At 32.5% G+C, this 115,343-nt stretch carries 101 protein-coding genes and 2 tRNA genes (2 of these 103 cut by a window edge); 67 read left to right on the top strand and 36 right to left on the bottom strand.

Features of this window, described 5'->3' with window-relative positions; genetic code table 11:
* The 10 genes from IM755_RS06465 to IM755_RS06420 form a co-directional block, all read left to right on the top strand.
* Positions 1–261: the end of an MBOAT family O-acyltransferase gene (locus tag IM755_RS06465; protein WP_194094901.1), read on the top strand. The gene continues 1,254 nt to the left of window position 1, outside the view; the window shows 261 of its 1,515 coding nt (coding positions 1,255–1,515); its start codon lies off the left edge, out of view; its stop codon occupies positions 259–261.
* 58 nt (positions 262–319) lie between these two features.
* Positions 320–523, top strand: a complete 204-nt coding sequence (locus tag IM755_RS06460) for a DUF6132 family protein (RefSeq protein ID WP_194094899.1) — start codon at positions 320–322, stop codon at positions 521–523.
* A gap of 55 nt (positions 524–578) precedes the next feature.
* Positions 579–902, top strand: a complete 324-nt coding sequence (locus IM755_RS06455) for a hypothetical protein (RefSeq protein WP_194094897.1) — start codon at positions 579–581, stop codon at positions 900–902.
* A 62-nt stretch (positions 903–964) separates the two neighbouring features.
* Positions 965–2,563, top strand: coding sequence for a hypothetical protein (locus IM755_RS06450; protein ID WP_194094895.1), 1,599 nt, complete (start codon positions 965–967; stop codon positions 2,561–2,563).
* A gap of 108 nt (positions 2,564–2,671) precedes the next feature.
* Entirely contained in the window at positions 2,672–2,878 is a 207-nt protein-coding gene (locus IM755_RS06445) for a hypothetical protein (RefSeq protein WP_194094893.1), read from the top strand.
* 271 nt (positions 2,879–3,149) lie between these two features.
* Complete coding sequence (locus IM755_RS06440; protein WP_194094891.1) at positions 3,150–4,457, top strand: TolC family protein; 1,308 nt, start codon at positions 3,150–3,152, stop codon at positions 4,455–4,457.
* A 48-nt stretch (positions 4,458–4,505) separates the two neighbouring features.
* Positions 4,506–5,588, top strand: a complete 1,083-nt coding sequence (locus IM755_RS06435) for an efflux RND transporter periplasmic adaptor subunit (protein WP_194094889.1) — start codon at positions 4,506–4,508, stop codon at positions 5,586–5,588.
* 78 nt (positions 5,589–5,666) lie between these two features.
* On the top strand, positions 5,667–8,864 hold the full coding sequence (locus IM755_RS06430) for an efflux RND transporter permease subunit (RefSeq protein WP_194094887.1): 3,198 nt from the start codon (positions 5,667–5,669) through the stop codon (positions 8,862–8,864).
* A gap of 30 nt (positions 8,865–8,894) precedes the next feature.
* On the top strand, positions 8,895–9,200 hold the full coding sequence (locus IM755_RS06425) for a hypothetical protein (protein ID WP_194094885.1): 306 nt from the start codon (positions 8,895–8,897) through the stop codon (positions 9,198–9,200).
* 11 nt (positions 9,201–9,211) lie between these two features.
* Entirely contained in the window at positions 9,212–9,400 is a 189-nt protein-coding gene (locus tag IM755_RS06420) for a YgaP family membrane protein (protein WP_026724548.1), read from the top strand.
* Positions 9,401–9,432: 32 nt separating this feature from the next.
* Here IM755_RS06420 and IM755_RS06415 read toward each other — a convergent pair whose 3' ends face one another.
* From IM755_RS06415 to IM755_RS06405, 3 genes are read right to left on the bottom strand one after another with little or no spacing between them, the layout of a single operon-like run.
* The gene (locus tag IM755_RS06415; protein WP_194094883.1) at positions 9,433–11,976 is read right to left on the bottom strand and encodes a TonB-dependent receptor; all 2,544 of its coding nucleotides are present in this window, start codon (positions 11,974–11,976) and stop codon (positions 9,433–9,435) included.
* A complete protein-coding gene (locus tag IM755_RS06410; protein ID WP_194094881.1) occupies positions 11,977–12,876 on the bottom strand; it encodes a FecR family protein in 900 nt (299 codons plus the stop codon). It lies immediately after the preceding gene.
* Between the two features lie 44 nt (positions 12,877–12,920).
* Positions 12,921–13,436, bottom strand: coding sequence for an RNA polymerase sigma factor (locus IM755_RS06405; protein WP_194094879.1), 516 nt, complete (start codon positions 13,434–13,436; stop codon positions 12,921–12,923).
* Between the two features lie 175 nt (positions 13,437–13,611).
* Here IM755_RS06405 and IM755_RS06400 point away from each other — a divergent pair, with 175 nt between their 5' ends.
* The 4 genes from IM755_RS06400 (at position 13,612) to IM755_RS06385 (ending at position 17,598) form a co-directional block, all read left to right on the top strand.
* Entirely contained in the window at positions 13,612–14,643 is a 1,032-nt protein-coding gene (locus IM755_RS06400) for a hypothetical protein (protein ID WP_194094877.1), read from the top strand.
* Between the two features lie 46 nt (positions 14,644–14,689).
* Complete coding sequence (locus tag IM755_RS06395; RefSeq protein ID WP_194094875.1) at positions 14,690–15,157, top strand: hypothetical protein; 468 nt, start codon at positions 14,690–14,692, stop codon at positions 15,155–15,157.
* 134 nt (positions 15,158–15,291) lie between these two features.
* On the top strand, positions 15,292–16,629 hold the full coding sequence (ffh, locus tag IM755_RS06390; protein WP_026724554.1) for a signal recognition particle protein: 1,338 nt from the start codon (positions 15,292–15,294) through the stop codon (positions 16,627–16,629).
* Between the two features lie 87 nt (positions 16,630–16,716).
* The gene (locus IM755_RS06385; protein WP_194094873.1) at positions 16,717–17,598 is read left to right on the top strand and encodes a bifunctional 5,10-methylenetetrahydrofolate dehydrogenase/5,10-methenyltetrahydrofolate cyclohydrolase; all 882 of its coding nucleotides are present in this window, start codon (positions 16,717–16,719) and stop codon (positions 17,596–17,598) included.
* A gap of 40 nt (positions 17,599–17,638) precedes the next feature.
* Here IM755_RS06385 and IM755_RS06380 read toward each other — a convergent pair whose 3' ends face one another.
* On the bottom strand, positions 17,639–19,234 hold the full coding sequence (locus IM755_RS06380; RefSeq protein WP_194094871.1) for a peptide chain release factor 3: 1,596 nt from the start codon (positions 19,232–19,234) through the stop codon (positions 17,639–17,641).
* 127 nt (positions 19,235–19,361) lie between these two features.
* Here IM755_RS06380 and IM755_RS06375 point away from each other — a divergent pair, with 127 nt between their 5' ends.
* The 7 genes from IM755_RS06375 to IM755_RS06345 all read left to right on the top strand — a co-directional run bounded on the left by IM755_RS06375 (position 19,362) and on the right by IM755_RS06345 (position 31,156).
* Complete coding sequence (locus IM755_RS06375) at positions 19,362–21,329, top strand: peptidylprolyl isomerase (RefSeq protein ID WP_194094868.1); 1,968 nt, start codon at positions 19,362–19,364, stop codon at positions 21,327–21,329.
* Positions 21,330–21,333: 4 nt separating this feature from the next.
* Complete coding sequence (locus IM755_RS06370; protein ID WP_194094867.1) at positions 21,334–22,185, top strand: hypothetical protein; 852 nt, start codon at positions 21,334–21,336, stop codon at positions 22,183–22,185.
* On the top strand, positions 22,169–23,527 hold the full coding sequence (locus IM755_RS06365; protein ID WP_194094865.1) for a peptidylprolyl isomerase: 1,359 nt from the start codon (positions 22,169–22,171) through the stop codon (positions 23,525–23,527). Before IM755_RS06370 ends, IM755_RS06365 begins: the two co-directional genes overlap by 17 nt.
* Before the next feature lie 95 nt (positions 23,528–23,622).
* Positions 23,623–24,576: an AAA family ATPase gene (locus IM755_RS06360; protein ID WP_194094863.1), complete on the top strand. Its 954-nt coding sequence runs from the start codon at positions 23,623–23,625 to the stop codon at positions 24,574–24,576.
* A gap of 40 nt (positions 24,577–24,616) precedes the next feature.
* Complete coding sequence (locus IM755_RS06355) at positions 24,617–25,726, top strand: acyltransferase family protein (protein WP_194094861.1); 1,110 nt, start codon at positions 24,617–24,619, stop codon at positions 25,724–25,726.
* A 280-nt stretch (positions 25,727–26,006) separates the two neighbouring features.
* Positions 26,007–28,778 (top strand): bifunctional aconitate hydratase 2/2-methylisocitrate dehydratase, encoded by a 2,772-nt coding sequence (locus tag IM755_RS06350; RefSeq protein WP_194095376.1) that lies wholly within the window; start codon positions 26,007–26,009, stop codon positions 28,776–28,778.
* Positions 28,779–28,891: 113 nt separating this feature from the next.
* On the top strand, positions 28,892–31,156 hold the full coding sequence (locus IM755_RS06345) for an aconitate hydratase (protein ID WP_194094859.1): 2,265 nt from the start codon (positions 28,892–28,894) through the stop codon (positions 31,154–31,156).
* Between the two features lie 61 nt (positions 31,157–31,217).
* Here the strand turns inward: IM755_RS06345 and IM755_RS06340 are convergent, their stop codons facing one another.
* From IM755_RS06340 to IM755_RS06325, 4 genes are all read right to left on the bottom strand, one after another.
* A complete protein-coding gene (locus IM755_RS06340; RefSeq protein ID WP_194094857.1) occupies positions 31,218–32,054 on the bottom strand; it encodes a GIN domain-containing protein in 837 nt (278 codons plus the stop codon).
* 284 nt (positions 32,055–32,338) lie between these two features.
* Positions 32,339–33,064 (bottom strand): head GIN domain-containing protein, encoded by a 726-nt coding sequence (locus tag IM755_RS06335; protein WP_194094855.1) that lies wholly within the window; start codon positions 33,062–33,064, stop codon positions 32,339–32,341.
* Position 33,065: 1 nt separating this feature from the next.
* Positions 33,066–34,859, bottom strand: a complete 1,794-nt coding sequence (locus IM755_RS06330; protein WP_194094853.1) for a PspC domain-containing protein — start codon at positions 34,857–34,859, stop codon at positions 33,066–33,068.
* Between the two features lie 5 nt (positions 34,860–34,864).
* Entirely contained in the window at positions 34,865–35,194 is a 330-nt protein-coding gene (locus IM755_RS06325; RefSeq protein WP_026724567.1) for a PadR family transcriptional regulator, read from the bottom strand.
* 233 nt (positions 35,195–35,427) lie between these two features.
* On the opposite strand from IM755_RS06325, the gene IM755_RS06320 reads away from it, so the two are divergent.
* On the top strand, positions 35,428–35,883 hold the full coding sequence (locus tag IM755_RS06320) for a DUF4442 domain-containing protein (RefSeq protein WP_194094851.1): 456 nt from the start codon (positions 35,428–35,430) through the stop codon (positions 35,881–35,883).
* A 146-nt stretch (positions 35,884–36,029) separates the two neighbouring features.
* Positions 36,030–36,956 carry a TIGR01777 family oxidoreductase gene (locus IM755_RS06315; RefSeq protein ID WP_317172436.1) on the top strand — a complete coding sequence of 309 codons (927 nt, stop codon included), beginning with the start codon at positions 36,030–36,032 and terminating at the stop codon, positions 36,954–36,956.
* Positions 36,957–36,986: 30 nt separating this feature from the next.
* Here IM755_RS06315 and IM755_RS06310 read toward each other — a convergent pair whose 3' ends face one another.
* Entirely contained in the window at positions 36,987–37,652 is a 666-nt protein-coding gene (locus IM755_RS06310) for a YceI family protein (RefSeq protein ID WP_194094849.1), read from the bottom strand.
* A gap of 153 nt (positions 37,653–37,805) precedes the next feature.
* Here IM755_RS06310 and IM755_RS06305 point away from each other — a divergent pair, with 153 nt between their 5' ends.
* The 6 genes from IM755_RS06305 (at position 37,806) to IM755_RS06280 (ending at position 43,878) form a co-directional block, all read left to right on the top strand.
* A complete protein-coding gene (locus IM755_RS06305; protein WP_026724570.1) occupies positions 37,806–38,369 on the top strand; it encodes a nucleotide exchange factor GrpE in 564 nt (187 codons plus the stop codon).
* A 59-nt stretch (positions 38,370–38,428) separates the two neighbouring features.
* A complete protein-coding gene (gene dnaJ / locus IM755_RS06300; RefSeq protein WP_194094847.1) occupies positions 38,429–39,547 on the top strand; it encodes a molecular chaperone DnaJ in 1,119 nt (372 codons plus the stop codon).
* A 163-nt stretch (positions 39,548–39,710) separates the two neighbouring features.
* A complete protein-coding gene (locus IM755_RS06295; RefSeq protein WP_194094845.1) occupies positions 39,711–40,631 on the top strand; it encodes an ABC transporter ATP-binding protein in 921 nt (306 codons plus the stop codon).
* 2 nt (positions 40,632–40,633) lie between these two features.
* Positions 40,634–41,932, top strand: a complete 1,299-nt coding sequence (locus IM755_RS06290) for an ABC transporter permease (protein WP_194094836.1) — start codon at positions 40,634–40,636, stop codon at positions 41,930–41,932.
* A gap of 85 nt (positions 41,933–42,017) precedes the next feature.
* On the top strand, positions 42,018–43,181 hold the full coding sequence (locus IM755_RS06285; RefSeq protein ID WP_194094834.1) for a sigma-54-dependent transcriptional regulator: 1,164 nt from the start codon (positions 42,018–42,020) through the stop codon (positions 43,179–43,181).
* Positions 43,182–43,257: 76 nt separating this feature from the next.
* Positions 43,258–43,878, top strand: a complete 621-nt coding sequence (locus tag IM755_RS06280) for a DEAD/DEAH box helicase (protein ID WP_111565689.1) — start codon at positions 43,258–43,260, stop codon at positions 43,876–43,878.
* 34 nt (positions 43,879–43,912) lie between these two features.
* Here the strand turns inward: IM755_RS06280 and IM755_RS06275 are convergent, their stop codons facing one another.
* Complete coding sequence (locus IM755_RS06275; RefSeq protein ID WP_194094832.1) at positions 43,913–46,033, bottom strand: M3 family metallopeptidase; 2,121 nt, start codon at positions 46,031–46,033, stop codon at positions 43,913–43,915.
* Positions 46,034–46,212: 179 nt separating this feature from the next.
* Here IM755_RS06275 and IM755_RS06270 point away from each other — a divergent pair, with 179 nt between their 5' ends.
* On the top strand, positions 46,213–47,847 hold the full coding sequence (locus IM755_RS06270; protein WP_194094830.1) for an ABC-F family ATP-binding cassette domain-containing protein: 1,635 nt from the start codon (positions 46,213–46,215) through the stop codon (positions 47,845–47,847).
* A gap of 192 nt (positions 47,848–48,039) precedes the next feature.
* A complete protein-coding gene (locus IM755_RS06265; protein WP_194094828.1) occupies positions 48,040–50,229 on the top strand; it encodes an ATP-binding response regulator in 2,190 nt (729 codons plus the stop codon).
* Position 50,230: 1 nt separating this feature from the next.
* Here IM755_RS06265 and IM755_RS06260 read toward each other — a convergent pair whose 3' ends face one another.
* The 6 genes from IM755_RS06260 to IM755_RS06235 all read right to left on the bottom strand — a co-directional run bounded on the left by IM755_RS06260 (position 50,231) and on the right by IM755_RS06235 (position 56,605).
* Positions 50,231–50,575 carry an FEKKY domain-containing protein gene (locus tag IM755_RS06260; RefSeq protein WP_194094826.1) on the bottom strand — a complete coding sequence of 115 codons (345 nt, stop codon included), beginning with the start codon at positions 50,573–50,575 and terminating at the stop codon, positions 50,231–50,233.
* Complete coding sequence (locus IM755_RS06255; protein WP_194094824.1) at positions 50,572–51,987, bottom strand: SusC/RagA family TonB-linked outer membrane protein; 1,416 nt, start codon at positions 51,985–51,987, stop codon at positions 50,572–50,574. Before IM755_RS06255 ends, IM755_RS06260 begins: the two co-directional genes overlap by 4 nt.
* 39 nt (positions 51,988–52,026) lie before the next feature.
* The gene (locus IM755_RS06250) at positions 52,027–54,234 is read right to left on the bottom strand and encodes a VWA domain-containing protein (RefSeq protein ID WP_194094822.1); all 2,208 of its coding nucleotides are present in this window, start codon (positions 54,232–54,234) and stop codon (positions 52,027–52,029) included.
* 35 nt (positions 54,235–54,269) lie between these two features.
* Positions 54,270–55,181 carry a hypothetical protein gene (locus IM755_RS06245; protein WP_194094820.1) on the bottom strand — a complete coding sequence of 304 codons (912 nt, stop codon included), beginning with the start codon at positions 55,179–55,181 and terminating at the stop codon, positions 54,270–54,272.
* Positions 55,182–55,183: 2 nt separating this feature from the next.
* A complete protein-coding gene (locus IM755_RS06240) occupies positions 55,184–55,717 on the bottom strand; it encodes an RNA polymerase sigma factor (RefSeq protein ID WP_194094818.1) in 534 nt (177 codons plus the stop codon).
* Between the two features lie 66 nt (positions 55,718–55,783).
* Entirely contained in the window at positions 55,784–56,605 is an 822-nt protein-coding gene (locus tag IM755_RS06235) for a DUF6929 family protein (protein WP_194094816.1), read from the bottom strand.
* An 82-nt stretch (positions 56,606–56,687) separates the two neighbouring features.
* On the opposite strand from IM755_RS06235, the gene IM755_RS06230 reads away from it, so the two are divergent.
* From IM755_RS06230 to IM755_RS06200, 7 genes are all read left to right on the top strand, one after another.
* On the top strand, positions 56,688–57,566 hold the full coding sequence (locus tag IM755_RS06230; protein WP_194094814.1) for a PPK2 family polyphosphate kinase: 879 nt from the start codon (positions 56,688–56,690) through the stop codon (positions 57,564–57,566).
* A gap of 47 nt (positions 57,567–57,613) precedes the next feature.
* Positions 57,614–58,183: a cob(I)yrinic acid a,c-diamide adenosyltransferase gene (locus IM755_RS06225; protein WP_194094812.1), complete on the top strand. Its 570-nt coding sequence runs from the start codon at positions 57,614–57,616 to the stop codon at positions 58,181–58,183.
* A 167-nt stretch (positions 58,184–58,350) separates the two neighbouring features.
* Positions 58,351–58,572, top strand: coding sequence for a DUF2795 domain-containing protein (locus tag IM755_RS06220; protein ID WP_002986941.1), 222 nt, complete (start codon positions 58,351–58,353; stop codon positions 58,570–58,572).
* Between the two features lie 86 nt (positions 58,573–58,658).
* Complete coding sequence (secA, locus tag IM755_RS06215) at positions 58,659–62,006, top strand: preprotein translocase subunit SecA (RefSeq protein ID WP_194094809.1); 3,348 nt, start codon at positions 58,659–58,661, stop codon at positions 62,004–62,006.
* A gap of 218 nt (positions 62,007–62,224) precedes the next feature.
* Positions 62,225–62,797, top strand: coding sequence for a hypothetical protein (locus tag IM755_RS06210; RefSeq protein WP_194094807.1), 573 nt, complete (start codon positions 62,225–62,227; stop codon positions 62,795–62,797).
* A 1-nt stretch (position 62,798) separates the two neighbouring features.
* Positions 62,799–63,200 (top strand): hypothetical protein, encoded by a 402-nt coding sequence (locus IM755_RS06205; RefSeq protein ID WP_194094805.1) that lies wholly within the window; start codon positions 62,799–62,801, stop codon positions 63,198–63,200.
* Positions 63,201–63,224: 24 nt separating this feature from the next.
* Positions 63,225–63,704, top strand: coding sequence for a hypothetical protein (locus IM755_RS06200; RefSeq protein WP_194094803.1), 480 nt, complete (start codon positions 63,225–63,227; stop codon positions 63,702–63,704).
* A gap of 30 nt (positions 63,705–63,734) precedes the next feature.
* Here the strand turns inward: IM755_RS06200 and IM755_RS06195 are convergent, their stop codons facing one another.
* Both IM755_RS06195 and IM755_RS06190 read right to left on the bottom strand, forming a co-directional pair.
* Positions 63,735–65,132, bottom strand: a complete 1,398-nt coding sequence (locus tag IM755_RS06195; RefSeq protein WP_194094801.1) for an FAD-binding oxidoreductase — start codon at positions 65,130–65,132, stop codon at positions 63,735–63,737.
* A 177-nt stretch (positions 65,133–65,309) separates the two neighbouring features.
* Positions 65,310–66,221 carry an AEC family transporter gene (locus IM755_RS06190; RefSeq protein ID WP_194094799.1) on the bottom strand — a complete coding sequence of 304 codons (912 nt, stop codon included), beginning with the start codon at positions 66,219–66,221 and terminating at the stop codon, positions 65,310–65,312.
* Between the two features lie 46 nt (positions 66,222–66,267).
* Between IM755_RS06190 and meaB the strand changes: the two genes are divergently transcribed.
* Positions 66,268–67,404 (top strand): methylmalonyl Co-A mutase-associated GTPase MeaB, encoded by a 1,137-nt coding sequence (meaB, locus tag IM755_RS06185; RefSeq protein WP_228063909.1) that lies wholly within the window; start codon positions 66,268–66,270, stop codon positions 67,402–67,404.
* Between the two features lie 17 nt (positions 67,405–67,421).
* Here meaB and IM755_RS06180 read toward each other — a convergent pair whose 3' ends face one another.
* The 6 genes from IM755_RS06180 to IM755_RS06155 form a co-directional block, all read right to left on the bottom strand.
* Positions 67,422–67,790, bottom strand: a complete 369-nt coding sequence (locus tag IM755_RS06180; protein ID WP_194094794.1) for a hypothetical protein — start codon at positions 67,788–67,790, stop codon at positions 67,422–67,424.
* 14 nt (positions 67,791–67,804) lie between these two features.
* On the bottom strand, positions 67,805–68,035 hold the full coding sequence (locus IM755_RS06175; RefSeq protein ID WP_008253940.1) for a hypothetical protein: 231 nt from the start codon (positions 68,033–68,035) through the stop codon (positions 67,805–67,807).
* Positions 68,036–68,061: 26 nt separating this feature from the next.
* Positions 68,062–69,471, bottom strand: coding sequence for an MATE family efflux transporter (locus tag IM755_RS06170; protein ID WP_194094792.1), 1,410 nt, complete (start codon positions 69,469–69,471; stop codon positions 68,062–68,064).
* A 99-nt stretch (positions 69,472–69,570) separates the two neighbouring features.
* The gene (locus IM755_RS06165) at positions 69,571–70,272 is read right to left on the bottom strand and encodes an ABC transporter ATP-binding protein (protein WP_026724595.1); all 702 of its coding nucleotides are present in this window, start codon (positions 70,270–70,272) and stop codon (positions 69,571–69,573) included.
* Positions 70,273–70,365: 93 nt separating this feature from the next.
* Entirely contained in the window at positions 70,366–71,196 is an 831-nt protein-coding gene (locus tag IM755_RS06160; RefSeq protein WP_194094790.1) for an O-methyltransferase, read from the bottom strand.
* 61 nt (positions 71,197–71,257) lie between these two features.
* The gene (locus tag IM755_RS06155; protein WP_194094789.1) at positions 71,258–73,120 is read right to left on the bottom strand and encodes an ABC-F family ATP-binding cassette domain-containing protein; all 1,863 of its coding nucleotides are present in this window, start codon (positions 73,118–73,120) and stop codon (positions 71,258–71,260) included.
* A 93-nt stretch (positions 73,121–73,213) separates the two neighbouring features.
* Between IM755_RS06155 and IM755_RS06150 the strand changes: the two genes are divergently transcribed.
* From IM755_RS06150 to ftsY, 12 genes are all read left to right on the top strand, one after another.
* Positions 73,214–73,447 carry a hypothetical protein gene (locus tag IM755_RS06150; protein WP_194094787.1) on the top strand — a complete coding sequence of 78 codons (234 nt, stop codon included), beginning with the start codon at positions 73,214–73,216 and terminating at the stop codon, positions 73,445–73,447.
* Entirely contained in the window at positions 73,437–73,718 is a 282-nt protein-coding gene (locus IM755_RS06145) for a type II toxin-antitoxin system RelE/ParE family toxin (RefSeq protein WP_194094785.1), read from the top strand. The genes IM755_RS06150 and IM755_RS06145 overlap by 11 nt, the downstream gene beginning before the upstream one ends.
* A 4-nt stretch (positions 73,719–73,722) precedes the next feature.
* Complete coding sequence (locus IM755_RS06140) at positions 73,723–74,841, top strand: glycosyltransferase family 2 protein (protein ID WP_194094783.1); 1,119 nt, start codon at positions 73,723–73,725, stop codon at positions 74,839–74,841.
* A gap of 84 nt (positions 74,842–74,925) precedes the next feature.
* Complete coding sequence (locus tag IM755_RS06135; protein WP_194094781.1) at positions 74,926–76,224, top strand: dihydrolipoamide acetyltransferase family protein; 1,299 nt, start codon at positions 74,926–74,928, stop codon at positions 76,222–76,224.
* Between the two features lie 82 nt (positions 76,225–76,306).
* On the top strand, positions 76,307–77,077 hold the full coding sequence (locus tag IM755_RS06130; RefSeq protein ID WP_194094779.1) for a 3'-5' exonuclease: 771 nt from the start codon (positions 76,307–76,309) through the stop codon (positions 77,075–77,077).
* 69 nt (positions 77,078–77,146) lie between these two features.
* Positions 77,147–77,758 carry a fumarylacetoacetate hydrolase family protein gene (locus tag IM755_RS06125; protein ID WP_194094777.1) on the top strand — a complete coding sequence of 204 codons (612 nt, stop codon included), beginning with the start codon at positions 77,147–77,149 and terminating at the stop codon, positions 77,756–77,758.
* Positions 77,759–77,760: 2 nt separating this feature from the next.
* Entirely contained in the window at positions 77,761–78,105 is a 345-nt protein-coding gene (locus tag IM755_RS06120; RefSeq protein WP_026724601.1) for a hypothetical protein, read from the top strand.
* Between the two features lie 43 nt (positions 78,106–78,148).
* Complete coding sequence (locus IM755_RS06115) at positions 78,149–79,396, top strand: competence/damage-inducible protein A (protein WP_194094775.1); 1,248 nt, start codon at positions 78,149–78,151, stop codon at positions 79,394–79,396.
* Between the two features lie 79 nt (positions 79,397–79,475).
* Positions 79,476–79,718 carry a 50S ribosomal protein L28 gene (gene rpmB, locus IM755_RS06110; protein ID WP_008253904.1) on the top strand — a complete coding sequence of 81 codons (243 nt, stop codon included), beginning with the start codon at positions 79,476–79,478 and terminating at the stop codon, positions 79,716–79,718.
* A gap of 20 nt (positions 79,719–79,738) precedes the next feature.
* Positions 79,739–79,921 carry a 50S ribosomal protein L33 gene (gene rpmG / locus IM755_RS06105; RefSeq protein WP_008253902.1) on the top strand — a complete coding sequence of 61 codons (183 nt, stop codon included), beginning with the start codon at positions 79,739–79,741 and terminating at the stop codon, positions 79,919–79,921.
* 8 nt (positions 79,922–79,929) lie between these two features.
* The gene (locus IM755_RS06100) at positions 79,930–80,082 is read left to right on the top strand and encodes a DUF4295 domain-containing protein (RefSeq protein ID WP_014389076.1); all 153 of its coding nucleotides are present in this window, start codon (positions 79,930–79,932) and stop codon (positions 80,080–80,082) included.
* A 126-nt stretch (positions 80,083–80,208) separates the two neighbouring features.
* Positions 80,209–81,189: a signal recognition particle-docking protein FtsY gene (gene ftsY / locus IM755_RS06095; protein WP_194094773.1), complete on the top strand. Its 981-nt coding sequence runs from the start codon at positions 80,209–80,211 to the stop codon at positions 81,187–81,189.
* 205 nt (positions 81,190–81,394) lie between these two features.
* Here the strand turns inward: ftsY and IM755_RS06090 are convergent, their stop codons facing one another.
* Complete coding sequence (locus IM755_RS06090) at positions 81,395–82,459, bottom strand: serine hydrolase domain-containing protein (RefSeq protein WP_194094770.1); 1,065 nt, start codon at positions 82,457–82,459, stop codon at positions 81,395–81,397.
* A gap of 108 nt (positions 82,460–82,567) precedes the next feature.
* Between IM755_RS06090 and IM755_RS06085 the strand changes: the two genes are divergently transcribed.
* Together IM755_RS06085 and IM755_RS06080 are read left to right on the top strand one after the other, a co-directional pair.
* A complete protein-coding gene (locus IM755_RS06085) occupies positions 82,568–82,984 on the top strand; it encodes a lipocalin family protein (RefSeq protein WP_194094768.1) in 417 nt (138 codons plus the stop codon).
* 1 nt (position 82,985) lies between these two features.
* On the top strand, positions 82,986–83,282 hold the full coding sequence (locus IM755_RS06080) for a DUF721 domain-containing protein (protein WP_194094766.1): 297 nt from the start codon (positions 82,986–82,988) through the stop codon (positions 83,280–83,282).
* 63 nt (positions 83,283–83,345) lie between these two features.
* Here IM755_RS06080 and aceA read toward each other — a convergent pair whose 3' ends face one another.
* Together aceA and aceB are read right to left on the bottom strand one after the other, a co-directional pair.
* Positions 83,346–84,623 (bottom strand): isocitrate lyase, encoded by a 1,278-nt coding sequence (aceA, locus tag IM755_RS06075; protein WP_194094764.1) that lies wholly within the window; start codon positions 84,621–84,623, stop codon positions 83,346–83,348.
* Between the two features lie 87 nt (positions 84,624–84,710).
* Positions 84,711–86,294: a malate synthase A gene (gene aceB / locus IM755_RS06070; protein ID WP_194094762.1), complete on the bottom strand. Its 1,584-nt coding sequence runs from the start codon at positions 86,292–86,294 to the stop codon at positions 84,711–84,713.
* Positions 86,295–86,484: 190 nt separating this feature from the next.
* Here aceB and IM755_RS06065 point away from each other — a divergent pair, with 190 nt between their 5' ends.
* Positions 86,485–87,960, top strand: coding sequence for a helix-turn-helix domain-containing protein (locus tag IM755_RS06065; protein ID WP_194095372.1), 1,476 nt, complete (start codon positions 86,485–86,487; stop codon positions 87,958–87,960).
* A gap of 52 nt (positions 87,961–88,012) precedes the next feature.
* Here IM755_RS06065 and IM755_RS06060 read toward each other — a convergent pair whose 3' ends face one another.
* The 5 genes from IM755_RS06060 to IM755_RS06040 form a co-directional block, all read right to left on the bottom strand.
* Entirely contained in the window at positions 88,013–88,432 is a 420-nt protein-coding gene (locus IM755_RS06060; protein WP_026724611.1) for a nucleoside-diphosphate kinase, read from the bottom strand.
* 58 nt (positions 88,433–88,490) lie between these two features.
* Entirely contained in the window at positions 88,491–89,318 is an 828-nt protein-coding gene (locus IM755_RS06055) for a formylglycine-generating enzyme family protein (protein ID WP_026724612.1), read from the bottom strand.
* 151 nt (positions 89,319–89,469) lie between these two features.
* Positions 89,470–91,065, bottom strand: coding sequence for a bacillithiol biosynthesis cysteine-adding enzyme BshC (gene bshC / locus IM755_RS06050; protein WP_194094760.1), 1,596 nt, complete (start codon positions 91,063–91,065; stop codon positions 89,470–89,472).
* A gap of 75 nt (positions 91,066–91,140) precedes the next feature.
* A complete protein-coding gene (locus IM755_RS06045; protein WP_194094758.1) occupies positions 91,141–92,034 on the bottom strand; it encodes a DUF6263 family protein in 894 nt (297 codons plus the stop codon).
* A gap of 11 nt (positions 92,035–92,045) precedes the next feature.
* Positions 92,046–95,684 (bottom strand): T9SS type B sorting domain-containing protein, encoded by a 3,639-nt coding sequence (locus tag IM755_RS06040; protein ID WP_194094756.1) that lies wholly within the window; start codon positions 95,682–95,684, stop codon positions 92,046–92,048.
* A gap of 107 nt (positions 95,685–95,791) precedes the next feature.
* Here IM755_RS06040 and IM755_RS06035 point away from each other — a divergent pair, with 107 nt between their 5' ends.
* The 7 genes from IM755_RS06035 to IM755_RS06005 all read left to right on the top strand — a co-directional run bounded on the left by IM755_RS06035 (position 95,792) and on the right by IM755_RS06005 (position 106,533).
* Positions 95,792–97,993 carry a B12-binding domain-containing radical SAM protein gene (locus IM755_RS06035; protein WP_194094754.1) on the top strand — a complete coding sequence of 734 codons (2,202 nt, stop codon included), beginning with the start codon at positions 95,792–95,794 and terminating at the stop codon, positions 97,991–97,993.
* Positions 97,994–98,081: 88 nt separating this feature from the next.
* Entirely contained in the window at positions 98,082–100,190 is a 2,109-nt protein-coding gene (locus IM755_RS06030) for a response regulator (protein WP_194094752.1), read from the top strand.
* Positions 100,191–100,278: 88 nt separating this feature from the next.
* Complete coding sequence (locus tag IM755_RS06025) at positions 100,279–100,764, top strand: biotin/lipoyl-containing protein (protein ID WP_194094750.1); 486 nt, start codon at positions 100,279–100,281, stop codon at positions 100,762–100,764.
* 10 nt (positions 100,765–100,774) lie between these two features.
* Positions 100,775–102,214 carry an acetyl-CoA carboxylase biotin carboxylase subunit gene (locus tag IM755_RS06020; protein WP_194095370.1) on the top strand — a complete coding sequence of 480 codons (1,440 nt, stop codon included), beginning with the start codon at positions 100,775–100,777 and terminating at the stop codon, positions 102,212–102,214.
* A gap of 42 nt (positions 102,215–102,256) precedes the next feature.
* Complete coding sequence (locus tag IM755_RS06015) at positions 102,257–103,798, top strand: acyl-CoA carboxylase subunit beta (RefSeq protein ID WP_194094748.1); 1,542 nt, start codon at positions 102,257–102,259, stop codon at positions 103,796–103,798.
* Positions 103,799–103,887: 89 nt separating this feature from the next.
* A complete protein-coding gene (locus IM755_RS06010) occupies positions 103,888–105,042 on the top strand; it encodes a peptidoglycan endopeptidase (protein ID WP_194094746.1) in 1,155 nt (384 codons plus the stop codon).
* 72 nt (positions 105,043–105,114) lie between these two features.
* Positions 105,115–106,533 (top strand): MBL fold metallo-hydrolase, encoded by a 1,419-nt coding sequence (locus IM755_RS06005; protein WP_194094743.1) that lies wholly within the window; start codon positions 105,115–105,117, stop codon positions 106,531–106,533.
* Positions 106,534–106,583: 50 nt separating this feature from the next.
* Here IM755_RS06005 and IM755_RS06000 read toward each other — a convergent pair whose 3' ends face one another.
* From IM755_RS06000 to IM755_RS05985, 4 genes are all read right to left on the bottom strand, one after another.
* Entirely contained in the window at positions 106,584–106,820 is a 237-nt protein-coding gene (locus tag IM755_RS06000; RefSeq protein ID WP_194094741.1) for a YdcH family protein, read from the bottom strand.
* A gap of 136 nt (positions 106,821–106,956) precedes the next feature.
* Positions 106,957–108,258, bottom strand: coding sequence for a 30S ribosomal protein S12 methylthiotransferase RimO (rimO, locus tag IM755_RS05995; RefSeq protein ID WP_194094739.1), 1,302 nt, complete (start codon positions 108,256–108,258; stop codon positions 106,957–106,959).
* Positions 108,259–108,459: 201 nt separating this feature from the next.
* Positions 108,460–110,007, bottom strand: coding sequence for an OmpP1/FadL family transporter (locus IM755_RS05990; RefSeq protein ID WP_194094737.1), 1,548 nt, complete (start codon positions 110,005–110,007; stop codon positions 108,460–108,462).
* A 30-nt stretch (positions 110,008–110,037) separates the two neighbouring features.
* Positions 110,038–110,988 (bottom strand): hypothetical protein, encoded by a 951-nt coding sequence (locus IM755_RS05985; RefSeq protein ID WP_194094735.1) that lies wholly within the window; start codon positions 110,986–110,988, stop codon positions 110,038–110,040.
* A gap of 101 nt (positions 110,989–111,089) precedes the next feature.
* On the opposite strand from IM755_RS05985, the gene proS reads away from it, so the two are divergent.
* The 6 genes from proS to IM755_RS05955 all read left to right on the top strand — a co-directional run.
* Positions 111,090–112,568, top strand: coding sequence for a proline--tRNA ligase (gene proS, locus IM755_RS05980; protein ID WP_194094733.1), 1,479 nt, complete (start codon positions 111,090–111,092; stop codon positions 112,566–112,568).
* Positions 112,569–112,684: 116 nt separating this feature from the next.
* Positions 112,685–112,756 (top strand) — tRNA-Glu (locus IM755_RS05975).
* A gap of 29 nt (positions 112,757–112,785) precedes the next feature.
* Positions 112,786–112,857: transfer RNA gene (locus IM755_RS05970), tRNA-Glu, on the top strand.
* 156 nt (positions 112,858–113,013) lie between these two features.
* On the top strand, positions 113,014–113,265 hold the full coding sequence (gene rpsT / locus IM755_RS05965; protein WP_026724626.1) for a 30S ribosomal protein S20: 252 nt from the start codon (positions 113,014–113,016) through the stop codon (positions 113,263–113,265).
* A 144-nt stretch (positions 113,266–113,409) separates the two neighbouring features.
* The gene (typA, locus tag IM755_RS05960; RefSeq protein ID WP_194094731.1) at positions 113,410–115,209 is read left to right on the top strand and encodes a translational GTPase TypA; all 1,800 of its coding nucleotides are present in this window, start codon (positions 113,410–113,412) and stop codon (positions 115,207–115,209) included.
* Between the two features lie 45 nt (positions 115,210–115,254).
* Positions 115,255–115,343, top strand: the start of a protein-coding gene (locus tag IM755_RS05955; RefSeq protein WP_194094729.1) for a hypothetical protein. 343 nt of this gene lie beyond the right edge of the window; only the first 89 of its 432 coding nucleotides appear in the window; the start codon lies at positions 115,255–115,257; the stop codon falls past the right edge of the window.

The following is a 115,343-nucleotide window of genomic DNA, read 5'->3' as shown; positions in this document are numbered from 1 at the left end:
CAAATTGCAGATAATGTAACCAAATTAACTTTCGATTTAAATCAATGGCAAACCATTATTTTAGGCTATAAAAATGTTTTTTTACTAATTGCAATTGGAGTGGTTTGGCATTTTATTCCAGTGAAAACGTTAGCTGGAATGCAAAAAACTTTTTCAACTTTGCCTTTAGTTGCTAAAGCTGTATTATTAGGATTGATTTATTGGGTAGTGTATGCAACCGCTTCTGCAGATACCCAACCTTTTATTTATTTTCAGTTTTAGTAACTTTTGTTACTCTTTTGCATTTATTTGTATGGTAACTTTGTTCTTTTAAATCGAGATGAATAAAAAGGAAATCATAATCACTTCAATAGGAGTTGTAGTCGGATTAATTTCGGGTTATGCTTATTATCATTATATTGGATGTATTTCTGGAACTTGTTCTATTACTTCAAAACCTTTAAACAGTACTTTATATGGTGGCGTTTTAGTTGGATTGTTTTTCAACATGATAGGCGATTTCTTTAAAAAGAAACAACCCTAATTTCTTGTGTAACAGTTGTTACCAAATATTTTTACAATTTGTATATATTTGTTATATGAAATTTTCAGTTCACATACTATGCATTTATCTGTTGCTTTTGGTGGCTTTGCCGTCTGTAAGAGCTATGAAGATGTTAGTGAGTGAAAATTGTGAAGAAACTTGTCATAAATCTAGTTCCGATTCTTCAGGTTGTGAAAAAGGAAAAATCATCATGAGTTTGAACTTTAGTCCCGTTCAATTTGTAAGTGAATTGGATTTTAAACCTGAAATTTCGTTTCCAGAATTCAAAATTGAAAAAGAAAAATCGAACTACGAGAAAATCTTTATTTCTAAATACCAACATTCCATTTGGCATCCGCCGAAGTTTTCCATTTCCTAACTAAGAAAAGTTGATTTTTACGTTTGTGTTTTTAGCACAGACTTAACTTATAATGGAATAAAATGAAAAATATACTAATCGTGTTTTTGTTGGCTTTTTTTCAGTCAACAACAGCACAAAGCACCTTTGAATATGATGTGGTGTTAACTCCGGTTTCCGTTTCAGGACTGCCAGGATTGCATTCCTATGCTTTTGCGCAACACAATGGAAAATGGTTAATCATTGGTGGAAGAAAAGATGGTGTTCACGCACGTCAGCCTTTTAATGCGTTTCCAGATGCACAAAACAATAAGGATATTTATGTGGTAGACATTGCCACTCAACAATCGTGGTCGGCTTCGGTGAATTCGCTTCCAACAGGAATTAAAGAGCAATTGCAATCAACCAACATGAATTTTTATCAAGATGGTGATGCTTTGTTTATCGTTGGTGGATATGCTTATTCCACAACAGCTGCCGATCATAAAACCTTCAATAATTTGACTTCGGTTGATGTGCCTAATTTGATAAATGCTATCATTGCAGGAACTCCAATAACATCCTATTTCAAACAAATATCAAATGATGTTTTTGCGATTACAGGAGGTCAATTGGGAAAAATTTGGAATACATTTTATTTAGTGGGCGGGCATCGTTTTGATGGAAGATACAATCCGATGAACAACCCAACGTTTACCCAAACGTATTCGAATGCTATCCGAAAATTCACTATTGATAATTCGGGAAGTAATTTGAGTTATGCCAATTATGAAGAAATCGTGGATGCGGTTCATTTGCATCGTCGCGATTATAATTTGTTGCCTCAAATATTTCCTAATGGAGAATTAGGCTACACGATTTCGTCAGGCGTATTTCAAATTGCGGTGGATTTACCGTTTTTATATCCAGTTGATATCAAAGCAGGAGGTTATTTTCCGCAAACGCAGTTCAATCAATATTTGAGCAATTATCACAGTGGAAAAGCTTGTTTGTATGATGCTACCAATAACAGAATGCACAATCTGTTTTTTGGCGGTATGAGTCAGTTTTATTATTCAAATGGTACTTTATTACAAGATGATACGGTTCCCTTTGTAAAAACTATTAGTAGAACAACACGTTTTGCTGATGGAAGTTTACTTGAATATCAATTGCCAGTTGAAATGCCTAATTTAAAAGGAGCTGGAGCTGAATTCATCCCAAATGAGAATTTACCACATTATTCTAATGAAGTCATACAATTGTCGAATATTACAGCGGATGAATTCGTAATCGGGCATTTATTTGGAGGAATTCAGAGTTCTTCACCTTCGGCTTTTACAGATAATCAAACTAATTTAACGAGTGCTGACCCAACGGTTTACCAAGTTAAATTAGTGAAAAATCCGTTGTTAAGCACACCTCAAATTGACGGTAAAAATCCGTTTTCGTTTACGGTTTCACCCAATCCAACGTCTATTGATACGGTTAGAATTCAATTTGATATGCCTTATTCGGCTAAAGTCAATTATGTACTAACGACTCTAGATGGTAAAATTGCAGAAGAAGGAGAAATTGAAGATGTGAAACCTGGAATAAATGCCATGAACTTTAGTTTGGCTTCGGCTAAATCAGAGGTAGTGATTATTACTTTTGTTTTTGACGATAAATTTTATGTATCTCAAAAAGTGATAAAAAAGTAATACTGTTAAATTAATAAAAAATTAAGAGTACTATTTTTAAAATTATATATATTTGTAATAGTACAATACAAACAGAAAGAATAAATAACAATTTAAAAAATACACAAAATGAAAAAATTAGTTTCTATCATGGCTGTTGCCGCTTTTATGTTATCAATGAATGTTAATGCTCAAGAGCCTAAACAAAAAGCAAAAAAAGAAACAGCTAAAACTGAAAAATCTTGCTCAACTGCTGACAAAAAATCATGTGGTTCAGATGCTAAAGCTGGTGGATGTTGTTCATCTAAAAAAGCTGCTGAGAAAAAAGCAGAATAATTTTATTCAAAATAAATTCAAAACGCCTCGATATTTTCGGGGCGTTTTTTTATGTAACAAATGTTGCTGTGAGTTTTTTTTGAAAACTATAATTTTGAGAAACAATTCATTGAAAAATGATGATTGTTTTAGTTTTATTGGTTAGTCAGAGCGTCTTTTAAAGACGCTCTTTCTTTTTGTAACAATTGTAACTCGGCTATGTAACTCTTGTTACCGACTACCTTTTTTTACGAACGTACATTTGTATCGTTAATTAAGAATAAAACTAACTATGAAAAAAATCAATTTATTAATAGTACTTGGATTGGTGTCTATTTCTGCTCTTGCGCAAGACACTTTGACGATTTCAAAAAATGATTTATTACAGAAAGTCACTGAAAATAACCTACAAATTAAAGTGGCCGAAAAATCATTTCAATCTGCAAAAGCGGATTATCGTCAATCGAATGCACTCTTTTTGCCCAACATTAATGTGTCGCATACTGGAATAGTCACAACTAATCCATTAATGGCGTTTGGTTCGAAATTAAATCAAGAAATTTTAACGGCTTCTGATTTTAATCCAGCATTGTTAAATGATCCTGATAAAACACAAAATTTTGCAACTAAAATCGAGGTTCAACAACCACTAATTAATTTAGATGGTTTGTATGGAAGACAAGCAGCAAGAGCTAAAATGAATGCTTTTCAATTGCAAACTGAACGTACTAAAGAATATTTAGAGCTTGAAGTTTCAAAAGCTTATATGCAATTGCAATTGGCTTATAAAGCGATAAAAGTTTTAGAAAAAGCAAATACAACAGCACAAGGAAATTTAAAATTGGTAGAGAACTATTTCAAAAATGGTATGCTACAAAAAACCGATTTGTTAAATGTGCAAGTTCGTGTGAATGAAATTACAAATCAATTGCAATATGCCAAATCCAATGTGCAAAATGCCTCTGATTATTTAGCATTTTTATTGAACGAAGATATGGCTGGAAAAACCTTTAAACCAGCAGAAAATTTAGATAAAACAATTGCTATCGAAACTATAAATACCACAATTTCTGATTCCAGAAAAGATATTCAAGCGATGCAAAAATCGGCAGAAGCGTACCAAAAAATGTTTCAATCTTCTAAATTTGGCTTCTTACCAAGATTAAATGCTTTTGGAAGTTATGAATTGTATGACCAACATCTTTTTCAAACTTCAGCTAAAGGATATGTAGTAGGAGCACAATTGTCATGGAATGTTTTTGATGGCTATAAAAACATCGGTAAAACACAAAAAGCAAAAGCTGATTTTGAAAAAGCAACAGTTGAAACCGAACAATACAAAAAACAAAGTCAGTTAGAATTGAACAAAACCAATCGTCAATTGCTTGATGCAGAGAACAAAGTAAATTTATCTAAACTAGCTTTCGAACAATCGCAAGAAGCTTATAGAATTCGTCAAAATAGATTCACTCAAGGATTAGAAAAAACAACCGATTTACTAATGGCAGAAACCCAAATGGCACAAAAAGAATTAGAACATTTGCAAGCTGTTTTCGAATATAACTTTACTAAACAATACTTACAATTTTTAACGAAATAAAAAGCAAGAACAAGTTCAAGAGCAGGTTCAAAATTAAAATTTAACAACATGAAAAAAATAATAACAATCATTACACTAACATCTTTAATCTTAACTTCTTGTGGGAGTGATAAAAAAGAAAATGTAGCCGATTTACCTGCAATTCCAGTAAAAGTGGCTGGAAATTCAGGAAATTCTAATAGTCCATATGTAACAGCAAGTGGAAAAATAGAATCCGAAAACAGTGCGAATTTAAGTACTAGAATGATGGGTTATGTAACCAAAGTAAATGTAAAAGTGGGACAAAATGTTTCGGCTGGACAACTTTTGGTAAGCATCAATAACACCGATTTGCAAGCTAAAAAAGCACAAGTTGATGCTTCTATCACGCAAGCTACAGCAGGGTACAACAATGCGAAAAAAGATTATGATCGTTTTGTGAATTTGTTCGCCCAACAATCGGCTTCGCAAAAAGAATTAGATGATATGACGGCTCGTTATGAAATGGCAAAAGCAGGATTAGAAGCAGCAAAACAAATGCGTAATGAAGTGATGGCGCAGTTTTCATATTCGAATATTACAGCTCCATTTTCAGGAACAGTAACCAATACTTTCGTAAAAGAAGGTGATATGGCCAATCCAGGAATGCCTTTAGTTAGTATTGAAGGCGCTTCAAGATTGCAAGTAACCGCAATGGTTTCAGAAAGTGATATTTCGAATGTGAAAAACGGAATGCCAGTAAAAATCAATGTAAAATCAATAAACAAAGAAGTTGTAGGAAAAGTTTCGGAAGTGAGTTTATCTGCCAAAAACACAGGAGGACAATATTTAGTGAAGGTCACTTTAGACAAAATGGATAAAGAAATTTTATCTGGAATGTTTGTAAACGTGCAATTTCCAACGGCTAAAAAAGAAACAACTACCGTTAAATCGGATGTGGTTCTAGTTCCAGAAAGCGCTTTAGTAAAACAAGGACAATTAACAGGAATTTATACAATTGGAAGTGGTAATGTTGCTATTTTAAGATGGTTACGAGTTGGAAAAACATTCGGAGATCAAGTAGAAGTATTATCTGGATTAGCAGCAGACGAACAATACATCGTTTCTGCAGAAGGAAAATTATTCAACGGAGCTAAGGTTAGTGTTCAGTAATCAGTAATTAGTGTTCAGTAAAGGTTTTTAGTAGATAACTTGAAACCTGAAACTTTAAACTTTTAAACAAAAAATAACATGCAAGAAGGTATTTCAGGTAAAATAGCCAATTTCTTTATCAACTCTAAATTAACCATTTTATTAATGGTAGCGTTGATGATTATTGGTACATATAGTTCGTTCTTAATTCCAAGGGAAGAAGAACCGCAAATTAACGTTCCTATGGCCGATGTTATGGTCATGTATCCAGGTGCTAGCCCGTCTGAGATAGAGAGTAGAGTAGTAAAACCATTAGAAAAAATCATTGGTAACATCAAAGGTGTGGAGCACATTCACAGTATGGCGATGAATGGCTATTCCATGATGGTCGTGCAATTTTATGTGGGGGAGAATAGCGAGGATTCGTATGTGAAATTATACGACGAATTGATGAAAAACCGCACGATGTTTCCAGAAGGCGTTATGCAACCTATCGTAAAAACACGTTCGATTGATGATGTTCCTATGTTGGGATTGACGCTTTGGAGTGAAAAATACGATGATTTCCAATTACGTCAAATTGCAGAAGAAGTTACTTCGGAAATTGAAAAAGTAAAAGACGTTGCCATTACGAAGGAAATTGGAGGAAGAACCCGCGAACTAAAAGTTGTTTTAGATAAAGATAAAATGGCTGAAAACGGTGTGGATGCGTTGAGTATTATGCAAATGATTCAAGCCAATAACGGAAGTTCGCAATCAGGTAGTTTTGTACAAAATGATGCGGAGTATTTAGTGACTACTGGTAAGTTTTTATCAACTTCGGAAGATGTAGAAAACTTAGTAGTGGGTGTGAATAATAACATGCCGGTTTATTTAAAACAAGTAGCAACCATTCAAGATGGACCGCAAACACCAAAGAACTATGTGTCTTTTGGTTATGGAAAAGCGAATGAAAAATTCTCAAAATTTAATTCGGAATATCCAGCGGTAACCATTTCGGTGGCGAAAGTTAAAGGTGCCGATGCAATGCAGATTTCAGAGAAAATTATTGAAAAAGTTGAAGCTTTAAAGAAAAATATTATTCCAACTGATGTACACGTTGAGGTTTCCAGAAATTATGGTGAAACTGCATCGCACAAAGTTGGTGAGTTGTTGTTGCACTTAGGTGTGGCTATTATCGCAGTAACGGTATTAGTAATGTTAGCTATGGGTTGGAGAGGCGGATTAGTAGTGTTTTTCTCGGTACCGTTGACCTTTGCTTTAACTTTATTTAGTTATTACTTATTAGGATATACGTTAAATAGAATCACGCTTTTTGCTTTGGTATTTGTAGTAGGTATTGTAGTAGACGATAGTATTATTATTGCCGAAAACATGCACCGTCATTTCAAAATGAAGCGACTTCCGTTCAAACAAGCAGCTATTTATGCAATAAATGAAGTAGGAAATCCAACAATTTTAGCAACGTTTACAGTAATTGCAGCTATCTTACCAATGGCTTTCGTATCCGGAATGATGGGGCCTTACATGAGTCCGATGCCGATTGGAGCTTCTATTGCGATGATATTATCGTTGTTTGTAGCATTGACTGTTACACCTTATTTGGGTTACCATTTATTACATGAAAAAGATGAGCAAGAACATAAAGAAGAACAAGGTTTAGAAACCTCTTGGATTTATAAAATCTATAAAAAAATCGAACAACCGCTTTTGGATAATTCAAAGAAACGTAATCTAATGTTTGTTGTTACGATAGTACTTTTATTAGGTTCGGTTTTGATGTTTTTTACGAAGTCAGTTGCGGTGAAAATGTTGCCTTTTGATAACAAAAACGAATTCCAAGTGGTAATTGATATGCCAGAGGGAACTACGTTAGAACGAACTGCAGCGGTTACGAAAGAAATTGCGCAATATCTTTCAACTGTTCCTGAAGTAGTGGATTATCAGAATTATATTGGCGCTTCGGCTCCAATAACTTTCAACGGGTTAGTGCGTCATTACGATATGCGCGGTGGAAGCAATATGGCTGATATTCAAGTGAATTTACTACACAAAGAAGATAGGGATTTACAAAGTCATGATATCGCAAAAGTAGTGCGTCCAGAAGTGCAAAAAATTGCTAAAAAATATGGTGCGAATGTGAAAATTGTAGAAGTTCCGCCAGGACCACCCGTATTATCAACCTTAGTTGCTGAGGTTTACGGACCTAATTACGAAGAGCAAATTAAAGTAGCGAATCAAGTGAAAACGATTTTGGAAACAACTTCTGATGTGGTTGATACGGATTGGATGGTAGAAGCTCCTCAAGTAGAATACAAATTAGAGGTAGATAGAGAAAAAGCCATGTTGAACGGTATCGCTCCGCAACAAGTTGTTGGTAATTTGACTTATTTGCTAAGAGAAATGCCGGTATCTAATTTGTATGATGAGCGTTCGAATAATCCTGTTGGCATCACACTTTCATTGGAAGACAGAGACAAAACTTCGATTCAAGATATTCAAAATTTGAAAATCAAAGGAAGTCGTGGTAATGTAGTTCCTGTGAGCGATTTGGTAAAAGTTACAAAAGATACGCTTCAAAATACGATTTACAGAAAAGATCAAAAACGCGTGGTGTATGTTTTAGCTGATATGGCGGGAGCATTAGAAAGTCCGGTGTATGCGATTTTAGGAATGAATGAGAAGTTGGAAAAAATGCAATTGCCAAAAGGTTATAAAGTAAACGAATTGTACATGGATTCTCCTTCAGATGAAAGTGATTTCACGGTAAAATGGGATGGAGAATGGCAAATTACCTTAGAAGTATTCCGCGATTTAGGAGCTGCATTTTTAGTGGTAATTATTATAATTTACATGTTGATTGTTGGTTGGTTCCAAAACTTCAAAACTCCAATCGTGATGATGGTAGCGATTCCACTTTCATTAGTCGGAATTGTATTAGGTCACTGGGTTTTAGGAGCATTCTTTACTGCTACTTCGTTCATTGGAATGATTGCGTTAGCAGGAGTTATGGTTCGAAATTCGGTCTTACTAATTGACTTTATTGAAATCCGATTGAATGATGGAATTTCAATGAAACAAGCTATTATTGAAGCTGGAGCTGTGAGAACCACCCCAATTTTATTAACAACAGGAGCAGTAGTAATTGGAGCATCCATCATTTTGTTTGACCCAATTTTCCAAGGATTAGCCATTTCGTTAGTAGCAGGAGCGATTGTTTCAACATTGTTGACATTAATCGTGGTGCCTTTGATTTACTACATTACAGAACGTAAAAAATGGGAGAAAAACAATTAAATAACAACCTGTCAGGTTTAAATAAAAAATATGAAATTAGTATTAATCACCGCTATAGCAGAATTTGAAAAAGAAGTCAAAAAAATGCTAAAAGAAGCAAAAGTAAAATCCTATTCGTACCGCGATGTAAAAGGTTTTAGAGATGCTTCAGAAGAAAGTGTAGAATCCAATTGGTTTGGTTCTGAAATGAATGAAACCGATTCGGTACTGTTTTACGCTTTCCTTTTACAACATAATTTAGATGCATTATTAGATACCATAAACGCATTTAATAAAAAACAAGAGTCCACATCAAAAGTTCATTTAGCCGTTTTTTCGGTAGAAAAATATAATTAAAATTAGAAATTATGATCAACAGAATAGTTAGAGCAGTAGCTGGAACCTTTATTATTTTAAGTGTTCTTTTAGGAATGTATGTAAACGAAAATTGGTATTGGTTTACTCTTTTTGTAGGAGCTAATTTGCTTCAATCATCCTTTACCAAATGGTGTTTAATGGAAGATATTTTGAGAAAAGTATTTAAGATTCAAGATTAAGATAGTAAGTCAGGTGAAAGCCTGACTTTTTATTAGAAAGTAAATCTTAAAAAGGCATTTGGTGTTCTTTCTAATGAAAAAGTATTTACCTGTTCCACAATATTTGTATTGTTGTTTATGCGATAATGTTGATTGATACTGGTTTTATTATTCAATATATTTTGAACTGAAAAACCAAAATTTAGTTTTGATTTTGTACCAATAGCAAATGCATAAGAACCTGAAAAATTAACTTGAAAATAGTCTTCTAAATTAGATGAATTTGGCGCTTGATAACCAACAGTTGGTGTTTCTGGGTCAGTGTAGATGGGGGTTGTGCTTATTGGTAAAGTTGTTGGTTTTCCTGTAAACCACTGAGCACCAATGGCTAGTTTAATGTTTTTAAAATCTGAAATAATAGCAGATTTTATGTGATGCTTAATTTCAAAATTATTAGGAAATGCTTTTGCATTCAATGTTTTAAATTCATAATTATTTTCTTGAAAAGTATAACTTACCCATGTTGTAATGGGTTTGAATTGTTTTTGAATTAAAAATTCTGTTCCATAAACCGTGAAATTTCCATTGGTTTTTACAAATTCATATTGGTTTTGAAAACCTTGACTCATACTAGTAATTCCATCTACTTTTTTATAGAAATTTTCTAAAGTTAGCAACCAATTGTTTTTATTGAAAGAGAATCCTAATGACGCTTGATTACTTTTCACAATTGGAATGTCTTCATTGTTAGATAAAGTCCATCTTCGTTTTTCGATACCTAAAAAATCTTGTTGTAAATCAACAATTTGTGATGTAGTTTGATGTTTGCTTTCACCCATAATTTCCAATTGGAAAAACGGAGTGAATTTATAATTTAACTGAATTCGCGGTTCAAAAATAAAAGTAGAGAATTCTTGAATATAGTTTTGTCTGAAACCAATTCGACCATTAAATTTAGTGTTAACTGAAAAATAGTTAAGTTCGGCAATTAGTGCATGATTTTTTAAAACTTCTTTGATTTTTCTAGAAAAAACAGGCGTATTTACAATATCCACATTTCGAACTCCAATTTCATTAAATTGATACCCATTCATAAAGGTAAAATTGTCAGATAAGATATGACTATTTTGTAATTTTATACCCGTATCTAAAATGGTGTTTTCTTGATTAAATATCTGATTATTTTCAATTGATTCATTTTCAGATTTAATATTGTAATAGGAGGCGTAAATTGATATTTCGCTTCTATTTTTTGCATTCCAATTTGTTTTTAACAATGCATTTGCTCCATAAGTTTGTTGTTCTAAGCAACTGTATTTTGAAGTTGTAATGCTATTTTCTGTTTTAGTTTGTAACACATCTAAAACATTACTAATACTTAGAATATCAATAAATAAATCGGTTTTTTGCTTTATTTTTTGATGGTATTGTGCTGTAAAATCGTAAAAATAGAAATCTTCTTTTGAGTTGTATTTAATGTTTTGATTGTCAAAGTAATTGGTTACAATAGTGTTTTGAAATATTTTATTGAAATAACTTTTATAAGTTGGCGAAGTGATTAAATCTGTATACGATCGTCTTCCGCTAATTTCAATATTTGATTTCTTAGAAGTTTTTACTTTCGTATAAAAATCAGCGTTAATTAGGTTAAAACCTACAGCTCCAGTTGTGTTTTCTATAGAATCTGTATGTGTTGAAATTAAGACCGAACTTGAAACTCCATCGCCATAAAATGCAGAAGTTCCGTTTTTAGCAATATTAATTTTGTGTGCTAAATTGGGATTTAAAGATGATATTAATCCGAAAAAATGCCCTGTTTGATATAATCTAATGCCGTTCCAAAGAAATAAATTTTGGTCGTGTGTTCCGCCTCTTACACTTGTGTTTGAAATGCTTTCATCGGTAGCATGAATTCCGGGAATTTGCTGCATAGTTTGAAATACATCGGGTTCTGTTAAACCGGGAAGAAGGCCAGTTTTTTTAGGTTTTACTTCGTAAGTGCCATCTCTTTTTTTACTGATTCCTTTGGTTAAATATAAGGTGGTTACAACAGGTTCTAAATCATTAATTATGCTTTTTAAGTAGATTGTTGGACAATTTTCTACATATAAAAATGAAGATTGTATGATTTCTGATTTATAATTCAAATGTGAAATTTCGATCGTATTCGCAGATTTTGTTTTAAGTTCAAAAAAACCAATTTCGTTTGTAATAGCATAAGAGTTTGTTCCAGAAACTAGAAGTGTTGCATTTTGTATGGGTTCTTTCGTTTCTTTATCCAAAAGATAACCACACAAAGGTTTGTCAAGTTTTTGATTGTTGATTACTGAGATGTATTTTTCAGAAATAAATTTAAATTTTAATTGTGTTTTTTCAGAAATATAGTTCAGTTTTTCTTGAAGAGTTAATGAATTCGAAGGAGGAATTAATTTAAAAAACGCAATTTCTTCTTCAATAAAATTAAAATTTACTTCGTGAGTTTTGCCAATGTTTTCTAATATTTTTTTCAATAAAATAGCCTTGCCATTGTCTTGTGCTCGAAGCGGTAAGACAATGACAAATAAGCTAATAATTATTAAAAAACGATTATAATTCATTTACTTTTTTACTAATTCAAAACTTGTTTCGTTTGATTTGTTTATTTGTAAATGATAGGTTGAGGCAATTATTTGTAAGGCTACATCTAAATTATTACTTGGAAGTTTTCCAGTGAATAATTGTTCTGTTGCTATAGTATTTGTTTTAATTGTAACGTTATAGGTGTTTTCAATATCAGTAATAATAGTTTTTAAGTTTTGATTTGTAAAACTCATTTCCATTTTATCAGATGCCCATTTTGGCATTGATAATGTTGTTTTTCCTTCTTTTTTAGAATCATTTTCAAAAGTAACTAACATGCCTTTTGTTAGGATAAGTTCGTGATTTTTGTAGTTTACTTTTACTTTTCCTTCGTAGCAAGTTACTTCAAAAGTATTGTCTTTTGAGTTTACATTGAATTGTGTCCCTAAAACGGTCACTTTTCCTAAATTCGTGTTGACTTCAAATGTTTTTCCTTTTGCCACTTTAAAATAAGCTTCACCTTTTAAGTCAATTGTTCTGTTGTTTTTCCAGAAGAAAGTTTTGTATTCTATAGACGAATTTTTATTAACTAATACTTCAGAATTATCAGGTAAATTTACAGTTTGTGTAAGGCTTGTACCATAATATTTTTCTTTAAAATTATTAACAATAAAAAAACTTAATCCCAAAGCAATAACTAACACAGCAGCAATCCGAGCGAACCAATTTTGTTGAAGTTTCACAACTTTTGTTGCTTTTTTAGTAGCAACAACGTTACTTAACATTTTATCTTGGTCAAATGCTGGAGTTTTTAAGCGTGCTGAATTTTCTTTGATTTTTTCATACAAAGTAAAGTCCGGATTTTGTTTAAATTCGGCTAATTCTTCAGCGGTTAATTCGTTATTAAGCCATTTGGCTAATTTGTAATCTTCGTCCATAATTTTCGTATTACAATAATGTAACAAGTATATTGTTTTTTACCCTACTTAAAATTTTCTATTTCTTTTTTTAGTTCCATCAAAGCTAAGTGAATACGTTTTTCAACAGCTTTTACACTAATGTTTAATTCAGAGGCAATTTCGGCATATTTTTTACCATCAATTCGATGCATTAAAAAAGCTATTCTTTGCGTTTCGTTTATATTATTAATAGCTTTTAATAGTTTAGATTCGAATTGTTCTTGTTCTAATATATGTTCTGGGTTTTCGTTGGTTCTATCGATTAAAGTATTGTTCTTTTCATAGGAAAGAATTACTTTATTATGTGCAATTGCATTTAAGGAATTGTTAGTTGCAATCGTATAAATATAAGATTTAGCTTTTTCAATTGGGACATCTTTACAATTCTGCCACAGTTTTATAAAAGCTTCTTGTGTGGCATCTTCAGCCTGTTCTGTATTGCCAAATTTGTAGTAAAGATAATTTCGTAATCCTTTTGCATGGCTTTTAAAAAAAGTTGAAAAAATATTTTCTTGGCAAATTGTATTATTTTCAGGCATCTTTGAATAAATTGCTAAAAATTAATTAAACCTTAGGAAGGGTTTTATAAAAATGAATTGTTATATAGTTGAAACAAATATAGTCATTTTTGATTTTAATTATTTTTTTTAAAAATTAGGTAGGGTAAAATTAATTTGAATTGTTTTACCAATATAAACCCAAAAAAAATTAATCATGAAACTAAAACATTTTTTAAATTTAAGCTTAGTAGGTTTGCTTTTAATGTCTTGTCAAAGTGAAGAAAATGAAGTAATTCAAGATGCAAATCAAAATTTAACGAATACTTCACCATTAACCACTTTGTTAACTAGAGTTACTCAAAATCCTACTTCTGGGGATAATGTGTTGGATAATTCAAGCTGTTTTAGCGTTGTATTGCCTGCCACAGTTATTGTAAATGGTCAAAATATTGTGGTTGCAACACAAGCCGATTATCAAACGGTTCAAGATGCTATTAATGCTTTTTCAAATGATGATGATATCGTGAATTTTGTTTACCCAATAACAATTCAATATCAAAATTTTTCAACTCAAGTGTTGCAAGATGCTAATGATTTAGACGATGTAATTGATGCTTGTGGTGAAGATGACGGTTTTGATGAAATAGATTGTATTAGTTTTAATTTTCCAATTGTAATTAATGTTTATAATGCTAATAACCAATTGGCGGATACAGTTACATTAAATAATAATACAGATTTATATAATTTTCTGGAAAATTTAGAAGACAACGAATATGTTGCTATTCAATATCCAATTTCTTTAGTAAACTCTAATGGACAAACTATCACAATTACGAATAACAATCAATTAGAAGATGTTATTGAAGATTCAATTGATGATTGTGATGATTCTCCATCGGGAGGAGGAAATGCTAATCTTTCTGCAATTTTAAGTAGTGGAACTTGGTACGTATCTTATTTCTTTGATGATACGGATGAAACTTCAGATTATGCAGGCTATAATTTTACATTTAATGTAAACGGAACTTCATTAGCAGTAAAAAACGCAATTTCATTAAACGGAACTTGGTCAAATTACATGGATAGTGGAGATGAAAAAGTAGCCTTTTCTTTTGATGGCATTACATTAGATGAATTAGAAGATGACTGGGAAGTAATTGAATTTACATCAACTCAAATTCGACTAAAAGATGTAAGTGGTGGTGACGGAACTACTGATTATTTATATCTAACAAAAAATTAATAATATTTTTAAAAACAAATACGAATAAATTTAAAATTGATACATTATGAAAAAACTAACCTTAATTCCGTTACTTTCTTTGATCTTTATGTTAAACGTAGCTTCCATGTGTAGCGACGATGATGATACTACTAACACAGCAGATCCTACTCCGGTTATCAATACCGTTAATCAAGGAACTTGGAGAATCACTTTGTATGAAGATTCAGGTGTTGATGAAACAACTAATTATTCAAATTACATATTTACATTTGGTGCTAACAATGTTTTAACGGCAGCTAATACGAATACTTATACAGGTTCTTGGTCAGTAACTAGCGATGATATTAATGATGATAGCCCAAGTGAGGATTTAGATTTTAATATTCTATTTACGTCACCTTCACCAGCAAGTTTTGTTGATGATTTATCTGACGATTGGGATATTGTTAGTTACACTGCTACAAAAATTGAATTAGTAGATGTTAGTGGAGGTAATGGTGGTACAGATTACTTAACATTTGAAAAAAATTAAGAATGTATTCTTTTTGTCCCAATAAAAAACCAGCTTTTTATAGCTGGTTTTTTATTTAAAACAAACCCATTTTCTCACTTTGCAACTTTATAACTTTATCTTATCTTTGCACTTCATTAAACAAAAACAGAATCATGTTTGATAATTTAAGCGATAAGTTAGATAAAGCGTTTCATATATTAAAAGGACACGGTAAAATTACCGATGTTAACGTTGCTGATACTCTTAAAGAAGTTCGTAGAGCTTTATTAGATGCCGACGTAAATTTTAAAATTGCTAAAGATTTTACCACAAGAGTAAAAGAAAAAGCAATAGGTGAAAACGTATTAACTACGTTACAACCTGGTCAGTTAATGATTAAAATCGTTAAAGACGAGTTAACTGAATTGATGGGTGGTGATGCTGCTGGAGTAAATCTTTCAGGTAATCCTTCTGTGATTTTAATGTCGGGTTTACAAGGTTCTGGTAAAACTACTTTTTCTGGAAAATTAGCGAACTTTCTAAAAACTAAAAAGAACAAAAAACCTTTATTGGTAGCTTGTGATATCTATCGTCCTGCGGCAATTAATCAGTTGCACGTAGTAGGTGGACAAATTGGGGTTGAAGTTTATTCAGAACCAGAAAATAAAAATCCTGTTGAAATTGCTCAAAACGCAATCAAACATGCAAAAGCAAATGGGTTTAATGTAGTCATCATCGATACCGCTGGTCGTTTGGCTGTGGATGAAGAAATGATGAACGAAATCGCTAATGTTCACAAAGCAATTCAACCACAAGAAACATTATTTGTTGTGGATGCGATGACAGGACAAGATGCAGTAAATACAGCAAAAGCATTCAACGATAGATTAAATTTCGACGGTGTTATCTTAACGAAGTTGGATGGTGATACTCGTGGTGGAGCTGCTATTTCGATTAAATCGGTAGTAAATAAACCAATTAAATTCATTGGTACAGGTGAAAAAATGGAAGCTATCGACGTGTTTTATCCAAATCGTATGGCGGATAGAATCTTGGGAATGGGAGACGTTGTTTCCTTAGTAGAAAGAGCACAAGAGCAATACGATGAAGAGGAAGCAAGAAAATTACAGAAGAAAATCGCTAAAAACGAATTTGGTTTTGATGATTTCTTAGCGCAAATCCAACAAATCAAGAAAATGGGGAACATGAAAGACCTTGTTGGAATGATTCCAGGTGCTGGAAAAGCGTTAAAAGATGTTGAAATTGAAGACGATGCGTTCAAACATATTGAAGCTATCATCCAATCGATGACACCAGCTGAAAGAAGTAAACCATCTTTAATTGATGTAAAACGTAAAACCAGAATTGCCAAAGGTTCGGGAACAAAAATTGAGCAAGTCAATCAATTGATGAAACAATTCGACCAAATGAGCAAAATGATGAAAATGATGCAAGGTGGCGCGGGTAAAAACCTGATGAAAGCCATGGGCGGAATGAAAGGCATGAGATAATAAGTAGAGACGCGATTCATCGCGTCTTTTTTATAGCATAAACACAACAAACAACACAACAAACAACACAACAAACAACACAACAAAATGCAATTATTAGACGGAAAAAAAGTATCGGAAGATATTAAAAATGAAATCGCTGCTGAGGTAGCTCAAATGAAAGCAAATGGTGAAAAAGTGCCTCACTTAGCTGCAATCATTGTGGGTAACGATGGAGCAAGTTTGACTTATGTAGGAAGTAAAGTAAAATCATGTGAGCGCGTAGGTTTTGAATCGACTTTGATTAAAATGCCAAGCACAACTTCTGAAACGGAACTTTTGAAAAAAATCAAAGAATTGAACGAAAACGATGATATTGACGGATTCATTGTTCAGTTGCCTTTGCCAAAACAAATCGATACACAAAAAATCATTGAAGCTATTGATCCAAGTAAAGATGTAGATGGTTTCCATCCTGAAAACTTTGGAAAAATGGCTTTAGATATGTCTACTTTTATTCCAGCTACACCTTTTGGAATTTTAGAATTATTAGAACGTTATAATGTACCAACCGATGGAAAACACACTGTGGTTATAGGAAGAAGCCACATCGTAGGTCGTCCTATGGGAATTTTAATGGGAAGAAAAGGATTCCCTGGGAATTCAACTGTAACGGTTACACACAGTCATTCTAAAAATATCAACCAAATTACTTCTCAAGCCGATATTATTATCTCAGCATTAGGAGTTCCAAATTTCCTAAAAGCAGAAATGGTAAAAGACGATGTAGTAGTGATCGATGTAGGAATCACAAGAGTAGAAGACGAAACTACTGAAAAAGGATACAGAATTGTAGGCGACGTAGATTTTGAAAATGTTTCTAAAAAAGCATCTTATATTACGCCAGTACCCGGTGGAGTTGGACCTATGACGATTGCAATGTTGTTGAAAAATACGTTGTTAGCAAGAGAACAGAAGAGGAATAGATAATAAACAAAAAAGCCATTTCAATCGAAATGGCTTTTCTTTTTTATCGCTTCTGATAATCCGATGTAAAAAATAATTCTACTGTTGGATATTTCTGTTGTGTCATTTGGATAGAGAAATCACTATCGGCTAAGAATACTAATTGCCCGTATTTATCATGACCTAAGAATTTTTGTTTCACACGTTTAAATTCGGCAAATTCTACATTTTTAGGATCTTGTGGTTTTACCCAACACGCTTTAAACGCTGGGAAATTTTCATATGTACATTTTGCACCATATTCATGCTCTAAGCGGTATTGAATTACTTCGTATTGAAGCGCTCCAACGGTTCCAATAACTTTTCTTCCGTTCATTTCTAAGGTAAACAACTGCGCAACACCTTCGTCCATTAACTGGTCAACTCCTTTTTCTAATTGTTTCGATTTTAATGGGTCAGCGTTATTGATATATCTAAAATGCTCTGGAGAGAAACTCGGAATTCCTTTGAAATTCATAATTTCGCCTTCGGTTAAGGTATCGCCAATTTTAAAGTTTCCTGTGTCATGTAATCCTACAATATCACCAGGATACGAAATATCAACAATCTCTTTTTTCTCCGCAAAAAACGCATTCGGACTCGAGAATTTTAAATTCTTTCCTAAACGAACATGTAAATACGGTTTGTTTTTTTCAAACGTTCCCGATACAATTTTAATGAATGCCAAACGGTCTCTGTGTTTTGGATCCATGTTCGCATGAATTTTAAATACAAATCCGCTTAATTTTTCTTCTTCAGGTCTTACTAATCTGGTATCGGATTCTTTTGGTCTAGGAGTTGGAGCAATTTCAACGAAACAATCTAATAGTTCGCGAACTCCAAAATTATTCAAAGCCGAACCAAAGAACACGGGTTGTAAATCGCCTTCTAAATATTCTTCTCTACTAAATAGAGGATAAACTTCATCAATTAATTCCAATTCTTCTCTTAGTCGATTTGCAGGTTTTTCTCCAATAATTTTCTCTAATTCTGGACTATTGATGTCGTTAAAAGCAATCGTTTCTTCAATGTTTTTGCGACTATCGCCTTCAAAAAGGTTGATGTTCTTTTCCCAAATGTTATAAATTCCTTGAAAATCGTATCCCATTCCAATTGGAAAACTCAATGGAGTAACGCGAAGTTTTAATTTTTTCTCCACTTCATCCATCAAATCGAAGGCATCTTTACCTTCACGGTCTAATTTGTTGATGAAAACAATCATTGGAATGTTTCGCATTCTACAAACTTCTACTAACTTTTCAGTTTGTTCCTCAACCCCTTTTGCTACGTCGATAACTACGATAACACTATCAACAGCAGTTAAAGTTCTAAACGTATCTTCTGCAAAGTCTTTGTGACCTGGCGTATCTAAGATGTTAATTTTTTTATCTTTATAATTGAAAGCTAAGACCGAAGTCGCTACCGAAATTCCTCTTTGTCTTTCAATCTCCATGAAATCGGAGGTAGCTCCCTTTTTAATTTTATTACTTTTTACAGCACCAGCTTCCTGAATAGCGCCTCCAAACAACAATAATTTCTCGGTTAAAGTCGTTTTACCAGCATCGGGATGCGAGATAATTCCAAAAGTTCGTCTTCTTGCTATTTCTTCTATAAAACTCATTATTCAAAATTTTGTGCAAAAGTAACTTTTTTTTGCAGAAATTTCTGTTAATAGTCGCTTATAAATGTTGTGGAATAGTCTCGAATTGTTATTTTTGTCGATTACAACTTAAAATGTATAAATTAATATGAAAATTAATCGCCTACTTATTTTTGGTTTTTTACTTGTTCAATCGTTTTTGTTTGCCCAAACGAAAGAAGTATTGTTTACGATTGATAATCATCCGTATTACACAGATGAATTTATTAGAGTTTATAATAAAAATTTAGATTTAGTTAAGGATGATTCTCAGAAAGATTTAGACAAATATTTGGATTTGTTTTTAGGATACAAATTAAAAGTTGAAAAAGCGAATAAAATAGGTTTGCAAAACGGAACTTCGTATCAAAACGAATTGAAATCATATAGAAATCAATTGTCTAAGAATTATGTAAACGATTCTAAAGTTACAAACGAATTGGTTCGCGAAGCTTATGATAGAATGCAACAAGAAGTTAGAGCGTCTCATATTTTAATTTTAGTTGACGAAGGCGCATCACCTCAAGATACTTTAAAAGCTTACAACAAAATTTTAGATATCAAAAAAAGATTAGATGCTGGAGAAGACTTCGTAACTGTTGCAAAACAAACATCTGAGGATCCATCGGTAAAAGAAAATAATGGTGATTTAGGTTATTTTTCGGCTTTTAGAATGGTGTATCCGTTTGAAAATGCTGCTTTTAAAACTAATGTTGGACAGGTTTCAAAACCATTCCGTACTCGTTTTGGATATCATATTGTAAAAGTAGTGGATAAAAGAGCAAATAGAGGAGAAGTTACTGTGGCTCACATTATGATTGTTAAGCCTAATGTTTCTGATGCTGCCCAACAGGAAAAAGCAAAAGCTACTATTGAAGATATTTATAAAAAAATTCAACAAGGTGAAAATTTTGAGAGTTTAGCTCAGCAATTTTCTGAAGATAAATCTTCTGCTCCAAAGGGTGGTGTTTTACAACGTTTTGGTTCAGGACAATTGAGTTCTGAAGAATTTGAAAATGTAGCTTTTAGTTTGGCTAAAAAAGATGATATATCAGCACCGTTTCAATCGCAATTTGGATGGCATATTATTAAATTGATTGAGAAACATCCGGTTCGTTCTTTTGACGATATGAAAGGGGAATTAGAAGATAAAATTAGAAAAGACGAGCGTTCTTTATTGATTACAAATTCATTAGCTAAAAAATTAAGAACAAAATATACTGTTGCTAAAGATGCTAAAGCATTGGCTCAAGTTAAAAAGTCAATTACGGATGAATTTTATTCTCAAACTTGGCAAGTACCAGCAAATACTAAAGAAGGAAATGTAACGGTTTTAACTATTGATAAAACAAAGAAAATAACTTCACCAACGTTCCTTAATTTTGTGTATTCGCAACAGAAAGCTAATATTAAAACAAAACCAATTGCTAAATTAACTGATGAGTTGTTCGAGAAATTTACAGACGAGCAGTTGATTAGTTATTACAATGAAAATTTAGAAAATGAATTTCCTGAGTTTAGATATGTGATGGATGAATATCGTGATGGTTTATTGTTATTCGATTTGATGGAAAAAGAAATTTGGAACAGAGCTAAATCCGATACAACAGGTTTAATGAATTTCCATAAAGCCAACATTCAAAACTATCAGTGGAAAAAAAGACATGATGTAGATATTTTATCATCAACTGATAAAGCTACAATTGAAAAAGCACAAAGTTTCCTTAAAAAAGGAAAATCTATCGATTATATCAAAGAGAAATTAAATAAAGATGGTAAGGTGAATATCATGGTTAAATCAGGTTTATATGAAGAAGATTATGATGTTTTATCGCAATATCCAAATGTTACAACTGGTGTAACTTCAGTGGTTTCAAAAGATAAATATTACTTTGCGGTTAAGGTAAAGAGTACAAAAGATGCGGGGCCGAAAGAATTTGCAGATTGTAAAGGAAAAGTAATTAGCGATTACCAACAATATTTGGAAAACAATTGGGTTGATGAATTGAAAAGGGAATTCCAAATCAAAGTAAATACTGATGTTTTTGCAAAAGTAAAACAGCAATTAGCAAAATAGTCATATGAGATTTTGGATAACAATATTTTTACTTAGCACTATGGTTGTTTCGTGCGATTATTTTAGAGCACCAAAGAAGCCTAAGGCCATTGCGCGTGTTGGTGAAAATTATTTATTTCAAGATGATATTATAGATTTAGTACCAAAAGGAACTTCAAAAAAAGATAGTATTGCTATTGTAAAATCTTTTATTGATAGATGGGCTACACAAAAATTATTATTTGAAGCAGCACAGCGTAATATTGGTAAAGATAAAGTCTCTGAGTTTAGTGCTTTAATAGATCAATATAAAGTTGATTTATATACAAAAGATTATATTGAGAGTTTAGTAATCAGACAAATAGATACAGTTGTTACTGAGGTTCAGATTGAAGCATATTATGCAAAAAATAAACAGTATTTTAAAAATTCTTCAGAGTTGGTAAAACTTCGATATATTAATTTAGTTAAAGAAAATCCAAAATTCGCAAAAATTAAATCAAAGTTTAGTTCCTTTACCAAAAAAGATAGAAAAGAGTTAGAACAGCTTGCGGTTCAATTCAAAAGTTATGCTTTTAATGATTCTATTTGGGTGGATATTAATCAGGTTTATGAGAAAATTCCGTTTATTAATTTAGAGAATAAGCAAAAATATATTTCAAGCGGAATGAATTTTCAATATCCAGATTCTACAACGGTTTGGTTGGTTAAAGTGAATAATGTTTTGCCAAAAGACAGTCCAACACCTTTAGAGTTTTTAAAGCCCACAATAAAACAAATTATCATTAATAATAGAAAATTAGATTTAATAAATACAATAGAAAAAGAGATTACGAATGACGCCATTAAAGACAACAAGTATGAAATTTATAAATAAAAAATTCCTTTTTTCCTTTTTAATTTTAGTATCAACCACAGTTTTTGCTCAGACAAAACGAGAAAAAGTGGATGGGGTAATAGGAGTTGTAGGAGATTATGTAGTATTAGATTCAGATATTGATTTAGAATTAATTCAATTAAGAGCACAAGGAATTGATACCAAAAATATTACACGTTGCGAATTATTTGGTAAACAATTAGAAGATAAATTATATGCACACCACGCTATTCAGGATAGTATTGTAGTTACAGATGCAGAAGTTAACAGCTACATGAATGAACAACTTGATGCTATGGTTGAGCAAGTTGGTTCACTTGAAAAAGTGGTTAAGTTTTATAAAAAGAAAAATTTAGATGAATTTAAATCTTATTTCTTTGAAATTATCAAAATGAACAAGCTAACTTCTCAGATGCAAAAGAAAATTGTAGATGATGTTACGATTACTCCTGAAGAAGTTAGAAATTTCTTTAAAGGAATTCCAACTGATGAAATTCCAACTTTTGGAGCGGAAATGGAAGTAGCTCAAATAGTAGTTAAACCAGTTATTACAGAAGAAGAAAAGAAAAGAATTGTTGATAAACTGAAAGAAATTCGTCAGGATGTATTAAATGGCTCTAGTTTTTTTAGTAAAGCTGTTTTGTTTTCAGAAGATCCAGGGTCAAGTTCAAATGGAGGGTTTTATAAAATTAATAGAAAAACAGGATTTGTTAAAGAATTCAAAGAAGTTGCGTTTAGCCTAGCTGAAGGAGAAATTTCTGAGCCATTTGAAACGGAATTTGGATATCATATTATCATGGTAGAAAAAATTAAAGGTCAAGAAGTAGAGTTACGACACATTTTAATGTCTCCTAAAGTTTCAACTCAAGCAATGAAGGATGCTAAAGCTAAAATTGAAGCTATTCGAACAAAAGTATTAAACAAAGAAATTACATTTGCTGATGCTGCTAAATCATCATCCGATGAAAAAGAAACCAAAAATAATGGTGGGGTATTATTAAATCCAAGAACCATGGAGCCTCGTTTTGAATTAACAAAAATGGATCCTGCATTGTATGCTCAGGTTTCTTCTTTAAAAGATGGTGATGTTTCGTTACCAATTTTAGATGAAGAAAAAGGTGGAGGTGCCAAATTTTATAAAATCATTACAGTAAACAATAGATCAGAAGAACATACTGCTGATTTTTCTAAAGATTATTTAAAAATTAAAGAATTAGCTCTTAGAGATAAGCAAATTAAAGTAATTGCTAAATGGAGTGAAGAAAAAATCAAAGAAACTTACATTAAGATTTCAGATGATTATAAAGATTGCAATTTTGCTAACAATTGGTTAAAAAAATAAATTGACTAACCCTTTGAGTTTTCAGAGGGTTTTTTATTATTTTAGAGGTTTAATAATTAAGATTAATTTTTCGAATTCTAAATTCTAAATTCAATATGTCAGACGTAGCAGCCATTCAGGAATTAGTTCAAAGACAAAAAGCATTAAAACAAGAAATTGCTAAAGTAATTGTAGGCCAAGATGAAGTAGTACATCAAATTGTAATGAGTATTTTTTCTGGAGGTCACGCTTTGCTTATTGGTGTTCCCGGATTAGCAAAAACTTTAATGGTAAATACCATTTCACAAGCTTTAGGATTGAATTTTAAAAGAATTCAGTTTACACCTGATTTAATGCCTTCCGATATTTTAGGAAGTGAAATTTTAGATGAAAATCGTCATTTTAAGTTTATTAAAGGACCAATTTTCTCTAATATTATCTTGGCAGATGAGATAAACAGAACGCCACCTAAAACACAAGCTGCTTTGTTAGAAGCTATGCAAGAACGCGCAGTAACAGTTGCGGGACATCATTATAAATTAGATTTGCCTTATTTTGTTTTGGCAACGCAAAATCCAATTGAGCAAGAAGGAACGTATCCCTTGCCAGAAGCGCAATTAGACCGTTTTATGTTTGCCGTAAAATTAGATTATCCAAGTTTTGAAGAAGAAGTGAATGTGGTTAAAGCAACAACATCCGATTTTAAACCTGTGGTAAATGCTTTATTTACAGCTCAAGAAATTATCGATTTTCAGAATGTAATTCGTAAGTTACCCGTAGCCGATAATGTAATCGAATACGCTGTTTCGTTAGTAAGCAAAACACGTCCCGATAATCCGTTATCAAATGAGTTTGTCAAGACTTATATTGATTGGGGTGCTGGTCCACGTGCTTCTCAAAACTTAATTTTAGCAGCCAAAACTAATGCTGCTTTCAATGGAAAATTTTCTCCAGATATTGAAGATGTAAAAGCAGTAGCTGTTGGGATACTTCGACACAGAATCGTTAAAAATTATAAAGCTGACGCCGAAGGAATTTCGGAAGATGATATTATTAAAAAGCTGTTTTAAACAGCTTTTTTTATTACTTTAGTGAATCAATTACAGTAATTTGGAACCCAATTTAAAACAAAGAATCTTCGGATTAGATGTCTTGAGAGCTGCTGCAATTATAATGGTAGTTTGCTCGCATATCCTTTGGATTTATCCAAAAAGTAATGCGTTTATCCCAACATTATTTGAACTTTTTGGATTTTGGGGAGTTGAACTTTTCTTTGTTTTAAGCGGATTTTTGATTGGGTCAATTCTGTATAAAACATTTATCAACGAAAATTTTACTTTAAAATCAGTTTTTCATTTCTTAAAAAGGCGTTGGTTTCGAACGTTACCAAACTATTATTTGGTGTTATTAATCAACATTGGAATCGCTTTTTTTCTTGGTTTTTCAATTGAAAATATCGGAAGTTACTTTGTGTTTTTACAAAATTTCGCATCAAAATCACCTGCTTTTTTTCCAGAATCTTGGAGTTTGTCTATTGAAGAATTTACTTATTTACTATTACCATTTTCATTGTTTTTTGTTGGATTAGTTAGGGTCAAAAACAAATCAAAAGCGTTTTTATTGGTAATTGTAGCTTTGATTCTAGTTTTCTGGATGAATAAATTTTACTATCATTCCCAACATGCAATTTCGAATTTTACAGAATGGAATTTAAATTTAAAATCGGTTTTGATTTATAGAATTGATGCAATTTTGATCGGAGTTTTATTCGCTTGGATTTCATTAAATTTTAGTGAGTTTTGGAAGAACTCAAAAACTGTTTTTGCTTTGATAGGATTTGGAATTCTTTTCTTTTTAATGTTTGGAATTCTTCCTCTGAATTTAACAATCGAACAAAATCCGTTTTTCTGGAACGTTTTGTATTTGCCAATTACTTCAATTGCTTTTGCATTTTTGTTGCCTTTTTTCTCTGAGTGGAAAACGTATGCTAGTGCAGTTTTGTATCCTATCGAATTAATTAGTAAAATTTCATATTCTATTTATTTACTTCATTACAGTGTGATTTTATCACTCTTGAAAACTTTTTTTGATACATTTAAAATATCAGATTTTGAGCGTCATTTTTTTACTGTGGTTTATCTTTTAATCACTTTTTTATCATCGTATCTCTTATATCGATTTTACGAAAAACCAATGATGAATTGGAGAGATAAAAGATAATTTAATCACTTCGTTTTGATACTCTTTTAAAATTGGATATCGTTTTTTGATAATTTAATAAAACTTTGATTTTAAATTACGAATTATTCAATATATTCTTGTTTTAATCATTTTTATTGAAAAATAAATACTAAAATAGAATCTTTATAAATAATAATTCTTCTATTTAGGCTTTTTATTAAAAATTTTTAAATCTGATTAAGATTTATTAAATTTGTGCCACCAAAAAATACAACAAACACTAATTAACTTATTTTATAGTATGGCATTAGCTAACGAAATGAATCTTTATAACGATTATATTAAAGAAATCGAAGAAAGAAAAGGTCAAGGATTACACCCAAAACCAATTGATAGTGCTGATTTATTAAACGAAATCATTACTCAAATTAAAGATACAAACAATGCAAACAGACAAGATTGTTTGAAGTTTTTTATCTACAATACTTTACCAGGAACTACTCCTGCAGCTGGTGCAAAAGCAAAATTCTTAAAAGAAATTATTTTAGGTCAAGAAACAGTAGCTGAAATTACTCCATCTTTTGCTTTTGAATTGTTATCACACATGAAAGGTGGACCTTCAATTGTAGTATTGTTGGATTTAGCTTTAGGAAACGATGAGGCAATTGCGAAACAAGCGGCTGAAGTTTTAAAAACACAGGTTTACTTATACGATGCCGATATGGATCGTTTAAAAGTAGCATATGAAAATGGAAATGCAGTAGCAAAAGACATTTTAGAAAGCTATTCAAAAGCGGAATTCTTTACAAAACTTCCAGAAGTTGCTGAAGAAATTAAAGTAGTAACTTTCATCGCTGGAGAAGGTGATATTTCAACCGACTTATTATCTCCAGGGAATCAAGCGCACTCGCGTTCTGACCGTGAATTACACGGAAAATGTATGATTACACCTCAAGCGCAAGAAGAAATTAAAGCCTTACAAGCGCAACATCCAGATAAATCGGTAATGTTAATTGCTGAAAAAGGCACGATGGGTGTAGGTTCTTCTCGTATGTCAGGTGTAAATAACGTAGCACTTTGGACAGGTAAACAAGCAAGTCCTTATGTGCCATTCGTAAATTTCGCTCCAATCGTAGGTGGAACTAACGGAATTTCTCCAATTTTCCTTACTACAGTTGACGTAACTGGTGGTATCGGAATCGATTTAAAAAACTGGGTTAAAAAAACAGATGCCAACGGAGAATTAGTTCGCGATGAAAATGGGGAACCAATTTTAGAACAAGTATACTCAGTTGCAACTGGAACGGTTTTAACGATCAATACAAAAACTAAAAAATTATACAATGGTGATAAAGAATTGATTGATATTTCAAGATCATTCACACCACAAAAAATGGAATTTATCAAAGCAGGTGGTTCTTACGCTATTGTTTTTGGTAAAAAACTACAAACTTTTGCTGCTAAAACTTTAGGAATCGAAGCTCCTCTAGTGTATGCACCTTCAAAAGAGATTCACATTGAAGGTCAGGGATTAACAGCAGTGGAGAAAATCTTCAACAAAAATGCTGTTGGTACTATTTCTAAACAAGTTTTGCACGCGGGTTCTGATGTTCGTGTTACGGTAAATATTGTTGGTTCGCAAGATACAACAGGTTTGATGACCGCTCAAGAATTAGAATCTATGGCTGCTACTGTAATTTCTCCAATTGTTGATGCAGCGTACCAATCAGGTTGTCATACTGCATCGGTTTGGGATAAAAAAGCACAAGCTAATATCCCGAAATTAATGCAATTCATGAATGATTTCGGATTGATTACAGCTCGTGATCCTAAAGGGGTTTACCATGCCATGACCGACGTAATTCACAAAGTATTAAATGATATTACAGTTGATGAATGGGCAATCATTATTGGAGGAGATTCTCATACACGGATGTCTAAAGGTGTTGCGTTCGGAGCGGATTCAGGAACAGTTGCTTTAGCTCTTGCTACAGGTGAAGCTTCTATGCCAATTCCACAATCTGTAAAAGTGACTTTCAAAGGGAATATGCCAGATTATATGGATTTCCGTGATGTGGTTCATGCTACACAAGCGCAAATGTTACACCAATTTGGTGGTGAAAACGTTTTCCAAGGAAGAATTATTGAAGTTCATATTGGAACTTTAACTGCTGACCAAGCGTTTACATTCACAGATTGGACTGCAGAAATGAAAGCAAAAGCATCTATTTGTATTTCTGAAGATGAAACGTTAATCGAATCATTAGAAATTGCAAAAGGTAGAATCCAAATCATGATTGATAAAGGCATGGACAACAAAAACCGTGTGCTTCAAGGATTAATTGATAAGGCAAACAAACGTATTGCGGAAATCCGTTCAGGTGAAAAACCAGCTTTACGTCCAGATGCTAATGCAAAATACTACGCTGAAGTAGTGGTTGATTTAGATCAAATCGCTGAGCCAATGATTGCTGACCCAGATGTAAATAATAAAGACGTTTCAAAGCGTTATACTCACGACACAATTCGTCCGCTTTCTTTCTACGGAGGAGATAAAAAAGTAGATTTAGGATTCATCGGTTCTTGTATGGTTCACAAAGGAGATATGAAAATCTTAGCTCAGATGTTGAAAAACATCGAAAAACAACAAGGTAAAGTGGAATTTAAAGCGCCTTTAGTAGTTGCTCCTCCAACATACAACATCGTTGACGAATTAAAAGCAGAAGGTGATTGGGAAGTATTACAAAAATATTCTGGTTTCGAATTTGATGATAATGCGCCAAAAGCAGTAGCTCGTACAGAATACGAAAACATGTTGTACTTAGAGCGTCCAGGTTGTAACCTTTGTATGGGGAACCAAGAAAAAGCATCTAAAGGAGATACGGTTATGGCAACATCAACTCGTTTGTTTCAAGGTCGTGTTGTAGAAGACTCTGCAGAGAAAAAAGGAGAATCATTATTATCATCTACTCCTGTTGTAGTATTGTCAACTATTTTAGGAAGAACTCCTTCAATTGAAGAATACAAAAAAGCGGTAGAAGGAATCAACTTAACTAAGTTTGCTCCATCTCATAAATTATTAGTAGGATAATAATATCTAAAATATTAATTCAGAAAGCTCAAGTTTTACTTGGGCTTTTTTGTTTTTATCTGTTCAATTTTTTGTAAATTAGTGGGATTAAATAACAAACAAAATAAATTACTATGGCATTTGATATTGAAATGATTGAAAAAGTGTACGCTACCATGGCAGAACGAGTAGATAAAGCTCGTGATATAGTTGGGCGTCCATTGACTTTGTCTGAGAAAATTTTGTATTCGCATCTTTGGGAAGGAATGCCAACGCAAGCTTTCGCAAGAGGTAAAGATTATGTTGATTTTGCTCCCGATAGGGTGGCTTGTCAAGATGCAACAGCACAAATGGCATTATTGCAATTCATGCATGCGGGAAAAAGTAAAGTAGCGGTTCCAACAACGGTTCACTGTGACCACTTAATTTTAGCAAAAAATGGTGCCAAACAAGATTTAGAGTTGGCCAATAAACAATCAAAAGAAGTATTCGATTTTCTATCATCAGTGTCAAACAAATACGGCATTGGTTTTTGGAAACCTGGTTCGGGAATTATTCACCAAATCGTATTAGAGAATTATGCTTTTCCCGGAGGTTTGATGATTGGAACAGATTCTCACACTGTAAATGCAGGAGGTTTAGGAATGTTAGCTATTGGTGTTGGTGGTGCTGATGCAGTTGATGTGATGTCAGGCATGTCTTGGGAATTAAAATTTCCAAAATTGATCGGAGTAAAACTAACTGGTAAATTAAACGGTTGGACTGCACCAAAAGATGTTATTTTAAAAGTTGCTGATATTTTAACCGTAAAAGGAGGAACTGGAGCTATTGTAGAATATTTCGGAGAAGGTGCCGAATCGATGTCATGTACCGGAAAAGGAACCATTTGTAATATGGGAGCTGAAATTGGAGCTACAACTTCTACTTTTGGTTATGACGATTCCATGAGAAGATATTTAGCCGCAACTGGTCGTCAAGATGTTGTAAATGCTGCCGATAAAGTAGCATCTTACTTAACTGCCGATGCCGAAGTTTATACGAATCCAGAAAAATATTTCGACCAATTAATTGAAATTAATTTATCCGAGTTAGAACCACATATTAACGGACCATTTACTCCAGATAGAGGGACACCAGTTTCTAAAATGAAGGAAGAAGCTGCAGCTAATGGTTGGCCAATAAAAGTAGAATGGGGATTAATCGGTTCGTGTACCAATTCATCTTACGAAGATATGTCGCGTGCAGCTTCCATTGTAAGACAAGCGGTGGCTCATGGAATTACTCCAAAGGCAGAATTTGGAATCAATCCAGGTTCGGAACAAATTCGATATACGATTGAACGAGATGGAATTATTGCTGATTTCGAAAAAATGGGAACCAAAGTATTTACTAATGCTTGCGGACCTTGTATCGGACAATGGGATAGAGAAGGAGCGGACAAACAAGAAAAAAACACCATCGTGCATTCGTTCAATCGAAACTTTTCAAAAAGAGCCGATGGAAATCCAAACACCCACGCTTTTGTAACTTCTCCTGAAATGGTAGCGGCGTTAGCAATTTCTGGTCGTTTGGATTTTAATCCAATAACCGATACTTTAATTAATGATAAAGGAGAAGCTATAAAATTGAATCCGCCTTTTGGAGATGAATTGCCAACTAAAGGTTTTGATGTAGAAGATCCGGGATTTCAAGCGCCTGCAGCTGATGGTTCAAGCGTAGAAGTTGTGGTTTCTCCAACTTCAGACCGATTACAATTGTTAGCGCCTTTTGAGGCTTGGGATGGTAAAAATTATACAGGAGCAAAATTGCTAATCAAAGCGTTTGGAAAATGTACTACTGATCATATTTCCATGGCTGGACCTTGGTTACGTTTCCGAGGACATTTGGATAATATTTCGAATAATATGTTGATTGGTGCTGAAAATGCGTTCAATGGTAAGGCAAATTCAGTTAAAAATCAATTGACTGGATCTTATGATGCAGTTCCAGCTGTTCAAAGAGCTTATAAAGCGGCGGGTGTTCCTTCTATTGTGGTGGGAGATCATAATTACGGAGAAGGTTCTTCACGTGAGCATGCGGCTATGGAACCACGCTTTTTAGGTGTGAAAGCGGTTTTAGTAAAATCATTCGCTCGTATTCACGAAACAAACCTGAAAAAACAAGGGATGTTAGCTTTAACCTTTGCAAATGAATCAGATTACGATAAAATTCAAGAAGACGACACCATCAATTTCTTGGATTTAACTGAGTTTGCACCAGGAAAACCATTATCGTTAGAATTTGTACACGCTGATGGTTCAAAAGATATAATTTTAGCAAATCATACCTATAACGAAAGTCAAATTGGATGGTTCGTGGCGGGTTCTGCTTTGAACTTAATTGCAGCAGGAAAAGCGTAATTAAATTAAATAAAAAAGGGATAGAAGTTAATCTATCCCTTTTTATGTATTAAATACATGTTTATTTCTCTTTTTTATACAAAGTGGCGTTATTCAAAAATTTAGTTATTTGAATTTTTGATTCCCCTAATAATTCTGTTTCTGTTTTTCCTGAAGCAGCTAAATTAAGAGTGTTTGTTACGTTAATAAAACTCTTTGCATAACTTTCGGTAGATAATTCTAGAGTAGCAATTACTAGTTTTTTTGCAGTTAATACAGCATAATTGTCTAACCTCATTTTAGCATTGTTTACGTTTCCTTCAATTTCTGCTTGACTTTTTTGATACATGTCAAGTTTTAATTCTGGTGAAGTAACCAACGCTTTTAATTCAGCATTTTTACTTAATTCTAAAGAAGTATTGTCTGCTTTTACATTTATTTCTGCCTCCGATTTATCATTCAACATTAGTGCAAAATAATTTGCCTTTACATTTAAAAATGCTCTTGAATTATCGTAGTTTTTTATGGTAATGTTTTCTAATTCTAAATCTGCTAAAGCATGAATGGAACTTTCGTTTTTAGCAGTGATTAATTTTAATTCCGAAGTATAGTTGATGCGTAAGGCAAATTTTTTGGCACCAATTGCTTCTCTTAAAGAAGAAACTCTTAATGTTCCACCAGCGACTTCATAGTTAATGATTTCATGAAGGTTGTCATCAGCTTCAATTTCTAAAGATGGTTTGTCTGATTTTACTAAAAAGACTTCAAAATTATCATTGATTTCAATGTTTTCAAAAGATGGAATTTCTTTTACAGATACAGTTACAATTTTAGAACCTTTGATTTTTTCTTTTTTTTGTGCTACAGCTATTGTAGTTAAAAATAAAAGGGTAAACAGAAAAGATATTTTTTTTGTCATTTTATGATGATTTGATATCACAAACTTACACAAATTTTGTTCCAAATTTCATTTTTTGAGTATTAGAAATACAATATTAATGAAATTTGATAAATAAAAAAGCACCAGTTTTACTGATGCTTTACTACTATATAATGGATTCGATAAGATTTACTATCAGAGTAAAAACAAATTCTACGACTTGAATTATTAGCTTAATCATGAGAGTTGAATTTAAGTTTGTTTATGTAAAATTATAAAATGCTTATAACAAAGCTGTTAATTATATACTAATTATTTGTTAATTAGTTAAAGCTAACACTTCCTCCAGAAGTTTCTTCTTTTACTACTTTTTTTGGTTCTTTAACGTAGTCGATAGAACTTCCGCTTGAAGCTTTTGCATTTAATAATACAATTGGATTTACAATTGTGCTACTTCCGCTAGTTGATTGTGCAAATATTTCGTTAGCTGCTAAATCTTGTGCTTCAATTTCACTTCCACTAGACGAACTTGTTTCTAATACTAAAGCTTTACCATTTACTTTTATTTCGCTACCACTTGAAGATTCACAACTTACTTTTTCGTATTCTAAATCGGTATTAATTGTGCTTCCGCTACTTGATTTTACTTTTAAATTAGTTCCTCTTAAAGTACTTTTTGAACGAATAGTTGCACCGCTAGAAGATTCTAACCCTTCGATAGTTTTTGTTCTTACTCGAACAATTGCACTTTCCATTGTATTAATGTTTCCTTCAATTTTTACAATTAAAGTTCCATTTTCAACTCTTGTTACAATATGTTCCATCAAGTTGTCATCAACTTCCACTTCTACTTGTGTAGCTGCACCTTGTTCTAGAATTACTTCAACACCTGCACTGGCATCAATTTTAGTAAAAGGAGCGTCGATAGTTCTTTTTTCAATTACTACATTGCCACTTCCATCAATACCATCTCCTAAATTTAGATTAGCATTGCAGGAGGCCAAAGTAAGTGTAATAAAGAGAGCAATTAATTTTAAATGAGTTTTCATGTTATTTCTTTTTAGAGTTGTTTATTTCGTTTAAAACTTCCTTTTTTATACTATCTAATTTCACTTTTTTCGTAGCAGTGATTCTTTCTTCAGTACTTTTTACCACACCATTTTCCTCTTTGTTGACTACTTTCTTTACTAAAACACCATTTTCATCATAGTAAATAGAAGCAGAAGTGTCATCTGTTTCTATTTCAATACTCAAATCATTGTTGCTATCAGATTCTAAACAATTCAAACATCTAATTTTATCAGAATCTACTCGATACACCGGATTTTTAGTATCATATTCATTTTCATCGAAAAAGTTATAATCGCTTCTATCGTAATTGCTATAACTTTCATCGGTTTGGAAGATGGTTCCTTTTGGTAAGTACAAATAAATTTCTACTTCTTGACCTCTGAATTTATTTTCAACAGCAGTTAATAGATAATTGTCTAAAACGATTGTGTTTCCTTCGATTTTGTAATTGTATTTAATTTTTTCAGCTCTTTTCTTAGCTTGCGAAGTTGATTTTCCATTGGCCAATTTCTCTATTAACATATAAGGTGTTGCTTCATCTGTATACTTAATTTCAATAGAAACATTATTCGAATAAATGATTTCGTTATCACCTTCATCTTGTGTTATTTTAAAATCGTGATTTCTATAATTGCTTTTCGAATAAAAATCATTGTTTTTGAATTTGATTTTTAAAGTATCTGTTGGAGCAATTGCAATCACTTCTTTTTGAACCGATTTTCCTTCAAAAGCTAATTGTGAAGCTTCATTAATTCCTAATGAAATTATGATTCCAACTGCGATTAACCATACTGCTAACAAACTATATTTTACATAATTTCCGATAGATCTTAAGTTGTTTACGATTAGTTTTAATCCTAAAATCAGCAAGAAGAACAACGGAATTCCAAAACCTAATAATAAAAGCATTCCTTGAGCCCAAAGTGGTGTTTCTAGACCAATTGGTGTTTGAATGTTGTTTAAAATGTAATTATCAGGCATTGTTGACGAAAATATCATGATGATACTCGTTATGATTATTGCTAACAATCCCATTCCAGAGAAAAACACTATAAAAGCTCCAATTATTTTGGCGAATACTTTAAAGATAGTTGTGATAACTTCTTCAATAGTAGAACCAATTCTAGTAGCTCCAGATTTTGCTGTGTTTGCGATTTTCTCATGGTCGATATTACTAAACTTAGAAGTAATATCGTCAAAACCTTCCTTTACTTTTTTTTCGATGTTTGAGATGGTTATCGGCTCACCTTTCATTTCTAATTTTTGAGTTGTGGTAACCGCTTCTGGAACTAAAATCCATAACACAATATAAACAAACAAACCTGTTCCAAATCCGAAGAATAAGATAACCATTATGATACGTAACCATAAAGTATCAATTCCAAGATAATGTCCTAAACCAGCCATCACACCACCAAGCATTCCATTTTCTTTATCACGATATAATCTTTTTGAAGGATAATAGAAATTTGTGGAAGATGATGAACTTGATTGATAAGTTGATTTCTCGTCATCAATTTTGTAATCTTCTGGTTGTCCCATGATTCCAATTACAGTATCAATTTCTACTAAACCAATGACTTGTTTTTCGTTTTGTATGCGCTCTTGGAATAATTCGGCGATGCGACTTTCTATATCTTTCATGATTTCGTCTCTTCCATCAGGCGAAAGTGAACGTTTCACCGCATCAAAATAACGCGATAATTTTTGATAGGCATCTTCATCGATGTGAAAGAAAAATCCTCCTAAATTTATACTTATTGTTTTGTTCATGACCTTTAGTTTTGACTTGTTATTATGTTTACTGCATCTGATAATTCTTTCCAGGTGCCATTTAATTCTTGTAAAAATTCTTTGCCTTCATCGGTTAAACCGTAATATTTTCTCGGTGGACCCGATGTGGATTCTTCCCAACGATAATTCAATAACCCATCGTTTTTTAATCTTGTAAGTAGTGGGTAAACGGTGCCTTCCACAACTAGTAATTTAGCATTCTTTAGCGTATCCAATATTTCAGAAGTATATGCATCTTTTTCTTTTAAGACAGATAAGATACAGAATTCTAAAACACCTTTTCGCATTTGTGCTTTAGTGTTTTCAATGTTCATAATTCCCCTTGTTTTTTTTAATTAGACTGTTCATTTTTTGATTCTTTTTGCTTGCGCATTGATTGATTTGATGATTGAAAATTAGATTACCTATTATTTTCTTATACAAAGATAAGTCTAAAAGCAGGTATTATGTTACGCATAGTACTAATATTTAACAAAAATTTAACAAATAAAAAAATAGTAGGAATGCATAGTATTTTTTGTACTTTTACAAATTAAATCAATGAATTATGGAGTTTACACCTGCAAAACTGAATCTATTTACTTTTTTTAAACTGCCTTCTGCTTTTTGGAGCGGTGTTAGAGTTAAATCAATTTCACCAGAAGTTTGTGAAGTAACGGTAAAACATCGTTGGTTTAATCAGAATCCGTTTAATTCTATGTATTTTGCTGTGCAAGCTATGGCAGCAGAGTTTACTACTGGAGCTTTGGTTATGTTTCAAATCAAACAAAGTGGAAAAAGTATTTCGATGTTGGTAGCTCAGAATAAAAGCGTATTTACAAAAAAGGCAACTGGAAGAATTACGTTTACTTGTAATCAAGGTAGTTTAATAAAAGAAACGATTCAAAAAGCGATTGATACAAATGAAGGACAAACTATTTGTTTAACTTCAATAGGAAAGAACGAAAAAGGAGAACAAGTTTCTGAAATGCAATTCGAGTGGACAATTAAAGTCAGAGGTTAGTGTTATGAGTTTGGAGTAATGAGTAATAAGTTTAGATTACTAGATTTAACTTTTCTTCTCCCAACTTCCGACTCTCAACTCCCAACTTAAAACTAATCCTAAACATAAGTTAATTTACTTTCATTCCTTATTTATTGATTGTAAATTTGAGAAAAAAGGAAAAGAAAATGACGGTTTTAATTACAGGAGCTACAGGATTAGTTGGACAAGAATTGGTAAGTTTATTACTTCAAAACGGATTTACCGTTCATTATTTGTCGACTTCAAAATCTAAGTTAGTTTCGCAAAATAATTACAAAGGTTTTTATTGGAATCCCAAAACATCTGAAATCGATTTAAACGCTTTAACAGATGTTGAGGTGATTGTGCATTTGGCTGGAGCCTCCGTTGCAAAAAAATGGACATCTTCGTACAAAGAAGAAATAATTGAGAGTAGAGTTTTATCTACAAGATTATTATATAAAACACTTCAGAAAAATTCGCATCAGGTAAAACAGATTGTTTCTGCATCTGCTATTGGAATTTATCCAAACGATTTAAGTTATATATATCATGAGACTGATAATAAGGTCGACAATTCCTTTTTAGGTAATGTAGTAAAACAATGGGAAGAGGAAGTCAATCAATTTGAAAAACTACATATTAAGGTAGCTAAAATTAGAATAGGAATTGTTTTGGCGAAAAATGGTGGCGCTCTTCAGGAAATGGCAAAACCAATAAAAATAGGAGTAGGTGCTGCTTTTGGTTCGGGAGAACAATATCAGTCTTGGATTCATATTCAAGATTTAGTTGGTATTTTTCAATTTGTAATTCAAAACCAACTTTCAGGAGTTTTTAATGGTGTAGCACCTTATCCAGTTACGAATGCTGAATTAACAAAAGCAATTGCAAAAACTTTAGGGAAACCATTGTTTTTACCAAATATTCCACAGTTTGTAATGAAAATAATGTTAGGCGAAATGCATCAAATTTTATTTTCAAGTCAACATGTAAGTTGTAGAAAATTGCTCGATTTGAAATACCAATTCAAATTCGCTTCTCTAGACAAAGCTTTGAATGATTTGCTAAAATAAAAAAACCGCCATTTTTTGGCGGTTTTTGTTTTATTGTTTTGTTGCTTTTAATTTCACAACTAATTCAATTTCATCATTTACAAACTTATCTTTTAAATCATCAAAAATCGATTTTGAAGCATAGTTTACATTCCAATGTGTTCTATTAATTTGGAAAGAATCTGAAGTTAAAGTCATGTTGTTTCCTTCGTAAGTAACAGTTGCAGCAAAACTAACTGGTTTTGAAATTCCTTTTAAAGTTAAATTTCCATTTACAGTAGCTTTTCCATTTTCAGATGTAATAGAAGTAATTTCAAACATTCCTTCTGGGAATTTACCTACGTTGAAGAAATGATCTTCTCCTTCTTTATCGCCAGTTCCTTTTAAATGCGCTTCTAAATCTTCTTTTCCGTCACCAGCTTTTAAATCGGTAACCACAATCGAATTCATGTCGATTACAAATTTTCCACTTTGAATGCTATCATTCTTAACCGCAACTTCTCCCGATTTCAAATTAATAGTTCCATTGTGTTTTCCGGCAGGTTTAGAACCAATCCATTCAATTACTGAAGCTTTTGTGTCAACTACATAAGTCGTGCTTTCTGCCGATGCTGTTGCAACTTCTCCAGCTTCACCATTTTCACTTTTTTCTCCTTTACAAGCTACATTCATTGAAATGCTAGCCAAAACGAATAAACTTAAAATGCTTTTTTTCATGTTTTAATTTTTTTAGTTGTTACAAACTTACTTTTTAACTTTTTTAAACTGTCTTAAAAAGTTGCTAAAATTTATCTTTTAATAATTTTGCTGACAATTTGACATTTTTCAACTTTTGGCAATACATTTGCAATCCCATTTACTAAAGTGAAAATGTTTAAAAAAATATTCAAAAATATGAGTCAAGAAAGTACTGAAAACATCGAAAAGGAGAACATTAATGAGGAAAATGTTTCAGAAACTCAAGGAATTCCAACGCCAGAATTATCTTTAGAAGAGCAATTACAAGAAGAATTGAGCAACGAAAAAGATAAATTTTTGCGTCTTTTTGCTGAATTCGAAAACTATAAAAGAAGAACCGCTAAAGAGCGTTTAGATTTATTTAAAACGGCTAATCAAGAAGTTTTACAAGCGATGTTGCCTGTTTTAGATGATTTTGACAGAGCTTGGGCGCAAATTTCAAATTCGGGAGATGAAGCATTGGTAACAGGTGTTCAATTGATTCATGATAAATTGAAATCGACTTTAGTTTCTAAAGGATTAGAAGAAGTAGAGGTTAAAGCGGGTGATGCTTTTGATGCTGATTTTGCAGAAGCTATTACCCAAATTCCAGCACCAAACGATAAATTAAAAGGTAAAATTGTAGATGTAATTGAAAAAGGTTACAAATTAGGTGACAAAATTATCCGTTTTCCAAAGGTGGTAATCGGACAATAATTTTACCGTAGAGACAAGTTATGACTTGTCTTTTTCTACATATTATAATACAAGATATAATGAAAAAAGATTTTTACGAAATATTAGGCATTTCAAAAAATGCTTCAGCCGAAGAAATAAAGAAAGCCTATCGCAAGAAAGCAATCGAGTTTCATCCTGACAAAAATCCAGGTAATAAAGAAGCAGAAGAAAAATTCAAAGAAGCTGCCGAAGCTTATGAAGTTTTAAGTGATGCCAACAAAAAAGCAAAATACGATCAATATGGTCACCAAGCTTTTGATGGTGGCGGATTTGGCGGTGGTCATCACATGAATATGGATGATATCTTCAGTCAATTTGGTGATATTTTTGGTGGTGCTTTTGGCGGTGGTGGATTTTCTGGATTTGGCGGTGGCGGAGGTCAACGAAGAGTAAAAGGAAGTAACCTTCGCATCAAAGTAAAATTGACGTTAGAAGAGATTGCAAACGGCGTTGAAAAGAAAGTAAAAGTAAAACGTAAAGTTCAAGCTTCTGGAGTAACGTATAGAAGTTGTCCAACTTGTAATGGTTCTGGACAAATTATGAAAGTTGCTAATACCATATTAGGTAGAATGCAAACGGCAACTACGTGTCATACTTGTAGTGGTTCGGGTCAGATTTTAGATCAAAAACCTGCTGGAGCTGATGCGCAAGGAATGTTGTTAGAAGACGATACGGTTTCAATCAAAATTCCAGCAGGAGTTGTTGATGGAATGCAGTTAAAAGTTGCCGGAAAAGGTAACGAAGCCCCAGGAACAAACAGTATTCCAGGAGATTTAATTGTAGCTATCGAAGAAATTGAACACGAATCTTTAAAACGCGAAGGCGAAAATTTACATTACGATTTATACATCAGTTTTGCTGAAGCAGCTTTAGGCGTTTCTAAAGAAATTGATACGGTTTCTGGAAAAGTTCGCATAAAATTAGAAGAAGGAATTCAATCAGGTAAAATTCTTCGCTTAAAAGGAAAAGGAATTCCAAGTTTAAATTCTTACGGAAATGGTGATTTGTTAGTGCATGTAAATGTTTGGACGCCAAAAACCTTAAACAAAGAACAAAAGCAGTTTTTTGAGAAAATGCTTACAGACGAAAACTTTATTCCAAAGCCTGAAAAGTCAGACAAATCTTTTTTTGAAAAAGTTAAAGATATGTTTTCATAATTAAATAAATATTAATACATTTGAAACTCACTTTCTTAGGAGAGTGAGTTTTTCTTTTTCATAGCAATTTTTCCCATCCTTTAGCAATAAAGGGTGGGTTTTTTTTGTAACAAAATCTGTATATTTACTACTTATAAATAAAACAAATTCATACTTTTCAAATATGAGCAATATTCTCGAAGTACAAAATGTAGTGAAACAATATGGCGATTATACCGCTTTAAATAATGTTTCGCTTCAAGTTCCAAAAGGTAGTATTTATGGACTTTTAGGTCCGAATGGCGCTGGAAAAACCTCTTTAATTCGTATCATCAATCAAATTACAATGCCTGATAGTGGTGTAGTTTTTTTAGATGGCGAAAAGTTAAATCCAGAACATGTAAAACACATTGGATATATGCCCGAAGAACGCGGTTTGTACAAAACCATGAAAGTAGGCGAGCAATGTTTGTATTTGGCACAACTAAAAGGAATGCCCGAAGCAGAAGCTAAAAAACAATTAAAATATTGGTTCGAAAAGTTCGAAATTCAGGGTTGGTGGGATAAGAAAATTCAGGAACTTTCTAAAGGTATGGCGCAAAAAATTCAGTTTATTGTAACGGTTTTGCACCAACCTAAATTACTGATTTTAGACGAACCTTTTTCAGGTTTTGACCCCGTAAATGCGAATTTAATTAAAGATGAAATCATCGAATTAAATAAAAAAGGAACTTCTGTAATTTTCTCTACACACAGAATGGAATCGGTAGAAGAAATGTGTGATTACATTGCGTTAATTCACAAATCAAACAAGCTTATCGAAGGGAAATTAGATGATGTAAAACGTCAACATCGTACCAATATTTATCAAGTTGGAATTTTAACGAATAATATTGAAGGTTTAATGGTAAGTTTAACTCAGAAATTTACCATTGGGCAAACCAATTTCAAATCGTTAAATGATGATTTAAAATTGGAAGTACATCTAGAAAATCATTCTTCTAATGAATTGATTTCCATTTTAACACAATTTGGTCAAGTGACCCATTTTATGGAAAAAATCCCAACAGTTAACGATATATTTATTCAAACCGTAAGTCAATAATCATGAGCGTATTATCTTTAATTATCAAGAGGGAATTTATTGCAAAAGTGCGTAATAAATCATTTATCGTAATGACTTTTTTAGGTCCGTTATTGATTGTGGGAATGACATTTTTAATTGCGTATTTATCAAGTGTAAATAAAGGCGATATTAAAACAATTGGAGTTCACGACAGAGCCAATATTTTTGTCAACGATTTCAAAAATTCGGAAGATATTAAATATGTAAACCTTTCTAATTTATCATTTGATAAGGCAAAAGATTCGGCAAGTAAGGCTTTTGAAGGATTAATTTATGTACCAGAAGTTCAAAATGTAGAAGAATTGGCAACCAAAACAACCTACATTTCAGATGATAGTCCGAAAATGGATTTTCTTATGAATTTGCAACGCATTATTGATGCGAAATTAAATAGAGAAAACCTTAACAAATTAGGATTTGATGCCGATACAATTGAAAAGGCAAAAATCAAATCAGAAGTTCAATTTGCTAAATTTTCAGGAGAAGACGGATTAAAATATTTAAATGAAATTAAAATTGGAATTGGTTTCGCTTTCGGATATTTAATTATGATGTTCATCATTATCTACGGAAATATGGTAATGCGAAGTGTTATTGAAGAGAAAACGAATCGTATTATTGAAATCATCATTTCTTCGGTAAAACCATTCCAATTGATGATGGGAAAAATCATCGGAACTTCATTAGCTGGAATTTTACAGTTTTTAATTTGGATTGTACTTGGAGTTGTTCTGATGTTTTCGTTATCAGCTGTTTTTGGTGGCCAACAAGAAGCCGTTGCAACCGCTCAAGTAACAGCAGAACAAGCAGAAGTTGCTATGAGTTTTATGGATAAATTACAACTTTACATTGCTGAAATTCCAGTAACATCCATATTAATTGGTTTTGTAATCTTCTTTATTGGAGGTTATTTTTTATATAGTTCGTTTTATGCTGCTATAGGTGCTGCGGTAGATTCTGAAACGGATTCCCAACAGTTTTTAATGCCAATTTTAATGCCGTTAATGTTGGCGGTTTATGTTGGTTTTTTAACCGTAATGAATGATCCACACGGAACAGTGGCAGTTGTGTTTTCTTTAATTCCGTTAACTTCGCCAATTGTAATGTTAATGCGTATTCCATTTGGAGTGCCATTATGGCAATTAGCACTTTCTATCGTTTTATTGTACGGAACGTTTATCTTTGTAGTCTGGTTTGCCGCAAAAATCTACCGAGTTGGTATTTTAATGTACGGTAAAAAACCAAGTTGGAAAGAATTATACAAGTGGTTAAAATATTAAAAGAGGTTATGAGTTTATGTGTTTATAAGTTTAAGAGTTTTTCCCCTTTTAAACTTTTAAACTCCCACCTTTTAAACTAAAAAGAATGAGTAAAATCCTTATTATAGAAGATGAAGCAGCTATTCGAAGAGTATTAGTAAAAATACTTTCCGAAGAAAATGATTCATATAAAGTTGAAGAAGCAGAAGATGGTTTGCAAGGAGTTGAAAAAGTCAAAAATGAAGATTATGACTTGATTCTTTGCGATATCAAAATGCCAAAAATGGACGGAGTTGAGGTGTTAGAAGCTGTTAAAAAAATCAAGCCAGAAATTCCAATGGTCATGATTTCAGGTCATGGTGATTTAGAAACTGCTATTAATACCATGCGTTTAGGTGCATTTGATTACATTTCAAAACCACCAGATTTGAACCGTTTATTGAATACAGTTCGAAATGCCTTGGATAAAAAACAATTAGTAGTAGAGAACAAAATCTTGAAAAAGAAAGTCTCTAAAAACTACGAAATGATAGGAAATAGCGAAGCTATTAATCACATAAAAACCATGATTGATAAAGTCGCTCCAACCGATGCTCGAGTTTTAATTACAGGTCCAAATGGAACTGGAAAAGAATTAGTAGCACATCAATTACATGAAAGAAGCGAGCGTTCATCTGCTCCCATTATCGAGGTAAACTGTGCAGCTATTCCATCGGAATTAATTGAAAGCGAATTATTTGGTCACGTAAAAGGGGCTTTTACTTCGGCTGTTAAAGACAGAGCAGGAAAATTCGAAGCAGCTGATGGCGGTACCATTTTCTTAGATGAAATTGGCGACATGAGTTTATCGGCTCAAGCTAAAGTTTTACGTGCGTTACAAGAAAATTTAATTCAACGTGTTGGTGCTGACAAAGACATTAAAGTTAATGTACGTGTTGTTGCGGCAACCAACAAAGATTTGAAAAAAGAAATCGAGGAAGGTAGATTCAGAGAAGATTTATATCACAGATTAGCGGTAATTTTAATTAAAGTTCCTGCTTTAAATGACAGAAGAGATGATATTCCAGAGTTAATTGAGCATTTCGCTGCTAAGATTGCTTCGGAACAAGGAACTTCTCCAAAATCATTTTCAAAATCAGCCATCAAATTATTACAAGAATACGATTGGACAGGAAATATCCGTGAATTAAGAAATGTAGTAGAACGCTTAATTATTTTAGGAGGAAACGAAATTTCGGAACAAGATGTAAAATTGTTCGCGAGTAAATAAATTAGGTAAAAGATCAAAGGTTATGGGTACAAGGTTACCTATTACCATTTTCCCATTACCCATTACCATAAAAAAAATGCAATTAAAAAAAATAAATCCCAACCTTCAAAAAGCACTTATTGAAAACGATTTAATCGAAGCTAATGAGTTGCAACAAGAAACATTTTCAACCATTAAAAGTGGTGTAGATGCTGTAATTCAAGCGCCAAATGGTTCCGGAAAAACCACTACTATTTTAATGAATGTGATTCAGAAAATGGATCAACCTGTTGGAGAAAGTACACGCGCTTTAATTCTAGTTCAAGACAAAGAAAAAGTATTGGAAGCGGTTGAAATGTTCAAGAAACTAAATCGTTATAACAATTTAAGAGTTTTTGGTGTACACGAAAAAGGCGATATCGATTACGATAAAAATCAAATTTCCTTAGGAATGGATGTATTGATTGGAACGCCAATTCGTATCAACGAAATGTTTTCATCAGCAGGATTCAATATGACAACGATTAAAATGTTTGTGGTAGACGATGTGGAAGAAATGTTACGTAAACGAGAAGATTCCATCATTCAAAGACTTTCTATGAGTGCTGAGAAAACCCAACGTTTATTCTTCTGTTCCCAAATTACCGAAAGAGTAGAGGTATTAGCCGATAGAATTATGATTGAACCATTATTTTTTGAAATGGACGATAACGAATAAAAAAACGCCTGAAGTAATTCAGGCGTTTTTGTTATTATTTCACTTGGTCTAAACCTCTTTTTCTTAGTAGTGGTTCTGTATTTGGTTCAGCACCTCTAAAGCTTTTGTAAAGTTCCATTGGATCTTCAGTTCCTCCTTTTTCTAATACATTTTTTCGGAATGATTTTGCGTAATCTTGGTTGAATAATCCGTTTATTTTGAATACTTCAAATGCATCCGTGTCTAAAACTCCTGACCAAATATAACTGTAATATCCAGCCGAATAACCACCAGCAAAAATATGGTTGAAATAGGTACTTCTGTATCTAGGAATGATAGTGCTTGGTAAATTCATTTTGTTCATTGCTGTTTTTTCGAACGTTTCAGCATCTACCGTAATGTTTCCTTTTTGAGTATGATATTGCATATCTAAAAGAGAAGCTGCCAAATATTCGGTAGTTGCAAATCCTTGGTCAAAAGTTCCGGCTTTTTGCATTTTTTCAATCAACGCATCCGGAATTACTTCTCCTGTTTTGTAGTGTTTCGCATACATTTTCATTACTTCTGGTTCGGCGGCCCAGTTTTCCATAATTTGGGATGGTAATTCAACAAAATCTCTTGGAACGCTTGTTCCTGCTAAACTTTCATAAGTTACATTTGATAATAATCCGTGTAAAGCGTGTCCAAATTCATGGAAAAACGTACTTACTTCATCAAAAGTTAATAAAGCTGGAGCGTTTTCTGTTGGTTTGGTGAAATTACAAACGATTGAAACTACTGGAGCAATACGTTTTCCATTCTCCATTTTTTGAGTACGGTAGGAAGTCATCCAAGCACCACCTCTTTTTGAAGCTCTTGGGTGAAAATCCATGTACAAAATTCCAACGTGATTTGCGTTAGCTTCGGTAACTTCCCAAACGGTTACATCTTCGTGGTATTTTGGAACGTTATTTAACTCTTTAAATTGTAATCCATATAATTTTTCACAAACAGTAAAAACACCTTCTCTTGTTTTTTCTAAACTGAAATAGGGTTTCATTTCTTGTTCGTCCAAATCAAAACGCTCTTTTCTTATTTTTTCAGCGTAATATCTCCAATCGTAAGGTTGAACATCATCTTTGATACCTTCTTTTTGCATCATTTCTTTGATGTCAGCCGATTCTTTTTTTGCCATATTTAAAGCTGGAGTCCATAAGTCCATCAGTAATTTGGTAGCGGTTTCAGGATTTTTAGCCATTGACTTTTCTAACACATAATCAGCATGTGTTTCATATCCTAGAAGTCTTGCTTTTTCACTTCTTAAGTTTGCAATTTTAATCGCTAATTCTTTGTTGTCTTTATCGCTATTGTTGTTCGCTCGCATTTGGTAAGCATCCCAAATTTCCTGACGTAATTTTCTGTTTGAACTGTATTGTAAAAATGGCATTACGCTTGAATTTGATAAAGTAAACACCCATTTTCCAGTTTTTCCTTTCGCTTTAGCATCAGCAGCCGCGGTTTCGATAAGTTCGTTTGGTAATCCAGCTAAATCTTTTGCATCAGAAATTATTAATTCATACGAATTGGTTTCTGCTAAAATATTTTGACCATATTTTAAAGTAGCAACAGCCATCTCAGAGTTGATTTCTCTTAATCGCTTTTTATTTTCTTCCGATAAATTAGCACCGCTTCTAACAAAGTTTTTATAAAGATTCTCCAAAATCTTGGTTTGTTCTTTGTTTAATTTGAAGTTCTTTTGGTTATCCCAAACGTTTTTTACTCTTTGGAATAAAGCGTCATTCAAATAAATATTGTCGTTATGTGCTGATAATTTGGGAGCTAATTCTTTCGCAATTGCTTGAATTTCCTCGTTGGTGTTTGCGCTATTAAGATTGGAAAAAACCGTATTTGCTTTAGAAAGTAATTTTCCTGAATTTTCCATCGCTAAAATTGTATTATCAAACGTTGGTTTTTGTTTGTTGGAAACAATAGTGTTAATTTCTAATTCATGCTTTTTAATTCCTTCTAAAATAGCAGGTTTAAAATGTTCATTTTTAATTAAATCGAATGGAGGAACTTGATAAGGTGTAGTATATGTTTCAAAAAACGGATTCATAATAGTTTTGTTTTTATCTTGTGAATTAACCGTTACAGCACTTGTTAAGGCTGAAAATAAAAGTAATGTTTTGATTTTCATTTTAGTGAAATTTAAAGCGTAAAAATAACAGAATTCTATAAGCATGTCTAAAACTTAACGATATTTTATGAAATGTGTTTACAGCATTCTAAAATCTGAATTTTAAAGTTATCTTTGCACCTTCAAAAAATATGTAAAAAGACTTTTTACTTTTTACTTCTAACTTTTTACTTTAAAAAATGATTACAGTTAACGACATTGCCGTAGAATTTGGTGGAACCACTCTTTTTAGCGAAGTAACTTTTGCCATTAATGAAACCGATAAAATTGCCCTAATGGGAAAAAATGGTGCAGGGAAATCTACGCTTTTAAAAATTGTTGCAGGAGTAAATAAACCAACTCGTGGTGTTATCTCGGCACCAGGAGATACTGTTATTGCTTATTTACCGCAACATTTGTTAACAGAAGATAACTGTACGGTAATGGAAGAAACATCAAAAGCATTTGCTTCGGTGTTGAACATGAAAAAAGAGATCGACGAAATTAATGAACAATTGACTGTTCGTACCGATTATGAAAGCGATGACTACATGAAATTGATTGAAAAAGTTTCGGAATTATCCGAGAAATATTACTCAATCGAAGAAGTGAATTACGAAGCCGAAGTTGAAAAAATATTAAAAGGATTAGGATTTGAAAGAGAAGATTTTAATCGCCCAACAAAAGAATTTTCTGGAGGTTGGAGAATGCGAATTGAATTGGCAAAAATCCTATTAACAAAACCCGATTTAATTCTTTTAGATGAGCCAACCAATCACTTGGATATGGACAGTATTGAATGGTTGGAAGAATTTTTGATTACACAAGCCAAAGCCGTTATGGTGATTTCGCACGATAGAGCATTTGTAGACAACATTACAAATCGTACTATCGAAGTTACAATGGGAAGAATTTATGATTACAAAGCTAAATATTCTCATTATTTAGAATTGCGAAAAGACAGACGTATTCACCAGCAAAAAGCATACGAAGAACAACAAAAATTCATTGCAGATAATCAAGCGTTTATTGAACGTTTTAGAGGAACTTTTTCAAAAACAGAACAAGTACAATCTCGTGTTAGAATGTTAGAAAAAATTGTTCCTATTGAGGTTGATGAAATAGATACTTCGGCTTTAAAATTGAAATTTCCACCATCTGCGCGTTCAGGACAATATCCTGTAATTGTTAAAGATTTAGAAAAATCGTATGGAGATAAACTAATTTTTAAAGATGCGAATTTAGTTATCGAACGTGGACAAAAAGTAGCTTTCGTGGGTAAAAATGGTGAAGGTAAATCAACCATGATTAAAGCCATTATGAAAGAAATTGAAATTAATGGAGGTTCTGTAGAAATTGGTCACAATGCGCAAATTGGGTATTTTGCTCAAAATCAAGCTGCTCAATTAGACGAAAATGCAACTATTTTTGAAACGATTGATAGAATTGCTGTTGGTGATGTTCGAACACAAATTAAAAATATTTTGGGTGCCTTTATGTTTCAAGGTGATGATATTCAAAAGAAAGTGAAAGTGCTTTCTGGAGGAGAAAAAACGCGTTTAGCAATGATTAAATTATTGTTAGAACCCGTGAATCTTTTAATTTTAGATGAGCCATCTAACCATTTAGATATGAAAACGAAAGACATCATCAAAGATGCTTTACGTGATTTTGATGGAACTTTAATTTTAGTTTCTCACGATCGTGATTTCTTAGATGGTTTAGCAGAAAAAGTTTTTGAATTCGGAAACAAACGAGTAAAAGAACATTTTGAAGATATCAAAGGATTCTTAGCACACAAGAAAATGGATTCTTTGAAAGAGATTGAAAAATAAGATTCGTAAATAAATAATAAAAAAGCTCCTAAACAGGAGCTTTTTTGTTTTAAAAGCATCGGTTTTAGTTTATATTTTTATTAATATTCTGATATATTTCTTGGTCAAGTCTATAAAAATTTTAAATTTGTATGCTTGCCTATTAATTTATTTGAGATTAGCTTAAAATTAACAAATTCCTCTTGTTTAGAAATGTTTAAAAAAGAAGTAGTAATTTTTTGGATATTGTTTTCTTTTCAACTTTCCTTTGGGCAAGGAATTGGGTATAAAGATAAGTATGCAAGAGGTTTATACGACAAAGCCTTAAAAGGACTAAATGATTTGAAATGTAGCGAATCCTTATCGTATTCTCAACAACTTTTAGAGTACGCTTTAAAGAAGAATAAATATGATATGGCCGCTGCTTCCTACAATATCATTGGGTTAAATTTCGAAGAATTTGGTGATTTAAAAAAATCAATTCAATACTATAATTCTGGAGTCACTTACGCTAAGTTAGCAAAGAATGATACTATTGCTAATTATCTCTATAACAACATTGGAAATCTTTATTATTTCAGACTAAAAGATTCAAAAAAAGGGCTTTATTATTATCAAAAATCCTACGAACTTTCAAAGAGATTGGATACTGATCGAGATATTGCTTTTGCAGAGATTAATTTGGCAGATGTTTATTTGGAGTTGAATGAACTTAGTAAAGGAAAATATTATCTGCAATTAGTAGAAAAAAAAATGAAGAACAACGATTACGAAATGGGAATGTCGTATTATTCGTTGATGGCTTATTACTACGAAATGCGAAATGATTTTTTAAATGCAGAAAAAAATTATTTAAAATGTGTTTCTGATTTTAAATATCAGAATATTGAATATCATAAATCGCATCAAATGGATATTTATGCAATGGTTTATAGATTTTATAAAAAGTATAATAAAACGGAGAAGGCGCTATATTATTTAGAAAAACATGACCAACTTCAAGATGAGCTTTTTAGTAAAGAAAGAAATATTGAAATAAAAATGGCTGGCGGTGATATTGAGGCTCTTGAGTATAAATATAAAGTGCAACAAATTGAGACTGAGAAGAAAATTCAGCAACAAAAAATGAAAGCTGCAAATCGTTTTAATAAAGTGGTATTGTGGTTTTTAGGTTTTGTAATCATTTTTTTAATTTTTATTTTTAAAGGTTTTGTAAATTATAGAACATTAAGTAAAAAGCTGTCGGATTATAACTTTCAGTTACAAGTGGCTAGAGAAAAATCAGAAGAAGCGACACGTTTAAAAACACAATTTTTATCTAATGTGAGTCATGAACTACGAACCCCTTTGTATGGTGTAATTGGTATGGCTGAAATTTTAGAAAGTGAACACAAGGAAATTAAAGATAGCCCATATTTTAACGCTTTAAAATTTTCCTCTCATTACCTTTTAACTCTAATTAATGATGTTTTAAATGTTTATAAAATTGAAGATAATGATATTGAGTTCAATTATGAGAATATAAATATTAGAGAAGAAATTGGACATATAAAAGAGTCTATGAATGTGATTGCAAAATCCAATAAAAATGAAATAATTGTTTCAATAGCAGATGATGTTCCTCGTTTTATAAAAACCGATTTAACTCGATTCTCCCAAATTTTAATCAACTTAGTCAGTAATGCCTTAAAGTTCACTAAAAAGGGAAAAGTTACACTTAGTTTATTCTTAGAAATTAGAGATAATAATGCGTTTTTGAAATTAGAAGTAGTAGATACAGGAATCGGAATTCCAGAGGAATATCTAGATAAAATCTTCGAAAAATTTGTACAAGTTGATGTCAATCTACAAGAACAATACAAAGGAACTGGACTTGGTTTGTCTATTGTAAAACGATTAGTTGAATTATTTGGCGGAAGAATTACAGTTGAAAGTAAAATTAGAGAAGGAAGCAAGTTTACGGTTTGGTTTCCTTATTTAAAAGCGGATGAAATTCTACTTTCAGAACCCCAAAAATCGAATTCTAATACCAAGTTAAAAAACTTAAATATTTTGGTAGTAGAAGACAATAAAATCAATCAAATGGTAACCCAAAAGCTTTTGGAGAAAAATGGTCATAACTTCCAAATGGCTGAAAATGGTTTAGAGGCACTTTTGTTGTTAGAAGATAATAATTATTATGATGTTATTTTAATGGACATCAATATGCCTGTTATGAACGGAATTGAAGCATCTATCAAAATTAGAAATCTCGGAATTAAAACACCGATTATTGCCTTAACTGCTTCCGATAAAGAAAATATTCTAAAAGAAATTCTAGAAAAGAAAAATGGTCTTACCGATGTTTTGGTAAAACCATTTGAATATGCCGATTTAGAAAATGTAATTTCGAGATATATTTAAGTTATTTTTTCTTCCACTTCTCAAAACCTAAAACACTTGGCTTGATTTCTTTTTGCCATTGCATTCCATAGGTTTTATTCAAAAAATCAAAAACCAATTCATTTTTAGCTTCATATTCCTCAAAATTTGCAGGAGCAATGCAACCAAAATCGTGAAAATGAATATTGTATTTTTTCGCAAAAGCCAAATCTTCTTTAGTACTTACAGAGGTAATTCCGCCTAATACATAAATAGTTTTAGTGTTTGAATTGATTTCGATTTTAATCGTGTCGTTTTGTTTTTTCTCTTGTGCTTGGATTGAAAACGAGAAAAGAAAGATTACTACAATCAAATTTGATATTTTCATTTTTTTGGATTTTTAGTGGTGATTTCAAAAACGCCATTCACACCTAGTTCTCCATATAAAGCAGCTCCTTTTTCACCATTATAAGTTTCAATTTTTTTAATTTGAGATGGTTGTAATTTATCAAATACTTTTTTAGATGAAATTTTATTGTCTATTATATACAATGGTTGGATGTCCTTTGGATCTTTTCTTTTGTGTGATAAAGTTATATATTCAGGAAGTTTATTGATTGTAAAGAAATCTTTTTCAGACATTTCTCCACTAAAATCTGCACCACCCCATTCAACTATTGTAAAGCCTTTTCTTTCAGTTTTTGGAAGTTTTTGTTCGTTAATTCTAGTGTAATTTTCTAAGCCATAAAATTCTATGTAAATTCTAATCATGGTTTCTGCCTTTGGATTTACTTTTAATGTGGCAATTTCGTTGCATTCTTCATTGATTAAAAAATGAATAAAATTGTATTTATTTCGTTCTAAAATAGGTAGCCAATACTGAATAAATTCATTTGTTTCCTGATTGTTTAAACCAATGTATTCAAGCTTCTCAATGAAAAATTCAGCTAACTTTTCCTTTGGAACTATAAAACCATCATCATATTTATAATGTTCTTCAGGGAAATCAATGGTTCCATCCCAAAATAACGAACTATAATAACGATTACTTTTTTTATCAAAAATTTGTCCATTTGGTTCTGCGACAACTTCCCAATTTTTATCGTATTTTGGAAAAGAAGTTAGTAATTTACCTTTGAAATTCAGTTGTAAATCAATTTCAGTTTTTTCAATTGGGTAAAGATAAATTACGGGTTTGGCAACTATTATTTTTTCTGAATTTTGATCTTCCTTTAATGAAATTTCGATTTTGTTATATGAAGAAATTAAAACTCTTTCAGTTTTAAAGCCATTTGAATAAATCTCTAAAACATCATTTTTATGTACTTCAATTTCAAATTTACCATCAAAGTCTGAAAATGTATTTGTTTTAGAATTTAAATTTGAAATTCCTGCACCGCCAATTGAAAATTTTTCACAATCGGTAACTATTCCTGTAATTGTAAAAGTTTTTCCAGAATTAGGTTTTTGTTCAAACGCATAAATTTTTATTAGTTTTTCTAAAGTTTCTCTAGAATAACCTTTTGTTTTAATTTCAACAACACCAGCTTTACCAATTTCACCATATTTTTCTATTGCTTCTTTCTTTTTTAAAACAGTAACATCAGTAATTTTTGATAAATCTAAGTGAGCAAGAATTTCATTACTGGTATGACTTCCATCAATTACTACTAAGGCATTGTTTTTATGAAATGCAATTTTTTTTGCGTTATTTTTCCAATTATTACTTTTTATCGTATCGTTTTGTGCGTTGATTTGACATCCAATAATAATTAGAAATATTATAAATACTTTTTTCATAGTGTAATGTAATAAGATTCTTTATTCTTTGTTTATATTTTAATTAACAGCTTCCACCAATCGAATAAATTCTGAACGATATCCTTCTGCGTCATTTGATTTTCCTTGTAAAGCTAATGTTTTTATCGCAACAGATGATTTGTTGTCAACCAATTGAGAATCTCTCAATTTTAATCCAAACCAAGCCACAGCCGAGCTAAATTTAAAATCTTCACTCGAGTTTTGCAAAGCAATTGGTTTGTTTTCAATTACTTGAACCATTTCGATGCTTTTTTCACCATCTGGTTTTTTGTAACGGAATTTTATGGTTGCTAATTCATTCGAAAAATCTTTAGTAGATTTTACAGTTTCTGTATATTTTAATTCCGGAATTTCATTGGTAAATTTACTTTCAACACCAACAGGAATTATTTCATACAAAGCTGTAACGGTGTGACCACTTCCTAATTCGCCTGCATCAATTGCATCATTTCTAAAATCTTCTGGACGTAATTTGCGGTTTTCATAGCCAATTAATCTGTAGCTTTGAACGTGTTTTGGATTGAATTCGATTTGAATTTTCACATCTTTTGCAATCGCAAACATACTTCCTTTAAACTCTTTTCCTAAAAAACGATTCGCTTCCTGAATGTTGTCGATGTATGCATAGTTTCCATTTCCTTTGTTGGCTAAAATTTCCATTTTACTGTCTTTGTAATTTCCCATTCCGTAACCTAAACAAGTCAAAAATACACCAGATTTTCTCTTTTCTTCAATTAAAGTTTCCATGTCTTTATTTGATGTAGCACCCACATTAAAATCACCATCTGTAGCTAAAATAACTCTGTTGTTTCCTCCTTTGATGAAATTTTCTGTTGCTATTTTGTATGCTAATTCGATTCCAGCACCACCAGCCGTACTTCCGCCAGCATTCAAATTGTCTAATGATTTTATGATGGTTTCTTTATTATTGCCTGAAGTAGGAGGTAAGACCAATCCCGCAGCTCCAGCATATACTACAATAGCTACTTTGTCATTTTCTCTCAATTGGCTTACCAATACTTTCATTGATTCTTTAAGTAATGGTAATTTGTTTTGAGCACTCATAGATCCTGAAACATCAATTAAAAAAACGAAATTGGAATTTGGTAAATTATCACTATCTATTTGTTTCCCTTGCAAACCAATTTTAACTAATTTGTGTTTCTCATTCCAAGGACTATCACTATACTCTGTGTGAATTGAAAACGGATGATTCGACTTTGGTTGCTCGTAATTGTATTTGAAAAAGTTTACCATTTCTTCTACACGAACAGCGTTTTTCGGAACTACTTGTCCGTTATTGATAAAACGTCTCACATTCGTATATGAAGCATTATCTACATCAATTGAAAATGTTGAAAGTGGTTCGTTTTTAGGATTCGTAAATGAGTTTTCTATAAATGAGTCATAATCTTCTTGTGATGCAGTTTCGTTTGGGACAACAATTGGTTGCTGACATTTAGCTATAGTATCTTGAACTTTCTTTTTCTCTTCCGCACTTAATCCTTTTTTTGTTAATACAATAATAGCTCCATTAGCACCTTGTTCACCATATAAAGCGGCACCTTGAGCACCTTTGATCGCATTTGTAGATTCAACTAATTCTGGAGGTAAAGCTTGTAAAGTTCTTGCGTCAGCTATTACATTGTCAATGACTATTAAAGCTTCATTGTTGCCTGCAATCGAACGATTTCCTCTTAACACAATTCGAGTCGTTGGATTTACTCCGTTGTTTGTAGTGTTTACAGTTAATCCAGAGACTTTTCCAGATAATGATTGTACTACATTAGGATTAGCTGCCTGTGTAATTTCTTTAGAATTTACTACTTGAATTGAAGATGTATAGACTTCTTGTTTCTTTTTAATACCAACAGCTCCTACAATCTCTACATCTCTGCCGTTTACCAATTCATCTTCCATTAATACATTTACTATCAGGTTCTTTTTAATGGTAATTTTTTGTGTTTTTTTACCTGTGTATGAAAAAACTAAGATTTCATTTTCATTGGCTTCAATTTTGTATCTGCCATCAAAATCGGTACTAGTTTTGGTTTTGCTACCTTGAATATGAATGTTTACTCCAGCAATCGGACCTAGTTCGTCTGAAACTACTCCAGTAATCGTAACTTTTGTGTTAGTAATTGAATTAAAGCTACTTAGCGCGATGAAGTTAAGGAAAGTTAATAGCATAGCTATCCCTAACGAAAAGTTTTTTACGTTTTTCATGATATAGAATTTAAGTTAATAGAAAGATTCTTTTCTTAAGGTCGGTTTTTAGGTTTTCCACCTACGGTAGTTATAATGACCACTCCTTTTTTACCTTTTTCTCCATAAATCGGAATCGCTTTTTCAGGTTGTAAAATAACGATGGTATCAATTTTTTGTTTACTCAAAGGCGCATACGGACTCGTAGGATTTTCTCCAAATAGTGATTCTTCTGAATATTCCACTCCATTAATAAAATAGACAGGTTCTTTTAGTTCGATAATCGATTCAACTTCTTCTGGGTTGATATTGTTTAATGATTTTTTACTCAATTTTCCATCAATCACAACCAAATCATCATTCACTACTTTTTTATCTTTGTCCTGAGTGGTTTCGGCAGAATTCATTGTAACATCATAACGCTTTCCTTTAGCTAAATAACCTGAATTATTCGTTGAAGCTGAATTAGACATACTATTGTAACTCGGAACCAAACTCGTTTTTGCCATTTCTTGAACTTCTTCCATAGCAATAGGAGCAGAAAGAACAACTTCTTTTTTCGATTTGTAATTGATAGTATCGTTAATTACAATGTTGTTTTGAATTACGATTTGTTGTTGTAAAATTTGTTCCGCATCTTTTTTAATTTCCGGAGTCGTATTTACTAAACCATTTACTGTTTCTGGCGTTGGAATCGTGTTTTTTGATGAATCAACAGTAGTAACTGTATTTTCTGGAATAACTACATTTTCTTTTTCTTTCAGTAAGAAAAAAGTTATCGTTCCTACTAAAACTATTGAAGCTGCTACTGCTATTTTTTTCCACAAATGTTTCTCCTTTTGAAGCGTTTGTGTTTCCATTTTGTCTTCCACGCGTGCCCAAATCTTCTCCATACCTGGAAAGTCTTTTTGCTCGGCGTTTTCGGCAGCTTTTTGTATTTTTTCATATAATTTTTCTTCTGTTCCCATGACTATTTTGCTTTTTGATAATAAAAAGTTCTTACCAATTCTTTTAATTTACTTTTCGCCGCATTCAATTGCGATTTCGATGTTCCTTCACTAATGCCAAGTTGTTCTGCAATTTCTTTGTGTGAATAACCTTCAATCACAAATAAATTAAAAATCGTTTGACATCCATCAGGAATATACTGGAGTAAATTGAGCAAATCTTCTTCTTCTAAATCAGTGACTTCATCAGCTAAAGGTTGTGAATTGTAACTTACATCTTCCAAATACAAATTGAAGTTGATGTTCTTTTTAATTTGCAAAAGGCAGTTGTTAACTGTTATTTTTCGCGCCCAAGCTTCAAAAGCTAAATCCTCTTTTAGTTGATCTATTTTTGTAAATATGGTAAAAAAAGCATCGGCCAATACTTCTTCTATTTCTTCCTCCTTTTTTAGATATCGTTTGCACAAACGATAGAGTTTAGGTGCCATAATTTCATACACCATGCGTTGCGCTTCGCGGTGTTGTTTTCGGCAGCCTTGTATGTGTTTTACATCCATTGGTAAACTTGCTTTTTTATATAGAGCAGAAAAGTTGGTAAAAGGTTGGGAAGGAAGTAAAAAAAATTATTTCTTCAACGTTAATTGGTAAATTGTAGTTTCTAATGTCTCCGTATCATTGTCTTCGCATAATAAAAACTCAATTTCAGTTTCTGATTCTTTATAAAGTGTGATGCCTTCAAATTTTTTATCTTCTGATAATAAATGAATATCGATAATCTCGAATGTCGGTGCATGCATGATTCCTAAAACGGTTCCTAAGACTTCGCCATCTTCATAAGTAGATTCGGTGTTTTCGGCGCAAGCCAAGAAATAAATTTTGTCGTTAACTAAAATTGCATCGGTAAAAGTGGTTTCAATATCATCTAACGTCGGAAGTGAAATTGGCACAAATCGAATGCCGTCTTCTTGGTTGTTTGGAATAATAAAAATTCCATTTCGACTATTTTTTGAATTACCTCTTTGAAACAGCAACATGGTTTGATGTGCATAAATGGCACCTTCAATATTCAATTGGTCACCCGAAAACGAACCAACGGTTTTTAAATTTTGGTATAATGCGGTTAAATCTTGAGTTTGTAAAGCATCCGAACCCAAATCTAAAGTAAACATCGTATTACGTTTTTGGGTTGAACCCGAACCCAACATAATCAGTTGATTTCCATATTGGGTGATGCTTTCTAAATCGGATTTTTCAGCTTTTTCTATGTTTTCTTTGGCGTCTTTTACTAATGGAAATTTGAGCAAAAGTTTTTTATCGATGTCGTATTGGTACAAAAAGTTACTCGAATCTGAAATAACAAATAATACATTTTGTGAATACACCAATCCCGATGCAGCCGAAATACCTTTTATCGTGAAGAAATTAGTAAGTTTGAAATTTTCCATATTTTTACAAAAGAGTTAACAATTTTTAGTGCAAATTAGCCTCTAAAAGTACTATTTTTACAGAGATTTAAAACCAACAACGATGGAAAATATCAATATTGAAGATTTTAAAGTAAAAGGTAAAATTAAGTTAGATGATTTTCTAACCAAACTTCCTATTGATACTGAGAAAGAACAAGAAGAATTAGCGTTAGATAAAATTCAAAAGAAGCTTTCGAAAAAGCAAGATGCCATGTACGCGCACAATCGTCATGCGTTTTTGATTTGCTTACAAGGTATGGATACGAGTGGAAAGGATAGTTTAATTCGTGAGGTTTTTAAAGAATTTAATCCGCGTGGAGTAGTGGTGCACAGTTTTAAAACGCCTAATTCAACCGAATTAGAACACGATTATTTATGGCGTCATTATTTGGCTTTGCCTGAAAAAGGAAAATTCGCAGTTTTCAATCGTACGCATTATGAAAATGTACTGGTAACGCGAGTACATCCCGAATATATTTTGTTTGAAAACTTACCAGGAATTGAAAAAGTAGAAGATATTACGCCTCAATTTTGGGAAAATCGAATGGAACAAATCGTGAATTTCGAAAGGCATATTTCTCAAAACGGAACCAAAATTTTGAAGTTTTACTTTCACATGAGTAAAGAGGAGCAACGTGAACGATTACTAAAACGTTTAGAAAATCCAGAAGATAATTGGAAATTTAGTACTGGCGATTTAAAAGAACGTGAGCGTTGGGACGATTATATGAAATATTATGAAGAGGCGATTAATAAAACATCAACTGATTTTGCGCCTTGGTATATTATTCCTGCTGATGACAAAGGTGTTGCTAGATATATTGTAGCCAAAACCATTTGGGAAGAAATGGAAAAATTAACCGACATCACCGAACCCGAATTAGATCCAAAAGTAAAAGCAAATATTGAAGAGTATAGAACACAATTAAAAAAAGTGTAGAGGCAAGTCGAGACTTGTCTTATCTAATTTTAAAATTACAAAGTATAATGAAAGTATATACCAAAACAGGCGACACTGGAACCACAGCATTATTTGGTGGAACGCGTGTGCCAAAACATCATATCCGAATCGAAAGTTATGGAACTGTTGATGAATTAAATTCGCATATCGGATTAATTCGCGATCAAGACATGAGCGATTTATACAAAAAAGTGCTAATCGAAGTTCAAGATAGATTATTTACTGTTGGAGCTATTTTAGCAACTCCACCAGAAAAAGAAACCTTGAAAAACGGTCAACCACGCTTACAAAACCTTGGAATTGTGGAATCGGATATTGAATTTTTGGAAAATGAAATCGATACCATGGAAGAAGCGTTACCGCCAATGACACATTTTGTTTTGCCAGGCGGACACACAACGGTGTCATATTGTCATATAGCGCGCTGTGTATGCCGTAGGGCCGAGCGTTTAGCTGTGCATTTGAATGACATAGAACCGACAGATGAATTAGTAATTAAGTATCTAAACCGACTTTCTGACTACCTTTTTGTCTTGGCACGAAAGTTGTCCCATGACTTGAACGCTGATGAAGTAAAATGGATTCCTAGAAAATAGTATCCTGTAATCAGTTTTTAGTGTTCGGTATTCTTGAAAATAGTGATGAAAAGTCATGTTTTGAACACTCAAAAAAAACGTTCTTAAATTTTAATAAAAAAAGTAAAAAAAAACTTGACTTTTTAAGTAATAAATTTATTTTTGCATAAACTTAAATCGATAAAAAGATGTATTGGACTTTAGAATTAGCATCCTATTTGAGCGATGCACCATGGCCAGCTACCAAAGACGAACTTATCGACTACGCTATTAGAACTGGAGCTCCATTAGAAGTAGTGGAAAATTTGCAGTCTATCGAAGACGAAGGGGAAATCTACGAATCAATGGAAGAGATTTGGCCTGATTATCCTACGGACGAAGATTATCTTTGGAATGAGGACGAATATTAAAAATAAATAAACACAACAGAAATAAGTCTCTTTACTGAGGCTTTTTTTTTGGTTATATTTGCAAACTATATTGAAATAATAAAATTATGAGTATCATAAATTCCATATTGAAGGCTTTTGTGGGGGATAAATCGGAGAAAGATGTAAAAGCGATTCAACCTATCATTACCAAAATTAAATCATTTGAAGGCGCATTACAAGCCTTGTCACATGATGAATTACGTGCTAAAACAGCCGAATTCAAAGCTAAAATTCAAAATGCTCGCGCTGAAAAAGACGCTAAAATTGCTTCTTTAAAACAAGACGCTGAGCAAACTCAAGATATTGATGCGCGTGAAGATATCTACGCTGAAATCGATAAAATTGAGAAAGAAGCTTATGAAATTTCTGAGAAAGTATTAAACGAAATTTTACCAGAAGCGTTTGCAGTGGTGAAAGAAACCGCTCGTCGTTTCAAAGACAATACAACAATTACAGTAACTGCTACTCCAAAAGATAGAGAGTTATCAGCTACAAAACCATATATCAATATTGAAGGTGACAATGCTACTTGGGCAAACTCTTGGGATGCTGCTGGTAAAGCTATCACTTGGGATATGATTCACTACGATGTTCAGTTGATTGGTGGAGTGGTGTTGCATCAAGGTAAAATCGCCGAAATGCAAACAGGAGAAGGTAAAACTTTAGTAGCAACATTACCATTATACTTAAATGCATTAACAGGAAACGGAGTGCACTTAGTAACTGTGAATGACTACTTAGCGCGTCGTGATAGTACATGGAAAGCGCCATTATTCGAATTCCACGGAATGACTGTTGATTGTATCGATAATCACCAACCTAATTCTCCAGAAAGAAGAAAAGCATATAACGCTGATATTACGTATGGAACGAATAACGAATTTGGTTTCGACTACCTTCGTGATAACATGGCGCATGCTCCTGAAGATTTGGTACAACGCAAACACAATTATGCTATTGTCGATGAGGTTGACTCGGTTTTAATTGATGACGCTAGAACGCCATTGATTATTTCTGGTCCGGTGCCGCAAGGAGATCGTCACGAGTTCTTAGAATTAAAACCAAAAGTTGAAAACCTGGTTACGCTACAACGTAAATTAGCTACAGATTGTTTAACAGAAGCAAAACGTTTATTCAAAGAAGGAAATTCAAAAGACGCTGGTTTCTATTTATTACGCTCACATAGAGCATTACCAAAAAGTAAAGCGTTAATCAAATTCTTATCGGAAGAAGGAGTAAAACAATTACTTCAAAAAACAGAGAATTATTACATGCAAGATAACAACAGAGAAATGCCAAAAATCGATGAGGCGTTGTACTTTGTTATCGAAGAAAAAAATAATCAAGTTGAATTAACAGACAACGGAATTCAGTTTTTATCAACGGATACGGATTCTCAATTTTTTGTTTTACCAGATATTGGAACAGGAATTGCCCAAATCGAAAGAGAAAATTTATCTCCAGAAGAAGCAGCTGAGAAAAAAGAAGAATTATTCCGTGATTTCTCTGTAAAATCAGAGCGTATTCACACGTTAACACAGTTATTAAAAGCGTATACGTTATTCGAAAAAGATACAGAATACGTTATCATGGACAATAAAGTTATGATTGTTGATGAGCAAACGGGACGTATCATGGATGGTCGTCGTTACTCGGATGGTTTACACCAAGCAATCGAAGCTAAAGAAAATGTAAAAATCGAAGCAGCAACACAAACTTTCGCAACTATTACCTTACAGAATTATTTCCGTATGTATAATAAGTTGGGAGGTATGACGGGAACAGCTTCAACAGAAGCAGGTGAGTTCTGGGAAATCTATAAATTAGATGTTGTGGAAATTCCGACTAACCGTCCAATTGCTCGTAAAGATAAAGACGATTTAATATATAGAACGGTTCGTGAGAAATTCAACGCCGTTATTGAAGATGTAGTTCAATTGTCAAATGCAGGAAGACCGGTATTGATTGGAACAACATCAGTAGAGATTTCGGAATTATTAAGCCGAATGTTGAAATTAAGAGGTATTCAACACAACGTATTGAATGCTAAAATGCACAAAAGCGAGGCTGAAATTGTTGCTGAAGCAGGAAAACCTGGAGTAGTTACGATTGCAACGAATATGGCAGGTCGTGGTACCGATATTAAATTGTCTGACGAAGTTAAAAAAGCAGGTGGTTTAGCTATTATCGGAACAGAACGTCATGATTCACGTCGTGTTGACCGTCAGTTACGTGGTCGTGCGGGTCGTCAAGGAGATGTGGGTAGTTCACAATTCTATGTGTCTTTGGAAGATAACCTAATGCGTTTATTCGGTTCGGAAAGAGTTGCGAAAGTTATGGATAGAATTGGTCTGAAAGAAGGAGAAGTAATTCAACATTCGATGATGACAAAATCTATCGAAAGAGCACAGAAAAAAGTAGAAGAAAATAACTTTGGAGTTCGTAAACGTTTGTTAGAATATGACGATGTAATGAATGCACAAAGAGAAGTAGTATACAAAAGAAGACGTCACGCTTTACACGGAGAACGTTTGAAAGTGGATATTGCCAACATGATGTACGATACTTGCGAATTAGTAGTTGAGCAAAACAAATTAGCAGAAGATTTCAAAAACTTCGAATTTGAGTTGATTCGTTACTTCTCAATCAGTGCACCAGTTTCTCAATCAGAATTTGCAAAATTATCAGTTAGAGAAATCACTGGTAAAGTGTACAAAGCTGTTTTAGCTCATTACGAAGAAAAAATTGCTAGAGATGCTCGTGAAGCGTATCCAATCATCAAAAATGTATACGAAAATAATAATGGTCAGTACCAAAGAATTATTGTTCCTTTCACAGACGGAATCAAATCATTAAACGTAGTTACTGATTTAGAGAAAGCATATGCAACTGAAGGACGTTCGTTAGTGGCAGATTTCGAGAAAAACATCACATTAGCAATTGTGGATGAAGCTTGGAAAAAACACTTACGTAAAATGGATGAATTGAAGCAATCAGTTCAATTAGCGGTTCACGAACAAAAAGATCCATTATTGATTTACAAATTCGAAGCGTTCAACTTGTTCAAGAAAATGATTGACGATGTAAATAAAGAAGTAATTTCATTCTTATTCAAAGGTGATTTACCACATCGTAATGAAAACATTCAAGAAGCAAGACAAGAAACACGTCAAGAGCAATATACAGAAACGAAAGAGGATTTAGATGCGCCAGCAGCAGAAGCTAAAAGAGCAGGAGAAATGGCAAGTCAAAGACCTCAAGTAACAGAAACGATTACTCGTGAAATGCCAAAAATCAATCGTAATGACACCGTTACTATTAAACATGTAATGAGTGGAAAAAGCGAAACCATGAAATACAAAAAAGCAGAAAGCATGATTGCTTCTGGTGAATGGGTTTTGGTTAACGAATAATCAAAAACGTATAGAAATAAACTAATCCTCAATTGCTAAAAGTAGTTGGGGATTTTTTTTTGAAACACATAGTCACATAGATTATGTAATTTGCTATGTGAATTATGAAAAGTGAAACGCCTAAAATAAACACAAAGTAAGTCTATATGTCTATGTGTTTAATTTTATTTGTGTTTCGTTAAAACTAACTATCTTTGATAAAATTAAAATCACACAAAATGAAAACCAAAATTCTATTCTTCGCATTCTTTCTTTTTCAAACCATCACCATCTTAGCACAAGATATGGCTTCGTTAAAAACGGAAGCTTTAAAATCATACAAAGCGAGTGTAAATATGAATTTTGACGATATTTTCGCTACTACCTATCCAAAAGTGTTTGATATTATTCCGCAAGACCAAATGAAAAAAATGTTTGGTCAAATGATGGAAAACGAGCAATTTTCAATAAAGTTAGTGGAAGTAGAGCCTAATTTTTCATTTGGTGAAATCAAGAAAATTGAAGGAAAATCGTTTTGTATGGTAAATTACAATAACGTAATGACAATGAAATTTAAAGAACCGATGGATGATGCAGAATCAATGGTAGACATTTTCAAAACCTCTATGGAAGCAGATAAAGTAACGTATGATAAATTAACCAATACATTCCGTATCGAAATGCGTTCTACTCTTATTGCAGTTGCGGATGATTTGACAAAAAACCAATGGAAATTTTTAAATAAAGACAAAGAGAACAAAATGTTTTCGATGTTATTTGATGCAAAAATTTTAAAAGCTTTAGGATTGTAATATGAACGAAAATAATATCACCTATACCGAATTTTTCAACCAAGTTAGAGCAAGTATTGCAGATGGAACTTTTGCTAAATTAACCCTTGCTAAAACCGTTGGAAAACCCGAATTACAAAACATTTATGTAAAAACCATCGTAGAAGACAATATCTTAAAATTGTCAATGACATATAAAATTTACACGACAGAAAAGCAAGAATTGGTAAAAATCTGCAAACTAGACGATTTAGAAGCAGAGTTAATTCCGCACATCAACAACCCGTTTTTATCTGCTTTGTTATTTACTACCGAAGCTGATATTACCATGAAATTAAACAAAAAACGTGCCGCAAGTATTATCGAACAACCCCCAACATTTAAAAATGCGGATGCGAATTTATTGGAGTTTTTAAATAGATAATTATAGTTAAATAATAGAATTCTTATGAAGAGTTATTTTATAATTTTATTGTTGTTTTGTTCTTTTTTTTCTCATGGGCAAGTAAATTCTGCAAATATTAAAATTGATAGCATTACTTCGTTACAACTTGTTAGAGAAAAATTTAATCCTGAAATAAATAAACTCGAGATAAAGAACGGTTTTGTTTTAGGAATTAATGATTCTCCTTTATTCGGTTCTGATGGTGAAATTCCAAAATATCAATTGATTAAAGCTACACTTAAAATTAAAGATAAAAGTTATAATTTACAAGTTGACAATATGTATAATCCTTGGACAGGAGATCAATTAAATGTTAATTTTTTTAAAATAATTCATAGTGGAGAAAATCATCATCTTCTCAAATGTATCTTTTCTGATGGAGCAGGAACTTATGCTGCACAATGGTTAATTGAATGGAATTCAAGCATTAGAGATATTATTACAAAAGATGAATTAATTATTGAATCATATTTTCAAAAATAAGAGAAATTCTGTGTCAATATTCTTTATAATCTATTCCCCATCAGGAAAAATCTTCCCAGGATTCAACACATTATTTGGGTCAAAAATGGCTTTGATGCGCTCCATTAATTCTAAATGTACTTTTGAAAACGCAATATCCATGTAGTTTTTTTGTACTAAACCAATACCGTGTTCGCCAGAAAGCGTTCCTTTTAAACCAACCGTTAATTCAAAAATTTCACGAATTCCTTTAGGAACTTCCGTTTTCCAATTGTCATCAGACATGTTGCCTTTGATGATGTTTACATGTAAATTACCATCACCAGCATGTCCATAACACACCGATTGGAAACCATATTTCGTTCCAATTTCTTTGATGCCTTTTAATAATTTAGGCAATTCATATCTTGGAACTACCGTATCTTCTTCTTTATAAATCGAATTTGCTTTTACTGCTTCTGCAACAGAACGACGCATTTTCCAAAGCGCATTTTTTTGTTCTTCAGTATCGGCAAATAATACTTCATCTATTTCAAATTGTTCTACTACTGCCAAAATTTGTTCGGCTTCTTGCATTAAAATTTCTGGGTAATTCCCATCTACTTCAATCAACAAATGCGCTTGAACGTTGTCTTTTACTTCCACATTCAAACCATCGACAAATTTCAACGTCCAATCAATTGCATCGCGTTCCATAAACTCTAAAGCACTTGGTACAATTCCTGCTCTAAAAATCGCTGAAACCGCTTCACATGCTTGCTCAGCTTTATAAAACGGAACCAAAAGCAATACGTTATGTTTGTTTTGAGGTAATAATTTCAATACAATTTTAGTCACAATTCCCAAAGTTCCTTCACTACCCACCATCAATTGCGTCAAATTATAACCTGTCGAATTTTTCAAGGTATTAGCACCTGTCCAAATGATATCACCTGTTGGTAAAACGACTTCTAAATTTAAGACATAATCTTTCGTAACACCATATTTCAAAGCTCTCGCACCACCTGAATTTTCTGCAATATTTCCACCAATAAAGCAACTTCCCATACTACTTGGATCTACTGGGTAAAACAAGCCTTTTTCGGCAACCGCTTCTCTTAAAACTTGAGTAATTACACCAGGTTCTGTAGTAACTTGTAAATTTTGTTCATCAATTTCAATAATTTGATTGAATCGCTCCATTGAAATCGCAATGCCACCATAAATCGATAAAGCACCGCCACTCAAACCTGTACGCGCACCAATTGGCGTAGTCGGAATTTTATAAGTGTTGGAAACTTTTAAAATTTGCGCAACTTCTTCTGTATTCGCAGGTTTCACCACAACATGAGGCGGAAAACTCAAATCTTCCGTTTCATCGTGACCATACTTTTTTCGAGTAGCTTCATCAGTAAAAATATAAGCTGAACCTACAATGTTTTCAAGCGCAAGTAATATTTCAGGATTCATAGTGTAAAATTGAAGTGTAAAGATAATAAATGTGTGTTGTTTTTAACACATAGGTACATAGGAATTTAAACATATAAGTCATATGAGAATCCTAAATTTATAGGATTTCGACTATGTAAACTATATAAAGCGAAACGACTAACTAAACGTAAAGCAAAACTAATGTAACTATAGTGTTTAAATTATTTTTAGAATCCAATACCAAATAGCAACCGTAAACAACGACAACGGAATTCCAATCCCAATCATCATACTACTTAATTTCGGTTTTAATCCATAATTAGAAGCTAAAATTGCTCCCGTAATCATTGGCGCCATCGCAGATTCCATGATAGAAACATCTATTTCTAATCCTTTTCCGTTTAATACGATTTTGTATAGCAAAAAGAAAAAAGCGGGCATTAAAATCAATTTGAAAAGTAAGCCTAAAGTTAGAAAACGCCAATGTTTGCTTCGCGTATCAATTTTTAATTGCAATCCAACAGCTACTAAAGCAACTGGAGTTACGGTGTTTCCAATTCTTAAAAACGAGTTTTGTAATGCTTCTGGAAATTCAAGTGAAAATAGTGTGCAACAAAGCGCAATCGTAAAAGCAATAAAAGGTGGAAATTTTACAATTTTCATCAAAATTTCAGAAGTACTTAAATTGCCTCTTGAAAAACTTGCTGCGACTAAAATTCCTAAAGTGGTTACGACTACAAACGAACCCGGTTGGTCAACTATGATGGCGGTTTTTAATGCTTCTGCACCATACAAAGCTTCGATAATTGGAAATCCTACGAAAGAAGTATTACTCAATCCTCCTGTCAAAATCAAACAGCCGATTAACTTTTTCGACCATTTCATATAGGTGCCTAAACTATAGAAAAATACAAACGATAATCCGAAACCTAACCATGCAACGCCAATTGGATAAAGCAATGCTAATGAAATCGTAATTTTCGGAATATAATACAACGCCAAAGCTGGAAGCGAAACGTAAATCACGTATTGATTCAAACTTTGATACGCGTTTTTAGGAAATTGCGGTACTTTTTGAAGCGCAACACCTAAAATCAAACATAAAAATAATAGAATGATGTTTTCCATATGTCGAAAATCGAGAATACAAAGGTAATTAAACCCTGAGATTTCGATGTTTTATATTCCTACATTTTTTGTATTTTTACACAAAGCAAAATTCCTTTTGAAAACACCAAATAAAAAATCGGCACTTTCAGAAATTCACGGCGTGGAGCAACCCGAAACATTGAGTAGTGTTGTCGCACATCAAATTCAACAATTCCGAAGAAAACAACCTTCGGCAGAGGAATTGATTGCTGGAATTTTAAAAGGAGACAAAACGGCTTTAAGTCGTGCCATTACTTTAGTCGAAAGCACGAATCCTGAACATTTAGCCAAAGCGAATGAAGTCATAAAAGGATGTTTGCCACATGCCAATAATTCGGTGCGAATTGGAATTACGGGTGTTCCAGGTGTTGGAAAAAGTACATTTATCGAAGCTTTTGGAAAATATTTAACTTCCATCGGAAAGAAAGTGGCTGTTTTGGCTGTTGACCCGAGTTCGTCTATCAGTCACGGTAGTATTTTGGGCGACAAAACCCGAATGGAAGAATTGGTAAAAGATGAAAACGCTTATATCCGACCAAGTGCTTCTGGCGATACATTAGGAGGTGTTGCTAGAAAAACTCGAGAGACTATTATTTTGTGTGAAGCTTGTGGATTTGATACGATTATTATTGAAACCGTTGGAGTAGGGCAAAGCGAAACCGCTGTTCACAGTATGGTTGATTTCTTTTTGTTGTTGAAAATTTCAGGCGCTGGCGATGAATTACAAGGCATCAAACGTGGTATCATGGAAATGGCGGATACAATCGTAATCAATAAAGCTGATGGTGATAATGTTGCGAAAGCCAAATTAGCGAAAACCGAATTCAATAGAGCTTTGCATTTATTTCCTGCTAAATCTTCGGGTTGGATTCCTAAAGTGACGACTTGTAGTGCTTACGAAAAAACAGGGATTGATGCGATTTGGGAAATCATTTCCGAGTATTTCGAACTGGTAAAATCGAATCACTATTTCGAAGAAAAGCGTCAGAATCAAAACCAATTTTGGATGATGGAAACGATAAACGAACAATTGAAATCGCACTTTTACAATCATCCGAATATCATGCAACTCTTAGAAGAAAACAAAATAGCCGTTCAAAACAATGAAATTTCACCTTTTGCAGCGGCTATGCATTTGTTGGAACAGTATTTTAATAAATAGTAATTAGTGAAAAGTGATTAGTAATTAGTCGCTATTTCATTATATTTTGAAATCAAAAGTTTCTTCCAAAATTTAGTTGTTTCATAAAATAAGATTAACTTTTCTTCTTTCAAACCATTTGCAAAATGTTGAAATTCAATTACACCAATAGAATGTCTTTTGGTTGTAAAATTACTTATCAAAAAAACTTGAATGGAATTTTCTTCATAATTTATAAAATCATTTTCAGCTAAATACAGAAAATAATTTTTGTATTTCAATAACTTATCTTTCTTTTTATGTTTGTAAACTTTTAAAGTTTGAATTTCAAGTTGAGAATTAAAATCGATTAGTTCACCACAATGAAATTTAACTAAATTTAAAAGATCTTTTCCTAGGTAAGCCATTTAAAGAAAATATACTATTCTTGCTCGTATCTTTCAATTTCTCTATCGTAGAATTCTCCAGCAATGGTAATTAAATGTTCCATTTCAGATTCCAATTCTTTTTCGTCTTCTTCTTCGATGTCTTCTAAAAATTCTACTTCGTCATCTTTTAAATTGATTACAAATCTTGGATATTCTAAATGGATTACGAAAATATCTTCTGGAAAATCGGTATTATCTCCGATAACAAATTTTGGTAAGTTCATGTTTTTATGTTTTAAATTTCTTTTTATTATTGTAATTGAACTTGTCCCGAAGCTTCGGGATTGGTTTGCCCTTGAACTAGTTTTTTCGTTAAGTAATTAAATCGAATATACAAAAATAATGCGGCAGCTGTTAATCCGGCTAAAAGTCCAATCCACACACCAACAGCTTTTAATTCGGTTTCTAATCCTAAATAAATAGAAATAGGAAAACCAATTACCCAATACGCTACAAATGTAATATACATTGGGATTTTTGCATCTTGCAAACCGCGAAGTGCTCCTAAAACTACAACTTGTAAGCCATCGGAAATTTGAAAAACAGCAGCTACCAAAAGTAAATTAGCCGAAATTGCGATTACTTCTAAGTTTTGGGTTAGGTTTTTTACATCATTGATATCTACAAAAATATAAGGTAAAATAGTATGTAAAGCCACAAATAAAAGTGCGAAAACGACTTCAATTATTATCGTTAATAAGAAGATGGAAATTGCAACTTTTCGTAAGGTAACATAATCTTCTAATCCTTTTTGGTTTCCAATACGAATCATCGCTGTAACACTTAATCCCATAGCAAACATAAAGGTTAATGAAGCCAAACTCAACGCAATTTGATTCGCTGCTTGACTAGTTGTTCCAATCATTCCACATAACCAAATGGCTCCAGTAAATAAAGCAACTTCAAAGAACATTTGCATGGCAGAAGGCATTCCAATTTTAATGATTTTTTGGTTGACTTCCTTCTTAATTTCTTTCAAGCTAAAACCTTTAAAATAGGGATGGAATTTTGGTTTTAGTTTCATCATGTAGTGCATAAAACCTAACATCACAAAACGAGAAGCGATAGTTCCAATAGCTGCACCAACAATACCTAATTGTGGAAAAATCCAAATTCCGTAGATTAAAAAATAGTTGATAACCACATTGGTAATATTTCCAATAATGGTTGCCCACATGGAATATTTCGTTTCGCTTAAACCATCCGCAAATTGTTTGTACGCTTGGTACATAATTAACGGAATCAACGAAAAACCAACAATATCTAAATAAGGTTTTGCCATTTCTACCACAGCTTCAGGTTGGCCCATGTAAGCAATAAGGGGTTTCGAAAAGAAAATTAAGGTAAATAATGCGATACCTAAAATCGTACACAAATACAAGCCATGATGAAACGCAGAACGACCGCCAGCGACATCATTTTTTCCATCTGATTCCGCTACTAAAGGCGTAATGGCCGTTGAAAATCCAATACCTAATGACATGGCGATGAATACAAAACTGTTTCCTAATGAAACCGCCGCTAATTCGGTTGGGCCTAATTTTCCAACCATAATATTATCAACAATTCCCACAACGGTATGACCTAACATTCCTAAAATAATAGGGTAGGCGAGTTTTAAATTATGTGAAAATTCTTTAGAGTAGTCGGAAAATGTCATTTTGGCAATTTTGAGCAAAGGTAATAATTTGAAAAGGATTTCAAGAAAAAACCTGTCAGGATTTGAAGTCGAGACAGGTTTAAAAATATTTGGTTTTACTTACTTTTTAATATTCGGATTTTGTGAATCACTTTCAATAAGTCCGTCTCGTAAACGGATGATTCTATGGGCATAAGCTGCAATATCTTCTTCGTGAGTTACTAAGATTACCGTATTTCCGTTGGCATGAATTTCGTTGAATAAATTCATGATTTCCACTGAAGTTTTACTGTCTAAGTTTCCAGTTGGCTCATCGGCTAAAATGATAGAAGGCTTGTTAACTAAAGCTCTCGCAACCGCAACACGCTGACGTTGACCACCCGATAACTGATTCGGTTTGTGATCCATACGGTCTTGAAGTCCTACTTGTGTCAATACTTCAGTAGCTCTTTCAACACGTTCTGATTTGGAATGACCAGCATACACCATTGGTAAAGCTACATTATCCAAAGCCGTTGTTCTTGGCATTAAGTTAAACGTTTGAAAAACGAATCCAATTTCTTTATTACGAATTCCTGCCAATTCATCGTCTTGCATTTCACTTACGTGTTTTCCGTTCAAAATGTAAGTTCCAGAAGTTGGTGTGTCTAAACAACCCAAAATATTCATCAAAGTGGATTTTCCAGAACCTGAAGGTCCCATCAACGCTACATATTCGCCTTTATTGATTTCTAAATCGATACCTTTTAACACATACACGATTTCGTTTCCTAAAGGAAAATCTCTTTTGATATTGGTTATTTTAATTAACGGATTTGCCATTTTGAATGTCGAATGTTGATTAACGAATTATGATTTCAGAAGTTTTAAATTCCGATTCTATTATAAGTAGAAAAAGAAAGGATTTTGTTACAACTAAAAACGAATTCTTTCAAACAAATGCGAACTTATGGTTTTATTTGGATTGATGATGAAATGTTCCTTTTCTTGTTCGGATCTAAAAAACACAATTCCCCATTGAAACGTATCAATTGTAACCGAAACTTTTGGATGATTTTTTATGATTTCCCAAGCTTCTTCCATATCAGCTGACCAATGGATGTCATCGAATATCCAAACGGAATCATTTGAATTCGTTGGAAGTAAGGCTTCAAAATAATCTAAAGTCGCTTTTTTGGAATGATTGCCATCGAAATAGATTAGGTGATGGGTGATGGGTGAAAGGTTAAGGGTTTTGAAATAACTTGAAAATTCGGTGTTAATAAATTCAATATTTTGAAAATTTGAATTTTGTTCTTGACTTTGCAATTGAACTTGCGCTTGCTTTTGCGTATTTGGACAACCTTCTAAAGTGATAATGTCCGAATTTTTATTTCCCAATGAAAGTGCAGAAGTAGCCAATCCTAATGAAGTGCCAATTTCTAAAACGCTTTTTGGTTGAAAATAACGAACAATTCTAAAAAGTAGTTCTGCATTTTTTGGAGTAATTCCAGCGGTTTGTGCGATTTTTGAAATTGCTCTGGTATTTGATTTAAAAACTCGTGAACCAGCACCAAAATCGGTTACTTCAATCGTGTTTTTATTTTCTAAAAGCGATTTTCTATACGATTTTAAGGTTTCGTATTCTGGATATTTGGTGTTGTCATAAAAACATTTCGTAACTAAATCAAACACAAATGGCGAATGCACTCCATGTTCGTTTTTGGAATGGAAAAGGAATTTTATGTAGGATTTAATTATAGTCACAGTTTTCAGTCACAGTTTTCAGTCACAGTTTTCTCTGCTTACTGCGACTGAATACTAATTATTATTCCATTTTGCTCGATAATTCAAACCAACGTTCTTCTTTTTCTTCTAAAGTTTGAATGATTTTTTGTAGTTCGTTGGCTTTCGTTTCAATTTTATCATCCGCAACTTTTCCGTCGGCGAATTCTTGTTCGATTTGTTTTTTGTTGTATTCTAAATCTTTGATTTCTCTTTCAATTTTATTGAATTCCTTCTGTTCATTAAAACTCAATCCGGTTGAAGCCGTTTGTTTTTCTTTCCAATTTGTTTTTTCAGTACTTACCGAATTCAAAACTTTTGGTTCTGCCGAATCTTCATACGCTCTAAAATCCGAGTAATTTCCTGGGAAATCTTCGATTTCACCTTCACCTCTAAAAACAAATAAGTGATCTACGATTTTATCCATAAAATACCTGTCGTGACTCACTACTAACAAACAGCCAGGATAATCTAAAAGGAAACTTTCTAAAACGTTCAGCGTTACAATATCCAAATCATTTGTTGGCTCATCTAAAATCAAGAAATTCGGATTTTGAATTAAAACCGTACATAAATACAAACGTTTTAATTCGCCACCACTTAATTTTTCTACGAAATCGTATTGTTTTTTGGCATCAAATAAAAAGCGTTCCAATAATTGCGAAGCCGAAATAATTTTTCCTTTAGTTAACGGAATATATTCGCCATATTCTTTGATGATATCAATTACTTTTTGTCCTGGTTTCGGGTTGATACCACTTTGTGTGTAATACCCAATTTTAATGGTGTCGCCAATAATCACTTTACCCGAATCAGGTTGAATAGTTTGGGTTAAAATATTTAAGAAAGTCGATTTTCCTGTTCCATTTTTGCCAATAATTCCAATGCGTTCACCACGTTGAAACGAATAGCTGAAATCTTTTAAAATGGTTCGGTCAGGGAAATTCTTATTCAATTTTACCATTTCAATAATCTTGCTTCCCATGCGTTCCATGTTGATTTCGAGCTCTACAACATTTTCTTTTCTTCGACTTTCGGCAACTTCTTTAATTTTGTAAAAATCATCTTGACGCGATTTTGATTTGGTAGTTCTTGCTTTTGGTTGACGACGCATCCAAGCTAATTCTTTTACGAATAAGTTTTGCGCTTTGTCAATAGTAGCATTTTCTGAAATTTGACGTTCTTCTTTTTTTGCCAAATAGTACGAGTAATTTCCTTTGTATTGGTATATTTTTCCGTTATCTAATTCGATTATTTCGTTACAAACACGTTCTAAAAAGAAACGGTCGTGCGTAACCATAAACAACGTTATGTTTTCTTTAGCAAAATAATCTTCTAACCATTCAATCATCTCTAAGTCCAAGTGATTGGTTGGCTCGTCTAAAATCAATAAATCAGGTTTACTAATCAAAATAATGGCTAACGAAAGACGCTTTTTTTGTCCACCTGACATATTTTTGACTTTCATTTTCAAGTCTTCCAACTTCAGTTTGTATAGAATTTGCTTGAATTGCGTTTCAAAATCCCAAGCGTTATGGCGGTCCATATCGTCAAAAGCTCTTTGATACGCTTCTTCGTCATTCGGATTTTCTAAGGCTTTTTCGTAGCGTTCAATTACTTTCAGAATTTCATTATCCGAAGCAAAAATATTTTCTTCAATGGTTAATTCGTCTTGCAAATTATTGTTTTGCGACAAAAACGCCATGTTAATCTCTTTTCGAACTACCACTTGACCTGTGTCAGGTTCATCCAAACCATTAATCATGTTCATAATAGTGGTTTTTCCTGAACCGTTTTTTGCAATAAAAGCTATTTTTTGATCTTTGTTAATTCCAAAGGAAACGTTGTCAAACAAAACACGTTCACCATAAGATTTTGAGATATTTTCGACTGATAGGTAATTCATTCTTTTAATTTAGAATTCTGAAGTTAGAATTTAGAGGTGCAAAAATAGTTTATTGTATCTAAAGATTATAGATTATTTCCTAACTTTGTGAAAATGCAATTGATGACTTCCAAAAAGAAAAATAAAATAGAAGAACCAACAGAAGCTTATGAAGTAACTCCGAAAAGTGAAGTTGTTGCTGGTAATGATGCTTGGGAGCAATTGCCAGAACATGTTCAAAAAGCAATTGAGCTGGGTATTGAACAAGCAGACAAAGGTCTTGTTTTTACACATAAAGAAGTTATGTCTAATTTGAAAAAGAAATATCCTTTTTTGAATGGAATATAAGGTTGTTTGGGTTGCTTTAGCTGTTGAAACTTATATGGAAGAAATTGATTTTATTTTTTTAAAATGGAATCAAAAAGAAGTTGATGATTTTGTCATGTTAGTTGATGAAAATTTAAAAAGGTTATCGATTAATCCTTTAATTGGGCAAATTCATAAAAATGTTTATAAAATAGTTATATTCAAACAAACATCGTTATTTTATAGAATTATTGAGAAAGATAAAAAAGTCGAATTAGTGTATTTTTGGAACAACAAAAAAGATTCTCAATAAATTTATGCAACTATCCGTCATCATTCTCAACTACAACGTCCGCTATTTTTTAGAGCAATGTGTGCTCAGTGTTCAAAAAGCATTGGAAGGCATTGATGGCGAAATTATTGTCATTGATAACGCTTCGTCTGATGATAGTTGTGAGATGATAAAAACCAAATTTCCACACATAAACCTTATTGAAAATACAGCTAATTTAGGTTTTCCAAAAGGAAATAACATCGGAGTTGCCAAAGCCAAAGGAGATTACATTTGTATTTTGAATCCCGACACTGTAGTTGCAGAAGATACTTTTTCAAAAATACTGAACACTAAAAACTGGCAAATGAACACTGGAATTATCGGTTGTAAATTAATTGATGGTGCAGGAAATTTCCTTCCCGAAAGCAAACGTGGCGTTCCAACACCTTGGGTGGCTTTTACTAAGATTTTCGGATTGTATAAAATTTCCAATTATTTTGGAAAATATTATGCCCAGCATTTATCGGAGAACGAATCTGGGAAAGTAGATATTTTGGTAGGAGCTTTTATGGTAATGAAGCGCGAATTGTATCTTGAGGTCGGTGGTTTTGATGAAAATTGCTTCATGTATTCGGATGATATTGATTTGAGTTATTTGGTTTTGAAAACGGGAAAATCGAATTATTATTTTCACGAAACTTCGGTAATTCATTATAAAGGCGAGAGTACTGTTCGAGATGGAATGTATATGAAACGTTTCCGTGAAGCGATGCAGTTTTTCTATAAAAAACATTTCAAGAAATCATGGTTTTTTGATCTGATGATGCAAGTTGGAAGTTTTGCTTTTAGTCTTTTGAAGAAGAATCAACAAAAGAATGAAGTTCGGATTATTGATGAATATATCGTTTTTTCAAGAGAAAATTTAGAATTGAATCTATCAAAAAAAGCAACTTATTTGTCTGATTTTAATCAATTTGAGAATCAATCTCAAAAAAATCTTGAAATAATATTCGATACCACTACTTTTAGTTTTGCTGAAATTATTACTTTTATGCAGTTAAATAAGAGTAAAAATCTAAGTTTTAAGAATTACATTTCGAGTTCGAATTACTTAATTGGAAGCAATAATTCGAACGATAGAGGACAAATAATTTTGTTATAAAAAATTATTGATTTCTTTAAAAATCGAACGAAAAATTAGTATTTTTGCAAACCAAATACAAAAACACAACTTTAGTTTAAAGATATGGCAAAGTTTGAATTGAAATTACCTAAAATGGGTGAAAGTGTTGCAGAAGCAACAGTTACTAACTGGTTAAAAAAAGTTGGTGATAAAATTGAAATGGACGAAGCAGTACTTGAAATTGCTACTGATAAAGTAGACAGCGAAGTGCCTTCAGAAGTTGCAGGAACACTTGTTGAAATTTTATTTAATACCGATGATGTAGTTCAAGTGGGACAAACAATCGCTATTATCGAAACGGAAGGTGGAGCCGTTGCAGCAACTCCAGAAGTTAAAGTAGAAGCGCCAGTTGCTGTTGCAGAAGTAGCGAAAGCAGTTGAAGTTGCAAAGGAAACTGTAGCTCCAGCTGATTTTTCGGCATCAGATAAATTCTTTTCACCTTTAGTTAAAAACATTGCGAAAGAAGAAGGAATTTCTTTAGCAGAACTAGAATCTATTGCTGGTTCTGGTAAAGATGGTCGTGTAAACAAAGAAGATTTACTAAATTACATTAAAAATAGAGGAAGTCAGCCTGCAGTTGTGGTGACACCAGCGGCGGCTCCAAAAGCAACTCCAGCTCCAGTAGCTCAAGCTGTTCCAGTTTCTGTAAATGGTGGTGATGAGATTGTGGAAATGGACAGAATGCGTAAGTTGATTTCGGGTTACATGGTAGCTTCGGTACAAACTTCGGCTCACGTTCAGTCGTTCATTGAAGTTGACGTTACTAACATCGTAAAATGGAGAGATAAAGTTAAGAATGCTTTCGAAAAGAGAGAAGGTGAGAAGTTAACTTTTACGCCAATTTTCATGGAAGCAGTTGCAAAAGCTTTGAAAGATTTCCCAGGAATGAATATTTCGGTTGATGGTGAGTTTATCATCAAACGTAAAAATATTAATTTAGGAATGGCGGCAGCTTTACCAAACGGAAACTTAATCGTTCCTGTAATTAAAAACGCTGACCAATTAAACTTAGTTGGAATGGCAAAAGCAGTTAACGATTTAGGAAACCGTGCAAAAGCAGGAAAATTAAAACCAGACGATACACAAGGTGGAACATATACGGTTACGAATGTTGGAACTTTTGGTTCTGTTTTTGGAACGCCAATTATCAACCAGCCACAAGTAGGTATTTTAGCTTTAGGAGCTATCAGAAAAGTACCAGCAGTTATCGAAACTCCAGAAGGTGATTTCATTGGAATCCGTCAAAAAATGTTCTTATCGCACTCTTATGATCACAGAGTAGTTGATGGAGCATTAGGAGGAAGTTTTGTAAAACGCGTTGCCGATTATTTAGAAGCTTGGGATATCAATAGAGATATTTAATCAAAATTTATTTTAGCATATAAACCCGACAGATTTTAAAAACCTGTCGGGTTTTTCTATCTTTGTCACATATATAAATGCTATGGAATTAAAATTAACACGCCCAATCTGCTTTTTCGACCTTGAAACTACAGGAATTGATGTAGCAAGAGACCGAATCGTAGAAATCTCAATATTCAAAGTATATCCAAACGGAAATAAAGAAAGTAAAACTTGGTTGGTGAATCCTACGATTCCAATTCCGCCACAAACTACAGCAGTTCATGGAATTACGGATGAAAAAGTAGCGAATGAGCCAACATTCAAAGAATTGGCTTCTCAAATCCATAACATGATTAAAGATTCAGATTTGGCTGGATTTAATTCGGACCGATTTGATATTCCGCTTTTAGCTGAAGAATTATTGCGTGCTGAGGTTGATTTTGATATGAAAAACCGAGTTTCAGTTGATGTGCAAACGATTTTTCATAAGATGGAAGAACGTACTTTAAGTGCGGCTTACAAATTCTATTGCGGACAAAGTTTAGAAAACGCTCATAGTGCTGAAGCGGATACGATGGCTACTTACGAAATCTTAAAAGCGCAATTAGATCGTTACGAGAATTTAGAAAACGATATGAAATCGTTAGCTGAATTCACAACGCGTAAAAAATCGGTTGACTTTGCTGGATTCATCGCATTAAATAACGATGGAAAAGAAATTTTTACTTTTGGAAAACATAAAGGCGCTTTGGTTGAAGAAGTTTTTGATAAAGAACCAGGTTATTTTGGCTGGATTCAAAATGCTGATTTTCCATTGTATACTAAAAAAGTACTAACAGGAATTAAATTAAGAAAGTTAAATACTAAATAAAGCGATTAGTGAAAGGTAATTAGTGAATAGTTGCTAATTACTTTTCACTATTTACTAATCACTAGAATTATGAAAATAATCTGTATCGGGCGCAATTATGCTGACCATATTTCGGAATTAAATAATGAAAGACCAACAGAACCGGTTATCTTCATGAAACCCGATTCTTCTATTTTGCCTAATAAAAATCCATTTGTCATTCCTGCTTTTAGTAATGATATTCATCATGAAGTGGAAATTTTAGTTAAAATTTGTAAAGTGGGTAAACACATCGATGTTAAATTTGCTCATAAATATTATGAAGAAATTGGTTTAGGAATCGATTTTACAGCTCGTGATGTGCAAAGTAAACTGAAAGAGAAAGGGTTGCCGTGGGAAAAAGCAAAGGCATTTGACCATTCAGCGGTAATTGGAAGCTTTACATCGAAAAAAAATTATACTTCGTTAGAAAATATTAACTTTGAGTTAAAATCAAATGGAACCACCGTTCAGGAAAGTAACACGAGTTTAATGTTGTGGAAAATAGATGAGTTAATTGCTTATGTTTCACAATATTTCACCTTAAAAATAGGAGATATTATTTTTACAGGAACTCCAAAAGGTGTTGCAAAAGTGACTGAAGGTGATGTTTTAGAGGGTTTTATAGAAGGAAAATCGATGTTTAAAATTCAAATTAGGTAGTTATGGCATTACAATATAATTTAGCGAAAGTGTATGAAATTTCAGAAAATGATATTGAATTTGCATTACAAATTGTGACTTTATTTTTGGAGGAAGTTCCGGCTGAAATAAAGTCAATTAAAGTCGCAATTGAAGAAAAAGACTATACAAGAACATATTCTTCATGTCATAAAATAAAACCTACATTGGATTTGCTTGGTATGGATTTAGCTTACGAAGAAAATATCCAAATTATGACTTGGGCAAAAGCTGAAGGCAAACGAAAAGAAATTAAAGAAGTATTCAAATCATTGAAAGATAGAATTGATTTAGCAGTTAAAGAAATCAAGAAAGATTTTAAACTGTAAAGTTATTTTTCATAAATCTCCCCAAATCTATTAAATATTTAAAATGAAAGCTGCTATAGTTACCATTGGCGATGAGATACTTATTGGTCAAATTGTTGATACGAACTCTTCTTACATCGCCAAAGCGCTCGATAAAATTGGGATTGCAACGCATGAAATGTTGTCGATTTCCGATGATAAACACCATATTTTAGATACGTTTCATTTGCTTCAAAATAAAGTGGAAGTGGTTATCGTAACAGGTGGATTAGGTCCAACTAAAGACGATATTACTAAGAAAACTTTTTGCGATTATTTTGATGATGAATTGATTGAAAACGAAGCGGTTTTAACACATGTAAAATCTATAATTGAAGGTTTTTATAAGCGTCCAATTACTCAAATTAATAGAGAACAAGCTTTAGTTCCAACAAAAGCAAAAGTACTTTTTAATCAAGCAGGAACGGCGCCAGGAATGTGGATGGAGAAAGAAAATACGGTTTTTATTTCGTTGCCTGGAGTTCCATACGAAATGAAGTATTTGATTGATAACGAAGTTATTCCAAGTTTAGTTCAAAAATTTGAACGTCCTTATATTGTACATCAAACTATTATGACGTATGGTCGAGGAGAAAGTATGATTGCTGAACAAATTGAAGAATGGGAAGATAATTTGCCTGATTTTATAAAATTGGCTTATTTACCTAGTCCGGGAAAAGTTCGCTTGAGGTTAACAGCAAGAGGTACGAATGAAGAGTTGTTGAAAAATGAAATAAAACATCAAGTTGAAAAGCTTGATTTATTAATTCATGACGTTATTGTAGGCTATAATGAAGATGAGCCAATTGAGGTGGTTTTAGGAAGATTGTTAACGGAAAAAAAACTAACAATTTCAACAGCCGAAAGTTGTACGGGGGGAAAAATTGCGGCAACTTTGTCGGCTGTACCTGGGGCTTCAAATTATTTTAGAGGAAGTGTTGTGAGTTATGCAACACAAGCTAAAATTGATATTTTAGGTATAGATGAAAATTTGATTGCAAAACATGGAGTGGTGAGTGCTGAGGTAGCTTCTGAAATGGCTAAATCGGTTCAAAAAATAATGAATTCAGATTATGCGATTGCTACAACAGGAAATGCTGGACCAACAAAAGGAGATGAAGATGCTGAATTAGGGACAGTTTTTATTGGAATTGCTACGCCTGATGAAGTTTTTGTTGAAGAATTTAACTTTGGTCAACCACGTGAAAAGGTTATTGATAGAGGGGTGAGTAAAGCATTGGAACTCATTTATAAAGAAATTTTAAAAAAATAGTAAAAGATAGTTGTGTATATGAAATCGATTTTGTTTCTTTGCACCCTGATTTTAGATAACGAAATAAAGATTAGAAATAATGTCAAGAGTTTGTGAACTTACAGGTAAAAGAGCGATGGTAGGAAACAATGTTTCTCACGCTATGAATAAAACAAAGAGAAAATTCTCTGTTAACTTAGTTAAAAAACGTTTTTATATTCCTGAAGAAGATAGATGGGTAACGTTGAAAATTTCAACCGCTGCTTTAAAAACGATTAATAAAAATGGAATTGCTGCTGTATTGAAAAATGCAAAAGCTAACGGATTTGTTAAATCTGTATAATCCTTAAAACATAGATCAAAATGGCAAAGAAAGGTAATAGAATCCAAGTTATTTTAGAATGTACAGAGCACAAGACTTCAGGAGTTCCTGGAACATCTCGTTACATTACTACAAAAAATAAAAAAAACACTCCAGATAGATTAGAGATTAAAAAATTTAATCCAATCTTAAAAAGAGTAACTGTTCACAAAGAAATTAAATAAGATAAGTCATGGCAAAGAAAACCGTAGCAACTTTACAAACAGCTTCTAAAAGATTAACTAAAGCTATCAAAATGGTTAAGTCTCCAAAAACTGGTGCTTATACTTTCGTTGAATCAGTTATGACTCCAGAAGAAGTTGATGAATTCTTGAAAAAGAAATAATTCATTTTACATTATATAGATGAGCTACTTTCGTTTGAAAGTAGCTTTTTTATTTTTACATTTGTCTGATAAATGGATTTGGAACCAAAATAGTTTAACCGTAAAAACTTAAATCCTGATTTTAGTATGAGTTTTTTTAAAAAAATATTCTCTTCCGATAAGAAAGATCAAGCTATTAGCGAAGAGGCAAAACAAACTTTAGATAAAGGTTTAGAAAAATCCAAAACATCCTTTTTTTCTAAGCTAACCAAAGCTGTTGCGGGAAAATCTAAAGTAGATGCGGAAGTTTTAGATAATTTAGAAGAAATTTTGGTTTCTTCAGATGTTGGTGTAAATACAACATTAAAGATTATTGAACGAATTGAAGAACGCGTTTCAAGAGATAAATACTTAGGGACGGATGAATTAAACGGTATTCTTCGTGAAGAAATTGCAGGTTTGTTATCTGAAACTAATTCAGGTGAAGCAACGCAGTTTGAAATTCCAGCAAACACAAAGCCATATGTAATTATGGTAGTAGGTGTTAATGGAGTAGGAAAAACAACTACTATTGGTAAATTAGCTTATCAGTTTAAGAAAGCGGGTTACAACGTTGTTTTAGGTGCTGCAGATACCTTTAGAGCTGCCGCAATTGATCAGTTGCAAATTTGGGCAGATAGAGTTGGTATACCAATCGTAAAACAACAAATGGGAAGTGATCCAGCATCTGTTGCGTTTGATACATTACAAAGTGCCGTAGCTCAAAATGCTGATGTAGTTATTATTGATACAGCAGGTCGTTTACATAACAAAGTTGGTTTGATGAACGAACTTTCTAAAGTGAAAAAAGTAATGCAAAAAGTGGTGGAAAATACACCAAATGATGTACTTTTGGTTTTAGATGGTTCAACAGGGCAAAATGCTTTTGAACAAGCCAAACAATTTACTGCAGCAACAGAAGTTTCGTGTTTAGCAGTTACTAAGTTAGACGGAACTGCAAAAGGTGGAGTTGTAATTGGAATTTCAGATCAGTTTCAAATTCCTGTAAAATACATTGGAGTAGGTGAAGGAATTGAAGATTTACAAGTGTTTAATAAATACGAATTTGTAGATTCGTTTTTTAAATAAGATTTAAACGGTGAAAGAACTTTTAAAATACAGAACTGTTCAGCTTCTTTTAGTAGCTGTTATTATGGCTTTAGTTGCCATTCCATTCAGTGATTATGACTTTATATTTTTAACATTACGTTTGGCGTCTTTTGCCATATTTATGTACTTGTTAATTAAGTTTACAAGTGGTAAAAAGAAAGTCAAAAAATAAAAACAAGTGCTGTTAGTTGATAACAGCACTTATTTTTTCCCATAAAGTCTCGTCAAAATCTGATAATGCAAAATTTACACCATCTGCAACATCTCCCATTCTAATAATAACTAATTTTCTACTTGGAACGATGTATATTTTTTGATCGTTTTTACCTAAAGCACAATACATATCACTAGGTGCTGATGATATTAGAGTTCCGTTAAATTGTAATTGACTTTGTGGTAATCTAAAACTTGATTTTCCATTTAGCCACCACAAATAACCATAAGCTAAATTTAAATTTTGTGATGTAGTTGTTGCATTTTGCATATAACTTTCTGGTACTATCTGATTGTTTTCCCATTTTCCTTTATTTAATGCTAATAAACCAAAACGAGCCATATTTCTTGTTGTGCTCCAATAGATACTTAAGCCATCACTTTGTATCCATGCGCCACCTGTCATTCCGATTCTATCCCTAAGTTTAGTGTTAAAATAGTTTGTCCATGTTTGGCCAGTTGCTTGTGCTACAACATCTTGTAATTTAACATAAACATTATGGTACGCCCATCGTGTTCCGGCATCAGCAACATATTGTAAGTTTGCGGGAGAAACATCATCGCCTAAAGCATCGTTTAAACCTGACGTCATGGTTAAAAGGTGTTTATTAGTAATTAAATTTTCTTTAGCAATTGGAGCACTTGTCCAACCCGTTCCTAGATAATCTGAAACTTTGTTATTGATGTTTAAATAGCCTTCTTGTTGGGCAATTCCAGTTACGGTAGCTGTTAAAGTTTTACCTGCGCTCGCCCAGTACCATGGATCATTGGAGCTATGACCATTAAAATAATTTTCCATTACAATTTTTCCATTGTGAAGAATGATAAAGCCTTTAGTATGTTTTAATTCTAAATAATCTAACAAGGGTTGTACTTGGGTTTCATTCCATCCAAGTGATGCTACTGTTTTAGTTTCCCATGTTGATGAACCAATTGGAGGAAAATACATAGCTTCCTCATTTGATGAATTTCCATCATCTGAATTGCAACTCCATAATGAAGTAACCAAGATAAAAAGTAATGATATTTTTTTCATAGCTAAATTATTTTTAAGACTTATTAAAGTTAGACAATAAAAATACAGAATAGTTTAATTCAAATAAATTTTAATTGTAATTTTATAATCTAATTAGATAATATTAGTATGAAAAGAATTCTTTTGTTAATTGTTTTAGTATCAGTTCTTTCGTGTAAGCAGAAAATTACCGAGGCTGATCTTTCGAATTTAAACGGTTATTGGGAAATTGAAAAAGTAGAGCTTCCCGATGGAGACAAGAAAGAATATAAAGTAAATGAAACTATTGATTTCTTTAAAATAGAAGCTAATAAAGGTTTTAGAAAGAAAGTAATGCCTCAATTAGACGGGACGTATTTAACTAATGATATTCAAGAAGATGTTGTTGTGGTTGTTAAGGATGGAGATGCTTTACTTCAATATAAAACTAAATATGCTTCCTGGAAGGAAGAAATTATCGAATTAACTAAGGATAAATTAGTTGTAAAAAATCAACAAGAGATTGAATATTATTACAAAAGACCAGCAAAATTTTCAGTAAAATAAAATGGCTAAGCGATTTAACGAAGAGAGTCCGATAGGAGATGTATTAAAACAATTTATTTCTCAAAATAAGTTGGAAGCAGGTATGGATGTAGTTAATGTTCGAGATGCTTGGAAAAATTTAATGGGAAATGGAGTAAATAATTACACAACCGAAATTCAGCTCAAAGGTTCTACATTGTATGTAGCTTTATCGTCAGCGGTTTTAAGAGAAGAACTAAGTTATGGGAAAGAAAAAATCATCAAGATGATAAATGAAGAACTCAGAAAAGATTTAGTAACGAATTTAGTTTTACGATAAAAAGAAGCCCCAATTCTTTATCCAATGGGGCTTCAACAAACTCAAAATTAAAAATTAATAAGGTTAAAATTGTGCAGTTTCTGTAGAATCTTTCATGGCTACAGTTGAAGATAATCCTGCGGTCACAGCATTTTGAACTTCATCAAAATAACTTGTTCCAACAAAGTTTTGATGTTTTACAGCTCTAAATCCTTCAGCTTGTAAAGCAAACTCTTTTTCTTGTAATTCTGAATATCCTGCCATTCCTTTGCGTTTGTATGCTAAAGCTAATTCAAACATTGAAGTATTTAAAGCATGGAATCCAGCTAATGTTATAAATTGAAATTTATATCCCAATTTAGCAATATCTTCACGGAATGTTTCCATTTGCGCAACTGATAATTTTGCTGCCCAATTGAATGATGGAGAACAATTATAAGCTAATAATTTTCCAGGATATTGTTTATGGATAGCCGCGGCAAATTTTCTTGCTTCTTCTAAATCGGGTGTAGAAGTTTCTAACCAAACTAAATCAGCATAAGGAGCATATGACAATCCTCTGTCAATTCCTTGTTCAATTCCTGCTTCTACGTAAAAAAATCCTTCAGGAGTTCTCTCTCCTGTAATAAATTTTCTATCTCTTTCATCAATGTCGCTGGTTAATAAATTGGCGGCATCAGCATCAGTTCGAGCCACAATTAATGTTGGAACTCCCATTGTGTCAGCCGCTAATCGTGCAGCAATTAATTTATTGATAGCTTCTTGTGTTGGAACTAATACTTTTCCACCTAAATGGCCACATTTTTTTGCAGATGAAAGTTGGTCTTCGAAGTGAACTCCTGCAGCCCCAGCTTCAATCATGCTTTTCATAAGTTCAAAAGCATTTAAGTTGCCTCCAAAACCCGCCTCTGCATCGGCTACAATTGGAACTAAATAATCTTTTTTATTTTCAACTTTGTTCACAGACTGAATTTGGTCGGCGCGTAACAATGCGTTATTAATACGCTTAACAACTAATGGAACACTGTTAGCAGGATATAAAGATTGATCGGGATACATTTCTCCAGCAACGTTGGCATCTGCAGCTACTTGCCAGCCACTCAAATAAATAGCTTCTAGTCCAGCTTCTACTTCTTGAATAGCTTGATTTCCTGTTAGTGCGCCTAAACCTGCAACCCAATCTTGATTGTTTAATTTGTTCCAAAGAATTTCAGCTCCACGGCGTGCGATAGAATATTCAATTTGATATGAACCTTGCAGTTCTACTACTTTTTCCGCGGTGTAAGGTCTTTCGATACCTTTCCATCTTGGATTTGTTGTCCAATCGGTAACTAATTGTTGAATTCTTTCTTCAGTTTTCATAATTTTGTGGTGTTTTTAGATAGTTATTATTTTATAATTATTTATGGATAAACTGTCGGATGTTGCAGCATTCGGCAGTTTTTTTTGTTAGTCTATATATTCGTATGCTTTCAAGGTTAAAAAGTCGTCTAATTCTGAATTTAATATCATATCTGTGAAAAGTTTAGTCGCTAATTCAAATTTTCCTGAATTAAATTGTTCTTCTCCAACATAATCTTTGATTTTGATTAACTCTTCAGAGGTGTATTTTTGATATAATTCTGCGGTGCATTTTTCTCCATTTTCAAGAATAACTTCTTTATGTAACCAAAGCCATAATTGTGTTCTTGAGATTTCAGCTGTGGCCGCATCTTCCATCAAATTATATAAAGCTGCTGCTCCAACTCCCATAAGCCAAGATTCGATGTATAAAATTCCAACATTGATATTTTTACGGACTCCGTTTTCTGTTACGGTTCCTTTCGGAAGTTCTAACAATTGTTCTTCTGTTATATTCAATTCAGCTCTTTTAATATGCATTTGGTTTTTTGTTGGCATATTTTCGTTGAAAACTTTCATTGCTAGCGGTACTAATCCTGGATGAGCTACCCAAGTGCCATCGTGTCCGTTTTTAACTTCTCTTTCTTTATCTGATTTTACTTTTTCATATGCTATTTCATTTGCATGTTCGTCATTTTTTATAGGAATTTGCGCTGCCATTCCGCCTATTGCTAGTACATTTCTTTTGTGGCAAACTTGAACTACTCTTTGCGAATAGGCACTCATAAAAGGGCTAGTCATTGTAACTTGGTCTCTGTCTGGAATCATAAAACCAGACTGTAATTTTAGTTTTTTGATGTATGAAAAAATGTAATCCCATCTTCCACAATTTAATCCTGCCATATGATCTTTTAATTCATATATGATTTCATCTAATTGAAAACTTGCAGTAATTGTTTCAATTAAAACGGTTGCTTTTATTGTTCCGATTGGAATTTTGAAGTAGTCTTGTGAATATAAAAAAACATCATCCCACCAACGAGCTTCTTCATAATGTTCTAATTTTGGTAAATAGAAAAATGGAGCTAATTCTTGTTTTATTAGAGTTTCTGCATTGTGGAAAAAGAATAAACCAAAATCTACTAATGCGCCAGAAAAATTTTTCCCATCTAATTGAATGTTTTTTTCTTCTAAATGCAAGCCTCTTGGACGGACTAAAAGTGTGGCTGTTTGATTATTATTTAATTGATATTTTTTTCCATTTTGTTCTATTGAAATGGTTTTGTTTATAGCATCTTTTAAATTTTGTTGCCCATCTAATAAGTTAGACCAAGTAGGAGAGCAGCTATCTTCAAAATCTGCCATAAAGACTTTTGCGCCAGAATTTAATGCATTAATAACCATTTTTCTGTCAACAGGTCCTGTAATTTCAACTCTTCTGTCTAGCAAAATTTCAGGGATTGGTGCAGCAGTCCAATTGCTATTTCTTATTTCTAATGTTTCTTTTGGAAAATGAGGCTTTTCACCTAAATCAAAACTTTTTTGTTGTTCTTTTCGCTTTTCTAGTAATTCTAATCTTTTTGGATTGAATTTTACTTGTAGCTTTTCTATAAATAATAAAGCATCATCTGAAAGGATTTCAGGATACTTTTCTTGTTGTTTTACTTGAAGTTGTGAGATATTCGTTTCCATAATTAGAAAGTTTATTTGTTTGATTGGTACAATATTATAAAATTAAAAAACATAAAACAAGCGAACGTTCGCAAAAATGTAAAAAAAGCATAAAAAATATTTTTCGCAAAAATGTATTATATTTGTTTTTTATTGTAAAATGAGGCAAAGAGTTTAAAGGTTTCTAATTTTTTTAAATAGTTGATTGATGATTGAAGAAGAATATATCCGTTTGATTTTTGGTTTAAAATTGAAACAAATTAGAACCGAAAAAAATCTATCGTTGTTTGGTTTGGCAAAAATGACAGGTTTGTCTAAATCGTATTTAAACGAAATTGAAAAAGGAAAAAAATATCCTAAAAGAGATAAGATTGTACTTTTATCTGAAGCTTTAGAAACAACATACGATCAATTAGTTTCTTTAAAATTGGATAAAAATTTGGCGCCAATTGGAGAGATTTTGCAGTCTAGAATTCTAAAAGAGATTCCATTAGATATTTTTGGAATTAAAGAAAGCGATTTAATTGATATTATTGCAGAAGCTCCTGTAAAGGTTAATGCCTTTATTAGTACACTTTTTGAAATTGCTAAACACTATAATTTAACACGTGAAAGTTTCTTTTTAGCTGCTTTACGTTCATATCAGGAAGCAAATAATAATTACTTTGAAGAAATTGAGCTACAGGTTGAAAAATTTGCCAAAGCATATTCACTAGATTTGAATAAACGGTTAAATTCAAAAGATTTTGAAGAAATTTTAGTTGAAGAATACGGTTACACAATTGAGAATGATGAGTTAACCCAGCATAAGGAATTGAATAATTTACGTTCTGTTTTTGTGCCAAGTTCTAAAACTCTTTTGGTTTCGTCTGAAACTGATGATTCGCAACGAATGTTTATTTATGCAAAAGAAATTGCTTACAATTTTTTGAATATAACTGATAGATTGTTTACTTTTTCATGGATAAAATTTGATAGTTTTGATCAAGTTTTAAATAATTTTATAGCTTCATATTTTGCAGGAGCTTTATTAATTCCGCGTAAATCACTAGTAGCATCACTTAAAACTTTTTTTGATAAGAAAACTTTTTCTACTAATGATTTTCAAATGTTGATGGAAGGCTTTACAGATTCTCCAGAAACCTTTTATCAACGATTAACGAATGTGTTACCAAAAGATTTTAATCTGAAAAATTTATTCTTTTTGAGATTTAGTTATAAACCTGAACGTGGTGATTTTCAGTTAACCAAAGAATTACACATTACAAATTTATTAGAACCACATGCAAATGAACGCAATGAACATTACTGTCGTAGATGGATATCTTTAAAAACAATTCAAGATTTGACAGAAACAACTGAAAATCATGTATTAGATAGTCAGATATCTTCTTATAATCATACGGATAATGAATATTTTGTAATTTCTTCGGCTACAAAAGATCCTTTTAGAAAAGGTTATTATAGAAGTATTGCTTTAGGCATTATGATTAATCAACATTCTTTAAGTAGAATAGCTTTTTTGCAAGATGAAAATATTAAACGAAGAAAAGTTGGAGTAACTTGCGAATCTTGTTCAATTTCAGATTGTTTAGAAAGAGTTGCACCACCAAAAAATTTGGAACGAAAAGCTCGTTTTTTGCAAACAGATATGGTTGTGAAAGAGATAATGGAAAAATATAAGTAAAAAAAATCCCGATTCATTGAATCGGGATTTTTTTATATGATAATTCTAAAAATTAGAATTGCTCTCTTCCTGAAAAATGGAAAGCACTTTCAATAGCTGCATTTTCATCAGAATCAGATCCGTGAACTGCATTTTCTCCAATTGAAGTAGCATATTTTTTACGGATAGTTCCTTCAGCTGCATCAGCAGGATTAGTAGCTCCAATTAAAGTTCTGAAATCCTCAACTGCATTTTCTTTTTCTAAGATAGCAGCTACAATTGGACCTCTTGTCATAAATTCAACTAATTCACCAAAAAATGGTCTTGCAGCGTGAACAGCGTAAAAAGCTTGTGCATCAGCAATAGTTAATTGAGTTAATTTCAAAGAAACAATTTTGAAACCACCTTCTGTAATCATGTTTAAGATACCACCAATATGTCCGTTTTCTACAGCATCTGGTTTAATCATTGTAAAAGTTCTGTTTGTTGCCATTTTTTAAATTTTTTGCAAAGGTACCATTTTAATTAGGTTTTGCAATATTGTTTTTTTATTATTTTGTAATAGTTCTAACAACTCTAAAACCATAAAACTCATGTGTTTTATTAGGTTCTGTTGAAATTCTATTAGCGGGTCTTACATAGTTTTGTTGACTATCCCATGATCCACCTCTAACACTTCTTCTTTCTCCCATTTCTGGACCTCTAGGATTGTCTCCTTTTTCTAATTTGTAGAAATCTTTATTGTACCAATCCCAGCACCATTCCCAAACATTTCCGCTCATGTCGTAAACTCCTAATTCGTTAGGTAGTTTTGTTCCTACTGTATGTGGTGTTCCTTTGCTATTTCCTTTGTGCCAAGCAACCTCATCTAAATTATTGCTACCACTGTATTTAAAGGATTTTGATGAAGCGCCACCTTTTGCTGCAAATTCCCATTCCGCTTCTGTTGGAAGTCTGTATCCGTTTGCCTTGAAATTACAAACAAAATTAGGACCTTTTTTAGTGTAGGCTGGTTGTAGTTTTTCTTTTTTACTTAGCCAGTTACAATAAGCAATAGCTTCATTCCAGGTTACACCGTTTATTGGGTAATTATCTTGCCATCCCCAAGTTGGTTTTTCTGGCATTTTCATTTTGTTAGCTTTGATGAATTGTTTCCATTCCCATACTGTAACTTCAAATTTGCTAATCTCAAATGTATTTAAATTTACAGTATGCTCTTTTTGTTCATCGACATCCGCTAAACCATCAGAATCTTTTGAACCCATTTTAAAAGTTCCTCCTTGAATTTTTATTAAGTCAATATCAACTAGACTGTTTTTAAATGCAAATAATGATAAAAGAGTAATTAATAATGTAGAATAAAACGTAATTTTTTTCATAAGTTTAGTTATTAATTTAGGTGTGCAAATATAATAATATTATAACATTGTGCGGTAAAATTGTTATAAAACGTAGTTTTTACCTTAAATTGATGTTAAAAAATTAAATATATTGTTTTTTATCGAACAAAAAAGTATTTGGTCGATTTTTTTAAACAATAACTAATGAGAAATTTTGCTTTAGTGGTTGTAAATCAGAGTATAAAAGTGAGAAAAAAGCTTCAAAATTTGTTATCTCATTGTAGAAATCTGCGAAATTTGATTTTCTTTCTTGTAAAGATTGATTTGGGAATAATTCGTTTTGAAGTTGAATAATTCGTTCTAATTTTTCGGAATAAATTCTTTTTTCAGCCTTGAGTAATTTTTTTTCTAAATTTTCTAAACCTTTTAATTGTTTTACTTCTTGTGCTTTTACAGCTCCTATAAATGATTTGTCAGTTTTATTTGCAATGGTATACAATGCTTCAAACTGATTTTTAAGAAATGCTTTTTGTTCGCCAAAATCTATAGTTAAGTCTGAAAATTCTTTGGTTTTCTCATTTATTAAATTTTGTTGATTTTGAAAAATATCAGACCAATTTAACCCTAATTTTTCCAATTTTTCAACTTGCTTTTTTGTAGCAACTAAAGCAGAATTACGAAGTAACAAAATAGGGAAGGTGATATTATTCTCTTCAAAATTTGATTTTAGTTCTAACCAATACGCTAATTCGCCACCGCCACCTATATAACAAAGATTAGGTAAAATCACCTCTTGATACAACGGACGTAAAATTACATTCGGACTAAAATTCTTTGGATTATTTTCTAATTCAGTTAAGATCTCGCTTTCTGAAAATGATAATTGTGTGTTATTGATTTTGTAATTTCCATTTTCTAAAATAATGCGCTCACGTAAATTATCTTGAATGTAAAATAAGTTAATTTCCCTTGGATTTACCTGAACGTTATATTCTTTTAGTAATGGAAGCGTTTCGTTAACTTTTTTAAATGATGTTTGATGTAATAATTCTTCTTTAGCATAAGGAATAAATAGTTTTTTTAGCTCTAAATCATCACCATCTAAAATGACTAAACCTTCATTTTTGAATAATTCATTAGCTAAATAACGAGTTGCATCTGTTAGATTATCATGTTCTAAATAGGAATTTTTAAATAATTCTCGAAGATAATTGGCATTATTTCCTAAGCCTAGCTCAGTTGAAAATTGCTCAAAAACTTCTTCTAATCCAGAAGTGTTTAATCTCCCAACCGGTCCTTTACTATCTTTTTTCCACTGTATTTTCTTGCCTTTGAAATTGAAAAAATTGATTTCATCAAAATCATGATCTTCAGTTGCCATCCAGTACACAGGAACAAAATTATTTTCGGGATAAGCCGTTTTTAATTCCTTTGTTAAATTAATAACGGATATAATTTTATATAAAAAATATAATGGCCCAGTAAATAAATTCAACTGATGACCAGTTGTAATGGTAAAGGTTTTTGAATCTTTTAAAAGTTCAATGTTAGTAGAAGTAGCTTCTGAAATTTCAAACTTCTGATATTGATTTAGTAATGCATTGACTAAAATTTCACGATTTTCAATTGGAAAATTTTTACTTTTTTCTTCAATTTGAAGTTTGAAATTTTCTAATCTTGGAAATCGATTATATAACGTTTTTAATTCAGCCTTTTGGTCTAAATAATCTACGATTAGTTTTGAAAAATATCCTGAATTTTGATACGTTATACAGTCGTTTGGCATTTTGGCAATTATTTTTTTGCTAAAATACTAAATTACATTATTTGTTGAATGGTTTTAACAGTAGTTTATTATTAGTTAATACCCGCTAATCATAATTCGGTTATATATTTTAATTGGAGTTTTTCTTTTTTGGTTGTTTTCGGTAATTTCCATCATTCCTTTCATTTCTTGGGTAATAAGAGCTTCTTTTATCCAACCGTTAAAAGGGTTTAGTTTGTATTTTGAGGTCATTTTTCCATTTAAATCGGCATTGCTTTTCTCTTTGTTTATTTTAGCTGTAATAAAAGATTTTCCAGCAATGATTGCATATTTGTTTGGTTTTAACTTTGTTAAAGTAAAAGTGTTTTTTAAATTCATTTTGGTGCCATTTAATTCCGTTTTAAAAGTGTTTGTCCACGATTCTTTTAATGCCACTTCTTCAGATGGAATCATGTAGAATCCATTTTCTAAATTATTTTTAAATGTTTTATCGTTAAAACTTTCCTTGAATGTTTTAGCTACTTTTTGTTTTTGTTCTTCGGTGATTTGCGGAATGCCGTCAAATAAGTTTTTATATAAATTATCTGTATTTTTTATTTCTTTTACTTTACCTTTTTCATTAATAACAACAAAAAATTCTTTGTTTATCATGTTAGAAATGATTTTATCTAAAGGATTTCCGCTATCTCGTTCTTTAGAATCAATAATTTTATTATCAAAATCTGATTCAAATTCTATTATCATTTCTTTTAACTTACAACTAAGTGTAAAAATTGAATCCTCTCGTTTTGTAACTTTATAGTCGATCTTATAAAATGTTGATACTTTAACATCTGCCCAAGAATCGATATCATCCTCATAAATGTGACTTTGAGTTAAAACGGTTTGTTTGTAAATTTTTCCAGGTGTTAGATTAAGTCTTAATGCATGTTTTTCTTCGCAAGAAATAAATAAAACACTTAAGAAGATGATTAAAAATTTTGTGCGCATATCTCAAAAAATTATCGTTTTAAAGTAAAATGACCTCTATGTTCTTTACCATTTTCTCTTTTTACTACAAACCAATAATCGGATGATGGTAATTTTTCTCCATTGTGTTTGCCATCCCAACCTAAGTCGTTTGGCCCAAATTGAGTTATAAATTTACCTTGTCTATCAAAAATTAAAATTTTTAGATTAGGTTCATTTTCCGAAAATTTAATTCTCCAGTAATCATTGTATCCATCATCATTTGGAGTGAAATATCTAGGATGCATTAGTAAATAAATTTCGTCAAAACTTACGCCACAACCGTTTTTGTCTCTAACAAATATGGTATATTCTCCATTAGGTAAGTTTGAAAATAGTGGACTGTCTTGATATTCAATTCCGTTTAATGAATATTCATAATTGCCTAAACCGGTAACATTTACAGTAATTGTATTGTCTTGTTCTGTCCAGTCTGATGTTTCGAATGGACCAATTGTAGCTGGGTTTGATAAAACAACAGTTACGCTTTTAGTTGTAGAACATATAACACTTCCATGAATTTCAGTTACTGTTAAACTATAATTTCCTGGTTGATTAACTACTATTGATGGTGTTGTTTCTCCAGTTGACCATAAATAACTATCAAAATAACTGTCTTCAGTTAGAGTAACAGTAAAGTTTTCGCATAAGTAATACAGATTGTTTAGAGTGATTATAGGAGTTGGTATTAAAGTTAAATGCAGATCACTGATTTGGTAACATCCAAAGTTGTCTCTTACTAGAACAAAAAACGTTTTATCTGTTTGGTTTAAATTATAATTTGAAAAAGTAGTTACTTGATCTGATGCTGTTTGATTTTGTGCTCCAATAAGCGAATTATAATAGGTAAAATTATAATTATTCGGATTGCTTATAATGTTTTGATTAAATTGTCTTAAATCAACTATTTCGTTACCATTGTTGCCATTATCACAAATAAGAGTTGCGAAATCTTGTGTGTTAGGTAATGGTAAAAAGGTAGATGAAATATAAACTGTAGTTGCTAACGATTGACAATTTCCTCTTTTTACTTTAATGTTAACTGTATTGCCTTGATTTAAATTTCCTAACGTATTTGATGTACTCCATGTTAGTCCTCCATCAAAACTATATTCATCTCCAAAAGTTGTTATTGTAACACTAGCATATTTATTACATCCTGCAGGATCAATTGTATAGGCAGGTTGAATACTTTCTAAACTTCTAACATAAACATAATAATTAGGAGAGGTACATCCTAATGCATTTTTTATTTTTAAAATATAGGTGTCAGCAGTGACATTATTAAGTATGTTAGATGTTTGCCAAGTATTCCCTCCATCAAAACTATATTCACTAGCTGGAGTTGTAATTGTTATGCTTCCTAAATTGGAACAGTAAGGTTCAACAACATTATAATCTAAAGTGTTTAAGAAAACACCTTCAATTGAAATAATTTTTGGATTGGATATACAACTATCAGTGTCTTTTATTCTCACGGTATATAATCCAATAGGTAGATTTGTGGCAACATTATTAGTTGACCAAGTTAGACCATCGTCAAAACTATATTCAGTAGCTTGGGTTTGTATTGTAATAGAGCCAAAATCGCCACAAAAAGAAGGATTTGTATAAGTTACATAGGGTGTACTGAGTAATATAGGGCGAATAATGATTGGCGAATTGTAAGATTCACATCCCATTATTGTTCTTATTTTAACCTGATAAGTTCCTGGATTTAGGTTGGTTAGCGTATTCGATGTTGTCCAAGTTACTCCGCCATCGTAGCTATATTCAGAAGCAGGTGAGGTAACTGTTATTGTTCCGTACATTATATGACAACTTGGTTGTTGAATTTCAATTGTTGGTAAAACAGCTACTTGATTTGGTAAAATTGTAACACTGTTAGTAGAAATACATCCAAAATTATCTGTTACGGTAACGGAATAAGTACCAACAGAAGTTACACTAATACTTTGAGTGATTTCACCTGTTGACCAAAGATAGTTTGCTCCTTGAGATGCCGTTAATGTGGTGCTACCACTACAAACATTTAAAATTCCCGAAATAGTTGTAAACGGGTTTTTAACCGTAAGTTGTATTGGTATTATTTTATAGCATGTGACGTCTTTTATAACTCTAACAAAAATGGCAGAAGTATAACTTTCAAAATTTTGAAAATTTGGTATTGAATTTACATCGTTGTAAGCATCATTTTGATTGGCATAATAATTAAAAGTGTAATTAGAAGAGTTGTTTATTATTGCACTTTCACAGTTTGTTAAGTCAAAAAACTCTTTTCCATCTCCATTTAAATCGCATTTAAATAAATTTGTAGTTGTAGGCTTATAATCGCAATCTGGTAAACAATTTAGAAAGGAAATATCCCAACCTGTATTTGCATCACTGTCAGATGCGCTTGCAAAGTTGGTTCCTGAACAAGTGGTATTTCCTGGAACTATTCCGTAATTTATAATTGCTTGAACATTGTAGTTGTTATTTGTTACATTAGGTAAATCGTTTGCATTAATTTGAAAACAGAAAGTTTTGGTGCTCAAGTTTAATTGAGAAGGATTAGATGAAGTATAAACAATTTGATTATTTTGATCTAAAACTTTTATTTGTATGGATTGAACATTTGCGCTGACTCCACCTGAATTAGGAATTGTAAATGTTCCACAAACCGATAATGGAAATGTAGGGCAAATTTCAAATAATGGATTTAATTGAATGCTACCTTGTAAATTTTCATCAGAGTGTAATAAACATAAATCATCTATATAAGTGTAGCCAAAATGACCACCTAATCCACATCTTGAAGCAATAAATTCTATTATGAAATCTTCGTTGTTTGGAATAGAAGAAATATCTAAAATACCTGATTGCCAATTTTCAGTATAAAGAATAATACTTCCATTATTTGATGATTCATATTGAGTGAAAATACAGTTGTTTGGATCTCCAATTAAACAAAACTCACTAACTACAATATTATTTTTAATAATTTTGGCCTTAAAATACGGTTGCTCATCATAATGATCAGATCCTGATATACTTTGAAGTACTGCTTTAAAATTAAATTTTACTTCAGTTTCATTATTTGTTTTAAAACGTTTCGTTTGTACAACACCAGATGTTATGGAAGAATTTTTATGATTTATTTTTAAAACATATTGATCAAATCCGTTAATATTGCCAATATACTCATCATAATAATTCGATGGTACCGTAGTAGCCATTAAACCAATTGCGTTTGGGTTATATTGTGTTATTCCTTGGTTAGCATTTACATAAACATCTTTACATTGCATAGGATTCATTGGTGATCCTATGCCATAACTGTAATTTTTTAAAGTAAAGGTATTGTTTGTGTTTTCAAATTCTTCAAAACCTCCATTATTACACAGAAAAACTGAACTTTGTAATCTTGAAAAAGGGATGAATCTTGAAGAATTTAAATTTTTTTCAGCTTCAATTTTATCTAAAAATAATTTTTTCTGAATAGAATCATTAAGATTAAATTCAGGAGTATTTTCATAAGCTCGACCTTTTATTAAAACAATATTTGAATTTTCAGTATTTAATTCGGAATTTTGTGCAAAACAAGTAATAGACAGTAGTAGTAAAGATATTAGAAAAAGAATATTTTTCATTTTGTAAAATTTTTCGTAAAAATATAAAAATAAATTAAAAACTTAACTTGCTACAATACTATTTAAATTCTTTCTAAAATAGATAATCATAATTTTATTAGAAAACTTTGAAAGACATTCTATTAATCACACCACCTTTTACCCAACTGAATACGCCGTATCCAGCAACGGCTTATTTGAAAGGTTTTCTGAAGACCAAAAACATTTCGGCTTACCAAATGGATTTAGGTATCGAGGTGATTTTAGAAATGTTTTCCAAAGAAGGTTTAGAAAGTTTGTTTCAGGTTTCAGGTTTCAAGTTTGAAGAATTTGAGCCGAATTCACAACGAATTTATTCCCTAAAAGGCGATTACATCAAAACAATAAATTCTGTAATTGCTTTTCTTCAAGGTAAAAATCCATCTTTAGCGCGACAAATTTGTTCAGGGAATTTTTTACCTGAAGCTTCTCGTTTTGACCAATTAGACGATATGGAATTTGCTTTTGGTTCGATGGGAATGCAAGACAAAGCGAAACATTTAGCTACTTTATATCTTGAAGATTTATCCGATTTTATTGTAGAATGTGTCGATGAAAATTTCGGATTTAGTCGTTATGCCGAGCGTTTAGGAAGAAGCGCGAATTCTTTTGATCAGTTATACAATCATTTGCAAAATGAATTAACGTTTATTGATGAAATCACCATCAAAATTCTGAAAAAAAGAATTGAAGAAGTCCAACCTAAATTAGTATGTTTTTCCGTTCCATTTCCTGGAAATTTATACAGCGCTTTTCGTTGTGCTCAATTCATAAAAGCCAATTTTCCGGATATAAAAACAGCAATGGGTGGCGGTTTTCCAAATACAGAACTTCGCGAATTAAAAGACCAACGCGTTTTTGAATTCTTCGATTTTATTACTTTAGATGATGGGGAACTACCTGTTGAATTGTTGTACGATTTTGTCACATCGAACGATTCCGAAATTTCGGAAGAGATGCCTTTAAAGCGAACTTTTCTCTTAGAAAATAACCAGGTCGTCTATAAAAACAATTCCACTCGCCACGATTACAAGCAAAGTGAAGTTGGAACTCCAGATTATTTCGATTTATTATTAGATAAATATATTTCCGTAATTGAAGTCGCCAATCCCATGCACAGTTTATGGAGCGATGGTCGTTGGAATAAACTCACCATGGCGCACGGTTGTTATTGGGGAAAATGTACGTTTTGCGATATTTCATTAGATTATATTAAGTTATATGAACCCATAGCTGCCAAAATTTTGGTCGACCGAATGGAAGAATTAATCGCTCAAACAGGCGAAAACGGATTCCATTTTGTAGATGAGGCAGCGCCACCAGCTTTAATGCGTGAAGTAGCTTTGGAAATTATCAAACGAAAATTAGTGGTCACTTGGTGGACTAACATCCGTTTTGAGAAAAGTTTCACGGCTGATTTGTGTTTGTTGTTAAAAGAATCGGGTTGTATTGCGGTTTCTGGAGGATTAGAAGTGGCTTCGGACCGACTTTTAGAATTAATCAAAAAAGGAGTAACCGTCGAACAAGTAGCACAAGTAACCCGAAATTTCACTGAATCGGGAATAATGGTCCATGCGTATTTGATGTATGGTTATCCAACACAAACGATTCAAGAAACCGTGGATAGTTTGGAAATGGTTAGACAATTGTTTGAATTGGGTGTTTTGCAAAGTGGTTTTTGGCATCAATTTGCTATGACAGCGCATTCTCCTGTTGGCATGTTTCCTGAAGAATTCGGAGTAATTCCGGAGCAAAATGAAATTATATTTGCTAATAACGACATCAATTTCAAAGATAAAACTGGAATCAATCACGATAAATTTAGCTTCGGATTAAAGAAATCGTTATTTAATTATATGCACGGAATCTGCTTTGATTACGACTTGCAGGATTGGTTTGATTTCAAAATTCCAAAGACAAAAATTCCTTCTGATTTTATTTATAATTGTTTGGAAAAAGAACAAAATTTCTCAGTAAAACCTAATGCAAAAATCGTTTGGATAGGAGGAACACCTCAAACAGAAATCTTTACCAAATCAAAAAAAGGGAATTCTTGGGAAATGATGAAATTAACGTTTCACAATAAAACGCAATCCTACGATATTTCTCTAAATGCCGAAGAAGGAAAGTGGCTGGTGGATACTTTAGATAAAATTTCGGTTTTTGCTGAGAACAAAATGACTTTTTCTCAATTGAAATCTGATTTTGAACAACAATTTGATGATTTCGAATTGTTTTGGTACAGTAAACCGATTCAAATTTTGAGAAGTACTTCTTTGTTGGTTTTTTAATATTCTTAATTATATGGCATTACTTTATTGGTAAAAAATGATTTTTATTGAAAAAAAATTATAAATTTAACATCTAATAAATATTGGAATGAAGTTTTTTTTCTCTAAAAATGTTGATTCTACCTATACAAAAGTAATCAGCTTACTTTCTCTAATGTCTTTTGGATTGTTAGTTTTAGTAGGTTCTTTGTACTATTACATGAAGGTACAAGAAAAAGAAATCTATGATTCTAGTAATAAAGTTTATAAAAACGAAATCACCTCTTTATTAAAATTAAACACGGAGAACTATACGTCATTAGTAGTAGATGTAACCTATTGGGATGAATTTGTAGATTTTATTACAACTAAAGATGTTAAATGGTTTAATACTTCGGTTGCCAATATTTTAGATACTTATAAGGTTGAATATGTCTGTGTTTATGATACTACTGGTACATTTTTAACGAAAGTTTCAACTCCTAAAATAAAAACTGTAGATTTTATTCCAAAAGAAGCTATTTTACGATTACTTACTAAAAAAGTAGATCGATTTTATTTAAAAATTCCTGAAGGTGTAGTGGAGGTTTATGCTGCAACAATTCATCCATCTGATGATCCTTATAAAAACAAAACAAAACCATCGGGTTGTTTTTTTATGGTGAGATTATTAGATAACGAATATTTTGCCAACTTTGAAAAGATTAGTACTTCAAATATCGAATTTTTCAAACAACCAGAAGTGAAATCTAAAGCGGTATCTTTTATAATGCCTTTGAAAGATTATAACGATAAAATCATTCAAAAGCTTATTTATAAAAGAGCATATAATATTGATTTTTGGATAACAAAATTCATTTTAATTGTTATAACGATTGCCATAATTTTATCGTGGATGGTTTACTATTATTATGCAAATCGATGGTCTAAACTTCCGCTGAGTTTTATCAAAAAAATACTGAAAACGGGTGATTCTCACGCAATTCAATCACTAAAAAGTATTAAAGGCGAATTTCGATATATCGGAAAATTGTTTGAAGAAAACCAAATAAAAGCTAAAGAATTAGAAATTGCTAAGAATAAAGCGGAAGAAAGTGATAAATTAAAATCAGCTTTTTTAATGAATTTATCACATGAAATTAGAACTCCGATGAACGCAATTTTAGGCTTTTCAGATTTGCTTTCTCACCAAAATTTGTCAGAAGATGATAGAAATGAATACATAAAAGTAATTCAGCAAAGTGGTAAGAATCTTCTCGAAATAATCGATGATTTAGTTGAAATGTCAAAAATTGATTCCCAAATTATCAAACCTAATTTACAAACGTTCGATTTAGATGAGTTGATTGATCAATTATTTGCGTCATACGAAAAGCTCTATAGCAATGATAAAGTAGTTTTTAAATTAACTAGACCGAGTCAAAAATTAGCCAATAATATTGTTTCGGATAAAGTCAAATTAGGCGAAATTATTACTAATTTATTAAACAACGCTTATAAGTTTACCGAAGAAGGTTTTATTATTTTAGATTATACTTTGGATGAAAAAAATAATTCGATAATTTTTAGTGTAAAAGATTCTGGTATTGGAATTCCAGAGAATTTTCAAGAAAACATTTTTAAAAGATTTAGTAAAATTAACGCCAAAGGTATTTCCGCTAATGAAGGACTCGGATTAGGTTTAGCCATTTCAAAAGCCTATGTTGAAATGCTTGGCGGTCAAATTAGTTTTAATTCTCAAGTTGGAATTGGATCTACTTTTTATTTTTCTATTCCATTGCATTATTCTGAAAATAAATCTATTGAAATACAAGAACTGCCAAATGATATACAACTTTTAGATTTAGGTGAAGAAGAAATAATTTTGATTGCAGAAGATGATAATATCAACTTTTTACTAATTGAAAAAATGGTGAAAAGCTTTAATTTTAAAGTCATCCGTGCAAAAGATGGAGCAGAAGCTGTTGAGTTTTGTAAAAACAATCATGAAATCGATTTGATACTTATGGATATTAAAATGCCAAATCTTAATGGTTATGAAGCCTTTTCTGAAATCCGAAAATTTAATCAAACAATTCCAATAATAGCTCAAACGTCTTACACTTTTGAAGACGAAATCAATAAAATTAAAGAATTAGGTTTTACCGATTTTATTTCAAAACCAATTGAAAAAGAGCGATTATTCGAATTGATTAAATTATACATGAAAAGAGAATAACTATACTTATTTTCCAAATTTTATGAGATTTATCATTTACGAAAACGATTTCTTTTCGTAAGTTTACGTCCACTAAAAAAAATCTCATATGGATAACATTTATAAGCTTTTAGTAAACAATTCTGCTTCGTTTGAAGTTACTGAAAATAGTCTTCAAAATTTAGATGCCGTAAAGGTAGAAGAAGCAAAGTTTCATGTACTAAAAGAAAACAAACCTTACAAGGCTGAAATTGTATCGGCTGATTTTATTTCCAAAAAATATACCGTAAAAGTTAACAATAACACTTATGAAGTGGCTATTTCAGGTGCTTTAGATGAATTAATCAAAAGTATGGGAATTGAACGTGGTAGAACAAAAGTAGTTAATGCTATCAAAGCGCCAATGCCAGGTTTGATTCTAGAAATCAACGTTTCGGTTGGACAAGAAGTAAAAGAAAACGATCCTTTATTGATTTTAGAAGCCATGAAAATGGAAAACTGTTTCCTTTCACCAAGAGATGGAGTTATCAAATCAATCACGGTTGAAAAAGGAAATGCAGTAGATAAAGGACAATTGTTAATTGAATTCGAATAAGATGAAAGAAATTAAAAAAATATTAGTTGCCAATCGTGGTGAAATTGCCATTAGAGTAATGAAAACCGCGAAAAAAATGGGAATCAAAACGGTAGCGGTTTATTCGTCTGCCGATAGAAATGCATTACACGTTAAATATGCAGATGAAGCGGTTTTAATTGGTGAAGCAGCATCAAGTCAATCGTATTTACGTGGCGATAAAATCATAGAAGTTTGTAAAGAACTTGGAGTTGATGCGGTACATCCAGGTTACGGATTCTTGAGTGAAAACTCAACTTTCGCAGAAGCTTGTGAAAAAAATAACATCATTTTCATCGGACCAAAATCGAAAGCGATTGAAATGATGGGAAGTAAATTAGCTGCAAAAGACGCGGTTAAAGAATACGGAATCCCAATGGTTCCAGGAACTGAAGATGCTATCACTGATATCGAAGCAGCAAAGAAAATTGCAACAGAAATTGGGTTCCCGATTCTAATCAAAGCTTCAGCTGGTGGTGGAGGAAAAGGAATGCGTGTGGTGGAAAAAGCAGAAGATTTCGTTTCTCAAATGGATAGAGCGATTTCGGAAGCAACGAATGCATTTGGAGATGGTTCAGTTTTCATTGAAAAATATGTGACCAAACCACGCCACATTGAAATTCAAGTAATGGCGGATAGTCACGGAAATATAGTGTATGTTTTCGAAAGAGAATGTAGTATCCAACGCCGTCATCAAAAAGTAGTAGAAGAAGCACCTTCAGCAATTTTGACTCCAGAAAAACGTAAAGAAATGGGTGAGGCGGCTGTAAAAGTGGCTAAAGCTTGTGATTATTTAGGAGCAGGAACCGTTGAGTTTTTGATGGATGCTGACCATAATTTCTATTTCTTAGAAATGAATACCCGTTTGCAAGTAGAGCACCCAGTTTCAGAATTAATTTCTGGATTGGATTTAGTAGAATTGCAAATTCGTGTAGCACGTGGCGAAGCTTTACCAATGAAACAAGAAGATTTACAAATCAAAGGTCACGCAATGGAACTTCGCGTATATGCCGAAGATCCAATGAATGATTTCTTACCAAACGTTGGTTTCTTAAGTACTTACAAATTGCCAGAAGGAGAAGGAATCCGTGTTGATAACGGAATCGAAGAAGGAATGGATGTGCCAATTTACTACGATCCAATGCTTTCAAAATTGATTACGTACGGAAATACGCGTGAAGAATCTATCGAATTGATGATTAAAGCAATTGATAATTATTTGGTAGAAGGAGTTGCAACAACATTACCATTCGGGAAATTTGTAATGGAGCATGAAGCATTCCGTTCAGGAGATTTTGATACTGGATTTGTGAAAGCGTATTACGATGCTGAAAAACTAAAATCAAAATTAGATACCGAAGCCGAAATCGCAGCCATGATTGCATTTCAACAATACGTAGAAGATCAAAAAGTTCTAAGATTACCAAATTAATTGGCACATCGACACATTGTCTAATTGACTCATTGAAAGAAAATGGAAGATAAAATCAAAATATTAAACGATAAAATCGCTTTAGCCAAATTAGGCGGAGGCGAAAAAAGAATAGCAGCACTACACGCTAAAAAACGATTAACAGCAAGAGAACGTGTCGAATATTTATTAGACGAAGGTTCGTTTGAAGAAATCGGAATGCTAGTAACACATCGTACTACCGATTTCGGAATGGAAAAAGAAATTATTTATGGTGATGGAGTAGTAACTGGTTACGGAACCATCAACGGAAGATTAGTTTACGTTTTTGCTCAAGATTTTACGGTTTTTGGAGGTTCGTTATCCGAAACTCATGCTGAGAAAATCTGTAAAGTAATGGACATGGCAGTGAAGAATGGTGCCCCAATGATTGGATTAAATGATTCAGGTGGAGCTCGTATTCAGGAAGGTGTTCGTTCACTTGGTGGATATGCGGATATTTTTTACAGAAACGTTCAAGCATCTGGAGTAATTCCTCAAATTTCGGCTATTATGGGTCCATGTGCGGGTGGAGCGGTTTATTCTCCAGCTATGACAGATTTTACCATGATGGTAGAAAACAACAGTTATATGTTTGTTACTGGTCCAAACGTTGTGAAAACTGTTACGAATGAAGAAGTAACTTCAGAAGAATTAGGTGGAGCAGCGACTCATGCGTCAAAATCAGGAGTTTGTCATATTACTTCACCAAATGGTGTGGAGTGTTTGGAAGATATCAAACGATTATTGAGTTACATCCCACAAAATAATAGAGAAACCACTCCAAAATTAGCTTATGAATTTCAAGATGAGGTTCGCGAAAAATTAGACACACTTGTGCCTGATAGTGCGAACAAGCCATACGATATGCACGAAGTAATCAGCGGAATTATCGATGAAGATTCGTTCTTTGAAATTCACAAAGATTTTGCCGAAAATATTATTGTAGGTTTTGCTCGTTTAGGCGGAAGAAGTATCGGAATTGTAGCTAACCAACCAATGGTTTTAGCAGGTTGTTTGGATGTAAACAGTTCAATTAAAGCTGCTCGATTTGTTCGTTTTTGTGATTGTTTCAATATTCCTTTATTAGTATTAGAAGATGTACCAGGTTTCTTACCTGGAACTGATCAAGAATGGAACGGAATTATCACACACGGAGCGAAATTATTATATGCATTTAGCGAGGCGACAGTTCCAAGAGTTACAGTAATTACTCGTAAAGCTTACGGTGGAGCTTATGACGTAATGAATTCAAAACACATTGGAGCGGATATGAATTTTGCTTGGCCAAGCGCAGAAATTGCCGTAATGGGTGCAAAAGGAGCATCGGAAATTATCTTCAAAAAAGAAATTAGCGAGGCGGCAGATCCAGCGGCTAAATTGGCTGAAAAAGAAGCAGAATATGCAGAGTTATTCGCAAATCCTTACACAGCAGCGCAACGTGGATTTATTGATGAGGTAATTTTACCAAGAGATACAAGAAGAAAATTAATAAAAGCGTTTAGCATGTTAGAAAACAAAGTGGTTGATACACCAAAACGCAAACACGGAAATATTCCGTTGTAGTTTAAAATATTGTTAAAACTCCCTTTTTTTAGGGAGTTTTTTTTATCTTGCAACCGTCAAATTATACAATCCATCTAAATTAATTCTAAATGAAATTATTCCACATTATAACTTTTTTTCTTTTCTTCTGTAGTGGTGTTGTTTTTTCTCAAAAGACAATCAAACATACAGTGGTTTCGGGTGAATCCATTTATTCCATTGCTAAAAAGTATGATGTTAGTGAATCAGATATTTACGAATTAAATCCAAAATCGAAAGGGGCTTTACTACAGCTAAAAACTGTTTTGTTAATTCCCAACAAAAAATCAAAATCAAAGAGTAATAAAGAAGTTTCTTCAACTAAGAATGCCACAGAAACTCATATAGTTGAATCGGGTGAATCACTATATAAGATTGCTAAAAAGTACGATATCAGTCTAGAAAAATTGAAAGAATTAAATCCAGATATCAAGCCTGAGTCGATACAAATTGGAGATAAAATAGTTGTTTCTGCAAAAAAAGTAAAAGAAGCTCCTAAAGAAAAAGAAACTCCTAAAGAAAATAAGCCTAAAGAAACAAAAACAGTAGTTGCTGAAATATCCAATCCAACTAACATGGATGCTAATTTATGTACGGATGAATTAGGAAACAAAGTGCACACAGTAACCAAAGGCGAAACTTTATATAGACTTTCAAAAAAGTATAAAGTTAGTGTGAAGGATTTAGAAGAAATGAATCCTGAAATTATTGCCAATTTACCAATCGGATATGAAGTTGTAATTAAAAAAGGAGATGTAGAATTAGCAAAACATCAAAATGAGATTGTAAGTAGTCCTAAAGAGGTGGAAGAGCTTTCTCCAGAAAACATGTCTAAAGCCGAATTTTTAATTGCGAAAGCTTCGCAACACATTGGAACTAGATATAGAGGTGGCGGAACTACGAGTGCTGGTTTTGATTGCTCTGGATTAATGTTTTCCACTTTTAAACATATCGATATGACTTTGCCTCGTTCTTCAAGTTCCATGGCGGTAGGAGCGGGTTATAAAATTGACAGAAGTCAAGCACAAAAAGGCGATTTAATTTTCTTTACAACCAATGGTAGAGGAAGTATCAATCACGTGGGAATGATTACCGAAATAATTGGTGATGAAATTAAGTTTATTCATTCCTCAGTGCAGGCTGGAGTTATAATTTCATCTACGGAAGAACCTTACTACAAAAAACGTTTCATTCAAATTAATCGTGTTTTAGAAAATAATCGATAGTTTTCTACATGATATTTATCATTTTACTTCTAGCTACTAGCATGTAAATTCGTAACTTCTAAAAGTTATGTCATGAAAGTAGAACAGATTTACACGGGTTGTATGGCGCATGCCGCTTATTACGTTGAAAATAATGGTGAAGCAGCTATTTTTGATCCACTAAGAGAAGTCCAACCTTATATTGATCGTGCCAAAAAGGATAATGCCAAAATCAAATATGTTTTTGAAACGCATTTTCATGCCGATTTTGTGAGCGGTCATTTGGATTTAAAAGCAAAAACAGGAGCTCAAATTGTTTTCGGTCCAACCGCAAAACCTAATTATGATGCTTTAATAGCAACAGATGGGCAATTTTTTACCATTGGAAATTATAAAATAAAAGCCATTCATACGCCAGGTCATACCATGGAAAGCACAACATATTTGTTGATTGATGAAAACGATAAAGAACATGGAATTATCTCAGGCGATACTTTGTTTATTGGTGATGTTGGTCGCCCAGATTTGGCCCAACACGTGATTGCTGATTTAACTCAGGATAAATTAGCTCGTTTATTATATCATTCGCTTCGTGAGAAAATAATGCCTTTATCTGATCAGTTAATTGTATATCCAAATCATGGTGCTGGAAGTGCTTGTGGAAAAAACATGAGTAAAGAAACTACCGATACACTAGGAAATCAAAAACGAACCAATTATGCGCTTCGATCAGATATGACAGAAGACGAATTTGTTAATGAATTACTTACGGGATTAACAACTCCACCAGGATATTTTCCAAAAAATGTATTACTGAATTTAAAAGGATATGAATCGTTAGATAAAGTTATTGAAAAAGCTAAAAAACCTTTGAATCCAAATGACTTTGAAACTTTAGCAAATGTATCTGGCGCTTTAATTTTAGATACTAGAAATGCTAATGATTTTGCAAATGGGTTTATTCCAAATAGTATTAATATTGGTATCGATGGAAGTTTTGCCATGTGGGTTGGAGAAATGATTTCCGATATTAATCAAGCTATTCTTTTAGTCACTGAACCCGGTAGGGAAGAAGAATGTATGATTCGATTATCTAGAGTTGGATATGATAATACTATCGGTTATTTAGAAGGTGGATTTGCATCATGGAAACAATCAGGAAAAGAAATAGATACTTTAAAAAGAATTACAGGCGAACAATTAGAAGAAATGCTTCAAACAGCCGATTTACTATTATTTGATGTTCGTAAAAAAAGTGAATTTGATTCTGAGCATCTTTTGAATTCAGTAAATATTCCATTGAATCAATTGAATGCTAAATTAGATAGCTTTCCTAAAGATAAATCCTTTGTGATTTACTGTGCTGGAGGTTATCGCAGTATGATAGCAGCTTCCATTTTAAAACAACGAGGGTTTGATAATTTTATGGATGTTTCGGGTGGTTTTAATGAAATTTCTAAGACAACTCATTTACCTAAAACCGCTTATGTTTGTCCATCAACATTGTTATAACAAAAAACCGCTTTTAAGCGGTTTTTTGTTTGTGTTGATTTAAAAAAGGTTTAGCTATCTTTTAAAAAGTTAACAATTTCATCTTTTAGAAATACACGATTTTTTCTAAGTTGTGATAATTCATCATCCATAGCTAACTCTTCGTCTGTTTCTATTTTGTATATTTTTTCATCTAAATCTGTATACGAATGTAATAAAACCTGAAATTCATCATTGTTATGATACAGATTTTTAATCTTGTCTGCGTATTCAGGGAAATCTAGGTAAATAGGATGTTTAGTTATCATAATGCTGGTTTTTAAATTACTATACCCAAATTTACCAATAAAAAATGAAAGTAGATATGACAATTGTCATTTCAAATAAAAAATCCTTACAAAAAAATGTAAGGATTTAGATATAATTTTGAACACTAAGTAGAAGTTAAACGGGTTCAGCATACAAGTCAAATTCGGTAGCATCTGTAATTTTTAAGTTTACAAAATCTCCTGTTTTTAAATAGTGTTTAGAAGCGTCAACTAATACTTCGTTATCCACATCCGGACTATCAAATTCTGTTCTTCCAATGAAATATTGACCTTCTTTTCTGTCAATTACACATTTGAAAGTTTGTCCAATTTTCTCTTGATTTAAATCCCAAGAAATTTGCGATTGTAAATCCATAATTTCAGCAGCACGCGCTTGTTTTACTTCTTGAGGAACATCATCTTCTAATACAAAAGCCCCCGTATTTTCTTCATGAGAATAGGTAAAACATCCTAAACGCTCGAATTTCATTTCTTGTACCCAATCGCGTAGAATTTCGAAATCTTCCTGTGTTTCACCTGGATATCCTACAATCAAAGTAGTTCTAATTGCCATTCCTGGAACTCTTTCTCTAAATTCTTGTAATAATTTAGTTGTTTTCTCTTTTGTGGTACCACGTTTCATCGATTTTAAAATATCATCTGAAATGTGTTGCAACGGAATATCAATATAATTACAAATTTTTGGTTCGCGTTTCATTACGTCTAAAACGTCCATTGGGAAACCACTAGGAAAAGCATAATGCAAACGAATCCACTCAATTCCTTCTACTTTAACTAAGTTTTCTAGTAATTCAGCAAGATTACGTTTTTTGTATAAATCTAATCCGTAATAAGTTAAATCTTGAGCTATTAAAATTAATTCTTTTACTCCTTTTTTAGCCAAACCTTCTGCTTCTTTAACCAATTTTTCAATAGGTTGCGAAACGTGTTTTCCACGCATTAACGGAATCGCGCAAAAACTACAAGGTCTGTCACAACCTTCGGCAATTTTTAAATAGGCGTAATTTTTTGGAGTTGTAGTTAAACGCTCTCCTAATAATTCATGTTTGTAATCGGCACCTAAAGCTTTCAATAAAAGCGGTAACTCTGTAGTTCCAAAGTATTGGTCAACATCTGGAATTTCCTTCTCTAAATCAGGACGGTATCTTTCTGATAAACATCCGGTAACGAATACTTTATCTACTAAGCCTTGGTCTTTTTTGTCTACATATTCCAAAATCGTATTTACCGATTCTTCCTTTGCATTATCAATAAAACCACAAGTGTTAATTACTACGATATTGCCTTCTTCTTCATGAGCAACATCTTTTCCGTTGGCTTTTAGTTGTCCCATTAAAACCTCACTGTCGTAAGTGTTTTTAGAACATCCAAGAGTAATTACATTGATTTTATTTTTCTTTAACGATTTGGTTCTCATGCTTTTAATTTTGAGGTGCAAAATTACATAAAATAATTAGTAGAAGCACCAGCGATTGGGATTTTTTTAATGGTTTGGTTCCGCTGTCCGCTATATCCGCCAAGGCGGGATGTCGCTCCCATCGGGGCTAGCGGTTGTGGCTTGGGTATAAAAAAACCACTTCGGTTGAAGAAGTGGTTTGATATTTTGTTTTAGTTTTTTTTAGAAATTAATAGAATAAGTAACGGTAATATTGTTATTTGTTGTTCTTATTCTTGCAGTATCATTCATTCCTGAAGAAATTAAAGACTGGTTATAATTTCTGTGGTCGTTAGCATAAGCTACATCTAATCTGCTTTCACCAAAGTTGTAGCCAATTCCTGTAGAATAACCAGTTAAATCTCCCATTGCAAAATCTACTTTGTATGGACTTTCTTCAAATCTATATCCTCCGCGAAGACTCCATTGTTTGATTTTGTATTCACCACCAATTCTTAATTCGTATGCGTTTTTAAATTGACTATCCATTTGAGAGTTTAAATCGCTAAAGAAACTATCGTTGGTTGGTTTAAATTTAATGTTGCTATAATCTTTTGTTGCATAATCAACGCTTATTAATCCTTTTTTTCCAAAGATATAAGCGCCACTAAAAGTCCATTTACTTGGTGTTTGAATTTTGTAGGTTTCATAAATATTAACAACGTTAGGGTTAACAACATCTTGATAATCTGTTGTTCCGTCAGTAGTTCTCACAATTAAACGTTGTGATAATTCGTCATTTAAATTATACCATGTTGGAGATTCATAAGCAACACCGGCTCTAAAATTATCAGTAAATTTATAAATTGCCCCTACATTCATAGAAAATCCAGTTCCATAAGTATATAATTCATTATCAAATTGGATATCGGTAACAGTCAATCCAGAAGTGTATAATGGGTTGTTATTTCCTTCGTATACTGAAGTTGATTTTGTATAATCTGTAAAATGAGCATTTAAATTGAATCCCAAAAACAATTTGTTTTTGTATGCTGTAGCAAAGTTAGCTGAAAGTTTACCATTAAATCCAGATGTTTGCACATAGTTTTCATGGTAATAATTTCCTCCTGTTGGTACATTGGTATAATAATCAACATTATTTGGGTCAGCGTCATCAAATGCTTCAAATAAGAAAGCTTGGTATCCTAACATTGCTTGTTGTGCTGGAAACCCTAAGCCTGAAGTTTCTCCAAGATAAGAGTACAATTGGGATACAGTTTCGCCAGGTTGTAATTGCATATACTCTAATGGTAATCCTTGTGCTTTGTCTATAAAATAACTTCCAATAGAATTATACGGATTCACACCAGCAGAAAAGATATTGTTGTCAAAATTGTTGGTGCTATCATAGTTAAGTGCAACAGCAATTTTTGACCAATCGGAATTTCCAGAGGCATCATTAAAAATTAAAACAGCTCCTAACTGATTTAAATCTAATGTGCTATGGTTTTCTTTAGTTCTGGTTCCAAAATAATCAGAGCGATTATGAGCATTAAGACTACTTACTGTAACACTTGCAAAGTTGTTGTTGAAAAATAATGATCCAGCAGGATTTATATTGATAGAAGATAAATCTCCACCAACAGCACCAAATGCACCACTCATAGCTCTGAATCTAGCTGTTCCGGTCAAATTATTTACAGCATATCTTAGAGCATCATTAGTAGTAGTTTCTTGTGCAGTAGCCAAAAGAGAACTACCAAAAATTATGGATAATAATAATTTTTTCATTTCAATTTTTTTTAATCTTTAGTGAATTATTTAACCTCTTCCGCCTCTTCCGCCTCCGCCGCCAGAACGACCTCCGCCTCCGAAACTTCCGCCACCAAAACTTCCTCCTGAAGAACTTCTTGGTGATGAGTAGTTATTACTTCTTGGAGAAGAGCTATTATCTCTAGGTGTTGATGTTCTAGGTGATTGTGTGTTGGTTCTTGGTGTGTAAGTACCTTCTCTAGGTGTAACGTTTTGGGATCTTGGAGTTGTGTTTTGAGATCTTGGTGTAGAGTTGTGTGATCGTGGAGTGTTATTTCTAGTGTCAAAACTTGGACGTGGTGTATTAGATCGATTTGAAGTTCTTCCTCCACCATTATAGTAACCATTTCCTCCTCTGCGACCATGATTGTATGCGACATTGTTTCCGTAATTACCATAATATCCCCAACCATTTCCATAGTAGCCTCCCCATCCAGGGCCATACCAACCATTCCATCCCCAGCCAGGTCCATACCATGAATTCCATCCCCAGCCAGCGCCATACCATGAATTCCATCCCCAACCCCAGTTAGGTCCATACCATGAATTCCATCCCCAGTTCCATCCTAATCCCCAATATGGAGAGTACCAGTTGTTCCAACCATAACCATTATTGTAGTAATTGATAGTTACTTCGGTTGCGTTATTTCCCCAGTCTGCATTATTATTGTTACTGTATTGAGTGTTGTAAACAGTTACTACGCTATCTTTTTTTTCGGTGCCATCTTCTGAGTAGTAGACATAGTCATTTTGCATTTCTCTAAACTTTTGAGAATAAGCATTGTTGTTTTGAGAATTATCTTCAACAACTACAACTTTTTGTTTCTCTGAAGTTGTATATACACCGTCATCATAATAGGACGCATTTTGATAGGAACCACATGATGTTGTGATTATTGCCATTAACCCAAACAAAGAAAATATGGCATTTTTTTTGGTAAACAAGTAATAAGTTTTCATAACTCTTATTTTTTTATTGTTGGACACTTCAAATTTAACTATTTTTGCCAAACAAATTAGTTAAAATTTATACAAACAATTTTTGTGCCAAAATATTCATAATGAGCAAGAACTTAACAACAAGAGCTGAAGATTATTCCAAATGGTATAACGAACTAGTCGTAAAGGCTGATTTAGCAGAAAATTCAGGAGTAAGAGGATGTATGGTGATTAAACCATATGGCTATGCAATTTGGGAAAAAATGCAAGCTGAACTAGATAGAATGTTTAAAGAAACTGGACATAGTAATGCTTATTTCCCCTTGTTTGTACCAAAGAGCATGTTTGAAGCGGAAGAAAAAAATGCTGAAGGCTTTGCGAAGGAATGTGCCATTGTGACGCATTATAGACTTAAAACAGATGAAGAAAATAAAGGAAAATTAATCGTTGATCCTAATGCTAAATTAGAGGAGGAATTAATTGTTCGTCCAACTTCTGAGGCTATTATTTGGTCAACTTACAAAGGTTGGGTGCAATCTTACCGTGATTTACCTTTATTGATTAATCAATGGGCAAATGTGGTTCGTTGGGAAATGAGAACGCGTTTGTTTTTAAGAACGGCTGAGTTTTTATGGCAAGAAGGACACACGGCTCACGCAACACGTCAAGAAGCGATTGAAGAATCTGAAAAAATGATGAATGTGTATGCTGATTTTGTTCAAAACTTCATGGCAATTCCAGTGATTAAAGGTTTAAAAACAGAAACAGAACGTTTTGCTGGAGCTGATGAAACGTATTGTATTGAAGCGTTAATGCAAGATGGAAAAGCATTGCAAGCAGGTACTTCGCATTTCTTAGGTCAAAATTTTGCAAAAGCTTTTGATGTGAAATTTGCTAACAAAGAAGGGAAACAAGAACACGTTTGGGGAACTTCTTGGGGCGTATCAACACGTTTGATGGGAGCTTTGGTAATGACGCATTCTGATGATAAAGGGTTAGTTTTACCTCCGAACTTAGCGCCTATTCAAGTAGTGATTGTGCCAATTTATAAAACTGATGAGCAATTTGATGCGATTTCTGAACAAGTAAATGGTTTAGTTGCTGAATTGAGAAAATTAGGTGTTTCAGTTAAATACGATAATAGAGATACTCAAAAACCAGGATTCAAATTTGCAGAATGGGAATTAAAAGGAGTTCCAGTGCGAATTGCTCTTGGACCAAACGATTTAGAAAACGGAACTTACGAAATTGCTCGTAGAGATAATTTATCTAAAGAGGTTGTTGCTAAAGAAGGAGTAGTGGCTTATATTCAAAATCTATTAGCAACAATTCAAAATGATTTATTTGCTAAAGCATTGGATTACAGAGATACTCATATTACGGAAGTAAACTCTTTTGAAGAGTTTAAAGAAGTTTTAGAAACAAAAGGTGGTTTCTTAGCGGCACACTGGGATGGAACTGCAGAAACTGAAGAAAAAATCAAAGAATTAACAAAAGCAACCATTCGTTGTATCGCTTTAGATAGAGTAGAAGAGGCCGGAACTTGTGTTTTAACAGGAAAGCCTTCAACTGGAAGAGCCTTATTTGCAAAGGCTTACTAAAAAAATAGTAAAAAAAGCGAAAAAAAAATATTGATGCTATTGCAGGAATAAAAAATGTGTTTATCTTTGCACTCGCATTACAGAAATGAGGTCTTTTAGAACTCAGAGTACGAGATGGCCCGTTCGTCTATCGGTTAGGACGCCAGGTTTTCATCCTGGTAAGAGGGGTTCGATTCCCCTACGGGCTACAAATATTGAGATTAAAGAATTGGTTAATGGCCCGTTCGTCTATCGGTTAGGACGCCAGGTTTTCATCCTGGTAAGAGGGGTTCGATTCCCCTACGGGCTACAAAATTAGTTGTAAATAAGTTTTATAAAATAATAATTGGTGTCTCGGTTATTGTTTTATTAGTTAAAACCAAAGTGTTCGCCTAGGTGAATGTGGGAGGTTTTTCTTTTTTAACTAGTAGTTTATAACAATTATTACAATTAAAAAAAGAACAAAATGGCAAATCATAAATCTGCTTTAAAAAGAATTAGAAGTAACGAGAAAAGAAGAGTATTAAACAGATACCAACACAAAACTACTCGTAATGCTATCAAAGCTATTCGTTTAGCTACTGACAAAGCTGAGGCTTCTGCAAAATTATCAACTGTGATTTCTATGATTGATAAATTAGCTAAGAAAAATATTATCCACGATAATAAAGCTTCAAACTTAAAATCTAAATTAACTAAGCACGTAGCTTCTTTATAGTCTACTGTTGGTAAAATATACTAAAGCTCTCATTTCGAGGGCTTTTTTTATACGTTATTATTATGTTATTTCTACTAAAGTATTGATTACTATAGTGTTTTTATCAAAATAAACATTACCTTTGCACCTTCAAAAATTTTATAAATGACTTCTATTAGAAACATCGCAATTATTGCCCACGTTGACCACGGTAAAACTACTTTGGTTGATAAAATCATGTACCACTGTCAGTTGTTTCGTGAAAACGAAAACACAGGAGATTTAATCTTAGATAATAATGACTTAGAGCGTGAAAGAGGTATTACTATTACTTCTAAAAACGTTTCTGTAACTTACAAAGGAACAAAAATCAACATTATCGATACTCCAGGTCACGCCGATTTTGGTGGTGAAGTAGAGCGTGTACTTAATATGGCAGATGGTGTTTGTCTTTTAGTAGATGCTTTTGAAGGACCAATGCCACAAACGCGTTTCGTATTACAAAAAGCGATTGACTTAGGTTTAAAACCTTGTGTTGTTATTAACAAAGTAGATAAAGAAAACTGTACTCCAGAAGAAGTTCACGAAAAAGTTTTCGACTTGATGTTTGAGTTAGGTGCAACAGAAGAGCAGTTAGATTTCCCAACTGTTTACGGTTCAGCTAAAAACAACTGGATGTCGGATGATTGGAAAAACCAAACTGAAAATATTGAGCCATTATTAGATATGGTTTTGGAACATGTTCCAGCTCCTAAAGTTTCTGAAGGAACGCCTCAAATGTTAATTACATCTTTAGATTTCTCTTCGTTTACAGGTCGTATCGCAATTGGTCGTTTACAAAGAGGTGTTTTACGTGAAGGAATGAATGTTTCTTTGGTAAAAAGAGATGGAAAAATAATCAAATCAAAAATTAAAGAATTACATACTTTTGAAGGTTTAGGTCGTAAAAAAGTAGAAGAAGTTGTAGCAGGTGATATCTGTGCGATTGTAGGTTTAGAAGGTTTTGAAATTGGTGATACTGTTGCTGATTTTGAAAATCCAGAAGCTTTAACTTCTATTGCAATTGATGAGCCAACAATGAGTATGTTGTTTACAATTAATGATTCTCCTTTCTTTGGTAAAGAAGGAAAATTTGTAACTTCTCGTCACATTAAAGATCGTTTGAACAAAGAGTTAGAGAAAAACCTAGCATTAAGAGTTAACGAAACTGATTCTGCTGATAAATTCTTAGTATTCGGTCGTGGTGTACTTCACTTATCAGTTTTAATTGAAACCATGAGAAGAGAAGGATATGAGTTACAAATTGGACAACCACAAGTAATCATCAAAGAAATCGATGGTGTAAAATGTGAACCAATTGAAGAATTAACAGTTGATTTACCAGAAAATCTTTCAGGTAGAGCGGTAGAATTTGTAACTATCCGTAAAGGTGAAATGTTATCTATGGAGCCTAAAGGAGAGCGTATGATTATCAAATTCAACATTCCATCTCGTGGAATTATCGGATTGAGAAATCAATTGTTAACTGCTACGGCTGGTGAGGCTATTATGTCGCACCGTTTTATTGATTACCAACCATTCAAAGGTGAAATTCCTGGTCGTTTAGGTGGTTCATTAATTTCTATGGAAAACGGAAAAGCAATTCCTTACTCAATTGATAAATTACAAGATAGAGGTAAATTCTTCGTTGATCCTAATGAAGATATCTACGAAGGTCAGGTAATTGGAGAAAATTCACGTGGAGATGATATGGTGGTGAATGTAACTAAAACTAAAAAATTAACAAACGTACGTTCTTCTGGTAATGATGATAAAGCAAGAATTATTCCTGCAATCAAATTCTCATTAGAAGAAGCTTTAGAGTACATTCAAAAAGATGAGTATGTTGAGGTAACACCAAAATCGTTACGTTTACGTAAAATCTATTTGAATGAAAACGATAGAAAACGTTTCAAAATAGCATAATTTTTAAATCCCGATGAAAGTCGGGATTTTTTAGCAAAAACAAGAATGGAAATTAAATTAAAATACGGAATCGACAATTTGCTTTTCGGAATGAAAGAGCAAGATGTTATTAAAATTTTGGGTAAACCCGATAC

Origin of the sequence: Flavobacterium proteolyticum (assembly GCF_015223105.1) — a bacterium.
Taxonomy (GTDB): domain Bacteria; phylum Bacteroidota; class Bacteroidia; order Flavobacteriales; family Flavobacteriaceae; genus Flavobacterium; species Flavobacterium proteolyticum.
The sequence above is the reverse complement of the archived record's forward strand: the minus strand, read 5'-3'. Positions and strand labels throughout refer to the sequence as shown.

Bases quoted from the DNA above. Each gene is read 5' to 3' on its own strand.
- IM755_RS06460 (WP_194094899.1), top strand. From the start codon at position 320: ATGAATAAAAAGGAAATCATAATCACTTCAATAGGAGTTGTAGTCGGA.
- IM755_RS06455 (WP_194094897.1), top strand. From the start codon at position 579: ATGAAATTTTCAGTTCACATACTATGCATTTATCTGTTGCTTTTGGTG.
- IM755_RS06450 (WP_194094895.1), top strand. From the start codon at position 965: ATGAAAAATATACTAATCGTGTTTTTGTTGGCTTTTTTTCAGTCAACA.
- IM755_RS06445 (WP_194094893.1), top strand. From the start codon at position 2,672: ATGAAAAAATTAGTTTCTATCATGGCTGTTGCCGCTTTTATGTTATCA.
- IM755_RS06440 (WP_194094891.1), top strand. From the start codon at position 3,150: ATGAAAAAAATCAATTTATTAATAGTACTTGGATTGGTGTCTATTTCT.
- IM755_RS06435 (WP_194094889.1), top strand. From the start codon at position 4,506: ATGAAAAAAATAATAACAATCATTACACTAACATCTTTAATCTTAACT.
- IM755_RS06430 (WP_194094887.1), top strand. From the start codon at position 5,667: ATGCAAGAAGGTATTTCAGGTAAAATAGCCAATTTCTTTATCAACTCT.
- IM755_RS06425 (WP_194094885.1), top strand. From the start codon at position 8,895: ATGAAATTAGTATTAATCACCGCTATAGCAGAATTTGAAAAAGAAGTC.
- IM755_RS06420 (WP_026724548.1), top strand. From the start codon at position 9,212: ATGATCAACAGAATAGTTAGAGCAGTAGCTGGAACCTTTATTATTTTA.
- IM755_RS06415 (WP_194094883.1), bottom strand. From the start codon at position 11,976: ATGAATTATAATCGTTTTTTAATAATTATTAGCTTATTTGTCATTGTC.
- IM755_RS06410 (WP_194094881.1), bottom strand. From the start codon at position 12,876: ATGGACGAAGATTACAAATTAGCCAAATGGCTTAATAACGAATTAACC.
- IM755_RS06405 (WP_194094879.1), bottom strand. From the start codon at position 13,436: ATGCCTGAAAATAATACAATTTGCCAAGAAAATATTTTTTCAACTTTT.
- IM755_RS06400 (WP_194094877.1), top strand. From the start codon at position 13,612: ATGAAACTAAAACATTTTTTAAATTTAAGCTTAGTAGGTTTGCTTTTA.
- IM755_RS06395 (WP_194094875.1), top strand. From the start codon at position 14,690: ATGAAAAAACTAACCTTAATTCCGTTACTTTCTTTGATCTTTATGTTA.
- ffh (WP_026724554.1), top strand. From the start codon at position 15,292: ATGTTTGATAATTTAAGCGATAAGTTAGATAAAGCGTTTCATATATTA.
- IM755_RS06385 (WP_194094873.1), top strand. From the start codon at position 16,717: ATGCAATTATTAGACGGAAAAAAAGTATCGGAAGATATTAAAAATGAA.
- IM755_RS06380 (WP_194094871.1), bottom strand. From the start codon at position 19,234: ATGAGTTTTATAGAAGAAATAGCAAGAAGACGAACTTTTGGAATTATC.
- IM755_RS06375 (WP_194094868.1), top strand. From the start codon at position 19,362: ATGAAAATTAATCGCCTACTTATTTTTGGTTTTTTACTTGTTCAATCG.
- IM755_RS06370 (WP_194094867.1), top strand. From the start codon at position 21,334: ATGAGATTTTGGATAACAATATTTTTACTTAGCACTATGGTTGTTTCG.
- IM755_RS06365 (WP_194094865.1), top strand. From the start codon at position 22,169: ATGAAATTTATAAATAAAAAATTCCTTTTTTCCTTTTTAATTTTAGTA.
- IM755_RS06360 (WP_194094863.1), top strand. From the start codon at position 23,623: ATGTCAGACGTAGCAGCCATTCAGGAATTAGTTCAAAGACAAAAAGCA.
- IM755_RS06350 (WP_194095376.1), top strand. From the start codon at position 26,007: ATGAATCTTTATAACGATTATATTAAAGAAATCGAAGAAAGAAAAGGT.
- IM755_RS06345 (WP_194094859.1), top strand. From the start codon at position 28,892: ATGGCATTTGATATTGAAATGATTGAAAAAGTGTACGCTACCATGGCA.
- IM755_RS06340 (WP_194094857.1), bottom strand. From the start codon at position 32,054: ATGACAAAAAAAATATCTTTTCTGTTTACCCTTTTATTTTTAACTACA.
- IM755_RS06335 (WP_194094855.1), bottom strand. From the start codon at position 33,064: ATGAAAACTCATTTAAAATTAATTGCTCTCTTTATTACACTTACTTTG.
- IM755_RS06330 (WP_194094853.1), bottom strand. From the start codon at position 34,859: ATGAACAAAACAATAAGTATAAATTTAGGAGGATTTTTCTTTCACATC.
- IM755_RS06325 (WP_026724567.1), bottom strand. From the start codon at position 35,194: ATGAACATTGAAAACACTAAAGCACAAATGCGAAAAGGTGTTTTAGAA.
- IM755_RS06320 (WP_194094851.1), top strand. From the start codon at position 35,428: ATGGAGTTTACACCTGCAAAACTGAATCTATTTACTTTTTTTAAACTG.
- IM755_RS06310 (WP_194094849.1), bottom strand. From the start codon at position 37,652: ATGAAAAAAAGCATTTTAAGTTTATTCGTTTTGGCTAGCATTTCAATG.
- IM755_RS06305 (WP_026724570.1), top strand. From the start codon at position 37,806: ATGTTTAAAAAAATATTCAAAAATATGAGTCAAGAAAGTACTGAAAAC.
- dnaJ (WP_194094847.1), top strand. From the start codon at position 38,429: ATGAAAAAAGATTTTTACGAAATATTAGGCATTTCAAAAAATGCTTCA.
- IM755_RS06295 (WP_194094845.1), top strand. From the start codon at position 39,711: ATGAGCAATATTCTCGAAGTACAAAATGTAGTGAAACAATATGGCGAT.
- IM755_RS06290 (WP_194094836.1), top strand. From the start codon at position 40,634: ATGAGCGTATTATCTTTAATTATCAAGAGGGAATTTATTGCAAAAGTG.
- IM755_RS06285 (WP_194094834.1), top strand. From the start codon at position 42,018: ATGAGTAAAATCCTTATTATAGAAGATGAAGCAGCTATTCGAAGAGTA.
- IM755_RS06280 (WP_111565689.1), top strand. From the start codon at position 43,258: ATGCAATTAAAAAAAATAAATCCCAACCTTCAAAAAGCACTTATTGAA.
- IM755_RS06275 (WP_194094832.1), bottom strand. From the start codon at position 46,033: ATGAAAATCAAAACATTACTTTTATTTTCAGCCTTAACAAGTGCTGTA.
- IM755_RS06270 (WP_194094830.1), top strand. From the start codon at position 46,213: ATGATTACAGTTAACGACATTGCCGTAGAATTTGGTGGAACCACTCTT.
- IM755_RS06265 (WP_194094828.1), top strand. From the start codon at position 48,040: ATGTTTAAAAAAGAAGTAGTAATTTTTTGGATATTGTTTTCTTTTCAA.
- IM755_RS06260 (WP_194094826.1), bottom strand. From the start codon at position 50,575: ATGAAAATATCAAATTTGATTGTAGTAATCTTTCTTTTCTCGTTTTCA.
- IM755_RS06255 (WP_194094824.1), bottom strand. From the start codon at position 51,987: ATGAAAAAAGTATTTATAATATTTCTAATTATTATTGGATGTCAAATC.
- IM755_RS06250 (WP_194094822.1), bottom strand. From the start codon at position 54,234: ATGAAAAACGTAAAAAACTTTTCGTTAGGGATAGCTATGCTATTAACT.
- IM755_RS06245 (WP_194094820.1), bottom strand. From the start codon at position 55,181: ATGGGAACAGAAGAAAAATTATATGAAAAAATACAAAAAGCTGCCGAA.
- IM755_RS06240 (WP_194094818.1), bottom strand. From the start codon at position 55,717: ATGGATGTAAAACACATACAAGGCTGCCGAAAACAACACCGCGAAGCG.
- IM755_RS06235 (WP_194094816.1), bottom strand. From the start codon at position 56,605: ATGGAAAATTTCAAACTTACTAATTTCTTCACGATAAAAGGTATTTCG.
- IM755_RS06230 (WP_194094814.1), top strand. From the start codon at position 56,688: ATGGAAAATATCAATATTGAAGATTTTAAAGTAAAAGGTAAAATTAAG.
- IM755_RS06225 (WP_194094812.1), top strand. From the start codon at position 57,614: ATGAAAGTATATACCAAAACAGGCGACACTGGAACCACAGCATTATTT.
- IM755_RS06220 (WP_002986941.1), top strand. From the start codon at position 58,351: ATGTATTGGACTTTAGAATTAGCATCCTATTTGAGCGATGCACCATGG.
- secA (WP_194094809.1), top strand. From the start codon at position 58,659: ATGAGTATCATAAATTCCATATTGAAGGCTTTTGTGGGGGATAAATCG.
- IM755_RS06210 (WP_194094807.1), top strand. From the start codon at position 62,225: ATGAAAACCAAAATTCTATTCTTCGCATTCTTTCTTTTTCAAACCATC.
- IM755_RS06205 (WP_194094805.1), top strand. From the start codon at position 62,799: ATGAACGAAAATAATATCACCTATACCGAATTTTTCAACCAAGTTAGA.
- IM755_RS06200 (WP_194094803.1), top strand. From the start codon at position 63,225: ATGAAGAGTTATTTTATAATTTTATTGTTGTTTTGTTCTTTTTTTTCT.
- IM755_RS06195 (WP_194094801.1), bottom strand. From the start codon at position 65,132: ATGAATCCTGAAATATTACTTGCGCTTGAAAACATTGTAGGTTCAGCT.
- IM755_RS06190 (WP_194094799.1), bottom strand. From the start codon at position 66,221: ATGGAAAACATCATTCTATTATTTTTATGTTTGATTTTAGGTGTTGCG.
- meaB (WP_228063909.1), top strand. From the start codon at position 66,268: ATGTTTTATATTCCTACATTTTTTGTATTTTTACACAAAGCAAAATTC.
- IM755_RS06180 (WP_194094794.1), bottom strand. From the start codon at position 67,790: ATGGCTTACCTAGGAAAAGATCTTTTAAATTTAGTTAAATTTCATTGT.
- IM755_RS06175 (WP_008253940.1), bottom strand. From the start codon at position 68,035: ATGAACTTACCAAAATTTGTTATCGGAGATAATACCGATTTTCCAGAA.
- IM755_RS06170 (WP_194094792.1), bottom strand. From the start codon at position 69,471: ATGACATTTTCCGACTACTCTAAAGAATTTTCACATAATTTAAAACTC.
- IM755_RS06165 (WP_026724595.1), bottom strand. From the start codon at position 70,272: ATGGCAAATCCGTTAATTAAAATAACCAATATCAAAAGAGATTTTCCT.
- IM755_RS06155 (WP_194094789.1), bottom strand. From the start codon at position 73,120: ATGAATTACCTATCAGTCGAAAATATCTCAAAATCTTATGGTGAACGT.
- IM755_RS06150 (WP_194094787.1), top strand. From the start codon at position 73,214: ATGCAATTGATGACTTCCAAAAAGAAAAATAAAATAGAAGAACCAACA.
- IM755_RS06145 (WP_194094785.1), top strand. From the start codon at position 73,437: ATGGAATATAAGGTTGTTTGGGTTGCTTTAGCTGTTGAAACTTATATG.
- IM755_RS06140 (WP_194094783.1), top strand. From the start codon at position 73,723: ATGCAACTATCCGTCATCATTCTCAACTACAACGTCCGCTATTTTTTA.
- IM755_RS06135 (WP_194094781.1), top strand. From the start codon at position 74,926: ATGGCAAAGTTTGAATTGAAATTACCTAAAATGGGTGAAAGTGTTGCA.
- IM755_RS06130 (WP_194094779.1), top strand. From the start codon at position 76,307: ATGGAATTAAAATTAACACGCCCAATCTGCTTTTTCGACCTTGAAACT.
- IM755_RS06125 (WP_194094777.1), top strand. From the start codon at position 77,147: ATGAAAATAATCTGTATCGGGCGCAATTATGCTGACCATATTTCGGAA.
- IM755_RS06120 (WP_026724601.1), top strand. From the start codon at position 77,761: ATGGCATTACAATATAATTTAGCGAAAGTGTATGAAATTTCAGAAAAT.
- IM755_RS06115 (WP_194094775.1), top strand. From the start codon at position 78,149: ATGAAAGCTGCTATAGTTACCATTGGCGATGAGATACTTATTGGTCAA.
- rpmB (WP_008253904.1), top strand. From the start codon at position 79,476: ATGTCAAGAGTTTGTGAACTTACAGGTAAAAGAGCGATGGTAGGAAAC.
- rpmG (WP_008253902.1), top strand. From the start codon at position 79,739: ATGGCAAAGAAAGGTAATAGAATCCAAGTTATTTTAGAATGTACAGAG.
- IM755_RS06100 (WP_014389076.1), top strand. From the start codon at position 79,930: ATGGCAAAGAAAACCGTAGCAACTTTACAAACAGCTTCTAAAAGATTA.
- ftsY (WP_194094773.1), top strand. From the start codon at position 80,209: ATGAGTTTTTTTAAAAAAATATTCTCTTCCGATAAGAAAGATCAAGCT.
- IM755_RS06090 (WP_194094770.1), bottom strand. From the start codon at position 82,459: ATGAAAAAAATATCATTACTTTTTATCTTGGTTACTTCATTATGGAGT.
- IM755_RS06085 (WP_194094768.1), top strand. From the start codon at position 82,568: ATGAAAAGAATTCTTTTGTTAATTGTTTTAGTATCAGTTCTTTCGTGT.
- IM755_RS06080 (WP_194094766.1), top strand. From the start codon at position 82,986: ATGGCTAAGCGATTTAACGAAGAGAGTCCGATAGGAGATGTATTAAAA.
- aceA (WP_194094764.1), bottom strand. From the start codon at position 84,623: ATGAAAACTGAAGAAAGAATTCAACAATTAGTTACCGATTGGACAACA.
- aceB (WP_194094762.1), bottom strand. From the start codon at position 86,294: ATGGAAACGAATATCTCACAACTTCAAGTAAAACAACAAGAAAAGTAT.
- IM755_RS06060 (WP_026724611.1), bottom strand. From the start codon at position 88,432: ATGGCAACAAACAGAACTTTTACAATGATTAAACCAGATGCTGTAGAA.
- IM755_RS06055 (WP_026724612.1), bottom strand. From the start codon at position 89,318: ATGAAAAAAATTACGTTTTATTCTACATTATTAATTACTCTTTTATCA.
- bshC (WP_194094760.1), bottom strand. From the start codon at position 91,065: ATGCCAAACGACTGTATAACGTATCAAAATTCAGGATATTTTTCAAAA.
- IM755_RS06045 (WP_194094758.1), bottom strand. From the start codon at position 92,034: ATGCGCACAAAATTTTTAATCATCTTCTTAAGTGTTTTATTTATTTCT.
- IM755_RS06040 (WP_194094756.1), bottom strand. From the start codon at position 95,684: ATGAAAAATATTCTTTTTCTAATATCTTTACTACTACTGTCTATTACT.
- IM755_RS06030 (WP_194094752.1), top strand. From the start codon at position 98,082: ATGAAGTTTTTTTTCTCTAAAAATGTTGATTCTACCTATACAAAAGTA.
- IM755_RS06025 (WP_194094750.1), top strand. From the start codon at position 100,279: ATGGATAACATTTATAAGCTTTTAGTAAACAATTCTGCTTCGTTTGAA.
- IM755_RS06015 (WP_194094748.1), top strand. From the start codon at position 102,257: ATGGAAGATAAAATCAAAATATTAAACGATAAAATCGCTTTAGCCAAA.
- IM755_RS06010 (WP_194094746.1), top strand. From the start codon at position 103,888: ATGAAATTATTCCACATTATAACTTTTTTTCTTTTCTTCTGTAGTGGT.
- IM755_RS06005 (WP_194094743.1), top strand. From the start codon at position 105,115: ATGAAAGTAGAACAGATTTACACGGGTTGTATGGCGCATGCCGCTTAT.
- IM755_RS06000 (WP_194094741.1), bottom strand. From the start codon at position 106,820: ATGATAACTAAACATCCTATTTACCTAGATTTCCCTGAATACGCAGAC.
- rimO (WP_194094739.1), bottom strand. From the start codon at position 108,258: ATGAGAACCAAATCGTTAAAGAAAAATAAAATCAATGTAATTACTCTT.
- IM755_RS05990 (WP_194094737.1), bottom strand. From the start codon at position 110,007: ATGAAAAAATTATTATTATCCATAATTTTTGGTAGTTCTCTTTTGGCT.
- IM755_RS05985 (WP_194094735.1), bottom strand. From the start codon at position 110,988: ATGAAAACTTATTACTTGTTTACCAAAAAAAATGCCATATTTTCTTTG.
- proS (WP_194094733.1), top strand. From the start codon at position 111,090: ATGAGCAAGAACTTAACAACAAGAGCTGAAGATTATTCCAAATGGTAT.
- rpsT (WP_026724626.1), top strand. From the start codon at position 113,014: ATGGCAAATCATAAATCTGCTTTAAAAAGAATTAGAAGTAACGAGAAA.
- typA (WP_194094731.1), top strand. From the start codon at position 113,410: ATGACTTCTATTAGAAACATCGCAATTATTGCCCACGTTGACCACGGT.